Annotated in this window: 82 protein-coding genes and 5 pseudogenes; 38 read left to right on the plus strand and 49 right to left on the minus strand. The window is 73.3% G+C overall.

What is annotated here, in order from left to right:
* The 5 genes and pseudogenes from ABD946_RS08145 to ABD946_RS08165 all read right to left on the minus strand — a co-directional run.
* Positions 1-307, minus strand: a pseudogene (locus ABD946_RS08145) (hypothetical protein); the annotation flags it as partial.
* A gap of 125 nt (positions 308-432) precedes the next feature.
* Positions 433-1,119 carry a response regulator gene (locus ABD946_RS08150; protein WP_345281496.1) on the minus strand — a complete coding sequence of 229 codons (687 nt, stop codon included), beginning with the start codon at positions 1,117-1,119 and terminating at the stop codon, positions 433-435.
* A complete protein-coding gene (locus ABD946_RS08155) occupies positions 1,116-2,363 on the minus strand; it encodes a sensor histidine kinase (RefSeq protein WP_345281498.1) in 1,248 nt (415 codons plus the stop codon). Before ABD946_RS08155 ends, ABD946_RS08150 begins: the two co-directional genes overlap by 4 nt.
* Positions 2,360-3,112, minus strand: a complete 753-nt coding sequence (locus ABD946_RS08160; protein WP_345281500.1) for an SDR family NAD(P)-dependent oxidoreductase — start codon at positions 3,110-3,112, stop codon at positions 2,360-2,362. The genes ABD946_RS08155 and ABD946_RS08160 overlap by 4 nt, the downstream gene beginning before the upstream one ends.
* 97 nt (positions 3,113-3,209) lie before the next feature.
* Complete coding sequence (locus tag ABD946_RS08165; RefSeq protein WP_345281502.1) at positions 3,210-3,392, minus strand: hypothetical protein; 183 nt, start codon at positions 3,390-3,392, stop codon at positions 3,210-3,212.
* A gap of 11 nt (positions 3,393-3,403) precedes the next feature.
* Here ABD946_RS08165 and ABD946_RS08170 point away from each other — a divergent pair, with 11 nt between their 5' ends.
* Together ABD946_RS08170 and ABD946_RS08175 are read left to right on the plus strand one after the other, a co-directional pair.
* Positions 3,404-3,883 (plus strand): hypothetical protein, encoded by a 480-nt coding sequence (locus ABD946_RS08170; RefSeq protein ID WP_345281504.1) that lies wholly within the window; start codon positions 3,404-3,406, stop codon positions 3,881-3,883.
* A gap of 134 nt (positions 3,884-4,017) precedes the next feature.
* Entirely contained in the window at positions 4,018-4,551 is a 534-nt protein-coding gene (locus ABD946_RS08175; RefSeq protein WP_345281506.1) for a hypothetical protein, read from the plus strand.
* A gap of 125 nt (positions 4,552-4,676) precedes the next feature.
* On the opposite strand, the gene ABD946_RS08180 is transcribed toward ABD946_RS08175, so the two are convergent.
* A complete protein-coding gene (locus ABD946_RS08180) occupies positions 4,677-5,495 on the minus strand; it encodes an alpha/beta fold hydrolase (RefSeq protein ID WP_345281508.1) in 819 nt (272 codons plus the stop codon).
* A 96-nt stretch (positions 5,496-5,591) separates the two neighbouring features.
* Here ABD946_RS08180 and ABD946_RS08185 point away from each other — a divergent pair.
* Positions 5,592-7,185, plus strand: a pseudogene (locus ABD946_RS08185) (phytoene desaturase family protein).
* A gap of 92 nt (positions 7,186-7,277) precedes the next feature.
* Here ABD946_RS08185 and ABD946_RS08190 read toward each other — a convergent pair.
* The 5 genes and pseudogenes from ABD946_RS08190 to ABD946_RS08210 form a co-directional block, all read right to left on the minus strand.
* Positions 7,278-8,107: pseudogene (locus ABD946_RS08190) on the minus strand (ABC transporter ATP-binding protein).
* Positions 8,108-8,114: 7 nt separating this feature from the next.
* Positions 8,115-8,564: a hypothetical protein gene (locus ABD946_RS08195; RefSeq protein WP_345281510.1), complete on the minus strand. Its 450-nt coding sequence runs from the start codon at positions 8,562-8,564 to the stop codon at positions 8,115-8,117.
* Positions 8,528-8,998 carry a type 2 periplasmic-binding domain-containing protein gene (locus tag ABD946_RS08200; protein ID WP_345281512.1) on the minus strand — a complete coding sequence of 157 codons (471 nt, stop codon included), beginning with the start codon at positions 8,996-8,998 and terminating at the stop codon, positions 8,528-8,530. The genes ABD946_RS08195 and ABD946_RS08200 overlap by 37 nt, the downstream gene beginning before the upstream one ends.
* Before the next feature lie 207 nt (positions 8,999-9,205).
* Positions 9,206-10,033: an ABC transporter permease gene (locus ABD946_RS08205; RefSeq protein ID WP_345281514.1), complete on the minus strand. Its 828-nt coding sequence runs from the start codon at positions 10,031-10,033 to the stop codon at positions 9,206-9,208.
* On the minus strand, positions 10,030-11,172 hold the full coding sequence (locus tag ABD946_RS08210) for an LLM class flavin-dependent oxidoreductase (protein ID WP_345281516.1): 1,143 nt from the start codon (positions 11,170-11,172) through the stop codon (positions 10,030-10,032). The genes ABD946_RS08205 and ABD946_RS08210 overlap by 4 nt, the downstream gene beginning before the upstream one ends.
* A gap of 697 nt (positions 11,173-11,869) precedes the next feature.
* On the opposite strand from ABD946_RS08210, the pseudogene ABD946_RS08215 reads away from it, so the two are divergent.
* Positions 11,870-12,542 (plus strand): annotated as a pseudogene (locus ABD946_RS08215) (LURP-one-related/scramblase family protein); the annotation flags it as partial.
* 57 nt (positions 12,543-12,599) lie between these two features.
* Here the strand turns inward: ABD946_RS08215 and ABD946_RS08220 are convergent.
* Positions 12,600-13,169: an HAD family hydrolase gene (locus ABD946_RS08220; protein WP_345281518.1), complete on the minus strand. Its 570-nt coding sequence runs from the start codon at positions 13,167-13,169 to the stop codon at positions 12,600-12,602.
* A gap of 501 nt (positions 13,170-13,670) precedes the next feature.
* On the opposite strand from ABD946_RS08220, the gene ABD946_RS08225 reads away from it, so the two are divergent.
* Positions 13,671-14,417, plus strand: a complete 747-nt coding sequence (locus tag ABD946_RS08225; RefSeq protein WP_345281520.1) for a hypothetical protein — start codon at positions 13,671-13,673, stop codon at positions 14,415-14,417.
* Positions 14,418-14,691: 274 nt separating this feature from the next.
* Positions 14,692-15,444: a glycosyltransferase family 2 protein gene (locus ABD946_RS08230; protein WP_345281645.1), complete on the plus strand. Its 753-nt coding sequence runs from the start codon at positions 14,692-14,694 to the stop codon at positions 15,442-15,444.
* Between the two features lie 138 nt (positions 15,445-15,582).
* Here the strand turns inward: ABD946_RS08230 and ligA are convergent, their stop codons facing one another.
* On the minus strand, positions 15,583-17,637 hold the full coding sequence (gene ligA, locus ABD946_RS08235) for an NAD-dependent DNA ligase LigA (protein WP_345281647.1): 2,055 nt from the start codon (positions 17,635-17,637) through the stop codon (positions 15,583-15,585).
* A 91-nt stretch (positions 17,638-17,728) separates the two neighbouring features.
* Entirely contained in the window at positions 17,729-18,379 is a 651-nt protein-coding gene (locus ABD946_RS08240; protein WP_345281523.1) for a TetR/AcrR family transcriptional regulator, read from the minus strand.
* A 131-nt stretch (positions 18,380-18,510) separates the two neighbouring features.
* Here ABD946_RS08240 and ABD946_RS08245 point away from each other — a divergent pair, with 131 nt between their 5' ends.
* Together ABD946_RS08245 and ABD946_RS08250 are read left to right on the plus strand one after the other, a co-directional pair.
* Positions 18,511-19,542: a medium chain dehydrogenase/reductase family protein gene (locus ABD946_RS08245; RefSeq protein ID WP_345281525.1), complete on the plus strand. Its 1,032-nt coding sequence runs from the start codon at positions 18,511-18,513 to the stop codon at positions 19,540-19,542.
* A gap of 148 nt (positions 19,543-19,690) precedes the next feature.
* The gene (locus ABD946_RS08250; protein ID WP_345281527.1) at positions 19,691-21,973 is read left to right on the plus strand and encodes a cellulose binding domain-containing protein; all 2,283 of its coding nucleotides are present in this window, start codon (positions 19,691-19,693) and stop codon (positions 21,971-21,973) included.
* A 16-nt stretch (positions 21,974-21,989) separates the two neighbouring features.
* On the opposite strand, the gene ABD946_RS08255 is transcribed toward ABD946_RS08250, so the two are convergent.
* Positions 21,990-22,769 (minus strand): IclR family transcriptional regulator, encoded by a 780-nt coding sequence (locus ABD946_RS08255; RefSeq protein ID WP_345281529.1) that lies wholly within the window; start codon positions 22,767-22,769, stop codon positions 21,990-21,992.
* A 120-nt stretch (positions 22,770-22,889) separates the two neighbouring features.
* On the opposite strand from ABD946_RS08255, the gene ABD946_RS08260 reads away from it, so the two are divergent.
* The 9 genes from ABD946_RS08260 (at position 22,890) to ABD946_RS08300 (ending at position 33,623) form a co-directional block, all read left to right on the plus strand.
* Entirely contained in the window at positions 22,890-24,230 is a 1,341-nt protein-coding gene (locus ABD946_RS08260) for a sugar ABC transporter substrate-binding protein (RefSeq protein ID WP_345281531.1), read from the plus strand.
* Positions 24,230-25,207, plus strand: a complete 978-nt coding sequence (locus ABD946_RS08265; RefSeq protein WP_345281533.1) for a carbohydrate ABC transporter permease — start codon at positions 24,230-24,232, stop codon at positions 25,205-25,207. Before ABD946_RS08260 ends, ABD946_RS08265 begins: the two co-directional genes overlap by 1 nt.
* Positions 25,204-26,079 carry a carbohydrate ABC transporter permease gene (locus ABD946_RS08270; RefSeq protein ID WP_345281535.1) on the plus strand — a complete coding sequence of 292 codons (876 nt, stop codon included), beginning with the start codon at positions 25,204-25,206 and terminating at the stop codon, positions 26,077-26,079. The genes ABD946_RS08265 and ABD946_RS08270 overlap by 4 nt, the downstream gene beginning before the upstream one ends.
* 63 nt (positions 26,080-26,142) lie before the next feature.
* Positions 26,143-27,081 (plus strand): 5-dehydro-4-deoxyglucarate dehydratase, encoded by a 939-nt coding sequence (locus ABD946_RS08275; RefSeq protein WP_345281537.1) that lies wholly within the window; start codon positions 26,143-26,145, stop codon positions 27,079-27,081.
* Complete coding sequence (locus ABD946_RS08280) at positions 27,081-28,337, plus strand: glucarate dehydratase family protein (protein WP_345281539.1); 1,257 nt, start codon at positions 27,081-27,083, stop codon at positions 28,335-28,337. Before ABD946_RS08275 ends, ABD946_RS08280 begins: the two co-directional genes overlap by 1 nt.
* A complete protein-coding gene (locus ABD946_RS08285) occupies positions 28,334-29,500 on the plus strand; it encodes a hypothetical protein (RefSeq protein ID WP_345281541.1) in 1,167 nt (388 codons plus the stop codon). Before ABD946_RS08280 ends, ABD946_RS08285 begins: the two co-directional genes overlap by 4 nt.
* The gene (locus ABD946_RS08290; protein WP_345281543.1) at positions 29,497-30,318 is read left to right on the plus strand and encodes an NAD-dependent epimerase/dehydratase family protein; all 822 of its coding nucleotides are present in this window, start codon (positions 29,497-29,499) and stop codon (positions 30,316-30,318) included. The genes ABD946_RS08285 and ABD946_RS08290 overlap by 4 nt, the downstream gene beginning before the upstream one ends.
* Positions 30,319-30,346: 28 nt before the next feature.
* Positions 30,347-31,876, plus strand: a complete 1,530-nt coding sequence (locus ABD946_RS08295) for an aldehyde dehydrogenase (NADP(+)) (RefSeq protein ID WP_345281544.1) — start codon at positions 30,347-30,349, stop codon at positions 31,874-31,876.
* Positions 31,877-32,030: 154 nt separating this feature from the next.
* Positions 32,031-33,623 (plus strand): M4 family metallopeptidase, encoded by a 1,593-nt coding sequence (locus ABD946_RS08300; protein WP_345281546.1) that lies wholly within the window; start codon positions 32,031-32,033, stop codon positions 33,621-33,623.
* 69 nt (positions 33,624-33,692) lie between these two features.
* On the opposite strand, the gene ABD946_RS08305 is transcribed toward ABD946_RS08300, so the two are convergent.
* A complete protein-coding gene (locus ABD946_RS08305) occupies positions 33,693-34,343 on the minus strand; it encodes an AAA family ATPase (RefSeq protein ID WP_345281548.1) in 651 nt (216 codons plus the stop codon).
* 184 nt (positions 34,344-34,527) lie between these two features.
* Here ABD946_RS08305 and ABD946_RS08310 point away from each other — a divergent pair, with 184 nt between their 5' ends.
* Both ABD946_RS08310 and ABD946_RS08315 read left to right on the plus strand, forming a co-directional pair.
* A complete protein-coding gene (locus ABD946_RS08310; RefSeq protein ID WP_345281550.1) occupies positions 34,528-35,106 on the plus strand; it encodes a TerD family protein in 579 nt (192 codons plus the stop codon).
* A gap of 115 nt (positions 35,107-35,221) precedes the next feature.
* On the plus strand, positions 35,222-35,464 hold the full coding sequence (locus ABD946_RS08315; RefSeq protein WP_345281551.1) for a hypothetical protein: 243 nt from the start codon (positions 35,222-35,224) through the stop codon (positions 35,462-35,464).
* A 46-nt stretch (positions 35,465-35,510) separates the two neighbouring features.
* Here the strand turns inward: ABD946_RS08315 and ABD946_RS08320 are convergent, their stop codons facing one another.
* A complete protein-coding gene (locus ABD946_RS08320; RefSeq protein WP_345281552.1) occupies positions 35,511-36,305 on the minus strand; it encodes a metal-dependent hydrolase in 795 nt (264 codons plus the stop codon).
* A gap of 246 nt (positions 36,306-36,551) precedes the next feature.
* Here ABD946_RS08320 and ABD946_RS08325 point away from each other — a divergent pair, with 246 nt between their 5' ends.
* Positions 36,552-38,420 (plus strand): CASTOR/POLLUX-related putative ion channel, encoded by a 1,869-nt coding sequence (locus tag ABD946_RS08325; RefSeq protein ID WP_345281554.1) that lies wholly within the window; start codon positions 36,552-36,554, stop codon positions 38,418-38,420.
* Between the two features lie 119 nt (positions 38,421-38,539).
* Here the strand turns inward: ABD946_RS08325 and ABD946_RS08330 are convergent, their stop codons facing one another.
* On the minus strand, positions 38,540-39,331 hold the full coding sequence (locus ABD946_RS08330; RefSeq protein ID WP_345281556.1) for an SDR family NAD(P)-dependent oxidoreductase: 792 nt from the start codon (positions 39,329-39,331) through the stop codon (positions 38,540-38,542).
* A 62-nt stretch (positions 39,332-39,393) separates the two neighbouring features.
* Positions 39,394-39,942: an ArsR/SmtB family transcription factor gene (locus ABD946_RS08335; protein ID WP_345281558.1), complete on the minus strand. Its 549-nt coding sequence runs from the start codon at positions 39,940-39,942 to the stop codon at positions 39,394-39,396.
* A 109-nt stretch (positions 39,943-40,051) separates the two neighbouring features.
* On the opposite strand from ABD946_RS08335, the gene ABD946_RS08340 reads away from it, so the two are divergent.
* On the plus strand, positions 40,052-41,317 hold the full coding sequence (locus ABD946_RS08340; protein WP_345281560.1) for an MFS transporter: 1,266 nt from the start codon (positions 40,052-40,054) through the stop codon (positions 41,315-41,317).
* A gap of 133 nt (positions 41,318-41,450) precedes the next feature.
* Here ABD946_RS08340 and ABD946_RS08345 read toward each other — a convergent pair whose 3' ends face one another.
* Positions 41,451-42,269, minus strand: a complete 819-nt coding sequence (locus ABD946_RS08345) for a DUF1206 domain-containing protein (RefSeq protein ID WP_345281562.1) — start codon at positions 42,267-42,269, stop codon at positions 41,451-41,453.
* Positions 42,270-42,392: 123 nt separating this feature from the next.
* Between ABD946_RS08345 and ABD946_RS08350 the strand changes: the two genes are divergently transcribed.
* Positions 42,393-42,605, plus strand: a complete 213-nt coding sequence (locus ABD946_RS08350; protein WP_345281564.1) for a hypothetical protein — start codon at positions 42,393-42,395, stop codon at positions 42,603-42,605.
* A gap of 181 nt (positions 42,606-42,786) precedes the next feature.
* Positions 42,787-44,769 (plus strand): discoidin domain-containing protein, encoded by a 1,983-nt coding sequence (locus tag ABD946_RS08355; protein WP_345281565.1) that lies wholly within the window; start codon positions 42,787-42,789, stop codon positions 44,767-44,769.
* Between the two features lie 158 nt (positions 44,770-44,927).
* On the opposite strand, the gene ABD946_RS08360 is transcribed toward ABD946_RS08355, so the two are convergent.
* Positions 44,928-45,485, minus strand: coding sequence for a hypothetical protein (locus ABD946_RS08360; RefSeq protein ID WP_345281567.1), 558 nt, complete (start codon positions 45,483-45,485; stop codon positions 44,928-44,930).
* A 121-nt stretch (positions 45,486-45,606) separates the two neighbouring features.
* On the minus strand, positions 45,607-45,927 hold the full coding sequence (locus tag ABD946_RS08365; protein WP_345281569.1) for a hypothetical protein: 321 nt from the start codon (positions 45,925-45,927) through the stop codon (positions 45,607-45,609).
* 279 nt (positions 45,928-46,206) lie between these two features.
* Here ABD946_RS08365 and ABD946_RS08370 point away from each other — a divergent pair, with 279 nt between their 5' ends.
* Both ABD946_RS08370 and ABD946_RS08375 read left to right on the plus strand, forming a co-directional pair.
* Positions 46,207-48,141 carry an ATP-binding cassette domain-containing protein gene (locus ABD946_RS08370; RefSeq protein ID WP_345281649.1) on the plus strand — a complete coding sequence of 645 codons (1,935 nt, stop codon included), beginning with the start codon at positions 46,207-46,209 and terminating at the stop codon, positions 48,139-48,141.
* Positions 48,142-48,241: 100 nt separating this feature from the next.
* Entirely contained in the window at positions 48,242-49,117 is an 876-nt protein-coding gene (locus tag ABD946_RS08375; RefSeq protein WP_345281571.1) for a glycosyltransferase family 2 protein, read from the plus strand.
* 30 nt (positions 49,118-49,147) lie between these two features.
* Here the strand turns inward: ABD946_RS08375 and ABD946_RS08380 are convergent, their stop codons facing one another.
* Complete coding sequence (locus ABD946_RS08380; RefSeq protein WP_345281573.1) at positions 49,148-49,477, minus strand: MazG-like family protein; 330 nt, start codon at positions 49,475-49,477, stop codon at positions 49,148-49,150.
* Positions 49,478-49,704: 227 nt separating this feature from the next.
* Here ABD946_RS08380 and ABD946_RS08385 point away from each other — a divergent pair, with 227 nt between their 5' ends.
* Positions 49,705-50,730, plus strand: coding sequence for a DUF4190 domain-containing protein (locus ABD946_RS08385; protein ID WP_345281575.1), 1,026 nt, complete (start codon positions 49,705-49,707; stop codon positions 50,728-50,730).
* A 56-nt stretch (positions 50,731-50,786) separates the two neighbouring features.
* On the opposite strand, the gene ABD946_RS08390 is transcribed toward ABD946_RS08385, so the two are convergent.
* The 5 genes from ABD946_RS08390 to ABD946_RS08410 all read right to left on the minus strand — a co-directional run bounded on the left by ABD946_RS08390 (position 50,787) and on the right by ABD946_RS08410 (position 56,255).
* Positions 50,787-51,551, minus strand: a complete 765-nt coding sequence (locus ABD946_RS08390) for a hypothetical protein (RefSeq protein ID WP_345281577.1) — start codon at positions 51,549-51,551, stop codon at positions 50,787-50,789.
* Positions 51,552-51,585: 34 nt separating this feature from the next.
* Positions 51,586-52,806, minus strand: a complete 1,221-nt coding sequence (locus ABD946_RS08395; protein WP_345281579.1) for a hypothetical protein — start codon at positions 52,804-52,806, stop codon at positions 51,586-51,588.
* Positions 52,803-53,915 (minus strand): HesA/MoeB/ThiF family protein, encoded by a 1,113-nt coding sequence (locus ABD946_RS08400; protein ID WP_345281581.1) that lies wholly within the window; start codon positions 53,913-53,915, stop codon positions 52,803-52,805. Before ABD946_RS08400 ends, ABD946_RS08395 begins: the two co-directional genes overlap by 4 nt.
* 339 nt (positions 53,916-54,254) lie before the next feature.
* A complete protein-coding gene (locus ABD946_RS08405) occupies positions 54,255-54,719 on the minus strand; it encodes a hypothetical protein (RefSeq protein WP_345281582.1) in 465 nt (154 codons plus the stop codon).
* Between the two features lie 60 nt (positions 54,720-54,779).
* Positions 54,780-56,255 carry an MFS transporter gene (locus ABD946_RS08410; protein WP_345281584.1) on the minus strand — a complete coding sequence of 492 codons (1,476 nt, stop codon included), beginning with the start codon at positions 56,253-56,255 and terminating at the stop codon, positions 54,780-54,782.
* 66 nt (positions 56,256-56,321) lie between these two features.
* On the opposite strand from ABD946_RS08410, the gene ABD946_RS08415 reads away from it, so the two are divergent.
* The 5 genes from ABD946_RS08415 (at position 56,322) to ABD946_RS08435 (ending at position 60,672) form a co-directional block, all read left to right on the plus strand.
* Positions 56,322-57,101, plus strand: coding sequence for an ArsR/SmtB family transcription factor (locus ABD946_RS08415; protein WP_345281586.1), 780 nt, complete (start codon positions 56,322-56,324; stop codon positions 57,099-57,101).
* Between the two features lie 224 nt (positions 57,102-57,325).
* Positions 57,326-57,472, plus strand: a complete 147-nt coding sequence (locus tag ABD946_RS08420; RefSeq protein WP_345281588.1) for a hypothetical protein — start codon at positions 57,326-57,328, stop codon at positions 57,470-57,472.
* Between the two features lie 94 nt (positions 57,473-57,566).
* Entirely contained in the window at positions 57,567-58,826 is a 1,260-nt protein-coding gene (locus ABD946_RS08425) for an acyl-CoA synthetase family protein (protein ID WP_345281651.1), read from the plus strand.
* On the plus strand, positions 58,823-59,359 hold the full coding sequence (locus tag ABD946_RS08430) for a glycine-rich domain-containing protein (RefSeq protein ID WP_345281589.1): 537 nt from the start codon (positions 58,823-58,825) through the stop codon (positions 59,357-59,359). Before ABD946_RS08425 ends, ABD946_RS08430 begins: the two co-directional genes overlap by 4 nt.
* On the plus strand, positions 59,356-60,672 hold the full coding sequence (locus ABD946_RS08435) for an MFS transporter (protein ID WP_345281591.1): 1,317 nt from the start codon (positions 59,356-59,358) through the stop codon (positions 60,670-60,672). The genes ABD946_RS08430 and ABD946_RS08435 overlap by 4 nt, the downstream gene beginning before the upstream one ends.
* Here the strand turns inward: ABD946_RS08435 and ABD946_RS08440 are convergent.
* A complete protein-coding gene (locus ABD946_RS08440; RefSeq protein ID WP_380149967.1) occupies positions 60,659-61,072 on the minus strand; it encodes an SRPBCC family protein in 414 nt (137 codons plus the stop codon). The two genes, ABD946_RS08435 and ABD946_RS08440, sit on opposite strands and share 14 nt — an antisense overlap.
* 583 nt (positions 61,073-61,655) lie before the next feature.
* Here ABD946_RS08440 and ABD946_RS08445 point away from each other — a divergent pair.
* A complete protein-coding gene (locus ABD946_RS08445; protein ID WP_345281595.1) occupies positions 61,656-62,366 on the plus strand; it encodes a LysM peptidoglycan-binding domain-containing protein in 711 nt (236 codons plus the stop codon).
* Positions 62,367-62,588: 222 nt separating this feature from the next.
* Here the strand turns inward: ABD946_RS08445 and ABD946_RS08450 are convergent, their stop codons facing one another.
* Entirely contained in the window at positions 62,589-62,924 is a 336-nt protein-coding gene (locus tag ABD946_RS08450) for a hypothetical protein (protein ID WP_345281597.1), read from the minus strand.
* Between the two features lie 277 nt (positions 62,925-63,201).
* Here ABD946_RS08450 and ABD946_RS08455 point away from each other — a divergent pair, with 277 nt between their 5' ends.
* Positions 63,202-63,360 (plus strand): hypothetical protein, encoded by a 159-nt coding sequence (locus ABD946_RS08455; protein WP_345281599.1) that lies wholly within the window; start codon positions 63,202-63,204, stop codon positions 63,358-63,360.
* A gap of 3 nt (positions 63,361-63,363) precedes the next feature.
* Here the strand turns inward: ABD946_RS08455 and ABD946_RS08460 are convergent, their stop codons facing one another.
* Positions 63,364-63,801: a transposase gene (locus ABD946_RS08460; protein WP_345281601.1), complete on the minus strand. Its 438-nt coding sequence runs from the start codon at positions 63,799-63,801 to the stop codon at positions 63,364-63,366.
* An 80-nt stretch (positions 63,802-63,881) separates the two neighbouring features.
* Entirely contained in the window at positions 63,882-64,538 is a 657-nt protein-coding gene (locus ABD946_RS08465; protein WP_345281603.1) for a hypothetical protein, read from the minus strand.
* 259 nt (positions 64,539-64,797) lie between these two features.
* Here ABD946_RS08465 and ABD946_RS08470 point away from each other — a divergent pair.
* Both ABD946_RS08470 and ABD946_RS08475 read left to right on the plus strand, forming a co-directional pair.
* Positions 64,798-66,039: pseudogene (locus ABD946_RS08470) on the plus strand (IS256 family transposase).
* Between the two features lie 275 nt (positions 66,040-66,314).
* Positions 66,315-67,886 carry an ISL3 family transposase gene (locus ABD946_RS08475; protein WP_345281605.1) on the plus strand — a complete coding sequence of 524 codons (1,572 nt, stop codon included), beginning with the start codon at positions 66,315-66,317 and terminating at the stop codon, positions 67,884-67,886.
* Between the two features lie 28 nt (positions 67,887-67,914).
* Here the strand turns inward: ABD946_RS08475 and ABD946_RS08480 are convergent, their stop codons facing one another.
* From ABD946_RS08480 to ABD946_RS08490, 3 genes are all read right to left on the minus strand, one after another.
* Positions 67,915-68,418, minus strand: coding sequence for a hypothetical protein (locus tag ABD946_RS08480; RefSeq protein ID WP_345281607.1), 504 nt, complete (start codon positions 68,416-68,418; stop codon positions 67,915-67,917).
* A gap of 191 nt (positions 68,419-68,609) precedes the next feature.
* The gene (locus tag ABD946_RS08485) at positions 68,610-68,822 is read right to left on the minus strand and encodes a hypothetical protein (protein WP_345281609.1); all 213 of its coding nucleotides are present in this window, start codon (positions 68,820-68,822) and stop codon (positions 68,610-68,612) included.
* A gap of 271 nt (positions 68,823-69,093) precedes the next feature.
* Complete coding sequence (locus tag ABD946_RS08490) at positions 69,094-70,053, minus strand: hypothetical protein (RefSeq protein ID WP_345281611.1); 960 nt, start codon at positions 70,051-70,053, stop codon at positions 69,094-69,096.
* A gap of 327 nt (positions 70,054-70,380) precedes the next feature.
* On the opposite strand from ABD946_RS08490, the gene ABD946_RS08495 reads away from it, so the two are divergent.
* A complete protein-coding gene (locus tag ABD946_RS08495; protein WP_345281613.1) occupies positions 70,381-71,091 on the plus strand; it encodes a hypothetical protein in 711 nt (236 codons plus the stop codon).
* Between the two features lie 607 nt (positions 71,092-71,698).
* Here ABD946_RS08495 and ABD946_RS08500 read toward each other — a convergent pair.
* From ABD946_RS08500 to ABD946_RS08565, 14 genes are all read right to left on the minus strand, one after another.
* Positions 71,699-72,007: a hypothetical protein gene (locus tag ABD946_RS08500; protein ID WP_345281615.1), complete on the minus strand. Its 309-nt coding sequence runs from the start codon at positions 72,005-72,007 to the stop codon at positions 71,699-71,701.
* Positions 72,008-72,074: 67 nt separating this feature from the next.
* On the minus strand, positions 72,075-73,079 hold the full coding sequence (locus ABD946_RS08505) for an MASE1 domain-containing protein (RefSeq protein ID WP_345281617.1): 1,005 nt from the start codon (positions 73,077-73,079) through the stop codon (positions 72,075-72,077).
* A 129-nt stretch (positions 73,080-73,208) separates the two neighbouring features.
* A complete protein-coding gene (locus tag ABD946_RS08510; RefSeq protein WP_345281619.1) occupies positions 73,209-74,021 on the minus strand; it encodes a PP2C family protein-serine/threonine phosphatase in 813 nt (270 codons plus the stop codon).
* A gap of 129 nt (positions 74,022-74,150) precedes the next feature.
* Positions 74,151-75,122, minus strand: coding sequence for an alpha-ketoacid dehydrogenase subunit beta (locus tag ABD946_RS08515; protein ID WP_345281621.1), 972 nt, complete (start codon positions 75,120-75,122; stop codon positions 74,151-74,153).
* Positions 75,119-76,096 carry a thiamine pyrophosphate-dependent dehydrogenase E1 component subunit alpha gene (locus ABD946_RS08520; RefSeq protein WP_345281623.1) on the minus strand — a complete coding sequence of 326 codons (978 nt, stop codon included), beginning with the start codon at positions 76,094-76,096 and terminating at the stop codon, positions 75,119-75,121. Before ABD946_RS08520 ends, ABD946_RS08515 begins: the two co-directional genes overlap by 4 nt.
* A complete protein-coding gene (locus ABD946_RS08525; protein WP_345281625.1) occupies positions 76,093-77,010 on the minus strand; it encodes a phytanoyl-CoA dioxygenase family protein in 918 nt (305 codons plus the stop codon). Before ABD946_RS08525 ends, ABD946_RS08520 begins: the two co-directional genes overlap by 4 nt.
* 39 nt (positions 77,011-77,049) lie before the next feature.
* The gene (hppD, locus tag ABD946_RS08530; protein ID WP_345281626.1) at positions 77,050-78,039 is read right to left on the minus strand and encodes a 4-hydroxyphenylpyruvate dioxygenase; all 990 of its coding nucleotides are present in this window, start codon (positions 78,037-78,039) and stop codon (positions 77,050-77,052) included.
* A 41-nt stretch (positions 78,040-78,080) separates the two neighbouring features.
* The gene (locus ABD946_RS08535) at positions 78,081-79,346 is read right to left on the minus strand and encodes a beta-ketoacyl-[acyl-carrier-protein] synthase family protein (RefSeq protein WP_345281628.1); all 1,266 of its coding nucleotides are present in this window, start codon (positions 79,344-79,346) and stop codon (positions 78,081-78,083) included.
* On the minus strand, positions 79,343-80,974 hold the full coding sequence (locus ABD946_RS08540; protein WP_345281630.1) for a class I adenylate-forming enzyme family protein: 1,632 nt from the start codon (positions 80,972-80,974) through the stop codon (positions 79,343-79,345). Before ABD946_RS08540 ends, ABD946_RS08535 begins: the two co-directional genes overlap by 4 nt.
* Positions 80,975-81,089: 115 nt before the next feature.
* Complete coding sequence (locus ABD946_RS08545; RefSeq protein WP_345281632.1) at positions 81,090-81,623, minus strand: hypothetical protein; 534 nt, start codon at positions 81,621-81,623, stop codon at positions 81,090-81,092.
* Complete coding sequence (locus ABD946_RS08550) at positions 81,620-82,732, minus strand: beta-ketoacyl synthase N-terminal-like domain-containing protein (protein WP_345281634.1); 1,113 nt, start codon at positions 82,730-82,732, stop codon at positions 81,620-81,622. The genes ABD946_RS08545 and ABD946_RS08550 overlap by 4 nt, the downstream gene beginning before the upstream one ends.
* A complete protein-coding gene (locus tag ABD946_RS08555) occupies positions 82,729-82,992 on the minus strand; it encodes an acyl carrier protein (protein WP_345281636.1) in 264 nt (87 codons plus the stop codon). Before ABD946_RS08555 ends, ABD946_RS08550 begins: the two co-directional genes overlap by 4 nt.
* Positions 82,989-83,264 carry a phosphopantetheine-binding protein gene (locus tag ABD946_RS08560; protein ID WP_345281638.1) on the minus strand — a complete coding sequence of 92 codons (276 nt, stop codon included), beginning with the start codon at positions 83,262-83,264 and terminating at the stop codon, positions 82,989-82,991. Before ABD946_RS08560 ends, ABD946_RS08555 begins: the two co-directional genes overlap by 4 nt.
* A gap of 42 nt (positions 83,265-83,306) precedes the next feature.
* Entirely contained in the window at positions 83,307-84,671 is a 1,365-nt protein-coding gene (locus ABD946_RS08565) for a class I adenylate-forming enzyme family protein (protein WP_345281640.1), read from the minus strand.
* Positions 84,672-84,908: 237 nt separating this feature from the next.
* Here ABD946_RS08565 and ABD946_RS08570 point away from each other — a divergent pair, with 237 nt between their 5' ends.
* Positions 84,909-85,997, plus strand: a complete 1,089-nt coding sequence (locus ABD946_RS08570; RefSeq protein WP_345281642.1) for an alpha-hydroxy acid oxidase — start codon at positions 84,909-84,911, stop codon at positions 85,995-85,997.
* 72 nt (positions 85,998-86,069) lie between these two features.
* The coding region (locus ABD946_RS08575) for an alpha/beta hydrolase (protein WP_345281643.1) at positions 86,070-86,797 on the plus strand (728 nt) is incomplete at its 3' end.

The following is an 86,797-nucleotide window of genomic DNA, read 5'->3' on the forward strand; positions in this document are numbered from 1 at the left end:
GTTGCAGGCGGCGGCGTCCGTCCTGCGGGAGCGCGAGCAGACCCGAAGCGGTGGTCGGCCGCCCGTCCGGGGTGACGGTGCGGTAGACGAGCCGGTAGGTGTCGGTGCCCGTGGTGGGAGCGGCGGACGGGTAGCCGTGGCGGACGAGGTAGTCGGCGGTGGCCTCCCGGGAGAGGGAGGTCAGCGCCTCGGCGGAGACCAGGCTCCCCCGGGTGTCGTGCGGGGCGGCGGCGACGGCCGTCGAGGTGAGGGCCGGGGTGAGGGCCAGGGCGAGGGCGACTGCGGTGGTGAGTACGGCGGTTCGCACGGAGGTCTCCAGCGGGTCGGGCGGCCGGGAGCGGCCGTCTGCTCCGCCATGGTCCTTCGCGGAGGAGGCCGGGCGAATCGCGCTGCGGAGTGGTCCGCAGTGTCACTCCCACGAGTGACGAGGGCTCAGGTGTCCGTCCCGGGGACCACCAGGCCGCACTCGTAGGCGAGGATCGCGGCCTGGGCGCGGTCGCGCAGCCCGAGCTTGGTCAGGATGCGGCTGACGTGCGTCTTGACGGTGTGTTCGGTGACCACCAGGAGCGCCGCGATCTCCGCGTTGGAGAGGCCCTGCGCCAGGCAGCGCAGGGTCTCGCGCTCGCGGGCGGTGAGGGCGCCGAGCCGCGCGCCGCCGTCGGACGGGGCGGTGCGGGGGAGGGGCGCGCGGGGGACCCGGCGGGTGTAGTCGGCGATCAGGCGGCGGGTGACCGAGGGCGACAGCAGCGCCTCGCCCGCCGCGACCACCCGGACGGCGTGGACGAAGTCGTCCCGCCGCACCGTCTTCAGCAGGAAGCCGCCGGCCCCGGCGTAGAGCGCGTCGTAGACGTACTCGTCCGCGTCGAAGGTGGTGAGCACCAGCACCCGGCACGGAGAACCCTCGGCGGCCAGCGCCCTCGCCACCTCGATGCCGTCCGTTCCGGGCATGCGGATGTCCAGCACCAGCACGTCCGGCCGCAGCGACCGCACCAGCGCGAGCGCCTCGGCGCCGTCGGCCGCCTCGCCCACCACCTCGATGTCGGGCTGCACGTCGAGCATCATCACGAAGCCGCTGCGCACCAGCTCCTGGTCGTCCGCGACCACCACCCGGATCGTCACCGCGGACCTCCGGTGGGCAGGGGGAGACGGAGGACGAGCTCGAAGCCGGGCAGCCCGTCGGCGCGGGGCCCGGCCGTGGCGGTGCCGCCGCAGCCGGCGGCGCGTCGGCGCAGCCCGGCCAGGCCCCGGCCGCCGCCGGTGGTCGGGGCGGTGGTGGGAGTGGCGGCCGGGCCGGGTCCGTCGTCGGTCACGGTGACGGTCAACTCGCCCTCCTGCCAGTGGAGTCGGACGGCCACGGAGGCGGCCCGGGCGTGGCGGACGGCATTGGTCAGGCCTTCCTGGACGGCGCGGTAGACCGCCAGCTGGACGTCGGGCGGCAGACGCCGGGGTTCACCGGACACCTCGTGGGACACGGCCAGGCCGGTCCGGCGCACGCCGTCCACCAGGGCGGGCAGCTCCGCGAGGGTGGGCTGCGGGGCGCGCGGAGCGGGGTCGTCCTCCCCGGTGCCGAGCGCGGTGAGGATGCGCTGCAGCTGGACGGTGGCGTCGCGGCCCGCGTTGGCGATCGCCTCGAAGGCGGCGAGGGCCCGGTGCGGGGCGTGCTCGACCATCAACGGGCCCGCCTCCGCCTGAACGGTCATCAGGACGACGGCGTGGGCCAGCACGTCGTGCATCTCGCGGGCGATCCTGGCCCGCTCCTCCGCCGCTGCCCGCTCGGCCTCGGCGGTCGCCCGCCGGGCCTCTGCCGTCGCCCGCTGCGCCTCGGCGGTCGCCCGCCGGGCCTCGGCCTCGGCGCGGGCCGCCTCCAGGTCGCGTTCGGCCTCGACGCGGCGCAGGTGGTCCCGCCGGACCCGGGCGGCGGTGCCGGAGGCGGCGGCAGCGGCGAAGGACATCAGGTAGAAGGCGGCGTCCTGGACCTGATGGTGCTTCAGGGCCTCCACCAGGAGCACCACCGGCACGGCCACCACCGCGATCCCGGTGAGCGCCAGGCGGCGGTGGCGCGAGCCGTACGCGAAGGCGCTGTACATCGCGACGAACGCCGCGTACGGGAACGGCTGCCCCGGCCGCTTGTACAGCACCGCCGCCGTCCCGACCAGGGCGACGAACACCAGCACCGCGAACGGCCAGCGGCGCCGCCACACCAGGGCCCAGACGGCGCCGCTGGTGAGCAGGAAGCCGAGCAGGCTGAGGTCCGCGGTGCCCGGAGCCAGGAACGGGATCGCGACCAGGGCCTGGACGAGCAGCGCGATCCCGAGGTCCGTGAGATACGGGCTGCGGTCGCGGTCCGGGTGACGGCCGGTCAACGGCCCAGCACCGCGCCACCGTTGAGGCCGATGATCTGGCCGGTGAGGTAGCCGGCGGCGGGTGAGGCGAGGTAGGCGACGGCGGCCGCCACGTCCTCCGGGGTACCGGCCCGGCCGACCAGGGTGTCGGCGACCTTGGCGGCGTGGAACTCCGGGCTCCACTGCTCGCCGAAGATCTCGGTGTCGGCGATGTAGCCGGGCGCCAGGACGTTCACCGTGATGCCCTCGGGGCCGAGTTGGCGGGCCAGGCCGAGCGCCCAGCCGTGCACGGCCGCCTTGGCGGCGGCGTAGGAGCCCGCCGAGTGCGGGCCGGCGCCGCCGCGCTGGGCGGCCGCCGAACTGATCATCACCAGGCGGGCCCCGGGACGGCGGAACTGTGCCGTCAGCGCGGTGGTGAGCAGCACGGTGGTCAGCAGGTTGGTGTCGAGATCGTGCCGCCAGGACGCGGCGAGCGCGGCGAGCGAGTCGTCCGCGGGGCGGGTGATGATGGCGCCGGCGTTGTTCACCAGCACGTCCACGGGCCCGAGTTCGGCGATCCGCTCGGCCGCCCGGCCCACCTGGACGGGGTCGGTCAGGTCGGCGGCGACCGGGACGACGCGGTCGCCGCCGATCTCCTCGGCCGCCGCCGCCAGCACCTCGGCCCGGCGGCCGATCACCACCACCCGGTGCCCGGCCTCCGCCAGCTCCCGGGCGATCGCCTTCCCGATCCCCGTCCCGCCACCCGACACCACCGCAAGCCGGTCCGACATGCACTCCCCCTTGATCAACAGTCAGTCAGGGGCGAAGCCTAGCCCGGCCCGGAAGCCTCCCCGCGAGCCGGGCGTGCGGACCGGGCGCGCGTGCGGCTCAGCTGGTGGGCGAGCCGAGGAACTTGGCCGGGGCCAGGGCGAGGAACCGCTGCACCGCCGTGCCCAGCAGGGCCTCCGTCGGGTCCCCGGTCTCCGTCACCAGGCTGCGGAAGGTCAGTTCCAGCGCCCGGTCGCCGTCGCGCACCAGCAGGGTGGTGATCCGGGCCTGCGGGGGCGTCACCGGCGAGCATCGTGCGCATCAGCGCCTCGTCGCCGAAGCGCTGCTCCACCGAGAGCGGCTCGCAGGGGTCCGCCTCGGGGGCCACCAGCCGCACGGCGAACTCCTGGTCACCGAAGCTCATCGTCCAGCCGGTGCACTCGGTGTACACCCGCCGCATGTCCGCCATCCAGGAGACGGCGGCTCCCGCCACCCGCTCCGAGACGCCCACGTCCACGACGACCGACGCGTCGGCGTTGACGAACGAGGTCCTGACCTCCCGTGCCGCCTTGTCGCCGAACGCCCGGTTCAGCACGGCCGTGAGCTCCGGCGTCGGGCCGGTCATCGGCGGCGGGTCCTCGTCGGACGACGCGGCGGCCATCTCGGTGAAGTCCCCCAGGCCCGCCGGGGCCAGGTCCGCCGCTGCGGCCAGCAGCCGCACGAGGTCCTCGGGACGGACCGCCGAGGATGACGAATCGTCAGACATGTTCACAGGAGCCCCCATCGTCGTGTGACGCACACAGCTTGATGATCAACACCGTAGTGCACGGCCGCCCCACGAGGCCGAATGGCCCGGTCAGGTGAACCGGCCGCATGCGGGCGACCGTACGGGGCAGGCTGGTGGTGAGCCGAGGGAAGGGAGTGAGGGGTGGGAGAGCGCGAGGCGGACCACGCCGAGCAGTTGAGTGAGGCCCTCACGGTGCTGGGAGTCGGCTGGCAGCCGGACCGGGTCACCGACGAGGTGACGCGGGCGGTGATGCTCGCCACCGCGCTGCTCGGCGCGGCGGAGGCGCACCTGGTCCGCGCCGAGCTGGACGCGCGGCGTTCGGGCGCCGACACGGCGGCGCTGCGCAGCGCGTACGGGCCGGTCCGGGGCGAGGTGGTCGCCGACGCGCTGCCGCAGGCGCCGGACGCGGAGCGGCTGCTGCTGGTGCTGCGGCTCGGGTTGCTGGTCGCCGACCTCAGCCGGGCCGCCGGGCCGGACGAACGGGCCCCGGACATCGAGGCCCTGGCCGCCGCCCGTGACCTGGTCAGCGCGGCGGTCGCGACCGTCACCCACCACTACGCCGCCTCCTTCGCCGCGGACTCCGGCGTGCTCTCGGCCGCCGAGGCGCTCGAACTGGCCCGCACCATGGCCTCCCAGGCGGCCGGCCGTCTCACCCGGCTGACGGGAGACGGCTGACGGCTGGTGGGTGATGGCTGACGAGGCCGGGTCGGGAGAAGGGGATGCCAACCGACGGGTGGGGACGGCCCTCCGGCGAGGTCCGTCCCGGGCCGTCCCGGCGAGCGCCGTCGAGTCGGAGACCCCTAACCCAGGAAGGCGGCCAGTTCGGCGTTGAAGCGGGCGGGCTGCTCCAGGTTCGGGTAGTGGGCGGCGTTCGGGATGCTGACGGTGCGTCCGCCGGGGATGCCCGCCATCAGCCGGGCCGCCATGGCGAGGTTGTCCGGGCCGTCGACGGCGCCGTTGATCGCCAGGGAGGGGAGGGCGAGGCCGGTGGCGCGCTGCCAGGTGTCGGTGACGGGGAGGCGGTGGTCGGGTTCGTCGAGGGTGTGCTTGGCGATGGTGTCCAGGGTCATGGTCCGCAGCAGGGCCATGGCGGTGGGGTCGACCTCGGACGGCTCGCGTTCCGGGCCGGCGGCGAAGCGCAGCAGCACGTCGGCGGTGGCGTCCGGGTCGGCGGCCGCCATGGCCTCCGCCAGATCGGCGAACACGGCCAGGTTCCACGGGTGTTCGAACTCCGGCTCGCTGGTGCCCGCGCCGCTGACCACGAGCGCGCGGGTCAGCTCCGGGTACTCCAGCGCGCAGTCGACCGCCGTCGCCGCACCCATCGAGAGCCCGACCAGCACGGTGGGGCCGGTGTCCAGTCCGTTCACCAGCGCGGCGAGGTCGTCCACCGGGCGGTAGGGGCGGGTGGCGTTGGAGGAGGTGCCGTGTCCCCGGGCGTCGAAGGCGATCACCCGGTGGGTCGGCGCGAAGTGCCGGAACTGCTCCTCCCACAGGCGGTGGTCGAGGAACCCACCGTGCAGGAAGACCAGCGGCGGGCCGGAACCGGCCTCACGGTAGCTCAGGTGACCGTCCTCGGTGGGGAGTTGGCGGATCGGTACGTCGGCGAAGTATCCGGGCATGGCAACCAGGGTGCCACCCTGCGGCCGCCGTGGCGACCGACCCGTCCGGGGTGTCGCGTGGTTCCCCGGGGCGGCCCGTCGGCGTAGCGTGGCCCCGTGAACACGGAATCGTCCTCCCGGCACGACGTCGTGATCGTCGGTGGCGGGCACAACGGGTTGGTCGCGGCGGCGTACCTGGCGCGGGCCGGGCAGCGGGTGCTGGTGCTGGAACGCCTGCCGCACGTGGGCGGGGCCGCCGTGTCGGCCCGGGCCTTCGCAGGGGTGGACGCGCGGCTGTCGCGGTACTCGTACCTGGTGAGCCTGCTGCCGCACCGCGTGGTGCGCGAGCTCGGGCTGAAGCTGGACCTGCGCCGCCGCCGGATCTCCTCGTACACGCCCGTCGTCCGGGACGGCAAGCCGACCGGGCTGCTGGTGGACGCCGCCGACGCCGAGCGCACCCGGGAGTCGTTCCGTTCCCTGACCGGTGACGAACGGGAGTGGCGGGCCTGGCAGGAGTTCTACGGCACCACGGCGCGCCTCGCGCAGCGGGTGTTCCCGACGCTCACCGAGCCGCTGCCGTCGAAGGCGGCGCTGCGCGGGCTGGTCGGTGACGACGCCGCCTGGGAGGCGTTCGTCGAGCGCCCGTTGGGCGAGGTGGTCGAGCGGACCTTCGCCGACGACACGGTGCGCGGGGTCGTCCTCACGGACGCGCTGATCGGCACCTTCACCCACGCCCACGACCCCTCCCTGCGGCAGAACACCTGCTTCCTCTACCACGTGATCGGCAACGGCACCGGCGACTGGGACGTCCCGGCCGGCGGCATGGGGGCGGTGACCTCCGCGCTGGCCGAGGCGGCGCTGGCGGCCGGAGCGGAGATCCGGACCGGCTGCGAGGTCACCGCCGTGGCCACCGACGGCGTCGGCGAGGCCGAGGTGACGTACCGTCACCGGGACGGCGAGGGGCTGGCGGTGGGCCGGCGGGTGCTGGTGAACGCTGCCCCCGCCGTGCTGGAGCGCCTGCTCGGGCAGGAACCGGGCCCCGGGCCGGGGGCCGGAGGGCGCCCAGCTCAAGGTCAACATGGTGCTGCGCCGCCTGCCGCGACTGCGCGACGCCGCCGCCGACCCGCGCGACGCCTTCGCGGGCACCTTCCACATCGCCGAGGGCTACCGGCAGTTGGCCACCGCCTACACCGAGGCGGCCGCGGGACGGATCCCCTCCGCGCCGCCCTCCGAGATCTACTGCCACACCCTCACCGACCCGTCGATCCTCGGGCCCGAGGCGCTCGGGCAGGGCCTCCAGACCCTCACCCTGTTCGGACTCCACATGCCCGCACGGCTGTTCACCGACCCGGCGGCGAAGGAGCGCGCCCTGGCGGCCGGCCTGGCGGAGCTCGACGCGGTGCTGGCCGAACCGATCGCCGACTGCCTGGCCCTGGACGCGGACGGGCGCCCGTGCGTGGAGGCGAAGACCCCGCTCGACCTGGAGCGAGAGATCGGCCTCCCGGGCGGCCACATCTTCCACCGCGACCTCGCCTTCCCCTTCGCGGCCGACGGGGAGGAGAACTCCGGTGGCGCCGCCGCCCGCTGGGGCGTGGCGACCGCGCACGCCAACGTGCTGCTCTGCGGGGCGGGCGCGGTCCGCGGCGGCGGTGTCAGCGGCATCCCCGGGCACAACGCGGCCAAGGCCGTGCTGGAGGAGTCGACGGGCTGAGCACGGACGGCTTCCGGGCCGGCGGTTCGGCGGGCCTGCCCGGGCAGCGGGGCCGTTGACGACGGCACCGGGCAGACGGAGGTCTGCCGCTCTCAGGACACCGCTTCCCCCTCGGAGCCGCCGCCCCCGCCGGAGGCGGTGAGCAGGGCGCGGGTGAGCTCGGCTCGCAGGCGGGCGAACTCGGCGGTGCCGCGCAGGGCCGCCACGTCCGTGTGCTCGCCGCGTTCCAGGCAGATCGACACCTGGGCCGCCACCCGGCCCGGGTCGGCGGCCATCACCAGGACCCGGGAGCCGAGCAGCACCGCCTCCTCCGCCGAGTGGGTCACGAAGAGCACGGTGGTGCCGGTGCGGTCGGCCAGGGTGCGCAGCTCCTCCTGGAGCCGCTCCCTGGTGATCGCGTCCAGCGCGGCGAACGGCTCGTCCAGCAGCAGGAGCCGGGGCTCCCCGGCCAGCGCGCGGGCGATCGCCACCCGCTGCTGCTGGCCGCCGGAGAGCTCCCAGGTGCGGCGGCCCTCGAACCCGGGCAGGCCGACCAGATCGAGCAACTCCTCGGTACGGGAAGCCCGCAGGCCCCGCGGCAGCCCGTGGCGGGCCAGGGCGAAGGAGAGGTTGCCGCCGACGGTGCGCCAGGGGAAGAGCCGCGGCTGCTGGAAGACCAGCCCGGTGCCCCGGCCGGGTGCGGGGTCCGTGCCCCGGACCAGGGCCGTTCCGGTGGTCGCCCGTGTTCGAATCCGGCGACCACCCGCAGCAGGGTGGTCTTCCCGCAGCCGGACGGGCCGACCAGCACCACGAACTCGCCCTCCGCCACCGTGAGCGAGACGTCCTGGACGGCGGTGACCGGCGAGCGTGCGGGCCCGTAACGGACGCCGACCGCGTGCAGATCGATCGCGGGCACGTCCGTGGCCGGTGCGGCGTGCGGCAGGGGGAGTTCAGCCGTTGGCACGGGCCAGCTCCTCCACTGCGAGGCCCTTGGCGAAGACCGAGGCGTCCGGGACGGCGTCGATCTTCTGCTGGGTCTTCAGGAACTCTGCGGCGTCGCGCAGGTTGGCCGCCAGCCTGCCCGGCGCGCCGGGCTTGCCGAGGTACTCCGGGCCGGCCTGCTCGGCGGCGGTGAGCAGGACCAGCTGCCCGAGTTCGGCCTTGGCCTGCGCGGCGGGGATGTCGAGCTGCCGTCCGATCGACTCGGCGGCGGCCGCCGGGTCGCCCTTCGCCAGCTTCACGGCCTGGTCCTGCGCCTTGACCCAGGCGGTGACCACCTCGGGGTGCGCGGCCGCGAAGGAGTCGGTCACCACCCCGAGGTCGGCGGTGGGCTTGCCCTGCTCGGCCAGCTGCTGACTGGTGATCAGGACCTTGCCGGTCTTCTCCAGCTCGGTGAGCACCGGGGTCCAGACGTACGCGGCGTCGATGTCGCCCCGGGTCCAGGCGGGCCTGGACGTCCTGCGGCTGGAGGTCGACGGTCTGCACCTGGGCCGGGTCCACTCCCGCCGCCTTGAGCGCGGCCAGCAGGGAGTAGTGCGCGGTGGAGCCGAAACGGGGTGGCCACCTTCTTCCCGGCCAGCTGCCGGACCTCGGTGATCCCGCCACGGGCGACCAGGGCCTCGTTGGCGCCGATCAGGTCGTGGATCCAGAGCACCTTGTAGGGGATGTTCAGCGGCGCGGACAGACCCTTGGTGACCGGGCTGGACCCGGCCAGGCCCAGGTCGACGGCGCCGGCGATGACGGCCGTGTTGACGTCCCCGCCGGAGCTGAACTTGACCCACTTGACCTCGGCGTCGGGCAGCGCCTGCTCCAGCAGGCGCCTGTCCTTCACCACGAGGTCGGCGTTGGGGGATGTCCTGGTAGGCGATCCGGACCACCGTTCTGCCCTTCCCGCCGCCGCTGCCGGAGTCGTCACTGCCGAGCCCGCAGGCGGAGGTGGCCAGCAGGGTGACGGCGGTGGTGGCGGCGAGCAGGACGAGGCGGCGGGAGGGCATGGTTGTTCTCCTTGAACGGTGAAGGTCGGTAACGGAGTCGGCTGTTCTCAGGCCCGGCCGCGCCATGGCACCAGGGCGCGCTCGGCGGCCTTCAGCAGGCCGTCCAGCGCCAGGCCGGACAGGCCGATGGTGATGATCCCGACGATGACGACGGCGGTGGCGTTGTAGCGCTGGGCGTCGCGGATCATGCCGCCGATGCCCGGGACGCCGTTGATGGTCTCGGCCGCGACCACCGAGGTGTAGGCGATGCCGACCGCGATCCGCACGCCGGTGAGGATCTCCGGCAGCGCGGCCGGCAGCATCACACCGCTGAGCAGCGAGGCGCGCCCCGATCCCAACGCCCGTGCCGCCTCGACCAGATCGCGCGGGACGCCGCGGACGGCGGCGGCGGTGGCGGCCGCGACCGGGGGGAGGGCGGCGATCAGCAGCAGCCAGACCTTGGGCTGCTCGTCGATGCCGAACCAGATCACCAGCAGGCTCAGGTAGGCCAGCGGTGGCAGGGTGCGCAGGAAGGTGACCGCCGGTTCGAGCACCACGGCGAGCGGGCGGACCAGACCGATGGCCAGGCCGAGCGGAATCCCGAACAGCACGGCGTAGCCGGTGCCCAGGCCGATCCGGCGCAGGCTCACGGCCAAGTGCTCGATCAGCAGGTGGCCGCCGTAGCCGCGGGCGCCGTCGTGCACGGTGGAGGTGACCACGAACTGGTGCCAGACCGCCCCGGGAGAGGGGACCAGGACCGGGGGCCAGACCTCGAACGTGACCACTGCCTGCCAGGTGGCGAGCAGGGTGGCCAGGGCCAGCGCACGGAGCGCGAGCCAGCGCAGCGCAGTGGCCCTCGGCGTGGGCTTGAGCCCTCGTGCCGGCTTCGGTGTCACGGTCGGGCCGCCCGCCGGACCAGGTCGCGGAAGAGGGGCGCGACCTGTTCGCCGACCCGGTAGGCCTCCTCCAGGTGCGGGTACCCGGAGAGGATGAACTCGTCGATGCCCAACTCCCAGTACTCGGCGAGGCGTTCGGCCACCTCGCGGTGGGAGCCGACCAGGGCGGTGCCGGCGCCCTCGCGGACCAGGCCGATTCCGGCCCAGAGGTTGGGCGACACTTCCAGAGCCGCTGTCCCGCCCTCGGCCCGGCCGCCGTGCAGGGCGGTCATCCGGGCCTGGCCGGTGGAGTCCATGCCGGCGAAGCGGCGCTGACTGGCCGCCACGGCGTCCGGGTCGAGCCCCGAGAGGATCCGTCCGGCCTCGCTCCAGGCCTCGGCCGCGGTGTCGCGGGCGATGACGTGCAGTCGCAGGCCGTAGCGCAGGTGCCGGCTGTGTGCGGCGGCCAGCGGCCGCAGGCGTTCGATCCGCTCGCGCAGCGCCGACGGTGGTTCGCCCCAGAGGAGTTGGACGTCCGCGCGGCGGGCGGCGACCTGCTCGGCCGCCGGGCTGGCGCCGCCGAAGTACAGCGGGACGGGGTGGCCGAGGGAGGGCGCCACGAGGGCGGCGTTCTCCAGCCGGAGGTGGGCCCCGTCGTGGTCGACCGTCCGGCCGTCGAGCAGGTCGCGCAGCACCGCCATCACCTCGTCGGTGCGGGCGTAGCGGTCGTCGTGGGCCAACTGGTCGCCGTAGGCTCGCTGTTCGGCCGGGTCGCCGCCGGTGACCACGTTCAGGCGGAGCCTGCCGCCGGCGAACCTCCGGAAGGCGTCGGCCTGTTGGGCCAGCAGGGTGGGGCTGGTGAAACCGGCCCGGAAGGCGATCAGGAAGCCGATCGTGCTGGTGTGCTGGGTCAGCGCGGCGCCGAGGATCCAGGGATCCACGCAGCCCAGGCCGACCGGCGCGAGCAGCGAGGTGAACCCGGCCTGTTCGGCCGCCTTCGCCACCTGGGCCAGGTAGCCGATGTCGGCGGCCCGGCTGACGGCCGCTCCGGTCCGGCCCTGGACGGCGGTGACCCCGCCGGGGTCGAGGCCGTCGCCTCCGGTGGGCAGGAACCAGTGCAGCAGGGGGTCGGGGCGGGTGGCTGGGGCGTGCGCGGGCATGGCGGGTCCTCGGGCGGAGAGGTACGGGAGTGCACCGGGATGCGCCGACCGTGCCGCTTGCGGCGGCGGACGGGCGGTCGGTTGCTCGGACGGGCGTGACCAGGACGACGGCGCCGGGGGGCGACGGCGGGGGCGTGCGGAGGGGGACGCGGGAACGGGCGGGGCCACGACGGCCGTGCGGCGGTTCCGGTGGGTCAGTTCACTGCCTGCGCAGGGGTCAACAGCAGGCGCGGTGAACGCTGACGGCCCGACACATCATGGTCGTGACACGCAGGAGGTCCACGTGGCGACGGGTGATGAGGTAGGGGGCCATGCGGCGATCCTGGGCGGACCGGTCGGGCGCTGGCAACACCGTCTCACATACTGGTTCGGAACGTTCCGATCCCTGGTCGGCCCGATCGAGGGGTGACGCGGGATCAGGCGGGACTCCGCGCAGGGCCGGAGGTCACGGATGCGGGCGCCGGACCTGCGGCAAAACGTCTGATGGGCTGTGACTTCCGCCACAGTGGCCCTGTGTGAGGCTTGTTCAACTGCCGTGCGGGACAAGTGAAAGCGCAGGTCGAGGCCGTTCTCGGAGGTCTGGACCAGGCGGCGGTGTTCGAAACGGCTTGGCGTGCGCGAAGCGCGGGGCCCTAACCTGCCCGCCATGTCTCAGAACACGAACACCCCGGGCATCCCCGGGCAGCCGGCCGCGGCGGCCGGTGACTCCGCCAAGATCCAGCGCCAGGTGCAGCAGCAGGCCGGCGTCGGCCCGATCGGCGGGGGCGGCGGCACCCTCTTCTCCGAGCCGGTCCTGGTGGTGAACCAGAAGGCCAAGCTCATCGAGCTGACCAACGAGTACTCGGTCTTCGACCAGCAGGGCGCCACCCTCGGCTCGGTGGTCCAGGTCGGCCAGAGCGGTCTGCGGAAGGTCATCCGTCTGCTCTTCTCGATCGACCAGTACCTGACCCACAAGCTGGAGATCCGGGACGCGCAGGGCACCCCCGTGCTGCTGCTCACCCGCCCGGCGAAGTTCATCAAGTCCCGTGTCATCGTGGCGCGTCCGGACGGCACCGAGATCGGCCAGATCGTCCAGCAGAACGCGATCGGGAAGATCAACTTCGCGCTGGAGGTCGGCGGCCGGAAGATCGGCGCCGTCAAGGCCGAGAACTGGCGCGCCTGGAACTTCGCGATCGTCGACGAGACCGACACCGAGATCGCCCGGATCACCAAGACCTGGGAGGGCCTGGCCAAGACCATGTTCACCACGGCCGACAACTACGTCCTCCAGGTCCACCGCCCGCTCCCCGACCCGCTGATCAGCCTGGTCGTGGCGACCGCTCTCACGGTGGGACACCGCCCTCAAGCAGGACGCCCGCGGCCTCGGCTGACCGCCGCCCCCGCAGATCCTCCGCCCCACCCCCGACCGGGGGTGGGGCGCTTGGGCTTCAACTGCCCTGCGACTGCCCGGAGTAGGGTCGACGGTCCAGGCTGTCCGGTGTCACGATCGGCGTGGGGTGACCGTGCGCGCCGAAGGCAGAGGTCTCGAAATCCTCGAGGGACTCCAGTACCAGCGTGGCGATCGCGAAGCGCGGATCGCGGCGATCAGCGGCCTCCGGGACGGCGACGACCGTCATCCGGGCCGACACCCCGGCGATGACGCCGTTGAGCGAATCCTCGAACACGAGGCATTCGTCGGGTGACGCACCGAGGGCGGCGGCTGCGCGGAGATAGGCGCCCGGGTGCGGCTTGCCGTGTTCGTCGTCCTCGGCCGAGAACACGGCATCGAAGAACCGGTCGAGACCGGTGCTCGCGAGCGCGGCCCGGATCACCGACTCCGGCGACGACGACACGACGGCCATGGCCCTCGATGCACGCGCGCACGCTGCGACGGCGTCTTCGGCACCGGCTTTCGGTGCCACTCCCTCCAGCCCACGGCACACGGCGGCCACGATCCGCTGCTCGACGTCGTCGGGGTCGGCTCGAAGGGCGGCCCGCTCGAACCAGTAGGCCACCATGATCCGTGGGTCGGCGGGCCGAAAGTCCGTCGACTGTACTGCCGGGGTGTGATCAACTGTGCGGCGGCCTGCCGGGCGGGGCGGGCAAGGCCTGCGCGGCGCTGGCGGCCGGCCACCGGCGACGGGACGGGGGCGGTTCCCGCCTCGGCCGGGATCGAATACCTCCTGCCGTTGGGCAACACCGTGACGCTACGGACGCGGCGCACGGTGGTCTGCGCCTTCGTGGAACCGACGACCGGCTGGACGGGAGGCCTGCCCGAGGGTTCGTCCACGCCGAATCGGTAGGCCTCCGGCAGTCTGAGGTCGATGGAGAGAAAGTTCCTGCCCCTGCGGTCTGTGGTGTTTTCCCGAATGGGCAGGAATTGGCTGCGGATTGTGCCCTGAAGGGACGTTGGCGGCCCAATTTCCAGCTGTGGCCGACGAGTTCCGCCGAATGCCGCTGCTACAGTTCCGCCTCCGTATCCCGATCGGATTGTCGACCCAGGTGATTTGGAGTTTTCGTTGAACGTTCGTAAGCCGGCTGCTGCGGCTGCTCTGGTGTGTGCCGTCCTCGCGTTGTCGGCCTGCGGTTCCGGCAGCAAGCCCGCCGCCGCTCCGGCCGCGTCCACGCCCGTTGCCCCGGTGTCGCCGACGGCGGGTGGCGGTGCTCAGGCGTCCGCTCCGGCGGCGTCGGCGGGTGCGTCGACGGGTGCCTCGGCGGGTGCGTCGAAGAGCGCTCCGGCGAACGGCGGGAAGGCGGCTGCGGATCTCCAGCCCTGCTACAGCGCGGAGAAGCAGAGCGACGCCAAGGCGGAGGTGATCGCGCTGGACGCGAGTGCGAGCCCGCGGATCACGGCGGTGCTGAAGATCACCAGCACTGCCGCGCAGGACTGCGTGGTGTACGGCGGTCCGGACGTCCGGATCGAGAACGGTGCGCCCGTGTTCTCGAAGCTGAACTCCGCTCAGCTCGGGAGCGGCACCTTCGCCGGCGACAAGGCCCACGGCGTGGTCCTGCACAAGGGTGGGGCGCTCTTCCAGCCGCTCGCCTGGTGGGCCTCCCCGCCGGCCGCCGACACCCCGAACGCCGCGTGCACCACCGGCACGATGCTGGCGTTCTCGTACGCGGAGGAGGCCATGGTGCTGGCCGCGCCGGTGAAGGACCTGAGGGTCTGCCCGGAGCGGCAGCAGGGGTCGGCGCAGGCGCGGATCGGTGTGCCGCAGGCGAGCGAGGCCGAGGCCAAGGCCCAGCTGAAGGCTGCCGCGAAGTAGGGGTGGGCGGCGCTCCCCGGCGGACCTCTGCGGCGTCGGCCGGGTCCGGTCCGGCGGGGAGCCCGTTCGGTCGTGGCGGTTGGCCTGCGGAGGCCCGGCCGGCCGGGTGGACGTGAACCGGATCCCGGGGTGGGTCGGTGGTGGTCAGGGGCTTGGTACGGTTCTGGTGCACGTCCTGGCCGGTGGGAGTCCTGCGTGGTCTCGGGCGGTGGCGGGGGCAACCATGACGACTCCGATCTGAGTAATGAGGACTGCGGTGCTGGTTTCTGTGGTGATGCCGGTTCACAACTCGGCGGCCACGCTGGGGGCGTCGGTGCGCTCCGTGCTGGCGCAGACCCACGCCGACGTGGAGCTGCTGGTCACCGACGACGCGTCCACGGACGAGTCGATGGAGATGCTGCGGGAGCTGGCGCGCCAGGACGAGCGGGTCAAGCCGGAGGCGGCGCCCGGGCAGGGCGGTGCGGCCAAGGCGCGGAACCTGGCGCTGGCGCGGGCGCAGGGCGACTACGTGGCGTTCCTCGACAGCGATGACATGTGGCTGCCGGAGAAGCTGGAGAAGCAGCTGGCGTTCGCGGCGGAGGGGGACGCGCCGCTGACCTTCACCTCGTACTACAAGGTGGACGGGGACTACGTCGGCGAGGCCGCCGACTTCGTGCCGAACGGGCGCGTCGTCGAGGCGCGGGAGCGCGTGACGTACCGGGAGATGCTGCAGCAGGACCACATCGGGGCGCTGACCGCGATGTACGACCGGGCGGCGCTCGGGACGCGGCTGATGCCGGACATGCCGAAGCGGCAGGACTACGCGCTCTGGCTGGCGATCATGCGGGACGGGCGCCCCGCCCGGGGCCTGCGGGAGCCGCTGGCGGTCTACCGGGCCGGGCGGGCGGGGTCGCTGTCGTCCAACAAGCTGAACCTGGTCGGGCACAACTGGCGGCTGTACCGGGAGTTCGAGCACCTGTCGCTGATGCGGTCGACGCGGGCGCTGGCCGGTGCGGCCTGGCACTCGGTGCGGAAGTCCCGCATCTGACCTCGAGTCTTCGCGACGGCCTGTCAGCTCGCCTGGCAGGCCGTTTCGGCTTTCTCCGTTGGTGACGGTGACGTCCGTGTGCCTGGTGGCCGACCTCTCGACGCGGGTCTCGATGTCGGGTGAAGGCCGTTCGGTGCGTCAGGCCTCGGGGAGGTGGGCGGCGACGAGGGTGGCGAAGTCCTCGGGGGTGAGGATGCGGATGTTGAGCTCCTCGGCCTTGGTGCGCTTGGAGCCGGCCTTCTCGCCCGCCACCAGCAGGGTGGTGCGCTTGGAGACGGAGGAGGAGGCCTTGCCGCCGGCGCGCTCGATGAGTTCGTTCATCTCGTTGCGGGAGAGGGCGGCGAGGGCGCCGGTCATGGAGCCGGTGACGACGACGGCTTCGCCGGAGAGGGGGCCGGAGGGGGCGGTGGGGGAGTCCGGGGAGGGGGTGGCGGGGAGGACGGGCTCGGTGATCTGGGTGCCGACGTTCTGGGCCGTCAGCTTGTCGAGGAGGGGGGCGAGTTCGAGGAGTTCGGCGGCGACGACGCGGGCCTTCTCGGTGCCGATGCCGGGGACCTGGGCGAGGGTGTCGGCGTCGGCCGCGCGGATGGCGGCGAGCGAGCCGAAGTGGGCGGCCAGGCGGCGGGACATGGTGCGGCCGGTGCCGCGGACGCCGAGGGCGCAGAAGACGCGGTTGAGCGGCTGGCTGCGGGCGGTCTCGATGGCGGCGAGGAGGTTGTCGGCGGAGGTGTCGCCCATCCGCTCCAGCGTGAGGAGCTGATCCCGGGTCAGCGTGAAGAGGTCGGCGATGTCGGTGACCAGGCCGGACTCGACGAGCTGGACGGCGCGGGTGTGGCCGAGGCCCTCGATGTCGAGCTGGTCGCGGCCGGCGGCGTAGATGACCGAGGCGACGGCCTGGCAGTTGCGGCCGCGGACGCAGCGCCAGCGCTGCTCGGAGGCGTCGATCTCGTCGCCGCAGCGGGGGCAGGCGGCGGGGAAGACGATCGCGGTCTCGGCGCCGGTGCGCTGGTCGGCGAGCGGGGCCTCGACGCGGGGGATGACGTCGCCGGCGCGGTAGACGAAGACCTGGTCACCGATCATCAGGCCGCGGCGGGTGATGTCGGCGGGGTTGTGGAGGGTGGCGTAGGTGACGGTGACGCCGTCGATGACCACCGGCTCCAGGACGGCGCGCGGGGCGATGATGCCGGTGCGGCCGACGTTCCACTCCACCTCCAGCAGGCGGGTGACCTTGTGCTCGGCGGCGAGCTTGCGGGCCACCGCCCAGCGCGGGGCGCGGGAGCCGGAGCCGGCCTGGTGGCGGTCGGCGGCGGTGTCGGCCTTGACCACGACGCCGTCGATGCCGAAGGGGAGGGCGCTGCGCAGGGCGGCGATCTCGTCGATGCGCTGCTGGGCGGCGTCCAGGGTCTCGCAGCGGAGCGGGGCGGCGGCGGTGGTCGCGGCGGTGTTGGCGCCGAGCACGGCCAGGGAGGCGAGCAGCTCGCTGTGGGAGAGGTCGAGGTCGAGGCCGATGGCGTCGTACGCGAAGAAGGTGAGCTCGATCCGGTAGGGGCGGTCCTTGGCGCGGAGCGTCCCGGCGGCGCCGCTGCGCGGGTGGGCGAAGGCGGGGGCCTCGTGGGCGAGGCGGATCCGGTTCGCCTCCTCGAACTGGGCGGTGGTGAGCAGGACTTCGCCGCGCAGCTCGACGTCGATCGGCTCGCTGAGGACGGCGGGCAGGCCGAGGATGGCGTCGGCGGCGTGGGTGATGTCCTCGCCGGCCAGGCCGTCGCCGCGGGTGAGCATCTGGACCAGCTTGCCGCCCTGGTAGCGGGCGGCCATCGCGAGGCCGTCGAGCTTGGGCTCCACGCACCAGGCGGCCACCGGGCGGCCGAGGCGGCGCTCCAGGCCGGCGGCCCAGTCGGTGAGCTCCTGGGCGTCGAAGACGTTGTCGAGGGAGAGCATCGGCACCGAGTGCGGCACGTCGCCCTGGACGGCGCCGCCGGCCACCTTGCCGGTGGGGGAGTCGGGCAGGACCTCGGTGGGGTGCTCGTCCTCGTAGGCGGTGATGGCGCGCAGGAGGGCGTCGTACTCGTCGTCGCCGAGCGGCGTGGTGCCGTCGGTGTAGTACGCGGCCGAAGCCGCGACCGCGGTGGCGACCGCGTCGGCGTAGTCGGCAGGGGAGAGCAGCGGCGAGGTGGTGTCCGTCATGGGAACCATCATCCTGACCAGCACTGACAATCGAGCGGAGCGCGCACCGCGCGCGTGGGACGTGTTCTGACGAGGCTTCATCCGGCGGCCTCCGCAGCGGTCAGCCGGCCGCGAGGGCCTCCGCTTCGGCGGTGTAGAGCTCGGCGGGGTCGAAGCCCATGCCGGTGAAGTGGCCCGCCAGTTCGAGGGAGATCACGCCGTGCAGGCGGGTCCAGAAGGTGAGGGCGCGGCGGAGGGCCGAGGGCGGGGCCGGGTGCTCTCCGGCCCAGGCCCGGTGCTCGGCCAGGTGCCGGTCGAGCGGGGTGGGCGGGGTGGGCGGGGTGGCGGGGGGCTGCGCGGCGGTGTGGGCGTCGAGGAGCACCGTCATGACCTCGGCGGCGATCCGCGTGGTGGCCTCGGGGGCGTGGTAGCCGGGTACGGGCGTGCCGTAGATCAGGAAGTAGCGCTGGGGGTCGGCCAGGGCCCAGCGGCGCAGGGCGTGGGCGAGGCCGACGAGGTCGGCGCCGGCCGCGGCGGCCTCCTGGACGGCGTCCGCCATGCCGCGGTAGGCGTCCTTGACGAGTTCGCTGATCAGCTCGTCGCGGTTGGCGAAGTAGCGGTAGAGGGCCGGTCCGCTCATGCCCATCTGCTTGGCGATGGCGTTGAGGGACAGGGCGGAGGCCCCGGCGGCGGCGACCTGCGTCCAGGCGTGCTGCTTGATCTCTTCCTGCACCTGGGCGCGGTAGCGCTCCCGCGGCGTCCTGGTGTCCACGTCGTTGCTCCCCGGGTTGCGGGCCGTCAGTTCAGTTAGAGGTTATCACTGGAGCTCTTGACTCTCACTCGGCCGGTACGTTAGAACTTATAACGAACGCGAAAGCATCTACCGAGAAGGTCGTGAGGATCATGGGAAACGCACAGCTCGTCGAGGTCGTCCTGCCCGGCGTCGTGGCTCCGGAGGGCCTGCAGATCCGTCAGGGGGCCGTTCCGGCGGCCGGTCCGGGGCAGGTCGTGATCGCCATGGAGGCGACGGGCGTGTCGTTCGCCGAGCAGCAGATGCGCCGTGGGCGGTACTACGACCAGCCGCCGTTCCCGTTCGTGCCGGGGTACGACCTGGTGGGCCGGGTCCTGACGGCCGGTCAGGGTGTGGATCCGGCCCTGGTGGGCCGCCGGGTCGCCGTGCTGATGAAGGTGGGCGGGTGGGCCAGTCACGTGGTGGTCGACGCCAGGGACGCGGTCGAGGTCCCGGACGGCCTCACGGCGGCGGAGGCCGAGACCGCGGTGCTCAACGGGATCACCGCCTGGCAGATGCTGCACCGCAAGGCCCGGGTGCGCGCCGGGCAGACCGTGCTGGTGCACGGCGCGAGCGGCGGCGTGGGCTCCGTCCTGGTCCAACTCGCCCGTGCGGCAGGCGTGAAGGTGATAGGTACCGCCTCCGTCCGGCACCACGACAGCCTGCGCGAGCGCGGGGTGGTCCCGGTCGACTACCGCGACGGCGACGTGCCCGCCCGGGTCCGGGAGCTGGCGCCCGGTGGCGTGGACGCCGTCTTCGACCACCTCGGCGGCCGGAGCGTCATCGACTCCTGGCACCTGCTCGCCCCCGGCGGGGCCCTGGTCGCCTACGGAAGCGCCTCCACCCGTGACGACACCGGCTCCAAGCAGTGGCCCGTCCTGAAGATCCTCGGCCGCGTCTGGCTGTGGAACGCCCTGCCCAACCGGCGCCGCGCGTACTTCTACAACGTCTGGGCCGGCCGGGCCCTGAGCGCGGCCCGCTTCCGCGCCCGGCTGCGGGCCGACCTCACCGAGGTCTTCGCCGCCGTACTCCGGGGTGAGGTCGCCGCCCCCGTCGCCGCGACCCTGCCGCTCGCCCAGGCCGCCGAGGCGCTGCGCCTCGCCGAGTCGAGCACCGTCACCGGCAAGATCGTCCTCACTCCCTGAGGCGCCCTCGCTGTCCACATACATGGACGCTGAATTTATTTCCGCCTCCTGTCTTGACCTGTGGAGGACTGGTCTACACCATGAGGGCCATCCCTTTCCCCCACACCAGGGAGGAACTACCTTGCCCAGCAAGCCCCTTGGGGCCCTCATGTCCGCAGCGGCGCTCGCCACCACGGCCGCCCTGCTGCTCTCCTTCGGGCCGGCCGCCCAGGCCGGCGCCACTGCCGCTGCCGGCGGCCTGGACCTGTCCGCAGCCAACCGCCGTGCCCCGATCCCCGGGCTGTACGACTGGTCGAAGGCCGGGTACCGGGGCGGCGCCGACCTGCCCGGGCCCGCTCAGACCACCCCGGACGCGGCCTGTCAGATCACCGCCGCCGAGCTGGCCGGCCAGTTCGGCGTGAAGCCGGACGACGGGGCCGACGACACCGCCGGCCTGCAGCGGGCGATCGACCAGATCCGCACCGGCTGCTCCCCGGCCGCCGGGTACGACCGGTTGTCACTGATCACGCTGCCCGCCGGGGTGCTCAACGTGTCCCACCAGATCGGTGTGGACGCCGACTTCCTGACGATCCGTGGAGCGGGCAGCGGTGCGGGCGGCACCCGGATCGTCTTCCGGCCGGACGCCGACACGCGCTACGACACCCTGACCGAGGACGGTTCGGACTGGGACGAGGACGGCATGACCTCGGGTTCGGCCAAGGGCGGCTGGACGTGGCCGGGCCGCGGGGTCTTCCGGGTCCAGTCCCGGGCGGTGCACTCGAGTTACGCGTCCGAGTACGCGGCCGCCGCCGCCAACCGCAAGGACCTGTTCGAGGGGACGGTCAACGTCCACTGGAAGGCCGGCCTGAAGCTCCGCGAGAAGGCGGGCGGGGCGGGCTTCGCGGCCCGGACCGGGGACACCGTGGTCCCGCTGGCCACCGGCAGTGCGCTCACCGGGCTCCAGGTCGGCGGGCTGGTGAACATCCGGGCGGCCAACTCGCTGAAGTTCTACGCCGAACAGGACATCCAGCCGGGCGACGGCACGCTCCAGAACATCCACATGCGGCAGCAGATCTTCACCGTGACCGCGATCGACTCCGCCAACCGGACCATCACGCTGAACAAGCCGCTGGAGTACGACGTCCCGGTCGACTCCGTCTCGGACGGCTCCGCGCCGATCGACGGCGCGGCGTACGCCTCGAAGGCCTCCCCGATCGTCGACCCGGTGCTCGGCGTGGGCCTGGAGGACTTCGCGCTGACCCAGGACGAGCCCGGGCTGAGCGCCGCCGACGCCGTGCACAACTACGGCAACATGTCGCCCAGTGAGGCCATCCACGGCATCGTCCTCAAGTGGGCGGCCGACTCCTGGGTGCGCGGGGTGCGGACCGAGATGACCGGCTCGCACCCGATCGTCACGGAGGAGGCCTACCACGTCCAGATCGTGAACAATCAGCTCGACGGGTCGTGGAACAAGGGCAAGGGCGGCAACGGCTACTTCCGCGGCTCCCCGGTCTGGGACTCCCTCTACGCCGGCAACACCTCCCGGAACCTGCGGCACTTCACCTTCCAGTGGTCCGCCTCGGGCAACGTCGCGATCGGCAACGACTTCGACTCCGACCTGAACCTGCACGGGGGTTGGGAGCGCAACAACCTCTTCGAGCTGAACACGGTGGCGGTGCCGTACGACCACCGCTCGGCCAACTGCCGTGCCAACTGCGGCGAGGAGGGCGGGGGAGGCACCGACGCCTCCACCTGGTACCCGATCTGGTGGGCCGCCGGGAAGAAGGCCGTGAAGTGGTCGGGCTCCAGCGGGCCGCGCAACGTCTTCTTCGGCAACACCATGACCAAGCAGACGGCCGCCGGTGCGGCGTACACCCCGTACTACGCGGACCGGCAGCGGATCTACCAGTTCGGCTGGAGCGGGACCGCCTGGAAGCACCTGGACACGGGCGGGACGGCGATCCCGGACTGGGCCGGTCGTGAGCAGCTCGACTACACGGGTGGGCACGGCGTCGACGCGACGAGGACGGACGGCGGGCCCTCGCTCTTCCTGAAGACGGTGGGCACCTCCACCCCGAGCCCGAGCCCGAGCCCGAGCCCGAGCCCGAGCACGTCGCCGTCGAGCTCGCCGTCCCCGTCCCCGTCGACGTCGCCGACCACCGGCTGCCTGACGGCCCGGACGGTGAAGTCCTCGACCTGGAGCTCGGGTTACGGCATGGACGTGTTCGTGAAGAACAACTGCGCCGCCGCCCGCCAGGGCTGGACGGTGGAGTTCGACCTCCCGGCGGGCACCACCGTGTCCTCCAGCTGGTCCGCCGTCAGGACGCAGAGCGGGCAGCACTACACGTTCACCAACGTGGGCTGGAACGGCACCATCGCCCCCGGAGCCGAGCAGGGCTTCGGGTTCAACGCCGCCGGGACGGGTCTGCCCACCGCGCTGACCGCACGGTGACCCGGGCCCTGCGCCGTCAGCGGATGCCGTGACGGCGCAGGGTGGTGGCCAGGGCGGTGGCGTGCGACGTCACCGCCCTGGCCACCCGTGCGACCTCCTTGTCGGTCGCCGCGGCGGCCGGCATGGAGCAGCTCAGCGCGTCGGTGGCCGGGATGCGGTAGGGCACCGCGGCCGAGACGCAGGTGACGCCGACGGTGCCCTGCTCGCGCTCCAAGGCCCAGCCCCGGTCCCGGACTTCGGCCAGCGTCGCGTCGAGCGCGGCCCGGTCGGTGATGGTCTGCGGGGTGTAGGCGGGCAGCTCGCCGGGGAGCAGGGCGTCCACCTCCTGCTCGGTGAGGTCGGCGAGCAGTGCCTGACCGAGGGCGGTGAGGTGGACGGGCAGCCGGCGGCCGACCCGTGAGACGGCGCGGACGTTCTCGCGCGAGTCGCGGGTGGCGAGGTAGAGCACGTAGGCGTCGTCGCGGCGGGCGAAGTGCACGGTGTAGCCGATCGCGTCGCGCAGCGCCTCCAGTGCCTCCTGGGCGTACGGCAGGGCCGGGTCGCGGTCGAGGTAGGCGGTGCCGGAGAGCAGCGCGTGCGGGCCGACGCCGAAGGCGGAGCCGGTTTCGTCGGCCTCCACCCACTTGAGCTCCCGCAGGGTCCTGACCAGCGCGTGCAGGCTGCTGCGCGGGTAACCGAGGCGCTCCTGCAGGTCGTTGACGGTGAGTCGGGTGGGCGAGGCGGCGAGGGTCTCCAGGATGCGCACGGTGCGTTCCGCGGACTTCACCGTCGCGGCCTCGGGCTGGCCAGTGGCCATCGGTTCTCCATCCACATCCGTGTACCGGGACTGTTGACTCGCATCGTACAGCTGCCCTACTTTCACCTGGCAAGGTTCCACGCACAGAGATATCGTCCACATATGTAGACAGGAACGCCGATGCTCAGCAGAGCCGCACGAGCCTTCGCCGTCTCCCTCGCCGTCACCTTCGCCCTGAGTTCCGTGGCCGCCTGCGGCAGCGACGGCAGCGGGTCCACCGCGTCCGGTGACGACAAGGCCCCCCTGGAGATCTGGGTGCGCAAGCCCCCGGGCTCCAACACCGAGAAGACCCACCAGAAGCTGGCCGCCGACTTCACCGCCGCCACCGGTGTCCCGGCCCACGTCACCGCGCTGTTCGACGACTTCGAGACCAAGCTGCAGCAGGCCGCCGCGCAGAAGAAGCTGCCGGACCTGATCGTCAACGACACCGCGCAGCTGGGCACCCTGGTCAAGCAGGGTCTGGTCCGCCAGGTCGACAAGGGCAGGGTGGCCGGCGGGGACCAGCTGATCCCGCAGGCCTGGGACGCCGCCCGGGCCGCCGACGGCAAGTACTACGGCGTGCCGTTCTCCGCGCAGACCTTCGCCCTGCTGGTCCGCAAGGACTGGCGGGAGAAGCTCGGCCTGGCGCAGCCCACCAGCTGGGACCAACTCGACGCCCTGGCCAGCGCGTTCACCAGCGGAGACCCGGACGGCAACGGCAAGGCCGACACCTACGGCTACGTCGTCCCCGGCAGCACCAAGCGCGGCTACCTGGACTGGTACGCCTCCAGCTTCCTGTGGTCCGCGGGCGGCGACTACTTCACCGGTGAACCCGGCAGCCTCAAGCCCGCGATCGCGGGCGAGCGCTCGGTGGCGGCCGTCGAGCGGCTGAAGAAGCAGTTCTGCACCGACAGGAGCGTGGTCCCCGGCGCGGTCACCGCCGAGACCACCCAGGCGCACCCGCTGTTCGAGACCGGCAAGGGCGGGATCTACCTGACGGGCCCGTACAACATGGCCCGGTTCGACAAGAGCCTCGGCAAGGACAAGTACGAGGTGGTGCCGCTGCCCGCCGGGCCCGGCGGGAAGAGCGCGGTGCTGGCGGAGGGCGAGAACGTCTACCTGATGGCGGGCTCGAAGAACCCCAACGGCCAGCAGAGGTACGCCGAGTACCTGGCCGGGCCGCAGGGGCAGCGGACCGGCATGGCGGGCGACACCGATGGCACCGTGGTCCGCCTCCCGGTGAACCGGACCGTCGACCTGGCGGCCGAGCGCACCGACGCCCGCTGGCAGGTGTTCGACAAGGTGTACCGGGAGGCCGGACGCTACGCCCCGGCGGTCCCCGAGTGGACACCGTTCCGGCAGGCCTCGTCGGAGACGCTCAACGCCGTGGTCGCCGACTGCGGCTCCGACCCCGAGGCCGCCCTCGACAAGCTCGCCTCGACCTTCGCGGCGGAGCTCAAGAAGCAGGGGGCCGGCTCCTGATGGCGGCCACCGGCGTGGACCGCGCACCGAGGCCCGCCCCCGCCGGCCGGAGCCCCCGCCCGGCGGGGGCGCTGCCCGGGCGGCAGGCCCGCCGGTGGTACCGGCGGGGCCGGCCCGCCCTGGTCCCCTGGCTGTTCCTGGCCCCCGCGCTGCTCCTCTTCGCGCTGTTCAAGTTCGTCCCCGCCGGGCGGGCGGTCGCGATGAGCTTCCACGACGTGCGCCCCTACCTGGGCGACCGCTGGGTGGGGGCGGAGAACTACCGTCAGGTGCTCACCGACGACGCCTTCCTGACGGCGGTCTGGCACACCGTGCTGCTGGCGGTGGGTCAGACCGGCGGCTCGGTGCTGGTCGGCCTGGCGCTGGCGCTGCTGCTGGAGGGTCAGGCCCGGCACCTCTGGTTCGTCCGCACGGCCGTCTTCCTGCCGACCGTCGCCGCGATGGCGGTGGTCGCCGAGGTCTGGCGGATCCTCTACTACCCGGCGGCCGACGGGGCGGTGAACACCCTGCTGGGCTGGCTCGGCTCGGGGCCCTCGCAGTTCCTCAACAGCGAGGACAGCGCGCTCGGTTCGGTGATGGCGGTCGGGATCTGGCGCGGCGCCCCCTACGACATGATGATCTTCCTGGCGGCGCTGGCCGGGGTCGACCGGACCCTGTACGAGGCGGCCGCCGTGGACGGCGCGGGCGTCCGGCGCCGGGTGTGGCACGTGACGCTGCCGGCGCTGCGCCCCGCCTTCGCCATCCTGGTCACCCTCGCGGCGATCCGGGGGCTGCGGGTCTTCACCGAGATCTTCCTGCTCACCAACGGCGGGCCCAACGGCTCGACCGACGTGGTGATGACGCTGATCTACCGGCTCGGCCTGGAGCGCAACGAACTCGGCGTCGCCGCTGCCGGATCCGTGGTGCTGCTGGCCGCGACCGTGGTCCTCACACTGGCCGTCCGCGCCCGCCGGGGCGGCAAGGGAAGGGAGTCGCAGTGAACGCCGAACGGACCGGCCGCAGGGCCCGGGTCACCGACACCGCGCTAGGGCTGGACTCCCGTAGAGGGCCGGTGAGTTGGGCCGCGCGGGGCGTCCTGTACCTGGCCCTGGTGCTGGTCTTCGCCGGGCCGCTGCTGGCCCTGGTCTCCAGCGCCTTCTCCAAGGTCACCGACCCGACCTCGCTCACCCTGCTCCCCACCCACCTGACCCTGGCCAACTTCCAGGCCGCCGTCGACCGCGACGTCCTGCTCTACCTCACCAACTCCTTCCTGGTGGTGGGCGGCGGACTGCTGCTGCAGATCGCGGTCAGCGTCAGCGCGGCCTACGCCCTGGCCCGCAAGCGGTTCCGCGGCATGCACCTGGTGCTGCTGCTGGTCCTCAGCACGATGATGCTGCCGGAGGAGGTGCTGGCCATCCCGCTCTCCCTGGTGCTCTCCGACCTGGACCTGGTGGGCAGCCTGTTCGGGATGATCCTCCCGGTCGGGGCCTGGGCCTTCTCCATCCTGGTCACCGCCGAGTTCATGAAGGAGATCCCGGTCGAGCTGGAGGAGGCCGCCCGCCTGGACGGCGCCGGCGACCTGCGGATCTTCTGGTCCGTCATCCTCCCGCTCTGCCGCCCCGCCCTGGGCGTGATCGGCATCTTCGGCTTCACCATGATCTGGGACCAGTACCTGCTCCCGCTGCTGGTGGCCACCGACGCCCGGCAGTTCACCCTGCCCATCGCGCTGCGCACGCTGCGCGCCGACGAGGAGGTCGGGATCGGCGTGCTGCTCGCCTCCTCGCTGCTCGCCCTGCTGCCCAGCGTGCTGGTGTTCCTCGCCATGCAGCGGCAGTTCATGCGCGGCCTCACCTCCGGCGCCGTCAAGGGCTGACGCACGTCAAGGGCTGACGCACCCTCACCCCACCAACCGGCACCACCGACCCAAGGAGACCCCATGTACTCGAACGGGCTGCTGTCCTTCCCACTGACCCCGTTCACCGCGGACGACACCGTCGACCTCCCGGCCTTCGCCGAGCACGTCGAGCGGCAGGTCGCGGCCGGCCCGGACGCGCTCTTCGTCGCCTGCGGCACCGGCGAGTTCACCGCCCTCTCGCACGCCGAGTACCGGGACGTGGTGAGCACCGCCGTCAAGGTGGCCGGCGGCCGCCTGCCGGTGATGGCCGGCTGCGGCGGCGGGCCGCGCGCCGCCCACGAGTTCGCCCGCACCGCCGCCGAGGCCGGTGCCGACGGCCTGCTGCTGCTCCCGCCCTACCTGGTCTCCGCGCCCCCCAGCGGCCTGGTCGACCACGTCCGCTACGTCGCCGGTGCCACCGACCTGCCGGTCACCGTGTACCAGCGCGCCACCGCCGTGCTCGACGAGGCGGCGGCCGTCGCCCTGCTGGACATCCCCACCGTGGCCGGCATCAAGGACGGCCGCGGCGACGTCGACCACATGCTGCGCCTGGTCACCGCCGTCCGGTCCAGCGGCCACCCCCGGGCCGCCGCGTTCGGCTTCCTCAACGGCCTGCCCACCGCCGAACTCTCCGTCCAGGCCTACGAGGCGATCGGCGTGGGCAGTTACTCCTCCGCCGTCCTGTGCTTCGCCCCGGAGATCGCCACCGCCTTCAACCGGGCCGTGCGCAGCGGCGACCAGGCCACCGTCCAGCTGCTGCTCGGCGAGTTCTACCTGCCGTTCGTCGCCCTGCGCGACAAGGTCCCCGGCTACGCGGTCGCGCTGGTGAAGGCCGGGGCCCGGCTCTCCGGCCTCGACCTCGGCACCGTCCGCCCCCCGCTGGTGGACCCCACCCCCGAGCACCTGGAGCAGCTGGCCGGCATCCTGGCCCGCGGCCGCGCCGCCCTCACCGCCGCGGCCACCACCACCGCGGCCGCCTGATGCGGGTCCGCGCGGTGACCGTCACCCCGGTCGCCTTCCCCGACCCGGCGCTGCTCAACTCGGCCGGTGTGCACCAGCCCTGGGCGCTGCGCGCGATCGTCCAGCTGGACTGCGGCGACGGCCTCACCGGCCTCGGCGAGACCTACGGCGACGCCTCCCACCTGGAGCTCCTGCGCACCGTCGCACCCGCCCTGGTCGGCCTCGACCCCTTCCACACCAACGACCTGCTGCGCCGGACCACCCGGGCGCTCGGCGGCACCGACGCACCCGACCGGCACGGCCTGACCGGTGGCTCCAGCCCGCAGAAGACCGCGCTCAAGGTGGTGAGCCCGTTCGAGGTCGCCTGCCTGGACCTGCAGGGCCGGATCACCGGCCGGCCGGTGGCCGACCTGCTGGGCGGCCCGGTCCGCGACCAAGTCCCGTACTCCGGCTACCTGTTCTACAAGTGGGCGGGCCACCCGGGCGAGCCGGAGGACGAGTGGGGCCCGGCGCTCGACCCGGACGGGATCGTCGCTCAGGCCCGCCTGATGGTCGAGCGGTACGGCTTCGGCTCGCTCAAGCTCAAGGGCGGCGTCCTCCCGCCGGAGCAGGAGATCGAGGCGGTCCGGGCGCTGCGCGAGGCCTTCCCCGCCCACCCGCTCCGACTGGACCCCAACGCGGCCTGGACGGTGGAGACTTCGCGCAAGGTCGCGGCCGACACGGCGGGCCTGCTGGAGTACCTGGAGGACCCGACCCCCGGCATCCCCGGGATGGCCGAGGTGGCTCGGGAGGCGCCGATGCCGCTGGCCACCAACATGTGCGTGGTCGCCCCCGACGACCTCGCCCCGGGCTTCGCCGCGGGGGCGGTCGGGGTGGTGCTCGCCGACCACCACTACTGGGGCGGGCTGCGCCGCTCGGCCGAGCTCGCCGCGATCTGTCGCACCTGGGGCGTCGGCGTCTCCATGCACTCCAACAGCCACCTGGGCATCAGCCTGGCCGCCATGACCCACCTCGGCGCGGCGCTCCCCGAACTGAGCTACGCCGCCGACACCCACACCCCCTGGCAACTCGGCACCGACGTGGTGGCGGATCCACTGCCGATCGTCGACGGCGCGGTGCGGGTGCCCGCGGGGCCCGGGCTCGGCGTCGAGCTCGACCCGGACGCGCTGGCCCGGCTGCACGAGAACTACCTGCGCTGCGGGATCCGGGAACGCGACGACACCGGTTACCGGCAGCAGTTCGAGCCCGACTTCCGCAAGCGGAGGCCCCGTTGGTGAACCACCCGACCGTCTCCGTGCACGCCTACCCGTGGGACGTCCTCGGCGATCCGGCCTTCGCCGACCGCTTCCGCGCCTGCGGTGCCGACGCGGTCACGCTGGCCCTCAGCTACCACTCCACCCGGGCGGCCACCCCGCTCCACCCGGAGCGCTCCTTCGTCGACGCCCGGTACGCCGCGCTCTACCGGCCGCTGCGGCCCGAGGCCTGGGCCGGCCACCGGCTCACCCCGCTCGCCGCGGACTGGATGGCGCAGCCCGACCCGGCCGGCGTGGCGGTGGAGGTCCTCGCGGCCGAGGGGATCCCGGTCAACGCCTGGATCGTCCTCGCCCACAACTCCCGCCTCGGGTACCTGAACCCGGCCGTGTCCGTGGTCAACTGCCACGGCGAGCACTACCCGTACGCGCTCTGCCCCTCCCACGAACCGGTCCGGCAGCACTGCGCGACCCTGGCCGCGGAGGCCCTGCACGGGCTGCCGGGCGAGGCGGTCCGGACGGTGTCGCTGGAGTCGGCGGGCCAGCTCGGCGCCGTCCACCTGGGATGCCACGAGAAGAGCGACGGCGCCTACCCGCCGGAGGCCCTGCGGGCGCTCTCCGTCTGCTGCTGCGGGGCCTGCCGCCACGGCTGGCGCCGGCACGGCCTGGACGAGGAGAAGACGGTGGAGCTGCTGCGCGGCACCGCCCGCGGCGGCGGCCCGCTGCCGGAGGAGACCGCGGCCGCCCTGCTGGCGGTCCGTCAGGCGGCCACCGACGGACTGCTCGGAAGGGTGACGGCCGCCGTCCGTGCCGCGGCGCCCGGGGCGTCCCTAACCCTGCACGCCCACCCGGACCCGTGGGCCACCGGCCCCTCCCCGGGCCTGACCGCGAGCGCGGCCGGCCAGGTCGACGCCCTGCTGGTGCCGTGCTGGCCGACCGGGGAGGCCAGCGCGGACCTGGTCCGCGCGGCGGCCACCACGGGCACCGCCGTCGACGCCTACGTCACCGCGCTCCCGCCCGCCGACCCCGACGCCCTGGCCGCGCACGTCCGGGGCCTGCGCGAGGCGGGCGCGAGCCGGCTCAGCCTCTACCACCTCGGCCTGCTGCCGGGGCACCGTCAGCACCTCCTGGCCGAGCTGGCCCAGGAGTTCCGATCGACTCCCGCCCGACCGGAGGGCCCACCGCGATGACCGAGCCCCGCACCGTCCTGCTCACCGGCGCCGCCGGTGGAGTCGCCGCCCACCTGCGGGCCCGGCTGCCCGCCCTGGGCCACCGGCTGCGCCTGGCGGACGTCCGGCCCCTCGCCGACGCACCCGCCTCCCTCGCCTTCGACCTGCGCGACCCGGACGCCGTCCGCGAGGCCGTGCGCGGGGTGGACGCCGTGGTGCACCTCGGGGGAATCTCCCTGGAGGACACCTTCGAGAACATCCTGGGCGCCAACGTCCAGGGCACGTACCACCTCTACGAGGCCGTCCGGGCCGAGGGCGTCCGCCGGGTGGTGGTGGCCGGCAGCAACCACGCGGTCGGGTTCACCCCGCTGCCCGCCCCGGGGAGCGGCGACCTGATCGGCGCGGACGCGCCGCAGCGGCCCGACACCAACTACGGCCTCTCCAAGGCCTTCGCCGAGAACCTCGCCTCGCTCTACGCCGACCGGCACGGCATCGAGACGGTGACCATCCGGATCGGGTCCTGCTTCGAGGAGCCGCGCTCGGTCCGGATGCTCTCCACCTGGCTGAGCCCGGGCGACTGCGCCCGCCTGGTGCACGCCGCGCTCACCGCCCCCCTCGCACCCCCGCTCGCCCGGCACACCGTCGTCAACGGCATCAGCGCCAACACCCGCGCCTGGTGGGACCTGAGCACGGCCCGCGCGATCGGCTACCGGCCGCAGGACGACGCCGAGGAGTACGCCGAGAAGGTGCTGGCCGTGCACGGCCCGCTCGACCCCGGCCACGTGGACGCCCGGCTGATCGGCGGTCACTTCACCGAGCTGGAACCCCCGCGCGCCTGACCCGCGCCCGATGACCCGAGGGAGTCCCATGGAAACCAAGGCAGTTGAGCCGCAGCCGGTCCGCACCTCCGACCCGAGGACCGGCTCGCCCGGGGCGGTGGTGGCCGCCGAGGCGGGCCCGGCCGAGGTCGACCGGGCCGTCCGGGCCGCCGCCGCGGCCCTCCCCGCGCTGGCCGACCGCGCGGTGCGGTCCGCGCTGCTGCGCGCCGCCGCCGACGGGCTGGAGGCGGCGGCCGCGCAGGTGGTCGCCGCCGCCGACGCCGAGACCGCGCTCGGCCCGGCCCGGCTGGCCGGTGAACTCGCCCGCACCACCTACCAGTTGAGGGAGTTTGCCGGGCAGGTGGAGAAGGCCGCGTTCCTGGACGTGGCGATCGACCACGCCGATCCCGCCCTGAACCGCCCCGACCTGCGTCGGATGAAGGTCCCGCTGGGCGTGGTCGCGGTCTTCTCGGCCAGCAACTTCCCGCTCGCCTTCAGCGTGCCCGGCGGCGACACCGCCAGTGCCCTGGCGGCCGGCTGCCCGGTGGTGGTCAAGGCCCACCCGGACCACCCGGCCACCAGCGAGCTCTGCGCGGGCCTGCTGCGCCGGGCGGCGGCCCGATTCGGCCTGCCGGAGGGGGTGGTGGGCCTGGTGCACGGCTTCGAGGCCGGGCCGGAGCTGGTCCGGCACCCGCTGGTGGCGGCGGTCGGCTTCACCGGCTCGGTGCGCGGCGGGCGGGCCCTGCACGACATCGCCGCCGCCCGGCCGGTGCCGATCCCCTTCCACGGCGAGCTCGGCTCGCTCAACCCGGTGGTGGTCACCGAACGGGCCGCCGCCACCCGGGCGGAGGAGATCGGCGCCGGGCTCGCCGCCTCCTTCACGCTCGGCAGCGGCCAGTTCTGCGTCAAGCCCGGCCTGGTCCTGGTCCCGGCCGGGGCGGACCGACTGGAGGAGGCGGTGGTCGCGGCGGCCGCCGCGACCGGGGCGGGGCCGCTGCTGGACCGCCGGATGCGGGAGGCGTTCCTGACGGGTGTCGGGCGCCGGGCCGCGGTGCCGGGCGTCAGGGTGCTGCTGGCAGCCGGCCCGGCACCGGTCGAGGGGGCCGGCCTCGCGGTCCGCGCCGGGGTGCTGGCGGTGGACGCGGCGGAGCTGACCGAGGAGCTCCGGGAGGAGTGCTTCGGCCCGGTGACCGTCCTGGTCCGCTACCGGGACCGGGCCGAACTGGAGTCGGTGCTGGGCCGGTTGGCCGGGAACCTGACCGCGACCGTCCAGCTGGCGGCCGACGAGCGCGGACCGGAGGCGGCCGCCCTGCTGGAGCGCCTGCGCCCCTTGGCGGGCCGTCTGGTGGTGGACCAGTGGCCGACCGGCGTGGCGGTCGCCCCCGCGATGCACCACGGCGGCCCGTACCCGGCCACCACCTCCGGCTCCACCTCCGTCGGCGCCACCGCGGTCGAGCGCTGGCTGCGCCCGGTGGTCTACCAGAACACCCCGCCCGAACTGCTCCCGCCGGAGCTGCTGGACGGCAATCCGCTCGGCGTCCCGCAGCGCGTCACCGGCGCAATACCGCCTGGTCGGTGAGGGGGTCAAGTACTTCGACCGGTCGGGTAATTGAACGGTTTCGGTCGTTCTTGGACACGGTCTGATCAAGATGGCCGGGTAAGGATGGCCTTCTTTGGCGGCTCACCGTCAAGCTCTGTCGCAGCTCTTCACAGCTACCCCGACTGGAGTCAGAGTGAGCCCCACCTCCTCTCAGCGCCGCCACCTCGCGGCCGGAGCCATCGCGGTCACCGCCGCGCTCGTCGCCGTCACCTTCCAGACCGGAGCGGCGACCGCCGCCTCCGGCCGTGACGCGGCGATAGCCGACGCCAAGGCCAACGTCGCCCACAACCCCGGAGTCTTCGGCTTCGGCGCGGGCCAGGACCTGGTCGTCAAGGACGTCATCGTCGACGCGGACGGCACCCAGCACGTCCGCTTCGACCGCACCTACCAGGGCCTGCCGGTCGTCGGCGGCGACCTGGTGGTGCATCAGAACGCGCACGGCAAGCTGCTCGACAAGTCGGCCGGCAAGGCCCACGACCCCAAGGTCAAGTCGACCAAGCCGGCCGTCCCCGCCCAGGCCAGCGCCGCCCACGCCCTCGGCCAGGCCGAGGGCATCACGGCCGCCACCTCCACCCCGGAGCTGATCATCTGGGCTGCCGACGGCACCCCGCGGCTGGCCTGGCGCACCACCGTCGCGGGCGTGGGCGACCACGGCCAGCCGGCCGGGAAGATCGTGGTCACCGACGCCGGCAGCGGCGAGCAGATCGAGGCCTACGCCGCCGAGCACCAGGCCGTCGGCACCGGGCACTCGGAGTACACCGGCGACGTCTCCATCGACACCACCGCGCAGACCTCCGGCGGCTACGCGCTGATCGACCCGACCCGCGGCCACGTCACCAAGGACGCCAAGAACGTCTCGTCCTCCTCGATCAACGCGAGCTCCGGCACGCTGTTCACCGACGCGGACAACGTCTGGGGCGACGGGAGGAAGTTCTCCACCGACCGCTCCACCGCCGCCGTCGACGCCCACGCCAACACGGCCTGGACGTACGACTACTACAAGAACACCTTCAACCGCCGGGGCATCAAGAACGACGGCAAGGGCGCCACCGTCTTCGTCCACGTCGGCACCAAGTGGGACAACGCCCAGTGGTCCGACAGCTGCTTCTGCATGATGACCGGCGACGGCGACGGCGTCACCGACCCGGAGCAGGTCGACCTCGACACCATGGGCCACGAGATGACCCACGGCGTCACCAGCGCCACCGCCAACCTGCGCTACAGCGGTGAGTCCGGCGGCCTCAACGAGGCCACCAGCGACATCTTCGGCACCATGGTCGAGTGGTACGCCAACAACGCGGTGGACAAGGGCGACTACCTGTTCAGCGACCAGTCCACCCCGCCGTGGCTGCGCCGGATGGACAAGCCCTCGCTCGACGGCCGCTCGGCCGACTGCTGGACCCGCAAGGTCGGCCAGCTCGACGTGCACAACTCCTCGGGCGTGGGCAACCACTGGTTCTACCTGGCCAGCGAGGGCAGCGGCAGCAAGACCGTCAACGGCGTCACCTACAACAGCCCGACCTGCAACGGCTCGACCGTGACCGGCATCGGCAACCAGAAGGTGGCCGCGGTCTGGTACCGCGCGCTGACCGTCTACATGACCTCCACCACGGACTACAAGGGCGCCCGCACCGCGTCCCTGAACGCCGCGAAGGACCTGTACGGCACCGGCAGCGCCGAGTACAACGCGGTGGCCGCGGCCTGGAGCGCCGTCAGCGTCGGCTGACCCGAAGGGCCCTGAGGCCCCGACAGCGCCTGCGGGCCGAGCCTCCGGGCTCGGCCCGCGGGGGCTCCGTCATGCCGCGTCGAAGGTGACCCGGGGCAGCCGCTCGCGGGCCGAGCGGTCGAGCAGGGTGACGGAGGCGGTCTCCGGAGCGGCCGCCGCCCCGTGCGCGCGCAGGGCGCGGACCAGCCGGCCGAGACCGCGGTCGTGCTGGGCGAAGGTGCGGCGCGGGGCCGAGCGGCCCCGGGCTCGCTGGCCGGTCAGGGCCTCGGCGCTGCCGACGTCGAGGATGACCAGGTGGAGTTCGCGGCCCTGGGGTGCGAGCAGCCGGGCCAGGTGACGGCGCAGCCAGGAGCGGCTGCCGCAGTCGTGGACCAGGAGTTCGGCGCCGTCGCGCGCGCTGGTGTGCAGCCGGTGGAAGTGCCGCAGCCGGGCCCAGGGCCGGTAGACCGGGTAGGGGAGCCAGGCGGGCATCACGGCCTCGCAGGCCAGGTGGGTGGTGCGCGGGTCTATCACCGGGGCGGCGGCCGCCCACTGGTGGAGCGCGGTGCTCTTGCCGCTGCCCGGCAGGCCGGAGACGACGACCACCGCGCCGGGCGGGTAGGTGAGGGCACGGGGGACGGCGCCGCCGCCGCGCAGGTCGACCAGGCCGCGCGGGCGCAGACCGGCCGGTGCGCGCCGGGCGGTCGCGGCGGTCCGGGGGTCCTCGAGGTCATGCGGCACGGGGATCAGTCCTGTTGGGCGGGCGTATCGGGCATTTACAGCGACGTAAATTAGCACGGGGCGGTTGCGGTGCTCCGGGCGTCCGGGCGGTGCCGCCGCGTTTCAATCTACAGTGTTGTAGATTCGCAGGAACGTACGGTGCCCGTGGGTCGACCTGCGGGCAGGACACACCTGGAGGGGCGACGTGGGAGTCACGCTGGCCAAGGGCGGCAACGTCTCACTGACGAAGGAGGCGCCCGGCCTGACCTCGGTCATCGTCGGACTGGGCTGGGACGTGCGCACCACGACGGGTGCCGACCACGACCTGGACGCCAGCGCGATCCTCTGCGACGCGCAGGGGCGGGTCCTGACGGACCAGCACTTCGTCTTCTTCAACAACCTGCGCAGCCCGGACGGTTCGGTCGAGCACAGCGGCGACAACCTCACCGGCGGCGGGGACGGCGACGACGAGCAGATCAAGGTCGACCTCGCCACGGTGCCCGCGGCGGTGGCGAAGGTGGTCTTCCCGGTCTCCATCTACGACGCGGACAGCCGCAACCAGAGCTTCGGCCAGGTCCGCAACGCCTTCATCCGGGTGGTGAACCAGGCGGACGGCCGCGAGATCGCGCGCTACGACCTGACGGAGGACGCCTCCACCGAGACCGCCATGATCTTCGGCGAGCTCTACCGGCACGGCGCCGAGTGGAAGTTCCGCGCCATCGGCCAGGGGTACGCCTCCGGCCTGCGCGGCATCGCCCTGGACTACGGGGTCAACGTCGGCTGACGCGCGGGAGGGCGGGCCGGGACCTGGAGGTGTCCGGCCCGCCGCTTGTCAGGTCCGCCCGTGGGCATCTACAGCTCTGTAGAGTTTTTCGGATCCGGGCCGAGGAGGGCGAACCATGACGGACGGTCAGCAGAAGAGTGCCTGGCAGCCTCCGGAGGAGGAGGTCGAGCCCGCCTACCAGCCGGTCGAGGTCGACTTCGCCGACGGCGACTGGGCGGTCGGGCGGATCAACGCCTGGTGGCGCCCGGCCCACGGCCAGTCCTGGTGCCGCGTACGGCTGTTGGGGCGCGGCGAGGAACCGCGCTGGATGCCGTTCGACCCCGACCGCCTCGTGCTGCTCCCCGCTTCGGGGATCTGACGGGGCGGCCGGGGCCGGGTGGTCGTCGGCGCTCTCCGGCGCCCGGTCAGCCGATCAGCTGGAGGGCGGCCAGCGCGCCGATGCCGCCGAGACCGGCGAACACCGGCATCAGGACCTTGAGTTCGACCCAGCTGCCGGCCCGGAAGCGCATCGGCTTCGGCGGGCCGATCGGGTACCAGCGCTTGCGCCCGATCGGGATCGGCCACAGCACCGGGCAGCCGGAGACGGTCAGCGCGTCACCGATGCAGTGCACCAACGCGCCCAGGGCGACGGGGAGTCCGACCCACATGTACTCCTGGCCGGCGCCCTCGAACAGCCAGCCGGATCCGTTGCCGGGCCGGTCCAGCACCTCGGCCAGCATCCAGGCGCCGGCCGCGCCGAGCAGCCAGACCAGCACGTCGCTGGAGGCCCGCGCGTGACGCCACAGCAGGCCCTCGATCGCCAGCACCATGTGCACGAAGAGCACCGCGAGCACGCCCCAACGGCCGCCGTAGACGCAGGCCGCGGCCGCTCCGGCGCCGCACAGCAGCGCCCAGGGCCAGGTGTGGGTGAGGGTGCGGTGGCCGCCGGAGCGGCGCGGGTCGGCCTTCGTCCGGGTGGCCTTGTAGGTGGCGTACGAGAGCCTGTCGATGATCTCGCAGAGCGTGCGGGAGACCGGCCCGAAGGCCCGGGATATCGTCGCGGCCTTGTGGTCGAGGTCCGGGGCGAGGGCCGCCCCGGCGCAGATCAGCGCTCCGGCGAGCAGGACCGGCCAGGGCATCGGCTGGTCCAGGAGGGCCGCGGCGGCGCCCACTCCGAGCCAGGCGGCGGCGCCCGACAGCGAGTGCGCTGGTCCCATCATGCTGGTGTCCCCCTCGGCCCGCCGGTGCGGGCTGGTACGTGCGTTCGGTTTCATCGCAGCATACGGCAGACGATCTTCACGGTGGCCTCGGCGGGTGCCCGCGTGGTCAACCCGGTGAAGGCGGCCCGCCACTCGGCCGGGTGACGGTCGGTCGGTCCTCGGTGTCCGAACGGCCTGTCGGCGGAAGGGGGTTGGCCCGCGCGGGGTACCGTGCTCGGGCCGAGGGCGGCGTGAGGGGGTTCGGTGGTGTTCAGACGGCTTCGCGGTCGGCTCCGGTACTGGTTCGACGGCACGATGGACCGGGGCACCCCGGCCCTGATCGGCTGGCTCGGGCTCGCCTCGGTGCTGCTGATCGCTCTGGTCTCCACCTCGGTGGTGCTGCTCACCGACACCGACGCGGAGAGCAACGGCGGTTGGCCCGGCGTGGCCTGGATGAGCCTGCTGCGCACCCTGGACCCGGGCACCATGGGCGGCGACACCGGAGGGCCGCTCTTCCTCTTCCTGATGCTGGTGGTGACCATCGGCGGCATCTTCATCGTCAGCGCGCTGATCGGCGTGCTCACCACCGGACTCGACCAGCGCATCCGGCAGTTGCGCAAGGGCCGCTCCCCGCTGATCGAGAGCGGGCACACCATCGTGCTCGGCTGGTCGGACCAGGTCTTCACGGTGATCGGGGAGCTGGTGGAGGCCAACCAGAGCGAGCGGCGCTCCTGCGTGGTGGTGCTGGCCGACCAGGACAAGGTGGCGATGGAGGAGGCGATCCGCTCCCGGATCGCCGACACCGGGCGCACCCGGGTCATCTGCCGTTCCGGAAACCCGCTGGTGCGCGGTGAGTTGGAGCTGGTCAGCCCCGACACGGCCCGGTCGATCCTGGTGCTGCCGCCGGTCGGCGACGACGGCGACATCGACGTGGTGAAGATCCTGCTGCTGCTCAGCGGCCGCGCCTGGGGGCCGGCCCGCCCCGGGCTGGTCGCCGCGGTGCAGGACTCGGAGAACCTGCCGGCGGCCCGACTGGCCGCCGGGGAGGGCGCGTTGGTGATCGACGGGGACGACATCGCGGTGCGGCTGATCGCCCAGGCGCACCGGCAGCGCGGCCTGTCGAGTGTGCTGAACGAGCTGCTGAGCTTCGTCGGCAACGAGTTCTACCTGCGGGCCGAGCCCTCGCTCGCCGGATCGACCTACGGCGAGGCACTGCACGCCTACGAGGTCGGCGCACTGGCCGGGCTGTGCCGGAGTGCCGGTGAGGTGCTGCTCAACCCGCCGATGGGGACGGTGATCACCGCCGAGGACGAGCTGATCGTGGTCGCCGAGGACGACCTGATGATCCGCCTCGGCCACGGGAGGCCGCCCGTGGCCGAGGCGGCGATCACCTCCGCGCCGCGCCAACGCCGGGTGCCCGACCGGACCCTGGTGGTCGGCCAGAACTCCCGCTCGACGAAGCTGATCCGGCTGCTGGACAGCTTCGTCGAGCCTGGCTCGGTGCTGGACGTGGCCGCTCCCTGGGAGCCGCGGGAGACCGTCCGCGACCTCGCCAACCTGACCGTGGGGCACCGCCGTTGCGAGCCGACCAAGCGCTCCTCGCTGGAGGCGCTCGGCCTCGGCGACTACCAGCACGTGGTGGTTCTCAGCGACGAGACGGTGGCGCCCGACGCGGCGGACGACCGCACCCTGGTGACCCTGCTCCACCTGCGCGACATCGAGGACGGCCTCGGTGACCCGTACTCGATCGTCACCGAGATGAACGACGACGCGAACCGGGAGGTGGCCCAGGTCACCAAGGCCGACGACTTCATCGTCTCCACCAAGGTGATCACCCTGCTGCTGACCCAGCTGGCCGAGAACCCCAAACTGCACGCGGTCTTCACCGACCTGTTCGACCCCGACAGTTCGGAGATCTACCTGAAGCCGGCCGCCGACTACCTCCGCCCCGGCCACCCGGCCGACTTCACCACCCTGGTCGAGGCGGCGCGCCGGCGGAACGAGACCGCCATCGGCTACTGGCGGGCGGACCGCAGCCACGAACCGCCCTCCTACGGGGTCTTCCTCAACCCGGCGCGGGGCGCACCGCTGCTGCTCGGCGCGCAGGACGCGGTGGTGGTGCTGGCGGAGCGCTGAGCCCGCGTCAGGTGTCGGACTCCGGACTCTGGACTCCGGGCTCCGGGGCCCGGGCTCCGGGCTCCGGGCCCCGGGCCCCGGGCTCCGGGCTCCGGGCTCCGGGCCCCGGGCCTCCGGGATCAGACCGCGAAGCCGCCGTCGACGTCGAGCTCGGCGCCGGTGACGTAGCGGGCGCCCTCGCCGGCCAGGTACGCGACGGCGTCCGCCACCTCGGCGGGGGTGCCGAAGCGGCCGAGGGCGGTGAAGCCGTGCTGGAACGCGGCCGACTCGCCGTCGGCCGGGTTCATGTCGGTGTCGACCGGGCCGGGGTGGACCAGGTTGACGGTGATGCCGCGCGGGCCGAGCTCGCGGGCCAGGGCCTTGGTGAGTCCGGACAGCGCGGCCTTGCTGGTGGCGTAGAGCGAGCTGCCGGGGAAGGCGGTGCGCCGGGCCATGCAGCTGCCGATGCCGACGATCCGTCCGCCCTCGCCCAGGTGCTCGGCGGCGGCCTGGGCGTAGAGGTACGGCGCCCGGACGTTCACCGCCAGCACCCGGTCGACCTGGTCCGCCGTCATCTCCCCGATCGGGCCCACGGCGCCGACCCCGGCGTTGTTGACCAGCACGTCCAGCCGCCCGAACCGCCCGGCCACCGCCGCCACCGCGGCGCGCACGGCCTCCGGGTCGGCACTGTCGGCGCGGACGGCCAGCGCGCTGCGGCCCATCGCGGTGATCTTCGCGGCCACCGCCTCGGCCGCCTCGGGCGAGCCCTGGTGGGTCAGCGCGACGTGGGCGCCCTCCTCGGCCAGCCGCAGCGCCACCGCCGCCCCGATGCCGCGGCTGCCGCCGGTCACCAGCGCCACCTTGCCGTCGAGCGCCGTCACACCGTTGGTCATCGTGGTCTCCTTCGAACTTCCCGTTCCGGTCTCGGACATGACTCGATCCTCGGCCAGGGCGCCCGGTGGAGCTGGCGGTAATCCGACGTGGCGTTGAACGTTCAACGATTGGGGTCAGGGTCAGGGTCGGGGGCGGGGTCGGGGTCGGGGTCCGCGCGGAGGGGGAAGGCCATCAGGCTGACGCCGACCGGTTCGGTGCCCGGGGTGCGGGCGGGGCGGGCGGCGGCGTGCAGTTCGAGCGCCAGGGCGGCCAGGCGGCTCCTGACGTCCCGCCAGGTCTCGGGGTCGACCCAGAGTTCGGCGTCGACGGTCACGCCCTCGGCCGCCGGGGCACGCCGGGCGGCCCGCTCCCGGAGGGTGAGCGCCATGGTCTCGGCCAGCAGGGGATCGGCGTCCTGGCGGTCGGAGAGGGGGGTGCCCCGGACGGTGCGGTAGCGGCGCTCCTTGCCGCCGCGCCGGGTGCGCTCCTCGGCCAGCTCGACCAGGCCGGCCCCGTCCAGGCGGCGCAGGTGCTGGCTGGCCAGGGCGTGCGAGACCGCCAGCTCGCGGGCCAGCTCGGCGGCCGACATCGGCCCCGGCCACATCAGGCTGAGCATCCGCAGCCGCAGCGGATGGGCGAGTGCGCGCAGGACGGGATCGGTCTCGGTCATGGACGCCAGTAAACCGCGTGGGGGTGGCAGGGCCGCGATCGGCGCTACCCCCAAGCAAATGATTGGAGGTAGGGTGTGCCGCTGATCGCCGTACGTCGAGGGGGAACTGATGGGCCGACAGTTGAGGGCCGTCCTGCGCGACCGCGAGGCCGCGCTCTACCTGGGAGGGGTCGTCGTCTCCGGATTCGGTGACACGGCCATGGCGCTGGCGGCCGGGGTCTGGGTCAAGACGCTCACCGGATCGGACGCGCTCGCGGCCTTCGTCGGCTTCGGACTGTGGCTGCCCACCCTGTTCGGCCCGCTGATCGGGCCCCTGGCCGACCGGGTCCGGCGCCGGCCGCTGCTGGTCGCGGTCCACCTGGCCCTCGCGGTGGTGATGACCGCGCCGCTGGCCGTGCGCACCGCGGACGACGTCTGGCTGCTGTTCGCGGTGCTGGTGGCGGTCGGCGGGGGAGTGGTGCTCGCCGACGCGGCCGAGAGCGCCTTGGTCGCCACGGTGGTGCCCGAGGAGCTCCGGGGCGACTTCAACGGCCTGCTGTACACCTCGATGGAGGGCATGAAGCTGATCGCGCCACCGGTCGGGGCCGCGCTGTTCACCGCCTTCGGCGGCCCGGCCGTGGCCGCCCTGGACGCCTGCACCTTCCTGCTGGCCGCGGCCGCCTACCGCCTCCTGCGGGTGAGCGAGGCGCGGCCCGCCGCGCGCGAGCGACGGGACTGGAGGGCCGAGACCGCCGAGGGTGCGCGGTTCCTGTGGCGGCACCCCGTGCTGCGCCCGCTGGTCCTCACCGGCGGGGCGGCCATGCTGCTGGCGGGGCTGAGCAGTTCGGCCACCTTCGCGCTGATCGACTCCGGCCTGGGGCGAGGTCCCGCGTTCTCCGGCGTGCTGATGCCGGTCCAGGGAGCCGGATCGGTGGTGGCCGGGCTGGCGGCGGGGGCGCTGATGCGGCGGCTGCCCGAGCGCGCCTTCGCCGCCGCCGGGCTCGCCCTCTTCGCCCTCGGGGTGCTGGCCCGGGCCACCCCGTGGCTGCCGGTGGTCCTCGGCGGCAGCCTGGCCATCGGGCTCGGGCTCCCCTGCGCGCTGGTCGTCGCCATGACGGCCGTTCAGCGCGAGACCCCCGGCGAGCTGTTGGGCCGGGTGGCGGCCACCGCCAACACCCTGCTGTTCGCCCCGACCGGCCTCGCCCTGCTCGTCGGCGGGGCGATGGTGGCGGGCCTGGACTACCGGGTCCAGACCGTCCTCGCCGGGACGGCCGGGCTGGTGGTCGCGGGCGCGCTGGCGTTCACCGGGAGGCGGGCGCGCCGCGCGGGCGCGGGTGCGGACGCCGGAGACTCCCGGCATGAGGAGCAGGACCGGGCGGCTTCGGGCGCCTTCTGATCCGACCGGGATCGTTCGGGTGGCCTGGCCCGGGGATCGAGTGTGTGCTCCTCCGGCTCGGTGCTCGTCCTCGTCCGGCCCGGTTCCGGTCCCGGGGCTCCGCGAACCGGCCCGGCCGTGCGGTGACGTGGCGTCAGAGGCGGCGCCAGCGGGCGGTGGCGTAGGAGAAGAGGCCGAAGAGCAGCAGACCGGCGGCGACCAGGGCCAGCAGCCACGGGCCGGCGGGGGTGGCGGCGAAGGTGCGGAGGGTGTCGTCGACCCCCTTGGCGCGGCCGGGGTCGAAGCGGATGGCGGCCAGCAGCAGGAAGAGCCCGACCGCCGCGAAGACGACGCCCCGCGCCGTGGTGCCGGCGACCCCGACGGCCGTGACGGCGGTGCGGGTGCGGGAGGCCATCGCGGTGGTGTCGAGCTTGTCGAGGAACTTCCGCAGCAGGCCGCGGACGGCGGCACCGACGGCGACGCCGATCACCACCAGTCCGGCCGCGCCGACCAGGTAGCGGCCGCCCGGCTCGCCCAGCAGGGTGGCCGTCCAGTCGCGGGACTTGGTGTCGCTGCTCTCGGAGGCACCCGCCCCGGCCGCGAACGCGGCGGTCGCCCAGCAGACGGCGGCGTAGAAGACGGCCCGCCCGGCGTTGAGGATCCGGCCGGCCGTCCGGTGCTTCCCCCGGCCGCCGTCCAGGGCCTCCGTGGCGCGCCAGAGCGTCATGCAGGCGAAGCCGGCGGCCAACAGCCAGAGCGCGGCCCGGCCGAACGGCTGCTCCGACACGTGCTGCAGCGCCCCTTGCCGGTCGGCCTCCTCGGAGCCGTCGCCACCGAAGGCGATCCGCAGCGCCAGGTAGCCGACCAGCAGGTACACGGTGCCGCGTGCGACGAAGCCCGCCCGCCCGGACGCGCGCACCCACCGGTCGGCGCGCCGGCGCGTCCGGTTCCCGTCCTGCGATCCGTCAGCCACCGTGAGCCCTCCGTCGCGTCGACCTCCGCCGCACCGTGCGGTGTCCGCGCGTATGCCCGGAACCGCCCTCGCCATGCCCGGCCGGAGGTGGTGCCGACGACGGGTCCGTCCACGCCCCCTTCGGTGACGGCCGGGGGCGGGCATCCGCTCCGGGTCGCCGCCCGCAACGGCGCCTGGCTCGCGCGGTCCTTCCTGGTCGCCCACCTGATCGCCGGTCAGCTGACGACCACCGCCACCGCCCGGACCGTGAGCATCCTGCTCCTGGCTCCGGCGATCGGCCTGCTGCTCCGCCTGAGCACCAAGGGCCCGGGCCTCCTCCGGCGGCAGGGGCGCTGAACCCGTCCGACCGTCCTACCGGCCCGCTCCCTCCCGGAGCGGGCCGGTTCTTTTTGCGCCCCGACGAATGAAATTTGCGTCTAACTGCACGAGTATTGCGTACTGATGTCGCCCTGATTACGCTTCAGTCGCCCGCCACGGGTGCGGAGTTGACGAGGACGACCGGTCGAAGGAGAAGCGAATGGGTCTCACGCGGCGCACGTTCCTGCAGGCGGCCACAGCAGCCGGGGTCGCCGGGGCGGTCGGGCTCGGCGAGGGGGCACTCGCCGGGCCGGCCGCCGCCGCGGTGAGCGGCCCCGGGGACGTGGTCGGGAAGGTGACCGTCGGGTACCAGGGGTGGTTCGCCTGCGCGGGCGACGGGGCGCCGGTGAACGGGTGGTGGCACTGGGCGCAGAACTGGGGGCAGGTGCCGTCCGCCGCCAACCGGGCGATCGTCGCGTGGCCGGACGTCCGCGACTACCCGAGGACCTACGGCACGGCCTTCGCCAACCTGGGGAACGGGCAGCCGGCTTCGCTGTTCTCCTCCTACGACCAGTCGACGGTGTACGTGCACTTCCGCTGGATGCGGGAGTACGGCATCGACACCGCCGCGCTCCAGCGCTTCAACCCGACCGGCGGCGAGGGCCCGACCCGCGACGCGATGGCCGGCAAGGTGCGGTCGGCGGCCGAGGCGCAGGGCGTGAAGTTCTACGTGATGTACGACGTCTCCGACTGGACGACCATGCAGACCGACATCAAGGCGGACTGGACGGGCAAGATGCGCGCCCACACCGGCTCGGCCGCGTACGCGCGGCAGAACGGGAAGCCGGTGGTGTGCATCTGGGGCTTCGGCTTCAACGACGGCCAGCGACCGTTCGGCCCGGACGCCTGCCTGGACGTGGTCAACTGGTTCAAGGCGCAGGGGTGTTACGTCATCGGCGGGGTGCCGACCTGGTGGCGCACCGGCGACCGGGACTCCCGGCCCGGGTTCACCGGGGTCTACCACGCCTTCGACATGCTCTCGCCGTGGATGGTCGGCCGGATCGGCAACGCCGCCGACGCCGACAACTTCTACAACGTGGCGACCGTGCCCGACCTGGCGGACTGCACCGCGCGCGGCGTCGACTACCAGCCCTGTGTGCTGCCCGGCGGCGTGGGTGACCGCCAGCGCGCCCACGGCGACTTCATGTGGCGTCAGTTCTACAACATGGCCCGGGCGGGCGTGGCCTCCGCGTACGTCTCGATGTTCGACGAGTACAACGAGGGCAACCAGATCGCCAAGACCGCCGAATCCCAGGCCTGGGTACCGGCCGGCTCCGGCTTCCTCGCCCTGGACGAGGACGGCACCGCCTGCTCCTCCGACTACTACCTGCGGCTGACCGGGGACGGCGGCCGGATGCTCAAGGGGCAGCTCGCCGTCACCGCGACCCGGCCGACCCCGCCGGTGGCCGGGGGCGGCGACACCGTGCCGCCCACCGCCCCCGGGAACCTCCGGGTCACCGCCGTCACCGACAGCTCGGTCGCCCTGGCCTGGACGGCCGCCACCGACAACGTCGGCGTCACCGGCTACCGGGTGCGGCGGATCACCGGCACCACGGCGGTGCCGGTCGCCACCGTCGCCGGGAACGTGACCTCGTACACCGTCAACGGCCTCACCCCCGCCACCGGTTACACCTTCGACGTGCAGGCGCTCGACGCGGCGGGCGCGGTCTCGGCGCCCTCGGGGCAGGTCTCGGCGACCACCGCGACGGGTGGCGGCCCCGAGGTCGACCTGGCCCTGAACCGGCCCACCTCGGAGAGCAGCCACACCCAGGTCTACGGCTCGGGCAACGCGGTCGACGGCAACCCCGCCAGTTACTGGGAGAGCGCCAACAACGCCTTCCCGCAGTGGCTCCAGGTCGATCTGGGCACCGTGGCCGGGGTGCGCCGGATCGTGCTGACGCTGCCCCCGTTCGCGGCCTGGTCGACCAGGAGCCAGACGGTCGCGGTGAGCGGCAGCACCGACGGCGCCGCCTTCACCCAGCTGCTGCCGGCCACCGCCCGCACCTTCGACCCCGCCACCGGCAACACCGTCACCCTGACCCTCCCGGCAGCCGTCGCCACCCGCCACCTCCGGCTCACCTTCACCGCCAACACCGGCTGGCCGGCGGGCCAGGTCTCGGGGTTCCAGGTCTACGGCGGCTGAGCGGGGACTTCGGACCCGTCCGCCGGGCCCTCGGTCGTCCGTACGGTTTCACGGCGCGACGGTGGCGGGGTCGCCTGGGAGAAGTGACCCGACCGGTTACCGAGCTCCGGCCCGGTGGGCCTGACCGAGCGTCAGGCCCACCGGGCCTCTTCGCTTCCTCACTTCCAGACGGCGAAGGCCTCGTCGTCCTTGCGGCGCAGCAGGCCGCCCTTGACCCACTCGACCTTCGAGGGGGTGGCGGTGGAGCCCGTGGCGGAGAGGTAGACCATGCAGCCCTCGTAACTCTCGCCCGCTCCCGCCGCCTTGAACTTGGCCGAGTCGTGCGAGTCGAGGCACTTGTCGAACTTCGGCGCCTCCTTGTAGCTGAGCTTGCCGTCCGCCCCGACCACCGGCTCCGGGAAGGCGGCCATGATGCTCAGCCGGGTCAGCAGGTCGCCGTCGGCCGTGACGTCGAAGGAGGGGCCGGTCACGTCCCCGGCAGCGGTCTTGGTCACCTTGTAGTGCAGGTAGTAGGGCGTGCGGCCCTGGTACTTGGACGCGTCCTTGAGCACGGAGAGGTCGGCGGTCGCCCCGGCGACCACCCGCTCCACGCTGACCTCGATGTTGTCCTTCTTGGCGCCGCTGCCGTAGGACAGCTCCTGGGTGTCGGAGCAGCCGGTGAGCAGCAGCGCGGCGGTGGCGGTGCCGAGGACGGCAACTGCGGTGCGGTGGTTCATGGTTCCCCCTGTGGCTGTGGTCGAGCGGGACGTTTCTACCGCAGGTCGGCGGCCGCGCGCTCGCACCGGGCGCGGGCGGAGATGAGGATCACATGTCAGGCGCGCGGCCCGGCCGGTGGCGTCAGGTGAGGTGATCCGGCGTCAGCAGGACGCTGTGGACGCCCCGGAGGTTCCCCTCCGGGCCGCCGGTCAGCTCCGCGACGATCACCGCGACGGCGTGCACCGGGACGGTGTCGGGGGCGACGTAGACCGGGGCGCCCAGGTCGAGGGAGCCTGGGCCGTACAGGGTGAGGACAGGCTCGCGCTCCGACGGCGTCTCCAGCCGGTCGACGGTGAGGTCGGCGGCGGTGGTGAGGTCGAGCACCAAGGTGCCGTCCGGGTGCGGGGGTTGCCGGGCGACGGTCAGGGAGAGGTGGGCTCCGTCGGCGTCCTCGGTCATCATCGTGGTCCTCGTTCCTCGGTGCGGTGCGACGGCCTCACGGTAGGGGGGTCCCACCGACGGCGGAGGCCGGTGCGCGGGGTCTGTCGGAGCGGTCTGTCGGAGGGGTCTGGGACAATCCTGGAGGCTCGTCAACTCTGCTGTAGATCAAGCCAGTTGGAAGCTTCACCGGATCGTGTGGGATTGCCGCCGAGCTGCCGACAGGGCCCCCGTCGGCCTCCTACGGTGGGACTCCCAGCGAGAGGACCCCCTCCGGGGAGTGAGGAGCACCGCTTGTCCGGCATGCAGACCTCGAAGGGCGCCGCCACCGAGGAGACGGGAGGGACGGGAGAGGGGGACGAGGAGGTCCGCTCCCGCTTCCCCGGTGACGGGCCGCAGGAGTTCGTCGAGTCGATGTCCACCGTCGCGATGGTCCGGCGGCTGCCCCAACTGGTGCGCCGGGCACTGGGCCTGGCCTGGGAGGCCGACCGGGCCGCGACGGCGTGGCTGCTGGTGTGTCAGGTGCTGTCTGGCGTCTTCGAGGCACTCGCGCTGTACGCGACCACCGGGACGCTGGCCGCGCTGCTGGCCCCCGGCCCGGTCGGCGAGCACCTGCGGGCCGCCGCGCCCTCGTTGACGCTGCTGGTGGTGTCGGCCGGGCTGCGGGCCGTGCTGGCCATCGCGGTGGTGGGGCTGTCCGGCCGGGTCTCGCCGAGGATCAACCGGGAGGCCGACCTGGCGCTGCTCGCGGCGGGCTGCTCCGCCGAGTTGAGCGCCTACGACGAACCGGCCTACTCGGACCGCTGGGAGGCCGCCGACCGCGGCGCGGCCACCACCCCCGACCTGCTCTCCAGCGCGCAGGACGTGATCGCCGCGACCATCTCGCTGATCGCGGCCGCCGGCGTGCTGGTCACCCTGGACTGGCGGATCGTCCCGTTCCTGCTGCTGGGCTCGGTGCCGACCGGCGTCGCCGCCGTCCGCACCGCCCGGATCCACTACCTCGCCTCCCGCTCCACCAACGAGGAGCGGCAGGCCCTGCGGGTCTACCGCTGGTACCTGATCGACAAGGGCCGTGCGGACCAGGTCCGTTCGGACCAGGTCACCCCGTTCATGATGGGCAAGTACCGGCGGGTCGAGGCGCGGATCGCCGCCGCGACCGACCGGGCCACCCGGGAGGCCGCCCGGGTCTCGCTCTGGGCCGCCCTGGGCACCGGCGCAGGCAGCGCCCTGATCTGGGGCACCCTGCTCTACCTGGTCGCCTCCGGCCGGATCGACCTCGCCGTGGCGGGCGGCGCGGTCTTCGCGATCCGCACCGCGACCGGGGGCGTGCAGGGCATGGTCGGCAACGGCACCCGGCTCTACCGGATGGGGCTCTACCTGGACGACTACTTCACCTTCCTGGACGAGGCGGGCGGCTACCGGATCCGTCGCGGCACCGCCGTCCCGGGTGCGCCGAAGTCCGTCGAGGTCCGGGGCCTGACCCACCGTTACCCCGGCGACCAGCAGGAGCCCGCACTGCGGGACGTGGACCTCACCCTGCGCTCCGGCGAGATCGTGGCCGTCATCGGCCAGAACGGCAGCGGCAAGACCACCCTGCTGAAACTCCTCTCCGGCCTGCTGCTGCCGCAGACCGGCACCATCACCTGGGACGGCGTGCCGGTCGAGGCGATGGACGCCGAGGCCCTCTGGTCGCGGGTCGCCCGGGTCCCGCAGGAGTTCGCCCGGTGGCCGCTCTCCGCCGCCGAGAACGTCCACCTCGGGCACGGCGAGGCGGACGTGATGGCCGCCGTCCGGGAGGCCGCCGCCCGGACCGGCTTCGACGAGACGGTGGACCGGCTCCGCTCCGGCTGGCGCACCCTGCTCGCCCAGGGCTGGCTCGGCGGAGCCGAGTTGTCCGGCGGAGGCTGGCAACGGGCCGCCGTGGCACGGGCCCTGTACCGCACCACCCGCAACCCCGGTCTGCTCGTCCTGGACGAACCGACCAGCGACCTCGACCCGCGCGCCGAGCACAAGATCCTGCACGCCCTGCGCGCCTTCGCCCCCGGCCGCATCACCCTGCTGGTCACCCACAACGTCACCAACGCCGCCCTCGCGGACCGGGTGGTCGTGATGGACGCCGGCCGGATCGTCCAGAGCGGCGCGTGGTCCGAACTCGCCGCCGAGCCGGGCCTGTTCCGCGAACTCCTCGACCTCCAACGCGACCGCGCCGTCCCGGCGCCCCGGGCGTCCGAGGAGTAGCGGGCGCGGGGTGGCGGACGGCGTCGCCGCTGCCGACGGCGCGGATGCCCGTCGCCGCTCGGTAGCATCGGCGGGTCGCCGAGCACCAGGAGCAACTGTCATGTCGATGCCGCGCATCGGAGTCGTGATCGTGACGATGGGCACCCGCCCGAAGGAGTTGGCGGCCCTGCTGGCGTCGGTGGCGGAGCAGGACGTGCCGGCGGCACGGGTGGTGGTGGTCGGGAACGCGACGCCGCTCACCGAGGTCACGGCGGAGGTCACCAAGGTGCCGCTGGCGGAGAACCTGGGGTGTCCGGGGGGACGCAACGTCGGGTTGAGGTTGTTGCGCGAGTCGGGGGAGGCCGACGTGGTCGTGGAGTTGGACGACGACGGGCTGCTCATCGCGGACGACGTGTTCGGCAGGATCCAGGAGCTCTTCGCGGCGGAACCCCGGCTCGGGATCGTGGGGTTCCGCGTCGCGGACGAGCAGGGGTACACACTGCGGCGCTGGGTGCCGCGGCTGCGAGCGGGGGATCCGATGCGGCGGGGGCTGGTCACCGCCTTCCTCGGAGGCGGGCACGCCTTCTCGGTGCCGATGCTGGAACGGATCGGCGACTGGCCCGGGGAGTTCTTCTTCGGCCACGAGGAGACGGACCTGGCCTGGCGGGCCCTCGACGACGGCTGGGACATCCTCTACGAACCGGAGTTGGTGCTCCAGCACCCTCGCACCTCCGCCGCCCGGCACGCCGTCTACTACCGCAACACCGCCCGGAACCGGGTCTGGCTCGCCCGGCGTCGGCTGCCGTGGCTCCTGGTGCCGGTGTACCTGGGCGTGTGGATCGTGCTCACGCTGCTGCGGATGCGGTCCGCCCGGGGGCTGAGGGCGTGGTGCGGCGGGTTCGTCGAGGGGATCCGCACCCCCTGCGGGCCGCGCCGGCCGATGAGGTGGCGGACCGTCCTGCGGATGACCAGGCTGGGGCGGCCCCCGCTGGTGTGAGGGCGGGCGGCCGCCGGTCGGCCGTGTCGGTCAGGAGGTGCGGTCCTCGCGCAGCCCGGCGCGGTCGGTGACACCGCGAAGGTGCTCCTCGAAGTACCAGGCGGGGTCGCCGCCCATCCGGGCCAGCATCACCATGCCGGTGACGATCACGTCGCACACCTCCGCCCGGACGTCGTCCCAGGTGTGGGAGAAGCCCTTGCGCGGATTCTCGCCGAGGGCGCCGATGACGGCTTCGGCGACCTCTCCGCACTCCTCCTGGAGCTTGACGGTCTGCACCAGCCACTGCTGTTCGAGCGGCAGGCTGGACGCCGAACTCAGGTGCTCCGCATGGACGTTGATGCTCTGCCAGGTCTCGTTCACGGAGTCGATGATGGCGTCGTTCGATTCTGGTGTTCAACCCGGGCGGTTCCCGGCGAACCCGGCCCGAACGGTGCCTTTTCGATCAGGGCCTTCCGCCGCTCCCGGCCGGAGCCAGAGCCAGAGCCAGAGCCGGGGCCTCGGACCTCGGAGCGAGGACGGGGCCCGCTCGGCTATGGTCGCGTGACCGCCGCCTCGGCGATCTTCGACTCACAGGGGAGCCACGCAAGGTGTCATCGATACCCGACCCGCACGGTGCCGTCGCCGACCGGCCCGCCGACAGCCCGGTCGCCGGAGCGCCGGAGCCCGAACCGGCCGGAAGCGACCGCGGGGCGACCGCGGCGCTCGTCCTCGGGGCGCTGGGGTTCACCGGGATCGGTGCGCTGGCCGGGATCGGCGTCGGCCTGGCCGCGCTGCGCCCGCAGGGCGGCCGTCCGCGCCGGCGGCGCGGGCGCGCGGTCACGGGTGTGGTCCTGTCGGCGGCCTGGCTCGTGGCGCTGGCGCTGGTCGTCCCGGGACTGCTGGACCGCCCGGCCCCGAAGGTGGCGGGGAAGGCCCCTGAGGAGAAGACCCTGCTGGTGGAGCTGACCACGGGTCAGTGCCTCGTGGAGGTGGTCGGGGTCGGCAGGCTCGAGGACGCGCTGGCCACCGTGCCGTGCGACCGGCCGCACCACGCGGAGGTCACTGCCGTGGCCAGCCTGCCCGGTCGTGAACTCCCCGACGACGCGGTGCTCGACCGGAAGTGCGCGGGCATGCGAGGGGACTACGCCCCCGACGCCCTGCGGCTGCCCGACGACGCGGGAAACCGAATGATCATCGTCGACGATCACATGAAGGTCGTCTGCCTGATCGAGACGGAGCAGGCCCGCAGCGGTTCGCTCCGGCAGGACGCCGGCCTCCTCTCCACCAAGCAGATGGCCTACCTCGCCGCCACCCGCGACCTGGAGGTGCTCCTGACCACCTGGCCGGACAAGGCGGTCGCCGAGGCGGCCGAGGAGCACCGTGAGTACGCCCGCCAGGTGGCCGACGCCGTCACGGGCACCCGGGCGGCGATCGACGGCCGCGACTGGGGCAGCTCCAAGAAGCCGCTGGTGGACAAGTACCGCCTCGAACTCGACGAGCTGGCCGTCCTCGCCCGGACCGTGCGCACGGACCAGAACACCGCGACGGTGGAACGGGCCGTCGCCGACCTCCAGGACCTGGCCTTCGGCCCCGCCAACCGCGACCTGCGGAAGGCCATCGGACTCTCCGGCTGACCCGGGGACACGGTCCCGCTCGTGAGCTCCGCGTCGCCGGTCACCGGCGGGTCGGGTCAGAGCCGCAGCTGCCCGTCGAAGCCGTCGTGGCCGGCGCCGGGTGCCGTCAGGGCGAGCCAGCCGTGGCCGCGGACCGGGGTGTCGGCGTCGATCGTGGCCGGGTCCACCGACAGGTGTGCGGCGGCGGTGTTGACGTCGGTGGTCTCCGCCCGGCCGGGGTCGTCGGCGTAGGCCTCGTACTCGTCCGGGTCCTCCGCGAAGTCCGCCTCGGTCAGCACGGTCTCCCAGGGCAGCGGCGTTCCGGTCCACTCGGAGTCCTCGTGGCGCCAGTAGCCCCGGACCACCTCGCCGTCCTCGGCCGCCGCCCAGATCACCGCGTCGGCGAACGGGTCCTGGTAGTACACCTGGGCCCGGCCGCACGCCTTGCTGAGCCGCTCGATCACCTCGTGCAGGCCCCAAGCAGTCGTCCCCAGCGGCTCGTTGGCGTAGATCAGCCGCCAGCCCGCGTACTCGGGCGTGACGTACACCCGGTGCACCGCCTCCGGTGCGTACTTGGTGTCCTCCTGCTGCGCCTCCTGCCCGTAGCGCGCCGTCACCGGGATCCGCTCGTGCAGGCCCAGCACCTCGAAGGCGGCCTCGTACGTCTCGCCCGGCACCGCCAGCCACCAGTGGTCGGGCTGCTCCTCGGGGCGTTCGGCGGCGAAGGCGGCGCGGGCGAGCCGTTCCCGTTCGGCGCGGTCGTGGCCGGCGGACGGGGAGGTGGCGGGCAGCACGTCGACCAGGCGGGCGAGATCGGCATCGGCGGGGATCGCGGTGTTCATTCCGGCGAGTCTAGGCCGACCGGCTGACGCCGCGTCACGAGGCGGGCGGGCCCTGGCCGTGGGCGGCCGTGCGGCGTTCGCGGACGGTGACGGTGAGGAGGGTGCCGAGGTTCAGGGTGAGGATCAGGAGGAAGCCGAGGCCGTCGAGGCGGGTGAGCAGGTCGCCGGAGGTGAGGGCCTCGACGGAGCGGCGGACCAGGGAGACGGTGGCCGGGACGACCAGCCAGCAGAGGTTGGCGAGGGCGATCAGGATGCCGAGGACGTGCAGGGGGAGGTAGCGGCGGATGATGCGCTGCTCGCGCTCCGGGATGCCGGTGAGGGGGGTCGGGGGGCGCCCGCGCAGACGGTTCGTCAGGTTGTGCAGCATCAGGCGGGCGTCGGCGTTGAGGTTGCCGAGGCGGAGCCAGTTGGTGAGCACGTAGTAGAGGTCGGTGCGCAGGAACACCGCGCACTGGAAGACGAACTGGACGGCGCACAGGTAGGCCACGGCCCGGGCGTAGCCGCTGTCGAGGCCGGACAGGCGCAGCGTCCAGCAGACCAGCAGGACGGACAGGTCGAAGGTGATGCCGGCCAGGTAGGGGGCGTAGCGCTCCTTGCGGGGGAGGGCGCGCACGCCGGTCATGTCGGTCTGGGCGACCAGGAAGTACATCCGGCGGCCGACCGACAGCGAGCCGACGCAGCCCCTGGCGCGGGCGGTGAGGAGGTGGGCCAGCTCGTGCAGGAAGATCAGGGCCCAGCCGATCAGGGTGAGGACGATCATGCTGGTCATCGGGCGGGGGTGGACGAGGGCGTCGCCGGAGCGCGGGAGGAGTTCGGGGCGGGCCAGCAGGAGGGCGGGCACGGCGAGCCAGACCAGGGCGTACAGCACGCGCAGAGGTGGTGCGAGGAGCCAGCCGACGGCCGACTGCGGGAGGCCCGACAGCAGCCGCCATCCGCGCGGCCGGGTGGCCTCGGCCGTGGTGTCCTCGGCCTGGACGGCCCGCCCGTCGATCGCGCGGACGAAGCCGCACTCCTCCAGGGCGGCCAGGAAGTCCGCCAACTCCGGTGCCGATCCGTAGCGTTGGGTGAAGCGTTCGCCCGCCTCGGCGAGGGTGAGGCCGCTGGAGAGCCACTCGATGACGGCCACGCCCTCGCCCGGGAGGCCGATGAAGGTGCCGGTGTCGGGGCGCCCCACCTCGTGCACTCCGTCCTCGGGCGGTCCGATGTGCAGCGGGTGGAGTTCGACGGTGCTGGTGTCGGTCAGCGGGGTGGTCATGTCCGCTGCCCCGGAGTGGAGTCGGCGGGGACGGAGCAGGACGGGCAGTCGGGCCGCCGGATGCCGTCCGCGTACTCGATCTCCATCCGCTGGAGGTCGAGGACCAGCCGGCGCCCCCGGATGGCCGGGACGGCCGCGCCGGTGAGCTGCTTGGTGACCTCCAGCGCGGTGATGTTGCCGACCAGACCGGCCACCGGGGCGGTGCAGGGGTTGACCCCGGTCTCGCCGAGCTGCTCGACGATGTAGGTGGCGGCCGCGGCGTAGTCCGCGGACTGTTCGCGCGCGGTGCGCTGGACGCAGTCGAAGCAGGCCGTCTCGCGCGGGACGTGCAGGAACGCACTGACCGTCAGGCCGGAGTTGCCCGCGCGCACCCACGGGACGTCCTCCGCCAGGGCCGCCGCGTTGAACCACTCGTAGATCCGCAGCCGCGGCCGGTCGGCCGCGCAGACGACCAGGTCGCGGCCGGTGGTCCAGCGCCGGGCGTCCGCGACCCCCGCCACCCGGGCGACGTGCGCGGTGACGGCGGTGTGCGGGTTCACCGCGGCCAGCTGCTCGGCGGCGGCCTCCGCCTTCGGGCGGCCGATGTCCGAAGCGCCGTACAGGACTTGGCGGTTGAGGTTGGAGGGGTCGACCACGTCGTGGTCCACCAGGGTCAGCTCGCCGACGCCGAGCGCGGCCAGCGACAGGGCGGTGAAGGTGCCGAGGCCGCCGAGGCCGACCACGGTGACCCGGGCCAGCTTGAGGCGCTCCTGGTGGTCGAAGCGGGTGGTGCCGGGCTGGTGGAAGTGCGAGAAGAACTCGAAGTTGCGGCGGTAGCGCACCACTTCGGCCTCGCTGAGCACCGCTGGGGGCTCGGCTGCGGCGTCCTCCAGGAAGCCGGCCTCGTCGAGACCGGCGACGGCCGCCGCGACCTCCTCCGGACGGACGGCCGGGTCGAAGCGGAGCATCGACTCGATGACCTGGGCCGTCGTCAGGGTGCCGTCGAGGAGGTTCAGCAGGTGCCAGGTGTGCCCCCGGGCGTCGTCCTGCAGGTCGGCGGCGATGCCGAGGTCGGTGCCGAGCCGGATGCGGCCGTCGCCGAGGGGGATCGGGGGGAGGACGGGCTTCACTCTGGGCCGTATCACGGTGGTTCCTCTCCGCGCGCTGCGGACCGGGAGGGGAGTCGGCGGAGCGGCGGGGCCGCGGCCGACTCCCCGGCCGGGTGTGGATCAGCAGTCGTTGGTCAGCTCACAGCCGGCGGTGGTCTCGATCTTCTCGAGCCGGCGGACGACGATCGCCATGGGACACCTCCCTCCCGGGTGTCGGTGCGTCTGCGGGCCGTGGCCCCGGAGTCGCACCACCATCACCCGCCCGGGGTCCCGGGCACATGGGTCCGCCGTCCCCTGTTCGGGCGCGAGGGTGTGGGCGGGATGCGCGGGTGGGGGACCGCAGTGCGGAGCGGGATCCGATCAGACCTTGGGGGAGAGGCCGAGGTCCACGTTGTTGGCCGCTCCCACGGAGTCCACCGCGGCGCTCTGGGAGAGAGTCTTCCCGAAGCACACCGACCAGGAGTTCGCCCCGACGCCCGAGGAGGAGCAGGCCCAAGTGCCTAGCGGACCGGCGGAGTTGTAGAGGTCCATCGCCGCGTGGACCGAGAAGAGGGCGGACCGGTTGTTGCGCACGATCACGGCTCCCTGGACGGAGCCGCCGCCCGCCGACCTGATCGCGCAGACCTGGGCGAGCACGTCGGCGGCGATCGTCCTGCTCCCGGCGCAGTGCCAGGTGGCGGAGCTGGAGGTGATCGGGTTGGTGTTGCCGTACGCGCGCCAGCTGCCGCTGTCCGCGGCCGTCGCGGGGGCGGCGGTCACCAGGCCCAGCCCGAGAGCGGAAGCGGCGACGGTCGTCCGGGCTGCGGTCGATCGTGTGATGCGCATGTGGTTCTCCTTCGGGTCTTCTCCGGAAGTTCCCCCGTGAGCAGGCGGTCCGAGTCTCCGTCAGTGCTCCGTGTGCTGACAACTTCCGTGCCGTGAGGGGTGGGTGGAGGAGGTGGCGGGGCGCGCCGGGCGGGCGAGCAGCGCCCCGGTGGCGAAGGCCGCTGCCGCGAGGCCGGCGGACAGCCGGAGGCCGGCGCTGAAGTCGTGCGAGGTCGCGGCCAAGGTCCCGAAGAGGGCCACGCCCACCGCACTGCCGATCTGCCGGGCGACGTTGAACACGGCCGTGGCGACGCCCGCACCGGCGGGCGGGGCGGTCTCGACGACGGCGGCGACGGCGGCGAGGGCCGTGGTGGTCTGTCCGAGGCCGGTGGCGATCAGGGCGAAGAGGAGGGCCGGGTAGGGGGTGTCGGGCCCGGCGAAGGTCCAGCCCAGGAAGCCGGCGGAGCCGAGCAGCAGGCCGGCGAGCATCGGGAGGTACGGGCCGGTGCGGGCGGTCACCCGGCCGAACAGTGGGGCGGCGAGCAGGCCCATGGCGGCCGAGGGGAGCAGGGCCAGGCCGGTCTGCAGCGCGCTGAAGTGGCGCTCCTGCTGGAACTGGAGGGTGACCAGGAAGAGCATGCCGTAGTAGCCGAAGCTGATCAGCAGTCCGATGAGGGTGGTCGCGGCGAAGGCCCGGGAACGGAACAGCGACGGAGGGAGCAGCGGCGTGCGTGCGCCCTGCCCGCGCTCCAGGCCGCGCTCCAGGCCGCGCTCGACGAGGACGAAGGCCCACAGGGCTGCCGCTCCGAGGCCGAGGGCGGAGAGCGTGACGGGGGAGGCCCAGCCGCGCGGGCCCGCCTCGTTGAGGCCGCCGGCCACCCCTGCCAGGCCGAGGACGGCGAGCAGTTGGCCCGCCGGATCGGACGACCGGGGCGTCAGGCGGGGCTGGGCGGCGGGGAAGTGCCGCAGGGTCAGGAGGAGGCCGAGGACGCCGACGGGCAGGTTCAGCCAGAACACCGCCCGCCAGTCGGCGGCCGCGACGAGCAGCCCGCCGACCGCCGGACCGGCGCCGAAGGCGACCGCCGCGACGGCACCCCAGACGGCGACGGCCCGGGCCCGTACCGCGCGGTCGGGGTAGACGGCCTGGAGCAGGGCCAGCGAGGCCGGGACGAGCAGCGCGGCCCCGGCGCCCTGGCCGAGCCGTCCGGCGATCAGCGCACCGGGGGTGGCGGCCAGGGCACAGGCGGCGGAGGCGGTAGTGAAGAGGCCGAGCCCGGCGAGGAACGTGCGGCGCGGGCCGTGCCGGTCGGTCAGGGCGCCGCCGAGCAGGAGCAGCGCGGCGAAGACGGTGCTGTACCCGTCGACGATCCACTGCAGCGCGGAGGCGTCGGTGCCGAGGTCGGAGCGGACCGAGGGGAGCGCGACGTTGACGGCGGTGACGTCCAGCATCACCAGGAAGTAGCCGAGGCTGAGGGTGAGCAGGGGTGCCAGGGCGAGCCGGTCCGGGCGCGGATGATCCCGGAGGCCAGGTGGGTGGTGGGTCGCTGCGGTGGTCATGGTGACGAGCATCGGCCCCGGACGCTTCGTCACCCGACGAAACGTGCCGGGCCTAGGGTTGGGGTCGTGCCCAACGCCAGTGACCGTCGCGCCCCTGCCTTCAAGTACCAGACCGACGTCGCGCGCGCCGCCGCGCTCATCGCCGATCCGTCGCGGGCCGCCATCCTCAAGTGCCTCGGCGACGGCCGCCCGCTCACCGCCGGGGCACTGGCGGAGGAGGCGGGCATCGGTGCGGCGACCGCCAGCGTGCACCTGGCCAAGCTGGTCGAGGGCGGGCTGGTCACCGTCGAACGCCAGGGCAGGCACCGCCTCCACCGGCTCGCCGGACCCGAGGTGAGTGCGGCGCTGGAGGCCCTCGCCGTGATCGCTCCGCCGCTGCCGGTCACCTCGCTCAAGCAGGGCAACCGCGCCAACGCCCTGCACCGGGCCCGCTCCTGCTACGACCACCTGGCCGGGCGGCTCGGCGTGGCCCTGATGCGCGGCCTGCTGGAGCGCGGCGTGCTGACCGGGCACGACGGTGTGCACCGCCCCGGCGAGGCCGTCCGCGACCGACCGGCCTCCTACGGCCGCGACCTCGCCTACGTCCTCGCTCCGGCCGGTCGGCCGGTGCTCGCCGAACTCGGCATCGACAGCGCGGAGTTGGCGTCGCGCCGTCCCGCCGTCCGGTACTGCGTCGACTGGAGCGAGCAGCAGCACCACCTGGCCGGCGGCCTGGGTGCCGCACTCAGCGCGCGCCTGTTCGCCCTGGACTGGGTGCGCTGGGGCCCCAGCCCTCGGGTCGTCCACCTCACGGAGGCGGGCTCGCGTGGGCTGAACCGCACCCTCGGGGTCGTCCTCGGGGAGTGAGGACGACGTCAACCGGCGGAGTTGGCGGAGGAGTTCGGGGCTGCGGATCCGGACCACCACCCTGTGCCCCGACCCGCTCTGACCGGCCGTCAGGCCGGGCAAACGCGAATCCGGTTCGAGGTTCGTCACATTGCGCGTCGTTGACACGTTCTTGACCATCCCTTTAGCTTTGGCATGGCGACCTCAAAGGGGTCGTTTGCCCACTCCTCATCCCGGAGGTGCCCGTGGAACAGCTCATCGCCAAGATGACCCAGGACGACAAGTGGAAGGGCTGGGTCGCCGTCAACTCGGCGTCCACCGCCAAGGACGGCTGCATCAGCGTGGCCAAGGAGGGCTGTATCAGCGTCGCGAAGTCCGGCTGCGTCTCCTGACGCACCACCGGTAGCCGGGTGGCCGTGCCGGTGCCCCGGCCCGGCCACCCGTGCGTGGACCACCCAGCCGCCCGTACCCACCCCGGGGGTGACAGTGAACGGCCAGCCGACCGCCGACGTGGTCGACCGGATCAAGGACGTCCCGATCTACCGCAGTTCGATCGAACGGGGCCACTTCCCCGTGCTGGAGAAGCCCGAGATCGCCCGCGGCTTCCCCGGCAACTGGATGACGCCCGCCCTCGCCGCCGCCCTGGAGGCGGGCGAGGCCGAGTACGTGCTCTCCACCGGGACCAACCACGCCCGGATGCAGATCATCCGCCCGCCGTACTTCCTGCTGCACTCCTACTACCGGCTGTGGAGCGAACACCCCGACCTCGCCGCGAGCTGGCGGGAGGGCTGCCGACGGGTCTCGCTGACCACGGTGCTCGCCACCGAGCACGTCGCCCGGGTCAACGCCCGCAAGCGCGGGGGAACCGCCGTCGCCGAGCCGGAGCTGGACGACCGGCGGCTGGACGGGCGCACCGTCTACCTCAACCTCCGCCTCGACCCGGCGGGTTGGAGCCGTGGTGAGGTCGAGCGGATGCTCGGCGAGATGCGGGAGGCCGCCGCGGCGCACCCCCAGGGGCGCTACCTGCTGGACTGCTCGTCGAGCCACCTCGCCCATCTGGTGCGGAAGACCGACCGCTGGGACCTGTGGGATCGGTTCCCCCGGCCGGCCGCCATCGTGCACGCCTACGAGTACACCCCGCGCAACGTCTCCCGGTACCTCCGCGAGCGCTTCCACTGCCCGGTCGTCGACCTCTTCGGCAGCACCGAACTCGGCTACCTCTACTACGCGGACAGTGGCGGCGACTACCACCCCTACCTGCACGGCATGAGCGTCGAACTCCTCCCCGTCGCCCCCGGCAGTCACATCCACAGCCTGATCGTCACCAGCGTGCGCAACCCCTGGATGCCGCTGGTCCGTTACCGTTCCGGCGACTGCGTCCGCACGGCGGACGGCTCCGCCGACCCGGAGCGGATCACCCGCTTCTGCGGGCGGGAGAAGGAGCTGCTGGCCGGTCCGCACGGGCCCGTCGCCCAGGGCGATCTGGACGACGTGGTCAGCGACATCGCCCCGCAGGTCTTCCTCCAGCACCTGGCCGTCACCGAGGCCGGTGGCGCCGTGCTCCACTGCACCACCTTCGACGGCCTCCCGCCCGGCCCGGCCGAGACCGGGGCGCTCGCCCGCGCCGTCCGGGACCTCACCGGCCGGCCCGGCCGGATCGCCCACCACCAGCACCTGCCGATCGGCGCGTCCGGCAAATACGCCTGGCTCGCGGCCGACGGCCGACCAGCGGACGGAGCCCGATGACCAGTCAGCCCTCCGGCACCCCAGGTGTCCCCGGCACCTTCGTCACGGCCGCCGAACTACGGTCGCTGCTCGGCGAGGAGCTGCACGCCGAGGCCGTCGCCCAAGCCGCCGCCATCACCGGGGACGGCCCGCAGGGCGCCGAGCGTCAGGTCCTGGAGTGCCTGCGCTACCTCTACCTGATCTCCCGTCACCGGGACGCCCTCGCGGGGTTGTTCCTGCCGGTCGAGCAGCACATCGACGAGGTCTGGCACTTCCTGATCCTGCAGACCCGCGAGTACGCCGCCCTCTGCGAGCGCCTGCCCGGCGGCTTCTTCGTCCACCACCGCAGCATCGGCTACGAGGCCTACCAGCAGGAGCCCGGGCGGGAGGTCGCAGCGGAGCAGGCCCTGCGCTGGATCCCGCTCTACTGCCGGGAGTTCGGCCCCTTCGACGAGGAGGCGACGGCGCACTGGACCATCGTGCGCTACCTCCACCAGCAGCTCGACATGTCGCTGGCGGAGATCTCGTCCCTCCAGCCGCTCGCCGCCGGGTGAGCGCCGCCGCGGCCGCCACCCCGGCGGCCCTCCCGTCCGCCGACCCGCCCGAACAGCGCCGCACCCTGGCCGTCCTGATCGCGGCTCAGACCCTCAGCGGCACCGGGCTCGCCGCGGGCATCACCGTCGGCGCGCTGCTCGCCGACGACCTGCTCGGCTCGACCGGCCTGGCCGGTGTGCCGAGCGCCCTGTTCACCGGCGGGGCCGTCCTCGGCGCCCTCGCCATCGGCCGACTCTGCCAACGGTACGGCCGCCGCCCCGGACTGGCCGCCGGCTACGCGGCCGGAGCGCTCGGCAGCCTCGGCGTGGTCGCCGCCGTGGCCGCCCAGCACGTCGCCCTGCTCCTGTTCGCGCTGCTGGTGTACGGGGCGGGCACCGCCACCAACCTCCAGGCCCGCTACGCCGGTGCCGACCTGGCCGCGCCGCACCGGCGCGGCCGGGCGGCCGGCGTGGTGCTGCTCGCGACCACCTTCGGGGCGGTGGTCGGGCCGAACCTGGTCACCGTCTCCGGCGAGGCCGCCGAGGGATGGGGCATCCCGCCGCTGGCCGGGCCGTTCCTGCTCGCTGCGCTCGCGTACGGGGCGGCGGCGGTGCTGATCGGGGTGCTGCTCAGGCCCGATCCGCTGCTGCTCGCCCGCCGGCTGGCCGTCGGTGCGGCGGACTCGGCCGAGGCGCCCGCGGAACGTCCCGCGGAACGTCTCGCGGAGCCGACCACCGGTGCTGCGGCGTCCCGCGGGCCCGGGGTGGCGACCGGACTGTGGGTCATGCTGCTCGGCCAGGCGGTGATGATCGCCGTGATGACGATGACCCCGGTCCACCTCGGCCACCACGGACACGGCACCGGCGCCGCCGGACTGGTCATCGGCCTGCACGTGGGCGCGATGTTCCTGCCCTCCCCGGTCAGCGGCTGGCTGGTGGACCGCTTCGGGCCGCTGCCGGTCACGGCAGCGGGCGGGCTGACCCTGGCGGCGGCGGGCGTCCTCGCGGCGGCCGCGCCTGGTCACTCCGTTGGCGCCCTGGCTGTAGCCCTGGTGCTGCTCGGCCTCGGCTGGAACCTCGGCCTGGTCAGCGGGACGGCCATCGTCACGGCGGCCGTTCCGGTCGAACGGCGGGCGAGCGCCCAGGGATCGGTGGACGGCGCCCTCGCCGTCGCGGGCAGCACCGGCGGACTCGCCTCCGGGGTGGTCGTCGCCGCCGGCGGCTACCCGGTGCTCGCGGTCTGCGGAGCACTTCTTGCCCTGCTGGTCGTCCCCGTCACCGTCGCGGCGGCCCGGGGCCGGGTCCGGGGCCGGGGCGGGGTCAGGGGCCGGTGAGCACCCGGGGCAGCCGTTCCGCCACCGCGTCGGCGAGGCCCTCGAACTCGCCGCGCAGGAAGGGGGCGGCGAGCCGGGCGAAGCCGTGGAAGCGCAGGGAGGCGCGGTAGTGCACCAACGTGCCGCCCCCGTCGGCCGGGCGGACCGCGATGTCGTCGGTGGCGGTGACGGTGCGGTTGCGTCCGACGAACACCAAGCGCCCCGGGTCGTACCGCTCCAGACGGTAGGTCAGCTCGGTCAGCCGCCCCCGGAACCGTGAGGTGTTCCGCCACTGCGCCCCACGGACGACCGGCCCGCCGTCGAGACGGACACAGGCCTCGGTCCCCGGGTCCCACTCCACGGTGTTCGCGAAGTCGGCGAGGTAGTGCAGCACCTCCTCGGCCGACCGTTCGACGCGCATGCTGCGCTCCACGCTGATCATCGGTCCTCCCGCTCGCGTCCGTCTGCCGGGCCGGTGCCCTCGGTGGGTGTTCGGCGCCGACCCGCCGGCGGATTGCGCGCCGGGTCCACGGGGTGCGGCTGTGAGGGGGGCCACCCGTTGGTGGTGGCGGGGCCGACGGTCCGTGGTCGTGTCCTTGCGGTGGGTCGACGATGTGCCCGGCGTCACCGTCCGGGCGGGGTGACGGGGGCCACATCGGGGCCCGGATGGATCTTGCGGTGGGTCCGGCGGGCCCTTGGAATCGGGGGTCCGGGCTCGGCCGTACCTTCGGTAACGCCGCCCTGAGCTGGCATTTCGCCGAAATGCTTGTCCCAGACCCCCGACCGCTCGTAGCTTCGTAACCAGTGCACAGCGCACCACCCGGGCCCACCACCCGCGGCCCCCGCCCCACAGGCGGCCGGGCACACGCGGTCAAGGTGACCGGGGCGGCCCACCACACCCCTCGTGTGAACAGCCGCCCGCCGCGTGCGACACCCCGGAGACCCAGCCCACTGTTCAGGGCCCGCTCCGTGCTGTCCGCCCCGGGACTTCCGAAAGGATCTGCATGACCTTCCGTCACGAGACCACCGCCACCTCCACCTCCGTCAAGCGCAACCGCCTGCGGATGGTCCTGGTGGGCGGTGCTGTGGCCGCCCTTCCGGTTGCGGGCCTCGTCACGGCCACCTCGGCCTCCGCCGCGTCCTCCTCGACCTGGGACTCGGTGGCCCAGTGCGAGAGCACCGGCAACTGGAACATCAACACCGGCAACGGGTTCTCCGGCGGCCTGCAGTTCACTCCGAGCACCTGGGCCGCCTACGGCGGCACCCAGTACGCCTCCTCCGCCGCCCAGGCCACCAAGGGCCAGCAGATCGCGGTCGCCGAGAAGGTCCTCGCCTCCCAGGGCCCCGGCGCCTGGCCCGTCTGCTCCGTCAAGGCCGGCCTCACCAAGGGCGGCGCCCCGGCCCAGACCGACACCAGCGCCCCGGTGAAGTCCACCAAGCAGGCCGACCAGAGCACCAAGGCCGCGCCGAAGAACGACACCCAGGCCGCCTCGCGCGGCACTGAGCGCAAGCCCGTCGCCAAGACCACCCCGGACACCGCGGCCGCCCCCGCGCAGAAGAGCACCGGTGGCAGCTACACCGTCAAGAGCGGCGACACCCTCGGCGCCATCGCCGCCGCCCACGGCGTCGACCTCACCACCCTGTACGGCAACAACGCCCAGGTCATCGGCAGCGACATCGACATGATCCTGCCCGGCCAGGTCCTCAGCATCTGACCCACGGTCGGAACCGGCAGACCACGAAGCTCCCCTTCACCGACCCCGGTCGGTGAAGGGGAGCTTCGTCGCGTCCGTGACCTGCACCTGGCCTGGCCGCCGATCCTCGGCGAGCTTGGCGCGGGCCCGTTCCTGGAGTCCGTGGCGATGGCGGCCGGTCTCCAGCCGTTCGGCGATCTCCTCCAGGATGAAGCCGAGCCGTTTTGCGCAGCCCTTCGGCGCTCACGGCCGGCCGCCGTCGGTGCGGATCCGGTCATGCAGGGCGGTCAGCACGGCCTCGTGGGATCGGTCGACCGCGACGCCGAGCTGCACCTCGCCGTCGACCAGGGTCACGGTGAAGGTGAAGAACGAGCAGCACCCGCTCTCCCGTCCCGCCAACTCCCGCACCTGCTCCTCGACGCCTTCGCCCCCGGCGAGCAACAGGTTCAGCCGGAGCCGGTCCGGTCGGGAAACTGTGGTCAGGCGGTCGGCGAACAGCGCGTCCCACTCGGCCACCCGCAGCGGCTGCTCCACCGTCGGCAGGGTGCACGAGGTCGGCACCCAGTTCAGCTCCGTCATCGGCCCCGCTCCTCGTGTCTCCCCGTACGCGGTGCGCGCCGGGGACGTCTACGACGGTAAACCTGTACCTGGGTACAGGTGGCAAGCTCGGCGTGAGGCCCCCGCGTCCGCCCCACGAGCCTTTCGCCCGGCCGGCCGAGCGGGCCGGTGAGTCCTACGGGATCGGTCGGCCCGGAGATCGTGCCCAATTGGTGCTTGCGGTGCGGGTCTTGTGCTTGCGAGCATCGCGACTGCAGCACCGCCGACCAGGCGGAGCCGTAGCCACACGGGGGAACCAATGCGCATCTCACGCCTGCTCGCAGCTGCCCTGCTCACCGCGCTCGCCGTCGGCGTCACCGTCCAGCTGGGAGTGGCCGACGGCCGGGCCGGTTCTCCGGCGGAGCTCGGCTACATCAACATCAACAACAGCGTGCTCCCTTCGCCCAAGCCCGTCTGAGCCCTACTGGGCAGGGATGGCCGGGGAGTCCGGTAGTGATCTCCCTGCCCCATCCCGGCTGGCGGAATCCAAGGACTGCCCCGTCATAGATTCCGGCGGATCGGGGCGCGCCCACCACATCGCCCGTCCGTGACGGTGCGGGCCTTCGCCGTGTGAGGTGAGGGGTTCTCGCAGGTCGACGCGGTGTCGTCCGATGACACGCTCGACCGCTTGGGCCAGGTTGTTCAGCAGATGCCAGGCATCCGCCACCTGCACGGCCCGCGGGGCTCCAGCCTGGGCCCACTCGCGGAACGAGCCGGCACGGTCGCGGCAGACGACCCGGACCTCCGGATGGTCTCGCAGCCAGGTGGCGAAGGTGCTGGTGGCGCGGTCTGCCAGGATGTCGACAGGGTGACGGGTGGTCATGTCGACGAGGATTGTCGCGTAGGTGTCAGCGGACACGCCGAGATGACTCTGGCGCGGATTCCGTGAAAGTCGCCTACAGGTGTTGCCAGTTGGCAGTCACGGCGAGCTACACCGAGTCAGTTGCCGGTCGGGGCCAGGTTGTCGCGGGTCTCCACGTACGCACAGAGTTGCGTCCAGGTGGAGACCGTCCGGCCGTTGGGGGATGGGGGCGGTGGCGTGTGGGCATGCTCGCCGACCAGGATCAGCCCGGCGTGCTCGCGTGCGGCTACGCCGTCGTCCGCGATGATCACCTCGGTCCGCTTCCAGCTTGGGTGGTAGCGCCGCTCGGGGATCTCCGCCAAGTGGGCCGCGTCCGGCAGGCCGGGCCCTGGATGGTCGAGGAACCGGACGACCGGGCCCGTTGAGCAGCCCACGTCCGCAGTGCCGACCACCCGGATCAGGTACGGTTGCCCGCTCCTTGCCCGGTACGCGTACACCCGGCCGGGGACGGTCCGCGCCGGTTTCGGGAGGCGGACACGGACCGGGCGTGGTTCGGGTTGCGGGCTCTCCAGGCGGGCTCGGAGCCGTTGCAGGACGGCAGCACGTCGGCGTACCTCCGCGGCCCCGGCTTCCTCCCAGCGTTCCAGGTCGCCGCCGGCGTCCAGCATGGTGAGGGCTTCCTGCCGGGCGGGCTCGCTCAGCCGACCGAGCCTGAACTGGGTGTCCGCCAGTGTCAGCCGCACCACGACGTACTCGTCCGGATCGGAGAGTTCCTCGGCGAAGGCATTCAGCACCCGTGCCCGGGCTTCCTCCGCATCCGCTCCCGCTTCCAGAGCCTCGCGGTACGCATCACGGACACCGCACGCGGTGTCGTCCGAGTACAGCCCGGTTCCGTACGTTCCCACGCTCTTCTGGGTTGCGTCCAGGGAAGTGGTGTACGGGTTCTACCCGTTCCGGGGGTTTCGTCCCGGTGACGGGTGTCGCCTGAGAACGTAGAACGGCCACCGGTTGATCCTTCGAGATGTCTGACGTCACGAAGAGGAGACCAACACGATGACCGCACCCGACAGTCTGCCGCTTGCCGCCCTCCTGGAGGAGAACCTCGCCTCGGCGAGTCCCGACTTGTTGCGGGCGATGGTGAAGACGTTCGCGGAGGCGATGATGTCCGCGGATGTGGACCGGGCCTGCGGCGGCGAGTACGGCCGCCCCGGCGAGGACCGGGTCAACTCCCGTAACGGCTACCGGAACCGGGACTGGGACACGCGTGTCGGCACGATCGACCTGGCCATCCCGCGCGTCCGCTCCGGGACCTACTTCCCGAGCTGGCTGCTGGAGCGCCGGCGCCGGGCCGAGCAGGCCCTGGTCTCCGTGGTCGCCACCTGCTACCTGCTCGGCGTCTCGACCCGGCGGGTGGAGAAGCTCGCCGAGAGTATGGGTGTCACCCAGCTCTCCAAGTCCCAAGTCTCCGAGATGGCAAAGCACTTGGACGAGCGGGTCGCCGAGTTCCGAAACCGCCCACTTGACCAGGGCCCCTACACCTTCGTCTGGGTCGACGCCCTCACCCAGAAGGTCCGTGAGGGCGGCCGCGTCGTCAACGTCCACTGCCTGGTCGCGGTCGGGGTCAACAACGAGGGCCAGCGCGAGGTTCTGGGCCTGGACGTCGCCACCAGCGAGGACGGCGCTGGCTGGCTGGCCTTCCTGCGCTCGCTGGTCGCCCGCGGCCTGGGCGGCGTCAAGCTCGTCGTCTCCGACGCCCACGCCGGCCTGGTGGACGCGATCGGCGCGACCCTGCCCGGCGCGTCCTGGCAGCGGTGCCGAACGCACTACGCCAGGAATCTGCTCTCGCAGGTCCCCGAAGTCCGCCCAGCCCTGGGTTGCCACCCTGCTGCGGACCGTGTTCGAACAGCCCGACGCGAAGGTCGTGCGCCAGCAGATGGCGACCGTCATCGCCGCCCTCGACGAGCGATTCCCCAAGGCCGCAGAGCACTTGGAGGCCGCCCGCGAGGACCTGCTGGCCTTCGCCGCTTTCCCCTCGCACGGTCTGGAAGTCGATCTGGTCGAACAACCCGCAGGAGCGGCTGAACAAGGAGATCCGGCGCCGCACCGACGTCGTCGGGATCTTCCCCGACCGCAGCTCGGTCATTCGCGCTGATCGGCGCAGTCCTGGCCGAGCAGAGCGACGAATGGGCCGAACAACGCCGCTACATCGGCTCCGAGATCCTCGGCCGCTGCCGCCTCCACCCGATCGAGGGAGAAACCCCCGACGAGACCACCCCGACCGCACTCACCGCATAGCCTGAAAACGGATCACCGAGTGGCCGTCGATACACCACTCCAGCGGACGTGACCCTCTTCTGTCCTTCCGTCCGCTCACCGTCGGCCTCGGCCGGAACCGCTCGGAACCCGGCATATGAGCGGTGACCTGCACGAATTTTCGCACCCCGCCATCCCGGACCACCACCCAGCCCGCACAGGGCGCGGACCGTCCTGGGAGGCGACTCCTGTAAACGGCCGGGGCGCACGTTCCGTGAAAGCCACCCGGGGATGCTGCCAGTTAGCGATCATGACGGGTGTCTGTTGCTGATCTTCTGGCCGTCCTGTTCCCTCAGTTCGCGTTGTTGCACGTCGAGTTCGTCGGATCGGCTGGCCGGTCGGTCCGTGTTCACGCCCGGGGCCGGACGGCCGGCGCGAGCTGCCCGGGCTGCGGGGCCTGGTCCGAGCGGGTTCACAGCGGTTACGAGCGGCGGATCGGCGACACCGCGGTCTGCGGGCAGGAGCTGGTGCTGCACCTGCGGGTCCGCCGGTTCTTCTGTGACAACGAGGAGTGCGGGAAGCGGACCTTCGCCGAGCAGATCCCGGGCCTGACGTTCCGGTACGGCCGGTGCACGGTGCCGTTGCGGAAGGTCCGTGAGGCCGTCGCCCTGTCGCTGGGCGGCCGGGCCGGTGCCCGGCTGGCCGAGCACCTGGCGGTCGGCGTCGGCCGGGACGCTCTGATCCGCCTGATCCGCGCGCTGCCGGACCCGGCCACCGAGCCGGTGCGCGTGCTCGGCGTCGACGACTTCGCCTTGCGCAAGGGTCACCATTACGGCACGGTCCTGATCGATATTGAAGGCCGCCGTCCGGTCGATGTCCTGCCCGAACGGTCCGCCGACGGCCTTGCCGCCTGGCTCACCGAGCACCCCGGAGTCGAGGTGATCTGCCGCGACCGGGCCCGCTACTACGCTGAGGGCGCGGACCGCGGTGCCGGCACCGCCACGCAGGTCGCGGACAGGTTCCACCTGTGGCAGAACCTTGGCGAGGCGGCCGAGCGAGCCGTCGCCCGCCTCCGCCAGCAGTGGGTGCCGCCCGCGCCTGAGAAGGAGGAAGTGGTGCTGCCCGAGGTGGCCGACGGGCGGCGGGTTCAGCGAACCCGTGCGCGGCATGCGGCCGTGCACGCGCTGGTGAGCAAGGGCGTCCGCCACAAGGAGATCGTCGCCGAACTGGGCCTGGACCCGAAGACCGTCTGCAGGTTCATGCGCGCGGCCACCCCCGAGGAGCTGATCGGTTCGCGGCCCAGTGGCCGACAGAGCAGTCTGGACGGCCATGCCGCCTACCTGATCGCCCGCTTCAACGAGGGCTGCTACAGCGCCGACCGCCTCCACCGCGAACTTGCCGAGCCCGGACTGACCGTCAGCGAGCGGACCGTGCGCCGCTTCGTGCACCGGCTGCGTGAGAACGCCAAGCCGACCACCCACACGCCGATCCCCAAGGTCCGCGAGGTGACCTGGCTGATCCTCACCCACCCTGACAACCGGTCAGAAGCCGACCGCGTCGTCCTGAAGGAACTCCGCGACCGCAGCCCGGACTTGGACGCCGCCTGCGACCTCGTCACCCGGTTCGCCTCCATCCTCGTCAACCGCCGGGGCCAGGAAGAACTTGAGCAGTGGACCGCGGATGCCGAGAGCAGCGTCCTGCCTGAACTGCGAAAGTTCGCCACCGGTCTGCGCAAGGACTGGGACGCCGTCCTGGCCGGCCTCACGCTCCGCTGGAACTCCGGCCCGGTCGAGGGGCACGTCAACCGCATCAAGATGATCAAGCGCCAGATGTTCGGCCGAGCGAAGCTCGACCTCCTCCGCAGGCGCGTGCTCCTCACCCGGCCGTGAGGGCTGGGCAGTCAGTCAGGGGACTGCCCTATCGCCACAGGTCAGCTCCGTCACGCCCACTGGGATCCATCGTGAGGAGATCCTCGTGCAGACCCGCGAGGACGCGCCCCGTCGGAGAGAGGTCCTCCCCGGTCTCCATCACCCTCCAGCCGACTTCGACGCCCGAGGCGTTCACATCACCGCCGGCGTCAAGCTCGTCTAGCGTCGTGAACACCGACTCATAGGCCACTGCCCGAGCCAGGAGAACCAGGTCGGCCCGGTCCGCGCCGGCGGCAAGGAGCCGCTTGGCGGCTGGGAGTTGATCGAGGGCACCCGGATCGGCCCAGTCGTTGATCGGACTACGCCACAGGCTTCGGAGCAGCATGAACCGGGCGAGCTGCGGCAAGTCCTCGCTCAACTCCGACCTGACCCAGTCCGCAGCGTCAGCCGCACCAAGAGCATCGAGCTGGGCACGCAACGACAGTGCCAGGGCCTGCGACTTGGCATCCAGGCCGTTCAGCCACGCCTGCCACTCTGTCTGGGGATCACTCACCGCACCAGCATGCCCTATGGCCACCACGGGCTGACCAGGGGATCGCGCCGATCACGGAACTCGCGCCAGAGCCGCCGAGATCCGTTCTGACGGTCAGTCGAATGCCTTGTGGGCAGACAACTGATCTCCCTGCCCGGTGTGACAAGTAGTCACCTGGTCAGGTGTACGCACGCCGCTGTGGGCTGGGTTGGTCAGGCCTCGCGTATGACGCCGTCCCGGTGGTCCTGGAAGGCGTGCGAGCTCGTGGCGGCGTCGTGCGAGGCAAGGAAGGTGCCCTCGGAGATGTCGAGGACCCGGCAGCCGACCGCGTCGGCGATCCGGAACACGGCCGTCAGGGCGTCATAGCCGGTTCCCCGGACGTGCAGCATGATCGATTCGACGGGGTCGTCGGAGCCGATGTTCACCTCGACGGACCAGGCCGGGCCGGCGAGGTGTCCCCCAGGCCGGATCGGTGAGGTCGATGCCGGGGATCCGCTCGCGCAGGGCGGCCGCGACGTGCTCGCGTGAGCCCAGGGGGTCGGAGCGGAAGTCGTCCGGGAGTCCGTCGACCGCGGTGACGTCGGCGGGAGCGGGAAGCAGAAGCAGGTCCCAGCTCATGAAGTCCTCCGGATGATGTAGTGGTGACCGCCCCCGCAGCAATTACCGAACACCTCTGGCCAGGGCAGAACGCGCTTTTCAGGCTTTCCTGGCCGCCCGGCTGCTCTTCTGGAAGCTGCGCACCGGGAACAGGTGGTAGGACCAGGGGAATGCCTTGATATATCCAGCTGCTGCCTCAAAATGTGGCTTTGCCCGGTCGTGTTGTCCCGTGAGTGAATACCAGAAGGCGCAGTAGTTGTGCAGTGCGTGCTGGCCTTCGGTGTTTCCGTGCTCAAGCCATCCGTCGACGGCCTTTTCGATCGTGTTTCGTATGGAGTACTTGGCAGTCACCCCGAGCCGCTCACTGGCGGGGCTGTCGAACCATAGCTCGATGTAGGCCTGCACGATGTTCAGGTGCACGGGCGATCCGGCCGGAGCGGTGCTGCGCTGCTCCTCGATGGCGTTCTGCAGCACCGGGAAAGGGGTGCCCCACTTCGGGGACAAGGAGAGGACCATCTGTTCGTTTCCGTGCAGGTGAGCTGGACTGCGGCGGTCCAGTTCGGCGAACCGCTCCAGCGTCCGGCGGGGGCCGATCTGCTGGCCTCGGGCCATGTGCACGAGAAAGACCCATGGCAGCGGGTCCTCGGGAGCATAACCTGCGGCTGTGTAGCAGATCTGCTCGGCGCCGTGGAGGGTGTCCCGGAACCCGCGGAACGCGGCTTGGTCCGTCTGGCTGGCCCGCGCATACCCGCGAATCTGCCATGCCCTCAGAACCTCATGGGCTCCGCGAAGCGTCCAGGAATTCGCGTCGTCTGCCAGGTTCTCAAACGAGTGCTGGAGTGAGGTGGGGATTTCCGTCCCGTGCAGACGTACCAGTTCTTCGGCCGCCACGTAGGCAATATCAGCCCTGACGTTATGGTCGGAGAAATCTGCCATCGAATGGACCACGGATGATGTGTCGCCGCGCCGGATGGCATCGCGGGCGGCTATCAGCTCCGTGCGGCCGTAGGTTCGGTCCAGTCGAGCAGTTCGGAATGGCAGGAGCAGCGTTCTGATCACCTCGGAAGGATAGTCACACGGAGCACCTGGGCGGACTCCACCCCCCACCTCCGTCTCGCCGCTGCCAGTGCTGGGCCCTGGTGGCGATTGGGCCGGGCGGGACGGTGGCCAGCGCCGGCAGCGGTGACTTCTCGGCAGGAGCCGCACCGCGCTGACCGTCGACCACTACCCGGACCAAGCGCCCCGCGCAGGCCCACATCCGGCTCCGGCAGGCTCAGATGCTGAGCAGGACGGCCCGGGTGAGCGTGACGGCTTGTCAAACTGCTGGCTGGGGCGGCCCGGCCCCGGGGGCCGGAGGTGGCACAACCGTGGGCGAGGATGTCTCCCATGACGATCTTCCCGGTCACAGTCCCCGCGTCCCTGGTCAGCGCCACCGGTCTGGAACCGGAGGCAGGCGACTGGCACCGTGCGGTGCGGCACGCGGTGGGTACTCCGGACGGTGAGACGTACGTACTCAGCGGCCTGTGGCGGCAAACCCGGTATGGCGGGGTCGACGACGGCCGGGACTTCATCTGCCAGTTGATCACCCGTCACGGCCCGGACGGCGACACCCGGACCACCGCCGTGATCACGCACGAGGCGCCGGGCGGCGCCGGCCCAACCTCGACGGTCCGCCGCAGCGAGAGCCTGACGCTGCTCCCCGACGGGACGCTCGTGCTGAGCGGCAAGCCCGGCAACACCCACCTGTTCACCCCGGAACTGGACCGGCTGCTGGCCGCCTGGCACATGGACGATCGGCCCAGCTGGAGCGACGAGCCGCAGACCGACGACCCGTTCGCCGCCACCGTTTCCGTCACCCCCGGTGGGCGGCTGCTGTGCCTGACCTCCGAGCACCGCCTCGAGAACTGGGGCTACCCCCGCGGCAACCTGATCGCCGTCTCCGAACCCGGCGACCACCTCGCCCCGGGCCACAGCCCGTCCTGTGGGCGATTGCGCGTGGCGGCGTCGTGCGGGGTGAGGAAGGTGCCCTCGGAGATGTCGAGGATCCGGCAGCCGGCCGCGTCGGCGATCTGGAACACGGCCGTCAGGGCGTCATAGCCGGTGCCCCGGACGTGCAGCATGATCGATTCGACGGGGGCGTCGGAGCCGATGTTCACCTCGACGGACCAGGCCGGCCCGGCGAGGTGCCCCCGGGCCGGATCGGAGAGGCCTATGCCGGGGACCCGCTCGCGCAGGGCGGCCGCGACCTGCGCGCGTGAACCCAGGGGGTCGGAGTGGAAGTCGTCCGGGAGTTCGTCGACCACGGTGACGCCGGCGGGAGCGGGAAGCAGAAGCAGGTCCCAGCTCATGAAGTCCTCCGGATGCTGTCGTGACCGTCCCCGCAGACAGGGCAGGCGCGTTCGTCGATCGAGTCCAGGGCCACCGGGTGACCGCAGAAGTCGCAGGGACGTGTGCCCTCGTCGATTGCTTGCCGACCAGCGGACTCGTCTTCCATGGCGCCAGCGTGTCAGACCGCCGATAGCTCGTGCGTGCTTCCGGTAGGTGCTGCTGCTCCGGGGGAGAGTTGCGGGGCCGGATCGCGACGGTCACGGACGACGAGGACCTGGCCGCAGTCGTGCGCCGCCGCATCGCCCAACCTGAAACCGGATCACCGAGTGGCCGTCGATACACCACTCCAACGGACGTGACCGATCTGGCGGTGCGGTCACGCTGGTGCCTCGCTGTTCCCCGCCACCTCGCGTTCGGCGAGGAAGGCGTCGAGGAGCTCGAACAGGACCGCGATGGCCCGCTGCTCCTCCTCGGGTGGGAGGTTCCCGATGTCCTCCCATCCTTGGGGCAGAGCGATGTGCAGGACTTGGCCCGGCCAGCCGTGGTTGCAGTCTCGGCCGCGGCGGGCGACCAGCCACTCGTGGAAGCCGGCGAGAGGGTCTGGACCGCCGTGGCGGTCGGCGTGCGTTGCATAGCCGGAAAGGAAGACGGTCACCCTGTCGAACGAGCTCTTGCCCACGACCATGCTTGGTCGCCGGCCCATGAAGGCGAAGAACTCGCGCGCGGTCAGACCTCGGCGAGACCCGTCGAACTCAGTCGTCGTCGTTCGGCAGCCAGTCGGTGGGGTGGGTGGGGGCCAGGCGGCGGACCACTTCGGCGAGTTCGACGCAGGCCTGTTCGAGGCGTAGGTGGGTGCTGCGCTGCTCCGCGACGATGGCGGAGAGCAGCAGGCCGGTGAGTGCGGCGCAGGCGTTGAGGGCTTGGAGCATCACCATGTCGGCGACCAGGCCGTGGTCGGCGAACGGGCCGGCGTGGTGGGTGGCCGCCGTGATGGTGAGGACCGAGACGATGGCCACGCAGGGTGCGGCGCCCGGGAGTTGGAAGCGGAGGGCGGCCCAGATCAGGAAGGGGAAGACGAGGAAGAGCACGCTCAGTTTGGTGGAGGTGGCGATGACCGTGACGGTGGCGGTCCCGGCCAGGAGGAGCAGGGGCTCGGCCCAGTCGAGGAGGTCGGGGTCGTCGGGGAGGCGGACGATGCGCAGGGCCAGCAGCAGCGGGGTGACCACCAGGACCCCCATCGCGTCGCCGGCCCACCAGGCCGACCAGGTGGGCCAGAAGCCGCCGTCCGGCAGGCTGTCGCTCAGCCCCAGCACGGCGACGCCGACGGTGGAGCTGATGAGCATGGCGGCGAAGGCCCCGAGGAAGACCAGCGCCATCCCGTCCCGCAGCCGGTCCAGCTCGGTCCGGAAGCCGACCCGACGGAGCATCAGGTAGGCGGCGACGGGGGCGAGGGTGTTGCCCGCGACGATGCCGATGGAGCCCCAGCGCGGGGTGCCGCCCGAGGCGATCACCAGGAAGGCGCCGAGGGCGACGCCGGGCCAGACCCGGAGCCCGAAGAGCAGCAGGGCGGCGAGCGCGATGCCGGTGGGTGGCCAGAGCGGGGTGACCCTCGCCCCGCCGATCACCACCTGCTGCATCAGGCCGAGCCGTCCGGCCAGCAGGTAGACGGCGGTGACGGCCAGCAGGAGGCCGCCGGTGGCCGCCAGGCGGCGGAGGTCGCGGGTGGGGGGAGCGGTGGGCAGCGGCACAGGAGCCATCACACTACGGCCGGGCGGCGGACCGGCCGGTGACACGCGCGGAGAAGGGGGTCCGTGGGGTGGCGCACCGGCAGGCGGGGGAGCAAACCGGCGGGCGGAGAGCGGTCGGGCGGGCCGGGAGCCGGTCCGTCAGCCGTGACGGAGCACCAGGACGGCGGCGTCGTCGGTGTGCCCGGTCAGTTCGGCCACGGCCAGCAGTTCGGTCGCCAGGTCCTCCGGGGCGGCCCGGCCGCGCTCGTGCAGGACGGCCGCCACCCGGTCCAGACCCGCCTCGATCGGGAACTGTGGCCCCTCGACCACCCCGTCCGTGACCAGGGCGACCACGCCCGGCCCGGTCAGCCGGTGGCGGTTGACCGGGTAGCGCTGGCCGGGGAGCACGCCCAGGGGCGGTCCGCCCTCGTCGTCGTGGTGGTGCGCGGCTCCGTCCGCGTCGGCCCAGACCGGCGGGACGTGGCCGGCCCGGGCGTGCCACAGCTCTCCGGTGGCCGGGTCGTAGCGCAGGAAGACGCAGGTCGCGAAGCGCCGGACGGCCATGGATATCAGCAGGTCGTTGGCGCGCGAGAGCACCTCACCGGGGTCGGCGACGGTGCTCGCCAGCGCGCGCAGGCCGACCCGGACCTGGCCCATCACGGCGGCCGCCTCCACGTCGTGCCCCTGGACGTCGCCCAGCGAGAAGGCCACCGAGCCGTCCGGGAGCAGGAAGCCGTCGTACCAGTCGCCGCCGATGCTCAGGCCGTTCCGGGCCGGGGCGTAGCGGGCGGCGGCCCCGAGGCCCGGCACCTGGGGGAGCGCGGAGGGCAGCAGCTCGCGCTGCAGGGCCTCGGCGAGCTCGACCCGGGCCTTCTGGAGCTCGGCCTGCTCCAGGGCGGACGCGGTGAGCCGGCCGAGCTCGGTCAGCAGGTCGTCCGCGCTGCGGCGGGCGGGGTGGCGGCGTCCCGTCATCGGCCCTCCGGCGGCGTGTGGGCGAGGTGGCGAGAGCCAGCCTATGTCGACCGAACGGGGGATGGCTGCCCGGTGCGGTCCGGTGCCGGGGAGGCCGTGGCGGACCGTAGCGCGGTGGTCACAGCGGGCTCACCACCGCTGTTCCTTCACCACGGCGCGGACGGCGTCGCGGAGCTGGTCGCGCTGGGGCTGGAGGGCGCGGTCGAGGGCGGGGGCGAAGGGGAGCACGGTGCCGTCGGGGCGGGTGATGCGGCGGGGCGGGGCGGTGAGGCGCATCTGCTCGGCGGCCGTGGCGAGGACCTCGGCGCCGATGCCGCAGCTGCGGTTGGAGTCGTCGATCACCACCAGGCGGCCGGTGCGCTCCAGGGAGGCGGCGAGGGCGTTCCAGTCGAAGGGGTACAGGGTGCGCGGGTCGAGCACCTCGACCGAGATCTCGGGGGCGAGCTCCTCGGCGACGGCGAGGGCGTCGTGCACCAGGTGGCCGACCGCGACCACGGTGACGTCGGTGCCTTCGCGGTGGATGCGGGCCTGGCCGAGCGGGATCGGGGCCAGCTCCCAGGTGACGGTCTCGCGGACGGCCAGGGCGGCGGCCGGGGCGAAGACGACGACCGGGTCCGGGTCGGCGACGGCCGAGCGGAGCAGCCCGTAGGCGTCGGTGGGGGTGGCCGGGACGACGGTCTTCATCCCGGCGTGGGCGAACAGGCTGTAGGGGTGGTCGGAGTGCTGGCCGGCCCAGCCGTCCCGGGAGCCGGAGCCCGGCACCAGGCAGGTGAGCGGGACGGAGGCCTGACCGCCCGTCATCAGGGAGAACTTGTGTGCCTGGTTGACCAGTTGCTCGAAGACCAGGAAGAGCAGGGAGGGGATCTGGAACTCGATCACCGGCCGCCGCCCGGTCAGTGCGGCGCCGATGGCCATCGAGGTGAAGGCCTGCTCGGAGAGCGGGGTGTCGACGATCCGGCCGGGGCCGAACTGCTTGAGCAGGTTGAGGGTGGGGCCGGCCATGCCGGCGCCGATGTCCTCGCCGAACACGCAGACGGCCGGGTCCTCGGTGAGGGCGTCGGTGAGGGCCCGGTTGAGGGCCTTGGTGTAGGAGAGCCTCATGCCGGCACCCCCGGGCGAGGGCGCAGGCCGTCGGCGTAGAGGTGGTCCAACGCACTGTCGGGGGAGGGGAGTTCGGAGGCGAGGGCGAAGTCAGAAGCGGCCGCCAGCTGTTCGGCGACCGAGGCGTCCAGATCCGCGGCCTGGCCGGGCGGCAGCAGCGCGGCGCCGCGGGGCAGCGGGTCGAGGCCGCGCCAGCCGTCGACCTCCTCGGGGGTGCGGTAGTGCAGTTTCATCAGCCGTTCCATGGTGTGGTGGCCCTCGTAGCGGTAGGTGCGGCACCGGAGGAAGCCGGGGCCGCCACCGGCGGAGGCGCGTTCGACCGCCTCGGCGGCGGCCGCGCGGACGGCCTCGGTGTCCATCCCGTCCACCTCCACGGCCGGGATGCCGAAGGCGGCGGCCCGGCCGGTGGCGCTGCCGGCCACCGCCACCGAGGCGGGCAGGGTGGTGGCGTAGCCGTTGTCCTCGCAGACGAAGAGCACCGGCAGCCTCCACATCGCGGCCAGGTTGAAGGACTCCAGCAGGACGCCCTGGTTGAGGGCGCCGTCGCCGAAGAAGGCGACGGCGACCCGGTCCTCCCCGGCCTGGACGGCGGACCAGGCGGCGCCGACCGCGATGGCGCCGCCCGCGCCGACCATGCCGTTGGCGCCCAGGATGCCGAGCGAGAAGTCGGCGGCGTGCATCGAGCCGCCCCGGCCCTGGTTCAACCCGCCGGTGCGGCCCAGGAGTTCGGCCAGCAGGCGGTCCGGGGCCGCACCCTTGGCGAGTACGTGGCCGTGGCCCCGGTGGGTGGAGGTGATCCGGTCCTGCGGGCGCAGCGCGGCGCAGACGCCGACCGCCACCGCCTCCTGCCCGATGTAGGGGTGGATGCCGCCGGTGATCGCCCCGGACTTCACCAGGCCGAGCGCGAGCTCCTCGAAGCCCCGGATCAGGCGCAGCATCCGGTAGCGTCCCGCGAGGGTCCCGAGGTCGCTCACGGGGTGCCCTGCCAGACGACGGGGCAGATCTCGGGGTCGGCGTAGTCGGGGCGCCCGTCGGCGGTGCGGCGGACCACCACGTCGTGGTTGTAGGAGGCGGGCGTGCCGTCCGGACGGGTGGCGTGGCGGTACTCGTTGGCGCCGTCCTGGAGGTGGAGCGAGACGGCCCGGCGCGGGGTGTCGGCCAGGTTGGCGCCGCTGCCGTGGTAGGTGCGGCAGTGGTGGAAGGAGACGTGGCCGCGCGGGATCTCGACGGGGACCTTCACCACCTCGGCGCCGTTGTGCGCGGCGTTGGCGGCGAGGATCCCGTCCAGCTCGGAGCGGTCGCGCTGGGCGAAGTGCCGGGTGGCGTCCTCCTGCGAGGGGAGCTCCTGCCAGCGGTGGCTGCCGTCGACCATGGTGATGGTGCCGTTCTCCACCCCGCAGTCGTGGAAGGGGATGAAGGCGGTCAGCATGTCGTCGGAGGTCGAGGTGTGCCAGTAGTGCTTGTCGAAGTGCCACGGCACGTGGTTGGAGGGCTCTCCGGCGATCGGGGGCTTGAGGATCAGGGTGGACTGGAAGACCCGGATCTCCTCGGCCCCGGCCAGCAGCGCGGCGACGGCGCCGACCAGCGGCTTGCGCAGGATCGCGGCGATGGCGTCGCTCTCGTAGTGCACGTAGTCGTTGTGCCGCTGCACCGGGCCGTCGGACGGCTGCCAGGCGGCCAGCCTCGGCGGCCGGACGGGGAGGGTGCGGTCGCGGTGGCCCTCGTAGTAGTCCTCGGTGGCGGCCTGGAGGGTGTCGAGCTCCTGGTCGGTGAAGAGCTTCTTCGACAGGTACCAGCCGTGCTCCCGGTAGCCGGCCACCTCCTCGGGCGTGGGCAGCAGGGCGCGCTCGGCCTCGGTCAGGACGAACGCGGGGGCGGTGGTGGTCATGGTGCTTTCCTCTCGGGAGCGGACGGGTCGGACGGCGCGTCAGACGGAGGCGGTGGCGCGCTGGCGCTCGACGGCCTCGTAGAGGGCCTTGATGTTGGCGGTGCCGAAGGTGCCCGCGCCCTGACGCTCGATCAGCTCCAGGAAGAAGGTCCGCCGGGGGTGGGTCGAGCGGGCGAAGATCTGGAACAGCTGGCCGCCGTGGTCCTGGTCCACCAGGACGTCCAGCTCGCGCAGCGTCTCCACCGGGATCGCGGTGCCGCCGAGCCGCTCGGCCAGGGCGTCGTAGTAGGTGCCGGGGGTGGTGAGGAACTCGACGCCGTGCGCGCGGGCGGTGCGCACGGCGCCGGCGATGTCCGCGGTGCGGAAGGCCAGGTGCTGGACGCCCGCGCCGTCGTGGTCGGCGAGGAAGCGGTCGATCTGCCCGGCCCGGCGGGTGGTGTCGGGCTCGATCAGGGTGAAGGTGACCTCCCCGGAGGCGCTCTGCACCACGCTGGAGTCCATCGCCTGCTCGCCGACCTCGATGTACTCGCCGAAGATCCGGTGCAGGCCGAGCGCGGCCTCGCAGAACCGTACGGCGTCCGCGAGTTGACCGGCCGGTACGCAGATCGCGACGTGGTCGAGCGCGTCCAGCAGGTCGCCGCTCGCAGCGGTGGAGGGCTCCTCCAGCGGGACGAGGCGCAGCGCGGTGTCGCCGAAGCCGGCGATCAGGCGGGCCTCCCGGTCGAGCACCACGGCGCCGTGCCGCTCGGCCCGCTCCAGCGCGGCCTGCGGGTCGGCGCAGCCGAGGGCCAGCGCGGCGACGCCCTCGCCGTGCCGCTCGACGTAGCGGGCCACCGGGTGGTCGGTGTTCTCGCTGGAGTGCAGGCGGACGCGGGCGCTGCCCTGGTGGAGGTGGACGGTGCGCACCGCCGGGTGCCAGGCGGGCTGGTCGGCGTCGCGTCGGAAGCCGTAGGCGGTCTGGAGTTCGACGGCGGTCTGCGCGGCGTCCGCGCAGTGGTACTCGACATGGGTGATCGTCTGGATGGACAACGGGGCTCCGGTCGGGAGGAGTTGAGTGCAGGTGGGCCGGTCTACCTGGCGGCGCTGGTGGGCGTCGGCCCGAAGATCAGGCTGGTGTTGTGGCCGCCGAACGCGAAGGCGTTGCTCAGCGCGTACCGCAGCTCGGCCGGGCGGGCGGCGCCGCGCACGTGGTCCAGGGCGCAGGCCGGGTCGGGGTCGGCCAGGTTGAGGGTGGGCGGGAGCAGGCCGCGGGCCACCGCGAGCACCGAGACGATCGCCTCCAGGGCCCCGGCCGCGCCCAGCAGGTGGCCGGTGGCGCCCTTGGTGGAGCTGACGGCCGGGCCGTCCTCGCCGAACACCGCGCGCAGGGCGGCGGATTCGGCCACGTCACCGATCTTGGTGCCGGTGCCGTGCGCGTTGACGTAGCCGATGTCGGAGGCGTCGAGGCCGGCGTTCGCCAGGGCGGTGCGCATGGCGTCGGCCGCGCCCTCGCCGTCCGGGCGGGGCATGGTCGGGTGGTGGGCGTCGGTGGAGGAGCCCCAGCCGACCAGCTCGGCGTAGCCGGCCGCGCCGCGGGCGGCCGCGTGCTCGGCGCTCTCCAGCACCAGCACCCCACTGCCCTCGCCCAGCACGAAGCCGTTGCGCCGGCTGTCGAAGGGGCGGCTCGCCTGCGCGGGATCCTCCCAACCCTGGGCCAGCGCCCGGGCGTTGGTGAAGGCGGCGGCGATGGTCGGGTGCAGGGAGGATTCGGTGCCGCCGCAGACCACCACGTCGGCGTCGCCGGCCCGGATCAGCCGCAGCCCCTCGGCCACCGCCTGGGCCCCGGCCGCGCAGGCCGTCACGATCGCGGTGCTGAAGCCCCGGATGCCGTGCTTGATCGCCACCCGGGCGGTGGCCATGTTGGAGAGCATGCCCGGCAGCAGGTACGGGCTGACGCCGGGCCGGCCGCGCTCCAGCCGGCGGTGGGACTGCTGCTCGAAGGTCTCCAGACCACCGCCGCCGGTGGCCAGCACCACGGCGGTGCGGCGGGGGTCGACGTCGCGGCCGACCACCAGGCCGGCGTCGGCGAGGGCCTCGTCGGCGGCGGCCAGGGCCAGCAGGACGAAGCGGTCCACGCAGCGGGTCTCGGTGGGCGGCAGCACCTCGGTGCCGTCGATGTGCGGGGCGATCCCGGCGAACGGCAGCCAGCCGTGGGCGGCGTGGCCCTCGGGGACGGCGACGATGCCGGAGCGGCCGGCGGTGAGTGCCTCGAAGACCTCAAGGGGCTTGCGGCCCAAGGGAGTCACCAGCCCCATCCCGGTGACGACGGCCCCGGGCCGCTTCGCGGTGGCGGTCATCGGGCGGCCACCGGAGCGGTCACGGCGGCGAGGTAGCGCTCGCGCAGCAGGACCTTGCGGACCTTGCCGGTCGGGCCGAGCGGGATGTCCTCGCCGCCGACCACCAGGACCGAGCGGACGGTGGCGGCGGTGGGCCCGTCGAGCGCGGCGACCACCTCGGCGGTGCGGTCGGCGGCCGGGTCGGCGCCGTCCTCCAGGGTGAGCAGCACGTCGGTGACCACCTGCTCGCCGTCCCGCACCGCGACCACGGTGCAGTCGAGCACGCCGGGGACGCGGGCCAGCACCCGCTCCTCGGACATCGCGGTGTAGAGCCGGTGGCCGTCGCCGAGGTCGACCGAGTCGACCAGACGGTCCACGTGGTAGTAGTAGCCCTCCTCGTCCCGGTACATCAGGTCGCCGGTGAGGAAGCGGCCGCGGAGCCGGGTGCGGTAGGTGGTGACCGAGTCGTTCCAGTAGCCGGGCGCCAAGGTCGGTGAGGCGGTGGCGAGTTCGCCCACCTCGCCGGGGCCGAGCGGTTCGCCGTCCGGGCCGACCACCTCGCAGTCCACGAAGGTGTGCGGGCGGCCGACGCAGCGGCCGTACTTCTCGGTGCCGGGGGCGTGGGTGATGAAGAAGTGCGAGTGGCCCATCTCGGTGGAGCCCAGGCCGTCGACGAAGACCGAGCCCGGCTCGCGGCCGCGGCCCTGGCGGGTGACGGTCTCCCGGGAGCCGGCGGCGATCAGGCGGCGGATGTGCGCCTCGTGCGCGCAGTCCCCGGTGTTCCACCAGAGCGCGACGGTGTCCAACTTCCGTGCGGACAGGTCGTGGTGGGCCAGGTCGGCCCAGGTGGCGGCGAAGCCGATCACGCCGCGCGGCTGCCAGCTCTCGATGGCGTCGAGCACGTCGTCGCCCGACTGGGTGGACAGCAGGGCGAGTTCACCGTGGGTGCTGAGCGCGAAGTTCACCGCGATGACGGTGGCCGCGTGCGGGGCGGGCAGCGCGGAGAGCATCCGGTCGCCGCCCTGCGGGCGGGGCAGCGTGGCGCGGTGGCGGATCGCCGCGTACAGACTGGCGTGCGAGTGGACCACCGCCTTCGGCATCCCGGTGGTGCCGGAGGAGTGGGTGATCGCCACCGGGTCCTGGGCCGAGTGCCGGTACGGCGCGGGCGCCGCGTCCGGGTCGCCGTAGCCGAGCTCGGCGGCGTCGGCGAGCACCGGGGCGGCCGGGTCGTGGCCGGCCAGCTCGGCCCGGTGTTCCGGGTCGGTGAGGATGCCGACGGCGCCCAGGCGGGCGATGTAGCGGGCGGCGCGCTCGCCCTCCACCTTGGGGTTGAGCAGGGCCGGGATCGCGCCGAGCCGGGCCAGGGCGAGGAAGGAGAGGACGTGGTCGGCGGCGGCCGTCGCGTACACCACCACCGGGTCGCGCCGGCCGACGCCGAGGGCGTGCAGGGCGGCGGCCCGGGCCCGGACGGCGCGGTCGAGCTCGCGCAGGGTGAAGGGCTCCCAGGCCGCGCGGCCGTCCACCGCGGTGTCGAAGGTCAGCAGCGGGTCGTCGAGACCGATGCCCAGGGCGATCCGGCTGGTCAGCACGTTCCCTGCGCCGACGTCCGGGTCGTTCGCCAGGACGTTGCGGATGGTGCGGGTGCTCATGGTGATGGGTCCCTCCCATGGCGCTGGCCATGCGGGTGCGGTGTACGGCGTCGGGGACGCGGTCGGTCGGTCGGGGTCGGTCGGGGTGGGGTGGTCGGGGCGGGTCGACGGGTCGTCAGGCGGAGGTGACCAGGGCGGCGGTGCCGTGGTCGCCCTCCCCGTCCCGGGCGGCCTGCTCGGCGGCGATGACCAGGACCTGGTCGGCGTCGCCGTCGGCGAGCAGCAGGGCGGCCAACTCCAACGCGTCCGGCGGGAGTTCTCCGGGGGCGGCGGCCTCCCGGGGGCTGATCGCGACCACCGGGCCGGCCAGCTCCCAGCGGGCCGCGATGTGCCCGAGGACGGCGTTGGGGTTGGACTGGAAGAACAGCAGCGGCGGCATCCGGCGCCCGGAGGCGGCTGCGGTGTCGATGGCCAGCGCGGTGGCGCGGTCGCCTCCGGCACTGGCGAGCAGCAGGGCGGTGCGGCCGGCCGGGGCCCGGTCGGGAGAGGCGTCCCGGTGCCGGGTGAGGCAGAGCTCGGCGACCGCTGCGACCAGCGGGTTGAAGGTCGAGGCGATGAAGCCGGGCAGCGGCGGGAGGTGGGCGTCCCCCTCCGGTGGTGGCCAGCTCGCGGTGGCGAGGGTGCGCAGCCCGTCGGTCGGTGGGTTCATGCGGCGGCGACCAGGAGGGCGGTGTTGGCTCCGCCGAAGGCGGAGTTGAGGCTGAGCGCGTGGCCGGGGCGCTCCCGGCGCGGACCGGAGAGCACGAGGTTCAGCCCGATCTCCGGGTCGGAGCCCAGCCAGCCGGCGTTGACCGGGAGCCGTTCGCTCTCCAACGCGCCGATGGTGACGGCGAGTTCGAGCAGTGCGGAGGCCTCCAGGGCATGACCGTGGACGGACTTGCTGGAGCTGACCGGGAGCCGGTGCAGCCCCTGGCCGAACACCTCGCGCAGGGCTCGCGCCTCGGCCAGGTCGGACAGCGGCGAACCGGTGCCGTTGGCGTTGACGTAGCCCACCTCGGCCAGCGAGACCCCGGCCCGGGCCAGCGCGGACCGGACGGCCCGGACCACGCCCTCCCCGTCGGGCCGCGGACGGCAGACGTGGTGGGCGTCCCCCGACCGGCCCCAGCCGGCCAGCCGGGCCAGTGCCCGGGCGCCGCGACGCTCGGCGGCCGTCTCCGCCTCGACGACCACCGCCACCGCGGCGTCGCCCAGCACGGTGCCGGTGCGGCCGGTGCTGAACGGCCGGAGCTCCCCGTCCCGGGCCAGTGCCCGGCCCGCGTCGAAGGCCGCGAAGACGCCCGGCTCCACCAGGTGCCCGGCCGCGACCACCACCCGGGGGTGCCGCCCGGAGGCGACCAGCGCGGCGGCGTCGGCCACCGCCGTGGCGGCCGCCGTGCAGGCGCCGGTGTAGACCCGGGTGACCTCGGGCAGGCCGAGGGCGGCGGCGCCCTTGCTCACGGCCTCGGCCACCTCGCCGGTGCGCAGATCGCTGTGCAGGGCGAGCAGCAGCGGTGTGTCGCCGCTCCCGGAGGGCAGGCCGGCCTGCCCGCACGCCTCGGCGACGACCCCGGCCACCGCCCGGGCGAGCGGCGGCGCCCCGGGCAGCAGGGCGGCCCGGGTGGTGCCACGCCGGGACACGTCGAAGCGGGTCACCTCGGTGAAGCCGGTCCGGCCGTGCGCGGCCGCCTCGGTGAGCGGTGCGAGCCCGGAGCCGAAGGCGCTGAGAACCCCGAGTCCGGTGAACACCGGCCGGTGGGCCGGTGGTGCGCTGGTGCTCATGAGCCGGCGACCCCGGGGGCGGCAGCGGCGGCGAGGACGGCTTCCCGCAGGACGGCGACGGCGTCGTCCACCGTGCGAACGGCCTCGAACTGCTCATCGGAGAGGTCCAGCTCGATGGCGTAGCGCTGCTCGAACTCGGCGGTCAGCCAGGTGAGTTCGAGGGAGCCGAGCGCATCGGGGACGCTGTCGGCGGGCCGCTGTCCGAAGGCCGCGAGCATCGCGACCACCTCGGCGCGGTCCGGCAGCACGGGGGAGCTCACGCGGCGCTGCCGGCGGTGGCGGCGGCCTCGGCGGCCCGCCGGGCCACGTCGGCCGTGAACTGGTCGAGGGTCATCAGCGCGGTGGTCTCCATCTCGTCGAGGTCGAACTTGACGCCGAACTCGTCCTCGACCTGCACCGAGAGGTCGGCGAGCGCCAGCGACTCCAAGTCGAGCCCGGCCGGGCCCAGGTCGGTCTCGCCGGTGACCTCGGAGACGTCGTAGTTCATCTCGGCGAGGGCCGCGAGGACGAACTCGTGGATGCGCTCCTGCATGGTGGTACTCCTCGTGCTGTGTCGGGGTGGTGGTGCGGTGGGTCAGAGGGAACGGGCGGCCGCGTCGTGCAGGGCGGTGACGTCGCGCACGAGCTTGCCGGTGGCGGTGCGGGGCAGCGCCGGGAGGAAGGAGAGCCGCCGGGGCCGCTTGTAGGCGGCCAGTTCGCGGGTCAGGGCCTGGCGGACGGTCTCCTGGTCCTCGTCCTGACCGGTGGTCAGGAAGGCCTCGATGGCGCCGTCCGCGAAGACCACCACGGCCTCCTGGACCGACGGCAGGGCCGTCAGGGTCTGCTCGACCTCGGTCAGGTCGACCTTGAGGCCGCCGATGGAGACCTGGGAGTCGCGCCGGCCGAGCACGGTGACCAGCCCGGTCGCGGGGTCGACCCGGCCGGCGTCCCTGGTGTGCAGCCAGCCGTCCGACCAGCGGGTGGGGTCGGTCAGGCCGGGGTACGGCGAGCCGGCCATGGCGATGTGGAGTTCGCCACCGTCCTCGCGCAGCACCGTGCCGTGCACCGGCGCGGCCTGCGGGTGCAGGGCGCCGTCCAAGTCGGTCGCGATGACGCCCAGTTCGGTCATCCCGTACATGGTGCCCAGCGGCACGCCGTAGCGGGCGGTGAAGGCGGCGGGCACCCCGGGGCGGACCAGCTCGCCGGCCACGATCATCCGGCGCAGCTGCGGCAGCGGCGGGGGAGCGGTGGCGGCGGCGAGCAGTTCGGCGTGGAAGGGGACGCCGATCACCGTGGTGGGGCGGTCGTCCCGGCCGACGGCGGCCAGGATCCCGGCCGCCGTCATCCGCTCGGGGACGGTCAGCGGCACGTGGGCGTGCAGGCTGTTGAGCAGCCCGCCGACCAGGCCGAGGACGTGCACCACGGAGGAGAGCAGGACCACCCGCTCGCCGGCCTTCGGGAAGGCCGCCAGCCGCCGGTAGCAGTCGAGCTCACGCAGCAGGTCGGCCGCCGTGCGGGCGATCACCTTGGCGGGGCCGGTGGAGCCCGAGCTCAGCTGGAGCAGGGCGTGGCCGGTCGCGGCCGGGCGCCCGCCCGGGAGGGCGTGCGGTTCGGGGTCGGTCTCGGCGAAGCCGCGCAGGGCCGCCCCCGAGGAGCGGTGCGCCGACTCCACCAGCACCTGGGGTGCCAGTCGCTGGACGGCGAGCGCGACCTCGTGGTCGGTCAGGCGGTGGTCCAACAGGAGCGCCTGTGCGCCCAGTTGCCAGCAGGCCAGCAGCGCGGCGACGTAGCCGAGCGAGGGCGCCAGCCGCAGCGCGGCCGTGCCGCCGGGCGACAGGCCCGCGGCGGTGAGCCGCGCGGCCTGCTCGGCGACGAGCGCGCGCAGGGTCCTGCGGTCGACGGGAGTGCCGAAGTGCAGGCACTCCTCGTCATCGGGGCCGGCCAGGAGGAATCGATCCACCCAGTCGTGCGGGGCCTTGGTGTCCGAGGTCCCGGCCGGCAGGGGAGGTTGGGAAGAAGAGCCGGTCAACGCCACTCCACGAGGGGCTGGTTGCATGGACAGCGGCCTCGATCGACGGGGCCGGTTCGGTTTCTGACGATTGCACAGACGATCGAGCCAAGGCAAGGTCTATACCAATCGGCGCTAGGCTGCCGAATCGGGACGGGCCCGCGTGCGGCCTGCCCGGAAGGGAAGCCCGTGCAGCCTCTCGAACTCCCCGACGTCGAACGCGCGGCCCGCGCCCGACTCCCCGAGGAGCTCTGGGACTTCGTCCAGGGCGGAAGCGGCGCCGAACGGACCGTGGCCGCCAACCGGGACGCGTTCGAACGGTGCCGCCTGCGCCCGCGCACCCTGGTCGACGTCTCCGCCACCGACCAGGCGCTGACCCTGCTCGGGAGCCCGTTGCGGACCCCCGTCGGCATCGCGCCCATGGCCTACCACCAGCTGTTCCACCCCGAGGGGGAGGTGGCCACCGCCCGTGCGGCGGGCCGCTGCGGGGCGCTGATGACCGCCGGGATCTTCGCCAGCCGGACGCTGGAATCCATCGCCGAGGCCGCCACCGGACCGCTCTGGCTCCAGCTGTACTGGCTGCGCCGCCGCGAGGCCCTGGCCGCGCTGATCGAGCGCGCCGAGGCGGCCGGCTACCGCGCCCTGGTGCTCACCGTCGACGCCCCCCGGATCGGCCGCCGCCTGCGCGACGCCCGCAACGGCTTCGCCGTCCCCGCGCACGTCCGGGCGGTCAACCTGGACCAGTCGCTGATGGCCGCCAGCCACCGCGCGGAGCACGGGAGTTCGGGCATCGCCGGACACGCCAAGGAGCAGTTCGACCCCACCCTGACCTGGGCGGACCTGGCCTGGCTGCGCGGGCGCAGCAGCCTGCCGATCGTCCTCAAGGGCATCCTCACCGCCGAGGACGCCCGGCTGGCCGCCGAGCACGGCGTGGACGCGATCGTGGTCTCCAACCACGGCGGACGGCAGCTCGACGGTGCCCTGCCGACCCTGCAAGCTCTGCCCGAAGTGGTCGCCGCCGTACCGGAGAACCTGCCCGTCCTGCTGGACGGAGGTGTCCGTTCGGGCACGGATGTCGCGCTCGCCCTGGCCCTCGGAGCCCGGGCCGTCCTGATCGGCCGTCCGGTCCTGTGGGGCCTGGCCGCCGACGGGGAGGACGGCGTCGCCGGGGTGCTCGACCTCCTGGCGGCCGAACTCGACGACGCCATGGCCCTGCTGGGCCGCCCCCGGCTGGCCGACCTCGACCCCACGGTCCTGGCCCGGCCCGCCGACCGCTGAACCACCGGACACCGCACCACCGGCCGTTGAACCGCCGGTGGCTGAACCACCCGCACCTCCCTGGAGCACCTCTTGCCACTGCACCCCCAGGCCGAGGCCCTGCGCAAGCAGCGCGCCGAGGCCGGTACGCCCCCTCTCTACACGCTCGACCTGGCCACCGCCCGGGCCGCCGACCTGGCCTCGATCCAGGCCGCCGCGGGGAACCCGGAACCGGTCCACGCCGTCGAGGAGTTCACCGTCCCCGGCCCCGGCGGCCCGCTCACCCTGCGGGTCTACCGTCCGGGCGACGCGCCCGGACTGCCCGCCCTGCTCTACCTCTTCGGCGGTGGCTGGACGCTCGGCTCCCTCGACACCGGTGACGCGATCTGCCGCCGCCTCACCAACGCCGTCGGCTGCGTGACCGTCGCTGTCGGCTACCGGCTCGCCCCCGAACACCCCTTCCCGGCCGCCGTCCACGACGTCGCCGCGGCCGCCCGCTGGACCGCCGCGCACGCTGCCGAGCTGGGCATCGACCCCACCCGCCTGGCCGTGGCCGGGGACAGCGCGGGCGGCAACCTGGCCGCCGCACTCACCCTGCTCGCCCGGACGGAGGGCGGCCCGGCCCTGCGCCACCAGCTGCTCGTCTACCCCAACACCCAGCACGGCGCCGACACCCCGTCGGTGCGCGAGCACGACGATCCGCTGCTGTTCAACCGCCGCTCGGTCGCCTGGTACTGGGGCCACTACCTGGCGGACCAGGCCGACGGCGACGACCCGCTGGCCTCCCCGCTGCGGGCCGACGACCTGTCAGGACTGCCGCC

This window comes from Kitasatospora albolonga (assembly GCF_039535905.1).
GTDB lineage: Bacteria > Actinomycetota > Actinomycetes > Streptomycetales > Streptomycetaceae > Kitasatospora > Kitasatospora albolonga.

Coding starts and splice junctions, on each gene's coding strand:
- ABD946_RS08560 (WP_345281638.1), bottom strand. CDS start 83,264: ATGCAGGAGCGCATCCACGAGTTCGTCCTCGCGGCCCTCGCCGAGATG.
- ABD946_RS08510 (WP_345281619.1), bottom strand. CDS start 74,021: ATGACGGGACGCCGCCACCCCGCCCGCCGCAGCGCGGACGACCTGCTG.
- ABD946_RS08525 (WP_345281625.1), bottom strand. CDS start 77,010: ATGACCACCACCGCCCCCGCGTTCGTCCTGACCGAGGCCGAGCGCGCC.
- ABD946_RS08445 (WP_345281595.1), top strand. CDS start 61,656: ATGACCTTCCGTCACGAGACCACCGCCACCTCCACCTCCGTCAAGCGC.
- ABD946_RS08280 (WP_345281539.1), top strand. CDS start 27,081: ATGCGGGTCCGCGCGGTGACCGTCACCCCGGTCGCCTTCCCCGACCCG.
- ABD946_RS08455 (WP_345281599.1), top strand. CDS start 63,202: ATGCGCATCTCACGCCTGCTCGCAGCTGCCCTGCTCACCGCGCTCGCC.
- ABD946_RS08260 (WP_345281531.1), top strand. CDS start 22,890: ATGCTCAGCAGAGCCGCACGAGCCTTCGCCGTCTCCCTCGCCGTCACC.
- ABD946_RS08365 (WP_345281569.1), bottom strand. CDS start 45,927: ATGATGACCGAGGACGCCGACGGAGCCCACCTCTCCCTGACCGTCGCC.
- ABD946_RS08330 (WP_345281556.1), bottom strand. CDS start 39,331: ATGTCCGAGACCGGAACGGGAAGTTCGAAGGAGACCACGATGACCAAC.
- ABD946_RS08245 (WP_345281525.1), top strand. CDS start 18,511: ATGGGAAACGCACAGCTCGTCGAGGTCGTCCTGCCCGGCGTCGTGGCT.
- ABD946_RS08535 (WP_345281628.1), bottom strand. CDS start 79,346: ATGACCGCCACCGCGAAGCGGCCCGGGGCCGTCGTCACCGGGATGGGG.
- ABD946_RS08290 (WP_345281543.1), top strand. CDS start 29,497: ATGACCGAGCCCCGCACCGTCCTGCTCACCGGCGCCGCCGGTGGAGTC.
- ABD946_RS08505 (WP_345281617.1), bottom strand. CDS start 73,079: ATGGCTCCTGTGCCGCTGCCCACCGCTCCCCCCACCCGCGACCTCCGC.
- ABD946_RS08375 (WP_345281571.1), top strand. CDS start 48,242: ATGTCGATGCCGCGCATCGGAGTCGTGATCGTGACGATGGGCACCCGC.
- ABD946_RS08340 (WP_345281560.1), top strand. CDS start 40,052: ATGGGCCGACAGTTGAGGGCCGTCCTGCGCGACCGCGAGGCCGCGCTC.
- ABD946_RS08320 (WP_345281552.1), bottom strand. CDS start 36,305: ATGATGGGACCAGCGCACTCGCTGTCGGGCGCCGCCGCCTGGCTCGGA.
- ABD946_RS08370 (WP_345281649.1), top strand. CDS start 46,207: ATGCAGACCTCGAAGGGCGCCGCCACCGAGGAGACGGGAGGGACGGGA.
- ABD946_RS08450 (WP_345281597.1), bottom strand. CDS start 62,924: ATGACGGAGCTGAACTGGGTGCCGACCTCGTGCACCCTGCCGACGGTG.
- ABD946_RS08335 (WP_345281558.1), bottom strand. CDS start 39,942: ATGACCGAGACCGATCCCGTCCTGCGCGCACTCGCCCATCCGCTGCGG.
- ABD946_RS08360 (WP_345281567.1), bottom strand. CDS start 45,485: ATGAACCACCGCACCGCAGTTGCCGTCCTCGGCACCGCCACCGCCGCG.
- ABD946_RS08220 (WP_345281518.1), bottom strand. CDS start 13,169: ATGGTGGCCTACTGGTTCGAGCGGGCCGCCCTTCGAGCCGACCCCGAC.
- ABD946_RS08180 (WP_345281508.1), bottom strand. CDS start 5,495: ATGCCCGGATACTTCGCCGACGTACCGATCCGCCAACTCCCCACCGAG.
- ABD946_RS08395 (WP_345281579.1), bottom strand. CDS start 52,806: ATGACCACCCCGCTGACCGACACCAGCACCGTCGAACTCCACCCGCTG.
- ABD946_RS08410 (WP_345281584.1), bottom strand. CDS start 56,255: ATGACCACCGCAGCGACCCACCACCCACCTGGCCTCCGGGATCATCCG.
- ABD946_RS08255 (WP_345281529.1), bottom strand. CDS start 22,769: ATGGCCACTGGCCAGCCCGAGGCCGCGACGGTGAAGTCCGCGGAACGC.
- ABD946_RS08405 (WP_345281582.1), bottom strand. CDS start 54,719: ATGCGCATCACACGATCGACCGCAGCCCGGACGACCGTCGCCGCTTCC.
- ligA (WP_345281647.1), bottom strand. CDS start 17,637: ATGGTTCCCATGACGGACACCACCTCGCCGCTGCTCTCCCCTGCCGAC.
- ABD946_RS08550 (WP_345281634.1), bottom strand. CDS start 82,732: ATGAGCACCAGCGCACCACCGGCCCACCGGCCGGTGTTCACCGGACTC.
- ABD946_RS08440 (WP_380149967.1), bottom strand. CDS start 61,072: ATGCGCGTCGAACGGTCGGCCGAGGAGGTGCTGCACTACCTCGCCGAC.
- ABD946_RS08495 (WP_345281613.1), top strand. CDS start 70,381: ATGACGATCTTCCCGGTCACAGTCCCCGCGTCCCTGGTCAGCGCCACC.
- ABD946_RS08500 (WP_345281615.1), bottom strand. CDS start 72,007: ATGGTCGTGGGCAAGAGCTCGTTCGACAGGGTGACCGTCTTCCTTTCC.
- ABD946_RS08430 (WP_345281589.1), top strand. CDS start 58,823: ATGACCAGTCAGCCCTCCGGCACCCCAGGTGTCCCCGGCACCTTCGTC.
- ABD946_RS08315 (WP_345281551.1), top strand. CDS start 35,222: ATGACGGACGGTCAGCAGAAGAGTGCCTGGCAGCCTCCGGAGGAGGAG.
- ABD946_RS08250 (WP_345281527.1), top strand. CDS start 19,691: ATGTCCGCAGCGGCGCTCGCCACCACGGCCGCCCTGCTGCTCTCCTTC.
- ABD946_RS08265 (WP_345281533.1), top strand. CDS start 24,230: ATGGCGGCCACCGGCGTGGACCGCGCACCGAGGCCCGCCCCCGCCGGC.
- ABD946_RS08295 (WP_345281544.1), top strand. CDS start 30,347: ATGGAAACCAAGGCAGTTGAGCCGCAGCCGGTCCGCACCTCCGACCCG.
- ABD946_RS08160 (WP_345281500.1), bottom strand. CDS start 3,112: ATGTCGGACCGGCTTGCGGTGGTGTCGGGTGGCGGGACGGGGATCGGG.
- ABD946_RS08230 (WP_345281645.1), top strand. CDS start 14,692: ATGCCGGTTCACAACTCGGCGGCCACGCTGGGGGCGTCGGTGCGCTCC.
- ABD946_RS08210 (WP_345281516.1), bottom strand. CDS start 11,172: ATGCCCGCGCACGCCCCAGCCACCCGCCCCGACCCCCTGCTGCACTGG.
- ABD946_RS08355 (WP_345281565.1), top strand. CDS start 42,787: ATGGGTCTCACGCGGCGCACGTTCCTGCAGGCGGCCACAGCAGCCGGG.
- ABD946_RS08275 (WP_345281537.1), top strand. CDS start 26,143: ATGTACTCGAACGGGCTGCTGTCCTTCCCACTGACCCCGTTCACCGCG.
- ABD946_RS08545 (WP_345281632.1), bottom strand. CDS start 81,623: ATGAACCCACCGACCGACGGGCTGCGCACCCTCGCCACCGCGAGCTGG.
- ABD946_RS08390 (WP_345281577.1), bottom strand. CDS start 51,551: ATGAACACCGCGATCCCCGCCGATGCCGATCTCGCCCGCCTGGTCGAC.
- ABD946_RS08540 (WP_345281630.1), bottom strand. CDS start 80,974: ATGAGCACCCGCACCATCCGCAACGTCCTGGCGAACGACCCGGACGTC.
- ABD946_RS08515 (WP_345281621.1), bottom strand. CDS start 75,122: ATGAGGCTCTCCTACACCAAGGCCCTCAACCGGGCCCTCACCGACGCC.